45 protein-coding genes, 2 tRNA genes and 2 pseudogenes (2 of these 49 cut by a window edge) are annotated in these 115,343 nt (G+C 53.0%); 33 read left to right on the top strand and 16 right to left on the bottom strand.

All coding sequences use genetic code 11. The features are described 5' to 3' along the window. From FAZ14_RS07185 to FAZ14_RS07165, 5 genes are all read right to left on the bottom strand, one after another. A protein-coding gene (locus FAZ14_RS07185) for a polyketide synthase (protein ID WP_016940752.1) crosses the window boundary here: on the bottom strand, positions 1–722 show its 5' portion. The gene continues 28 nt to the left of window position 1, outside the view; the window shows 722 of its 750 coding nt (coding positions 1–722); the start codon lies at positions 720–722; the stop codon falls past the left edge of the window. Positions 723–727: 5 nt separating this feature from the next. Beyond that, positions 728–1,504 (bottom strand): enoyl-CoA hydratase/isomerase, encoded by a 777-nt coding sequence (locus tag FAZ14_RS07180; RefSeq protein ID WP_235914479.1) that lies wholly within the window; start codon positions 1,502–1,504, stop codon positions 728–730. Between the two features lie 2 nt (positions 1,505–1,506). Next, a complete protein-coding gene (locus FAZ14_RS07175) occupies positions 1,507–2,769 on the bottom strand; it encodes a hydroxymethylglutaryl-CoA synthase family protein (protein ID WP_038924941.1) in 1,263 nt (420 codons plus the stop codon). Positions 2,770–2,800: 31 nt separating this feature from the next. Continuing rightward, positions 2,801–4,057 (bottom strand): beta-ketoacyl synthase N-terminal-like domain-containing protein, encoded by a 1,257-nt coding sequence (locus FAZ14_RS07170; protein WP_033581351.1) that lies wholly within the window; start codon positions 4,055–4,057, stop codon positions 2,801–2,803. 63 nt (positions 4,058–4,120) lie between these two features. Beyond that, positions 4,121–4,372, bottom strand: a complete 252-nt coding sequence (locus tag FAZ14_RS07165; protein WP_016940748.1) for an acyl carrier protein — start codon at positions 4,370–4,372, stop codon at positions 4,121–4,123. Between the two features lie 1,015 nt (positions 4,373–5,387). On the opposite strand from FAZ14_RS07165, the gene FAZ14_RS07160 reads away from it, so the two are divergent. The 21 genes and pseudogenes from FAZ14_RS07160 to FAZ14_RS07060 all read left to right on the top strand — a co-directional run bounded on the left by FAZ14_RS07160 (position 5,388) and on the right by FAZ14_RS07060 (position 91,921). Further along, positions 5,388–16,808, top strand: a complete 11,421-nt coding sequence (locus FAZ14_RS07160; protein WP_235914493.1) for an FkbM family methyltransferase — start codon at positions 5,388–5,390, stop codon at positions 16,806–16,808. Positions 16,809–16,871: 63 nt separating this feature from the next. Beyond that, on the top strand, positions 16,872–18,176 hold the full coding sequence (locus FAZ14_RS07155) for a flavin-containing monooxygenase (RefSeq protein WP_016940746.1): 1,305 nt from the start codon (positions 16,872–16,874) through the stop codon (positions 18,174–18,176). A 6-nt stretch (positions 18,177–18,182) separates the two neighbouring features. Then, on the top strand, positions 18,183–25,754 hold the full coding sequence (locus tag FAZ14_RS07150; RefSeq protein WP_153508290.1) for a beta-ketoacyl synthase N-terminal-like domain-containing protein: 7,572 nt from the start codon (positions 18,183–18,185) through the stop codon (positions 25,752–25,754). Continuing rightward, complete coding sequence (locus FAZ14_RS07145) at positions 25,751–26,884, top strand: MupA/Atu3671 family FMN-dependent luciferase-like monooxygenase (protein WP_016940744.1); 1,134 nt, start codon at positions 25,751–25,753, stop codon at positions 26,882–26,884. Before FAZ14_RS07150 ends, FAZ14_RS07145 begins: the two co-directional genes overlap by 4 nt. Continuing rightward, positions 26,877–47,261, top strand: coding sequence for an SDR family NAD(P)-dependent oxidoreductase (locus tag FAZ14_RS07140; protein WP_153508289.1), 20,385 nt, complete (start codon positions 26,877–26,879; stop codon positions 47,259–47,261). The genes FAZ14_RS07145 and FAZ14_RS07140 overlap by 8 nt, the downstream gene beginning before the upstream one ends. 45 nt (positions 47,262–47,306) lie before the next feature. Next, positions 47,307–47,576 carry an acyl carrier protein gene (locus tag FAZ14_RS07135; RefSeq protein WP_016940742.1) on the top strand — a complete coding sequence of 90 codons (270 nt, stop codon included), beginning with the start codon at positions 47,307–47,309 and terminating at the stop codon, positions 47,574–47,576. Positions 47,577–47,601: 25 nt separating this feature from the next. Then, on the top strand, positions 47,602–48,768 hold the full coding sequence (locus FAZ14_RS07130; RefSeq protein WP_016940741.1) for a cupin-like domain-containing protein: 1,167 nt from the start codon (positions 47,602–47,604) through the stop codon (positions 48,766–48,768). Further along, positions 48,768–49,130: a hypothetical protein gene (locus FAZ14_RS07125; RefSeq protein ID WP_153508288.1), complete on the top strand. Its 363-nt coding sequence runs from the start codon at positions 48,768–48,770 to the stop codon at positions 49,128–49,130. Before FAZ14_RS07130 ends, FAZ14_RS07125 begins: the two co-directional genes overlap by 1 nt. 110 nt (positions 49,131–49,240) lie before the next feature. Then, complete coding sequence (locus FAZ14_RS07120) at positions 49,241–56,305, top strand: SDR family NAD(P)-dependent oxidoreductase (RefSeq protein ID WP_153508297.1); 7,065 nt, start codon at positions 49,241–49,243, stop codon at positions 56,303–56,305. Next, a complete protein-coding gene (locus FAZ14_RS07115) occupies positions 56,298–72,941 on the top strand; it encodes an SDR family NAD(P)-dependent oxidoreductase (RefSeq protein ID WP_153508287.1) in 16,644 nt (5,547 codons plus the stop codon). Before FAZ14_RS07120 ends, FAZ14_RS07115 begins: the two co-directional genes overlap by 8 nt. An 81-nt stretch (positions 72,942–73,022) precedes the next feature. Further along, entirely contained in the window at positions 73,023–73,853 is an 831-nt protein-coding gene (locus FAZ14_RS07110; protein WP_016940737.1) for a hypothetical protein, read from the top strand. Between the two features lie 43 nt (positions 73,854–73,896). Further along, on the top strand, positions 73,897–75,342 hold the full coding sequence (locus FAZ14_RS07105; RefSeq protein WP_016940736.1) for a PfaD family polyunsaturated fatty acid/polyketide biosynthesis protein: 1,446 nt from the start codon (positions 73,897–73,899) through the stop codon (positions 75,340–75,342). Between the two features lie 132 nt (positions 75,343–75,474). Then, positions 75,475–77,394 carry an ACP S-malonyltransferase gene (fabD, locus tag FAZ14_RS07100; protein ID WP_071526186.1) on the top strand — a complete coding sequence of 640 codons (1,920 nt, stop codon included), beginning with the start codon at positions 75,475–75,477 and terminating at the stop codon, positions 77,392–77,394. Positions 77,395–77,462: 68 nt separating this feature from the next. Then, positions 77,463–78,593: an ACP S-malonyltransferase gene (gene fabD / locus FAZ14_RS07095; RefSeq protein ID WP_016940734.1), complete on the top strand. Its 1,131-nt coding sequence runs from the start codon at positions 77,463–77,465 to the stop codon at positions 78,591–78,593. A 180-nt stretch (positions 78,594–78,773) separates the two neighbouring features. Then, positions 78,774–78,958 (top strand): annotated as a pseudogene (locus FAZ14_RS20450) (hypothetical protein). Between the two features lie 392 nt (positions 78,959–79,350). Continuing rightward, on the top strand, positions 79,351–80,154 hold the full coding sequence (locus tag FAZ14_RS07085; protein ID WP_038924949.1) for an efflux RND transporter periplasmic adaptor subunit: 804 nt from the start codon (positions 79,351–79,353) through the stop codon (positions 80,152–80,154). After that, positions 80,151–81,470: an efflux RND transporter periplasmic adaptor subunit gene (locus FAZ14_RS07080; RefSeq protein ID WP_153508286.1), complete on the top strand. Its 1,320-nt coding sequence runs from the start codon at positions 80,151–80,153 to the stop codon at positions 81,468–81,470. Before FAZ14_RS07085 ends, FAZ14_RS07080 begins: the two co-directional genes overlap by 4 nt. Beyond that, a complete protein-coding gene (locus FAZ14_RS07075; protein ID WP_016940731.1) occupies positions 81,467–83,590 on the top strand; it encodes a site-2 protease family protein in 2,124 nt (707 codons plus the stop codon). Before FAZ14_RS07080 ends, FAZ14_RS07075 begins: the two co-directional genes overlap by 4 nt. Positions 83,591–83,868: 278 nt before the next feature. Next, complete coding sequence (locus tag FAZ14_RS07070; protein WP_016940730.1) at positions 83,869–84,699, top strand: phage tail protein; 831 nt, start codon at positions 83,869–83,871, stop codon at positions 84,697–84,699. Between the two features lie 133 nt (positions 84,700–84,832). After that, positions 84,833–90,355, top strand: a complete 5,523-nt coding sequence (locus FAZ14_RS07065) for a putative Ig domain-containing protein (RefSeq protein WP_153508285.1) — start codon at positions 84,833–84,835, stop codon at positions 90,353–90,355. Between the two features lie 57 nt (positions 90,356–90,412). After that, complete coding sequence (locus FAZ14_RS07060) at positions 90,413–91,921, top strand: TolC family protein (protein WP_016940728.1); 1,509 nt, start codon at positions 90,413–90,415, stop codon at positions 91,919–91,921. Positions 91,922–92,062: 141 nt separating this feature from the next. Here FAZ14_RS07060 and FAZ14_RS07055 read toward each other — a convergent pair whose 3' ends face one another. Further along, positions 92,063–92,470 carry a hypothetical protein gene (locus FAZ14_RS07055; protein WP_080578334.1) on the bottom strand — a complete coding sequence of 136 codons (408 nt, stop codon included), beginning with the start codon at positions 92,468–92,470 and terminating at the stop codon, positions 92,063–92,065. A 235-nt stretch (positions 92,471–92,705) separates the two neighbouring features. Beyond that, a complete protein-coding gene (locus FAZ14_RS07050; RefSeq protein ID WP_153508284.1) occupies positions 92,706–94,298 on the bottom strand; it encodes a methyl-accepting chemotaxis protein in 1,593 nt (530 codons plus the stop codon). A 1,230-nt stretch (positions 94,299–95,528) separates the two neighbouring features. Here FAZ14_RS07050 and FAZ14_RS07045 point away from each other — a divergent pair. After that, on the top strand, positions 95,529–97,199 hold the full coding sequence (locus tag FAZ14_RS07045; protein WP_016940724.1) for a methyl-accepting chemotaxis protein: 1,671 nt from the start codon (positions 95,529–95,531) through the stop codon (positions 97,197–97,199). Positions 97,200–97,362: 163 nt separating this feature from the next. On the opposite strand, the pseudogene FAZ14_RS20265 reads toward FAZ14_RS07045, so the two are convergent. Beyond that, positions 97,363–97,476: pseudogene (locus FAZ14_RS20265) on the bottom strand (LysR family transcriptional regulator); the annotation flags it as partial. Positions 97,477–97,591: 115 nt separating this feature from the next. Here FAZ14_RS20265 and FAZ14_RS07040 point away from each other — a divergent pair. From FAZ14_RS07040 to FAZ14_RS07030, 3 genes are all read left to right on the top strand, one after another. Then, positions 97,592–98,062 (top strand): MarR family winged helix-turn-helix transcriptional regulator, encoded by a 471-nt coding sequence (locus FAZ14_RS07040; RefSeq protein ID WP_016940723.1) that lies wholly within the window; start codon positions 97,592–97,594, stop codon positions 98,060–98,062. A 121-nt stretch (positions 98,063–98,183) separates the two neighbouring features. Beyond that, the gene (locus FAZ14_RS07035) at positions 98,184–98,609 is read left to right on the top strand and encodes an organic hydroperoxide resistance protein (RefSeq protein ID WP_153508296.1); all 426 of its coding nucleotides are present in this window, start codon (positions 98,184–98,186) and stop codon (positions 98,607–98,609) included. Positions 98,610–98,681: 72 nt separating this feature from the next. Continuing rightward, positions 98,682–99,692 carry an alpha/beta hydrolase gene (locus FAZ14_RS07030; RefSeq protein ID WP_153508283.1) on the top strand — a complete coding sequence of 337 codons (1,011 nt, stop codon included), beginning with the start codon at positions 98,682–98,684 and terminating at the stop codon, positions 99,690–99,692. 42 nt (positions 99,693–99,734) lie between these two features. On the opposite strand, the gene FAZ14_RS07025 is transcribed toward FAZ14_RS07030, so the two are convergent. The 6 genes from FAZ14_RS07025 to FAZ14_RS07000 are packed head-to-tail and all read right to left on the bottom strand — an operon-like array spanning position 99,735 to position 105,352. Then, entirely contained in the window at positions 99,735–100,553 is an 819-nt protein-coding gene (locus tag FAZ14_RS07025) for an amino acid ABC transporter ATP-binding protein (RefSeq protein WP_023640837.1), read from the bottom strand. After that, positions 100,546–101,496 (bottom strand): amino acid ABC transporter permease, encoded by a 951-nt coding sequence (locus FAZ14_RS07020; RefSeq protein ID WP_153508282.1) that lies wholly within the window; start codon positions 101,494–101,496, stop codon positions 100,546–100,548. The genes FAZ14_RS07025 and FAZ14_RS07020 overlap by 8 nt, the downstream gene beginning before the upstream one ends. 13 nt (positions 101,497–101,509) lie before the next feature. Continuing rightward, complete coding sequence (locus tag FAZ14_RS07015; protein WP_023640835.1) at positions 101,510–102,040, bottom strand: GNAT family N-acetyltransferase; 531 nt, start codon at positions 102,038–102,040, stop codon at positions 101,510–101,512. Between the two features lie 23 nt (positions 102,041–102,063). Beyond that, on the bottom strand, positions 102,064–103,011 hold the full coding sequence (locus FAZ14_RS07010; RefSeq protein WP_153508281.1) for an ABC transporter substrate-binding protein: 948 nt from the start codon (positions 103,009–103,011) through the stop codon (positions 102,064–102,066). Positions 103,012–103,058: 47 nt separating this feature from the next. Then, a complete protein-coding gene (locus tag FAZ14_RS07005; RefSeq protein ID WP_153508280.1) occupies positions 103,059–103,979 on the bottom strand; it encodes a transporter substrate-binding domain-containing protein in 921 nt (306 codons plus the stop codon). Further along, positions 103,976–105,352 carry an LLM class flavin-dependent oxidoreductase gene (locus FAZ14_RS07000; protein ID WP_153508279.1) on the bottom strand — a complete coding sequence of 459 codons (1,377 nt, stop codon included), beginning with the start codon at positions 105,350–105,352 and terminating at the stop codon, positions 103,976–103,978. The genes FAZ14_RS07005 and FAZ14_RS07000 overlap by 4 nt, the downstream gene beginning before the upstream one ends. Before the next feature lie 464 nt (positions 105,353–105,816). Here FAZ14_RS07000 and FAZ14_RS06995 point away from each other — a divergent pair, with 464 nt between their 5' ends. Beyond that, a complete protein-coding gene (locus FAZ14_RS06995) occupies positions 105,817–106,809 on the top strand; it encodes an LLM class flavin-dependent oxidoreductase (protein WP_153508278.1) in 993 nt (330 codons plus the stop codon). Here FAZ14_RS06995 and FAZ14_RS06990 read toward each other — a convergent pair. Next, entirely contained in the window at positions 106,799–107,476 is a 678-nt protein-coding gene (locus tag FAZ14_RS06990; protein ID WP_016940713.1) for a hypothetical protein, read from the bottom strand. The genes FAZ14_RS06995 and FAZ14_RS06990 overlap by 11 nt on opposite strands. A 567-nt stretch (positions 107,477–108,043) precedes the next feature. On the opposite strand from FAZ14_RS06990, the gene FAZ14_RS06985 reads away from it, so the two are divergent. The 3 genes from FAZ14_RS06985 to FAZ14_RS06975 all read left to right on the top strand — a co-directional run bounded on the left by FAZ14_RS06985 (position 108,044) and on the right by FAZ14_RS06975 (position 109,474). Further along, positions 108,044–108,119: transfer RNA gene (locus tag FAZ14_RS06985), tRNA-Gly, on the top strand. A 138-nt stretch (positions 108,120–108,257) separates the two neighbouring features. Then, positions 108,258–109,184: a D-2-hydroxyacid dehydrogenase gene (locus FAZ14_RS06980; RefSeq protein WP_153508277.1), complete on the top strand. Its 927-nt coding sequence runs from the start codon at positions 108,258–108,260 to the stop codon at positions 109,182–109,184. Positions 109,185–109,398: 214 nt separating this feature from the next. Then, a tRNA-Gly gene (locus FAZ14_RS06975) sits at positions 109,399–109,474 on the top strand. A 279-nt stretch (positions 109,475–109,753) separates the two neighbouring features. Here the strand turns inward: FAZ14_RS06975 and queG are convergent. Further along, positions 109,754–110,893 carry a tRNA epoxyqueuosine(34) reductase QueG gene (gene queG / locus FAZ14_RS06970; protein ID WP_029456268.1) on the bottom strand — a complete coding sequence of 380 codons (1,140 nt, stop codon included), beginning with the start codon at positions 110,891–110,893 and terminating at the stop codon, positions 109,754–109,756. Between the two features lie 173 nt (positions 110,894–111,066). Between queG and FAZ14_RS06965 the strand changes: the two genes are divergently transcribed. The 4 genes from FAZ14_RS06965 to amiB form a co-directional block, all read left to right on the top strand. After that, positions 111,067–111,939: a hypothetical protein gene (locus FAZ14_RS06965; protein ID WP_153508276.1), complete on the top strand. Its 873-nt coding sequence runs from the start codon at positions 111,067–111,069 to the stop codon at positions 111,937–111,939. A gap of 108 nt (positions 111,940–112,047) precedes the next feature. Continuing rightward, the gene (gene nnr / locus FAZ14_RS06960) at positions 112,048–113,589 is read left to right on the top strand and encodes a bifunctional ADP-dependent NAD(P)H-hydrate dehydratase/NAD(P)H-hydrate epimerase (protein WP_038924962.1); all 1,542 of its coding nucleotides are present in this window, start codon (positions 112,048–112,050) and stop codon (positions 113,587–113,589) included. Continuing rightward, positions 113,586–114,068 (top strand): tRNA (adenosine(37)-N6)-threonylcarbamoyltransferase complex ATPase subunit type 1 TsaE, encoded by a 483-nt coding sequence (gene tsaE, locus FAZ14_RS06955; RefSeq protein WP_153508275.1) that lies wholly within the window; start codon positions 113,586–113,588, stop codon positions 114,066–114,068. The genes nnr and tsaE overlap by 4 nt, the downstream gene beginning before the upstream one ends. Next, positions 114,065–115,343 carry the 5' portion of an N-acetylmuramoyl-L-alanine amidase AmiB gene (gene amiB / locus FAZ14_RS06950; protein ID WP_153508274.1) on the top strand. Its footprint extends 407 nt past the window's final position, so 1,279 of the gene's 1,686 nt are visible here — the first part of the coding sequence; the start codon lies at positions 114,065–114,067; its stop codon lies beyond the right edge, outside the window. Before tsaE ends, amiB begins: the two co-directional genes overlap by 4 nt.

The raw sequence follows: 115,343 nt of genomic DNA, 5'->3' as shown, positions 1-115,343 counted from the left end.
TGTCTGACTTCCTGCTGAAAAAAGGTCTTCTCATGCATGATGACTTCCTGTGCTGTGTACTCGGGTAATCTGGCCCGAAGATGTTGAGTCAGGTGATCTTTTAACGTGATAAGTGACGTTCGTGGCTTTTTGACCAGATCCCTGGCCCTGGACAAGGCTGCTTGTGCAACGTGTTCCCTTGGGTAAACCGGGAAGGGGATTCCTCGTTGTTTCAACTCCTCACCCCGATAGTTATTACCCAGCATCAACATCTCTTGTCCCAGAGCCAGCCCCAGTTTTTCGGGTACAATAAGTGTTCCCCCCATACCGGGAGTGAAGCCGTATTTCATGAAGTTGGCTGTATAAATGCTTTCCTGACTCATAATGACAAAGTCGGCAAATAGCCCCATTACCAGACCACCTCCGATGGCGTGTCCCTGCATGGCCGAAATGACCGGAATTGGGCACTCCAGAGGTAAGCTGTAAATGTTGGTATCGGTGAATTTTCCTTTTCCTTCCTGTAAGGCAAAGAGATCTTCCTGAGTGCCTCCTGTAGCAAAATAGCTGTCGTAACCTGTTAGAATGACTGCCTTATATTGCTCTGATGTTTCGATGTGTTTGAATACCTGGATCAACTCGTAGATTAATGCTCGGGAGAACGTGTTTTTGTGGGCTCTGTCCTGCATTTTTATGTGAACAATTCCCGGCTCTATTTCCTGAAAATCAACGACATTTGTGGACATTCTCTTTACGCCTCCCAAGGGTATTTTCCCGTTTGGATGTAACGGGATATTTTGCTGAGGTTTTCCTGATCGGAAAAAATTTCTACGTTCAGAGCCAGGGCGGCAGATTTCTGATCACGGGGGAGAGTATCCAGCTCACTCATGTATGATTTGTAGCGAGCAATGGCGCGTTTTGATAAGCAGTTGAGCCGTTGTATGTGCTTTTTGAGGATCAAGTCACTGTTGCCGCCGTAGTCGTCGACTAAACCCCAGTGGTGAGCCTGTTCTGCTGATACGGGTTTTGTCATTAACGTCATATAGTGCGCTTTTTGTTTTCCTATCTTGCGTACCAGAAAGGGAAGTACGCAGGCAGGCAACAAACCGAACAACATTTCAGACAGGCTGAACATGGCTCCAGTGTCTGCAATGACGATATCACTGGCAGCAACGAAACCGATTCCTCCCGCGTTGGCTTTGCCTCTTACATGAGCGATGCTAATGTAAGGTCCGCTCATCATATCTTGCCAGACTTCATAAAGGATCTCTGGATCCTGCGGACGACCCCCACTGCCGTTGCCGGCAATGTTGCCTTGCTCTATCGCCTGCAGATCGGCACCAAAGCAAAAGACCTCCGGTAATCCTTCAACAACTAATATACTGATTTTATCCCGGTATTGTCGGATAACCTCCCGGCACTCTATCGCAAAGTTTTCATTGATGGTGTTATTGGCTTCAGGTCGGTATATCTGCAAGTACAACACCGCGCCTTCCTGCCGTAACCGGATGGTTTGATAAGATGGCATTGTCAGACCCACTCATATTCACGGTGAAATTCGTTGATTCGGCTCAGTACGAGATGATGAGCTTCCCGGGTAGTGGAATGGATCTGGGGGAAATGACTCAGGTCCAGAGTGGCATTTTTGGTACCGAAGCGGACCCCATGGTTACCGTAAAGCAGAGCATCATATTCACGCATCGTGAGTTCGCGGCGCCTGTCAAGATGAGCTCCGATTTCCATCTGCCTGACACGTTGGCAACCTTCAGGGGTAACGACACCACTGAAAAACTCGGAACAGCATCCAGAACCGTAAGAAAAGCACCCAATCCGCTGCGGTGACTGAATATCCGCATTTGACAAGGTGCTGAGCAGGGAAAGTGCTAATGTTGCCCCCATGATATTACCGACACGCTGACAATAATTCAGCCCAGGAGCCACGCGACGATTAAAGTCGGCCTCTGTATCTTGGGGGGTGGCGCGAACCAGTTTACGCATCATGTTACGGTGGGCACCTTTGACCATGCCACCAAAAGGCGTATGGAATGCCAGATAACCAAAAGTGTTGACATAATCAATGCCAGCAACACGTTTTTCGTACTCCAGGTAGGCCTTTTCACAACATTCCAGATAAGCCAGCAATGACAGATCCGAATCACCGGTTTCTCTATCCGGGACAGGCCTGCATGTATCCATGACTTCATAGCCGTAATAGCCGTTTGCCCCCACATCGATCTGAAAAACGTGTGGGGTGTCGCTGACCAGCATAGCAACAGCGCCAGAGCCACCGCTTGGCTCGGCAAAAGACCAGTCCTGGCTAGTATGATCGCCGTTGTCTTCTTCCAGAATAAAGCGAGTCATGTCTGTGGCAATAACTAGCGCTTTGCTGCCGGGAGATGTCTGGGAAAGGATTGTATTGACAGCCATTTGCAAACCGGCAACACCGGAATAGCAGGCAGTTTTCAGTTCGAACAAGCGACAGTTTCGCTTTAACCCCAGATAGTGGTGAACATAGGTACTGACTGATTTGCCAAAGTCGATTCCCGATTCTGTACAGGTGATCAACAGTTCAATGCTGTTTTTTTCTTGCTCACTTAACGCATCCAGAATCGGCTTGGCTGCGTTGACGGCAAAGCTGACAGGATCTTCACAAGGCAGACTCACCGTTTTCTGTTTCATCAAGAGATTGTCAAAACGAGATATATCTAGCTGACGGTGCTGCGCCAACTCTCTGACATTAATGTAGCTGGTGCCACAAAAGGCGTTTATCGCTTCAATTCCAACAGAAATCATAAGGTCCCTCTTATGCTAAATTAGGTGAATGCTAGTGGCTGACATGCTCCAACACCACACAGGTATTAATGCCGCCGAAGCCGAAGGCGTTATTCAAAGCGACGTTGATTTCCTGATGTTGAGCGTATTGTCCGACAAAACGGCATTCATTGTTGATAGGTGTTTTCAGGTTCAAGTTTGGATGAAGAAAGCGTTCTTTCATCTGTATCAATGTGGCTACCGTTTCTACGGCAGCGGCGGCATACAGGCAGTGCCCCGTGAGGCTTTTGGTTGAATTGAGCCAAATCTGTTGATGGTAAGGGCCAAAAACACGCTTGATGGCAGCGATTTCAGTTTCATCCCCCATTAGTGAACTGGTGCCATGCGTATTGATGTAGTTGACCGAGTCATAGGGACAACGGGCAGTCAACAGCGCCTGTTGCATCACCTGAGACTCGCCTTCACAACTTGGATTACTGCCTCGATTGGCATCCAGACAGATACTACCACCAAGAATTCGTCCCCAAATCGGTGCACGGCGTTCACGGGCGCTTTGCTCGTTTTCCAGCAACAGACAGGCACACCCTTGGCCATAAACAAACCCTTTTCGATCTTGATCAAAGGGGCGACAAAGCTGCGTGGGATCACTCGTGTCGCTTTGGGTCAGCAGGGCACCGCTGTTTTTGAACGCCTGTATCTCTGGCGGTGATAAATCTGCCATTGCTCCGACGACCAAACAAGATTGGGTGATTCCTGATGCAACTTGCCGGTATGCCTGGATAATGCCGGCGTTTCCGCTGGCTGAAGCGCCTCCAACAGAACAGCCTTCTCCACGGATAGTTAAAAGCTCGCTGAGCAGACCTAACTGATTTGTGTCCATAAAGTACAACGCATAACTGGCGGGAACAAATTCGGGTTGGTCGATGAAGGATTGTCGGATCTGATATTGATATTGTTGCTCGACGTTATGTCCGGCAATGATGATTCCTCTTTGTTCTGGAGGGTAAGGACATCCGTCGGCAAAGGCATCATGCCAGGCTTCAAGTGCTGTAGCGAGTGATACCCTGCTACTCAACGGCACTCTGGCCCCCAATCGCAAAGCATTTTTTAGCTCTTCCTGAGCGAGAGATAAAGACTCTAGTGCGGCTTTATAGTTGTAATCAGCCAGGCTGGCTTTGATTTCTGGAAATTCGTTGGTATGCCTGTTGATTCCACTGACACCTGTTTTCAGTGATTGGGTAAACGCGGGTATTCCGATTCCATTTGCAGCGGTTACGCCTAAGCCGGTCACAACGACATTGTTCTTCATACGCATCCTGCTTTGGTTCACTGAAAGGCCAGATTCGCCAGAAAATCAGCATAGTGTGGATGGCTACTGTGCTTTAGCGTACAGAAAATCCACTAATTCTCCGATATTTTTGAGGTCTCCGGCTTCATGGAGAGGGAATATGATATCGAGGGTTTCCATGCTGGCGAGCAGAACATCAGCCCGGTCAATTGAATTGGCCCCTACGTCTTTCATGCTCTGTTCCGGCGTAATGGTACTGGCATCCAGATAGGGGAGGATTTCCAGTAAGTTATGCACGATAATATTGAAAATATCTTCCTTGCTCTTGCTGCTCATACAATGCTCCTTACTTGTGCATGACTGACTTAAAAATGGCTACAGGCAGAGAAAATTATCCAGATATAAGATAAAACTATAAAACTCATTATCGACTGAGAATGAAACACAAGAATCTAACCAGTCATCTAACCAGTTTAAGGATTTGCTTCATTGCTGTATTTCTGCAATTTTAATTTTTTCTGATGTAAATGTTTCTCTTGGGATAAATGAAGGTAAATTTATCTCTTTAACGTATGGTTAACTTATAGACGACTCTATATCAGCGAAGAAAGACGTGTCAATCAATGTTCTTATCAATAAAAGCTGAACACCCGCCTTTTATAATTTTTATCCTTAACCGGTCCTACTCCTATGCTCTTTCCGGGAAACGGGCTAAGGGTTGTCATAAAAGTGCTGAACCTTATTCAGCCATCCAGGTTTATCGTTACAAGGCACTGTGGATCCGCCCGGCAACACCGCTGACGCGGTTGTTCCGAGCAGTATTAACACCGCTATGAGCCAGCATACGCGGCTCCTGTCGCGTGTTTTATCGTGATGGGCTAAATAGCTCAACGTAGTCTGTTCTCCCTCAATAGATGCCACTATGTAGAGCAGTCATTTAACTGTTTTCATTGTAGAAAAATGATCCGCCATAATAATTGAAATAATTTGCAATAATTTTTTTATTGAGGGAAAGACATATCTATAACAGGCTGGTAATACGTGTAGGTTCTCAATGAATTAGGTATGCCGCTCGTTGCATACCTGGATTTTTCTTTCTATACCCGGAGTTTACTTTTGGTTTCCAATATTTACCTCAAGCGATATGTTGGGGTTTGAGAATTTTTTTAAATTTTTATTGTTTTTTTGATGTTATCAATGCCGACATCTTCAAGGACGAAGGTTTCGGTATTTAAATAAAATTTTTAAACATATTGGTGACAAGGAGGTCGTGATGTCAGAATATATACTAAATGATAGCAGTGTTATTATTTCTGGGCACATAGTATCGAATGAACCAATCTTGCCGGCAATGGGATATATTCATTTTGTCGCGGCCTCCCTCCTGGATAAAAAGCAGCGTGACCATCAGACTTCCCTCTACCCTTTTGAGGTCAAAGATGCCGTGTGGTTTGCGCCACTTGCCATTACGGAGGGCGCTTGCCAGGTCAATATTCATCTGGATACTGATGGGGATGACACTACCTATTGGATTACATCCAAGGTGCCGGGAAAAGCGATAAAACGTCATGCGACGGGGGTTGTTTTCTCGGGTTTAAACAATCCGTCTGGTTTGAATAAAAAATCGTCTACGAACAAGGCTGAAGCACCTGCCTTTCCGCTTCCTGATACTGCATCCCACACGTTTACTCACCGACTGAACCGCGATGAAATTTACCGCTTGTTTCTGGCTGGCGGAATCGACTACCGGGAACAGTTTCAGTGTCTGGACGAGCTTCACTGCAGTCAGGATCTTTTTTGGGGGCGGATCGTGGCTGATGAAGCGAGTCTGACCAGCCTTCCTTCCCCTTACATACTCGATGCCGCAATTCAAACGGTTTTACTTGGTGCCAGAGAAGCACGGGGGCGTGATTATCAACATCAGGTTTATGTCCCCTTCTCGTTGGAAAACATCGTGATTCACACACCGTTGACGCCAACGTGTGATGTGTTTGTCGTACCCAGACAGGCCGTTGCAGACACGCCCGAAAAGGGCATTTTTGATGTGTTTTTAGCTAATGAGTCGGGAGAGATACTGGTGGAAATGAAAGGATTGCATATTCGCTCATATCAAAGAGCCGAACAACGTGAGCAGGCGACGGAAAGAGAACCCCTGACAGACACCTCATTAGGGCTTGGTCAGCAAAATCAAGCAGGGAGTGTTGCTGGTCAATCATGGGCGATTGCGGCGACTTTCACCGCAGAGCCGATCGCTGAACCGTTGCAAGTATGGTTCTCCCGCCTGAACTGGAACGATCAAATTACATTTGCGCCATACAACCAGGTATATCAGGAACTTCTGGATCAACAACGTTTACTGGCTACGAATACCGAAGGGGTAAACACGATTATCTGTCGGTTAGAAGATCTGGTTGCCAATGGCCCGGGCACGACGTCTTTAATGACCATGTCCCCGATAACGACGACCTCAGGAAAAAGTGGGGTACCTCAGGTTTCCTCGGCGCAAATTGATCATCATTTGACGGATTGTGAACGCGTTGTGCTGCCGAACGGTATGGAGGTGGCACATCTGAAATCCTATGAAACCAGCTATCTCTATGAAGAGATTTTCGTAGAGAAAACATACGTGAAACACGGCATTTCTTTTCAGCCTGGCGACGTGATAGTTGATATTGGCGGCAACATCGGCATGTTCTCTCTGTTTGCTACAACCCAATGTCCTGATTTACGTATTTTTTCTTGCGAACCTTCACCGATTTCTTACGCCATTCTTCGAAAAAACCTCGCATTGTATGCGCCTCAGGCGAAAGCGTTGCAAGTGGGTATTGCCGACAAGGACGGGGAAGCCGAATTTGTTTTTTACCCGAATTCATCGGTCTGGTCAGGGTTTCATACCGATGAAGCGGAAGATGCCGAAGCGCTGAAAAAATCAATGGAAAATGAAATGACCAAGCGTTTCGCTGAAACGGATAGTGAAGCTATTCGGGAACACTTGGATACCATGATCAGTGAACGTCTGCAAAAACAAACCTATCAGGTTCAGATGCGTTCGTTAGCCAGTATTATGCAAGAGCATCATATTGAGGCTATCGATCTGCTGAAAGTGGATGCTGAAAAATGTGAATGGGACATTTTAAGTAGTATTGCTGATGAAATATGGCCGAATATTCGTCAAGTTGTCGTTGAGGTTCATGATAAAGAAGGTACAACCGCGGACAACATAGCCCAGTTACTGCGAGATAAAGGCTTTGAACTGGCGATAGTTGAAGAAGAGATGTTGAAGTCTTCAGGTCTATCCAATTTTTATGCCAGACGTCCTGTTGCTCGGGCTGGCAATCAACATCGCCTCACTCCATTTGAGCAGGGGATCCGCGATAACTTTAAGGAACTGCTGACTCTGGTCAGGGAGACACAAGGTAGCCGTCGGGGGCCGACGCTCTTTGTGCTTTGTCCACCATCGCCAGAAATGCGGGAACGGTTTTCTACCGATCTGCTTGAGAACATGCCCCAGATGATGCAACAGATTCTGGGGGATAAGACGGAGATTATCAGCCTTGATCTGAACTGTGAGTCGGCGGCTTATGGTATCACCGACTATCACGATGCCGTTCGTGATGAGATGGGACATATTCCTTATACCCCCGAGTTTTTTGAGGTCATCGCATCGGTTCTTGTGCGTCACATCCATGCCTTCCGGCGTCCCCCTTATAAAGTGATCGCCCTTGATTGCGATAACACGTTGTGGTCTGGCGTGGTGGGGGAACAAGGCGCTGAAGGCATCAAAATCGATTCGAATTATCGTGCGTTGCAACAGTTCATGTTACGCCAAAAAGAGCAAGGCATGCTGTTATGTCTGGTGAGCAAGAATAATCATGAGGATGTTAAGCGGGTATTCGACACTCGTGACGACATGATTTTGCAATGGCATGATTTTGTTGACACAAAAATCAACTGGAATGCCAAGTCTGATAATCTCCAACGTCTGGCCAAAACCCTAAATCTGGGTCTGGATAGCTTTATTTTTCTGGATGATAGTCCGATTGAATGCGCTGAAGTTTCTGCAGGCTGCCCACAGGTATTAAGTTTGCGTTTGCCCAAGCAGAGTGACGATATTCCGGGATTTCTTGCTCATGTCTGGGCCTTTGATCAGGTGCGTCAGCAAACGCATGAAGACGCAAAACGTACCCATCTGTATCAGGAACAGGTTCAGCGTGAAGCGTTCCGTCAGAGTGCATTCAGCATGGAAGCGTTCATTCGAGGGCTGGAGCTTGACATTACCATTCAGCCAGCGACGCAAGACCAGGCTGAGAGGTTGTCTCAACTGACGCATCGCACCAATCAGTTTAATTTTGTCAAAGCGCCATACTCCGTGGCCGATATTCTTGCCAGAATTCAGCGCCCAGAGCAGGGTTGTCTGAGCATCCGCGTCGCTGATCGATTCGGCGATTATGGTATTTGTGGTGTGTGCTTTTTCTCCGAGCGGGAAAACGTGTTATCCGTCGATGGGGGATTGCTCAGTTGTCGCGTGCTGGGGCGTGGTGTTGAATATCAGATGCTGAATGCATTAGGTCGGAAAGCGCTGGAGTGGAAGAAAGAGAGCGTTGAAATTCGATTTGTGTCCAGTGATAAAAACAAACCGGCGGAAAACTTCCTGCGTGGTCTCGACGCCATCCAGTCTGTAGTAGAATCTTCCGGCGTGTGGACTTACACCCTACCTGCCACGGTGTTGGCTGAACTGACTTTTACTCCCTCATCACAGACGATTGCGTCGAGCAATGAAAACACACCATCTGAGTCTGTCGCTGTGTCGTCACAAAGGTTGCCGTCGACGGATACGCTCCTGATGCAACAGATCGGTGATCAGCATGGACGATTACCCGCTCTCCGGTCGGAATCGGCATACGAACAGGTGGAGTGTCAGCAGACAGAACAAGAGACAGTGCCGCAATCCGGCAACTTCGATGAAGACGCCATCCTGAACTATATCAACGCAACGATCGTGAAGAACGTGCTTGCGTGTCTGAAGAAAACGGTTGATATCGACGAGGCGAAAGCCTTTTCCGAGTATGGCGTAGATTCCTTTGCGGCAATTAATCTGGTTGTAAAACTGAACGGTGCCTTTGCGATAAAACTCCCCAGTACGGTGCTCTTCGATTATGGCTGTGTGAATGATTTACGCCGCTATCTGATGGAAAATTATCAGAATGCTATTGTCGCGTGTATGCAGTTGGAGCAGCAGCACAGCGATATTCAGGATGAGGCAACACCACGTAGCGAAGCCTGCCAGACAACACAAAGCCTGCAAAAAGCGGATGATACCCGCAAGGCGTCCCGGCCTGTCCATGATGATATCGCCGTGATTGGTATGTCCGCACGTCTCCCCGGCGTGGCGAATGTGGATGCATTCTGGTCCTTGCTACTGGAAGGGGGCAACTGTATTTCTGACGTTCCGGCAGAGCGCTGGGATATTGCTGCCTATTTTGATGAAGACCGTACCAAGCCAAATAAAACGTATGGCCGATGGGGCGGGTTTATTGAAGATATTGATAAGTTTGATGCTTCTTTTTTTGGTATTTCTGGCAAAGAAGCCAAACAAATGGACCCTCAGCAGCGCTTGTTTTTACAGGAAAGTTGGCACGCGCTGGAAGATGCTGGATATGCCAACCGTGAAATAAAAGACAAAAAATGGGCGGTTTATGCCGGTGCCGATGCCGGAGACTATCAGGTTAACTTGCGCCAGCATGATATTCCACTCGATGCCTCTTCATTTATGGGGAACGATGCATCAATTCTGGCTGCCCGGATTGCCTATTTTATGGATATGAAAGGCCCGGCGATGGCGATCGATACCGCTTCTTCATCGTCGCTGGCTGCGGTTCACCTGGCGTGTGAAAGTCTGAAAAACGGCGCTGTCGATATGGCAATCGCCGGTGGTGTTTCCATCCATACCACTGCCAACTTCCACATTTTGTGTGCCAAAGCAGGGATGTTGTCGGCTGATGGGCGTTGTAAGCCTTTTGATCACCGGGCTGATGGCTTTGTGCCGGGCGAAGCGGTGGGGGTCGTGATCCTTAAGCGCTTGCAGGATGCGATCGACGATAAAGACCACATTTATAGTGTGATCAAAGGCTCGGCCATGAACCAGGATGGCAAGACGAACGGGATTACCGCACCAAGTAGCCGCTCGCAGACCGAGTTGATTTGCCAGGTATACGATGCGCTGAACCTCAGTGCCGACGATGTGACCTATATTGAAGCCCACGGCACCGGAACGAAGCTAGGTGATCCTATCGAGATCACCGCCCTGACGGATGCCTTCCGCAGGCAGACCCAGCGTACCGGTTTTTGTGCAATTGGATCGGTAAAAAGTAACATCGGCCATTGTGTTCATGCTTCTGGGGTCAGTGCGCTGATCAAACTGCTGTTGTCTTTCAAGCATCGTAAGTTGGCTCCCAGCGTGAACTATGAAAAGCCGAATCCACTGATTCCCTTTGAGGACACGCCTTTTGTCGTCAATACCCAGGTTCAGGATTGGCAACCGAATTCTCAGGGGAAACGGATCGCCGCCGTGAGTTCTTTCGGTTTTAGTGGGACGAATGTTCATATGGTGCTTGAGGAATTCCGACCGTCGGACGTATCGGCAGTTAGCCGGTTCCCAGAATCGGATCCTGAGCCTGCGCTATTACTGCTTTCTGCCAGAAGTGAAGGGCAATTGCATGTCCTGGCCCGGCAACTAAAAGCGTATCTTCAGCAGCATCCACATCTGACAGCCAATCGGTTGAAAGATATTGCTTATACGTTACAACTGGGGCGTGAATCTTTAGGCCATCGTCTGGCTATTGCCGGGAAAAGTGATGCTGAGATCCTCACCGGGCTGGAAGATTATCTAAACCGGAATACATTTTCTCAACGCTATCTTACCGGCACGGTTGCGCAGGGAGAGAAAAACAAGGGTAACAGCAGGCAGCAACAGGCAGACATCGATGCGTCTATTCAGCGGCGTGATTTACGTGGGTTGGCCGGACAATGGCTCGAAGGCCGACAAATCGACTGGGCTGCATGGTATCAGACCCCGTGCCAACGTGTGGCAGGCTTGCCGCTTTATCCTTTTGAGCAACAACGGTATTGGTTGCCAGAGGACGATCACGGCTCGACGCCGAATACCCTGAATAGCCAGGCCGCACGATCCTCCGCGGTCATGTCGGCAGACACTGAGCTGTCTGTATTGGCTGTGGCTGACCATCAAAACGCCGGTGAACGCGCGCAAGGCAAGCGGGTGCTGACTTCTTTGCAAACATTTCAGGTGGCCGCGCCATTTCAGGTTTCGAACCTAAACGCTGAAAACTCTCCGTTTCGTTTGACGGATGAAGGCCAGGGGATATTTTGCCTTCGGCTTCATGATGCGGATGGTCGCTCGCCAGGTGCGGGTTCTCCAGGAATGTCCCTGCTCAGAGATCTCCAGCGTCTATTCAATGAAATAAAAAATCGGACGGACATCAGCGTTCTGCTGATAAGCGGCGATGAACACCGCTTTCTCCCTGCTCTCGAAGAGGATGCCGACCTGTTTTTGCAAGAGGCGTTGTATCGGAGCGTTCTGGCGTTGCCGTTCCCCGTCATTGCTTCTGTTCCGGGCGATTGCCAGGGGTATGCGTGGCTGTTTGTCTGCCTGTGCGATTTTGCTGTTTTGAGTACCACAGGCCGTTATCAGTATCTCAGCCGGAAACAGCAGGTATCGCAGCAGTTGTATCATCTTCTTAGCGAGCGTTTTACACCCTCTGCGGCTCAGGTATTGCTGACCGATGGGCGGGGAATTGAAGGGCGTTATCTGAAAGAACTGGGCTTGCTGATGCCGGTTTTCCCTTCGGCGGAGGTTGCCGCAGAAAGTCTGAAGCTGGCGCAGGAACTGGCAAGCGCGCCCAGAGAGGCACTCATTCAACTGAAGCAGCATTTGGCCGCCAACCTTATCCGTCAGTCTGTTGCATTGACAGAGAAGCCGGTCGCTTTTGACGCCGAGCGCACGATCTCTGAATCTCATGAATCCGCTTTACTGACGAAAAACGAGTTACAGGCATTTGAGGCGGGTCAACTGGGATTACCTCCGGGTAAGCCGCGCAAGGTGGTGCTCAATTCGCCGGTTATCGAAGCTGAAGTCTATGACAATGGTGTTCTGCTGGTCCGGTTGTGCGAGCGGGAAAGCCGCAATAAATTCTCGAAAGCCTTTGTTGCCGGCTTTGAAGAAATCTTCGCGCATATTCACCAGAATCAGGCCTATAAAGTGGTGGTGCTTACCGGGTATGACCACTATTTTGCCAGCGGCGGTACGATGGAAACGTTGCAGGCGATCCAGAAGGGAAACGCGAAGTTTACCGATGAGAAGATCTTTGCCTTACCGCTGGAGTGCGATATCCCGGTCATTGCAGCCATGCAAGGGCATGGTATTGGTCCTGGCTGGGCAGTGGGCATGTTCTGTGACGAGGCGATTTTCAGTCAGGAAAGCGTCTATTATAGTCCTTATATGCGCTACGGATTCACGCCGGGAGCCGGGTCAACCCTCATCCTGCCCTGCCGTCTGGGTCTGGATCTTGCCAGAGAAATTCTGTTTACCGCCAGAGAGTATAAAGGTTTTGAACTTCGGGCTCGTGGGCTCAAAAATCCGGTACTTGAACGTGCTCACGTGCTGCCATTTGCGCTGGCGGCTGCCAATGCTCTGGCCCGAATGTCCCGAGATGAGCTGGTTGCCTGGAAGACACAGCGTTCGCGGCGCATCAGAAACCAAGTCGAAGCAAATTATGCGCTGGAACTTCGGATGCATGAGCAGACTTTTGTCGGCAATCAGGAAGTGCTGACTCGCATCCAACAGCATTTTAACCAAGGGCTGTTCAGCCAGCAGACGCCACCCCGTGACCAGGCGCAGGCCAGTCATCAACGCGTTTTGGACGTTGAGGGGGTGAAAACGCCGGACTCAACGCGTGCCGTGCAGAAAGCACAAGATAGTAACGCTGTGTTTGAACAGGTTTATACCCTGTTACGCTGGATGCTGGCGGAAGAGTTGCAAATCAGAACCGAACATATTGAAAGTGAACAACCCTTTGTTGATCTCGGTCTGGACTCGATTACCGGCGTCACCTGGATTAGAAAAATCAACGCGGAATATGGGCTGACTCTCAATGCTGCCGAGGTGTACAGCTATCCCAATCTGAAGGTATTCACCGGGCTGGTGATCAAAGAAGCGGGGCTAAATACAGCAACGGGTGAACACCGGGAAACACACTGGGAAAGAGAGGCAAAGACGACACCCGGCTCGGTACCGGCAGGGTTATCCGACGTCACCGTTGGCAGCGGTAAGGGTCGGGAAAACGCTGTTGATTCCCAAACACGTGCGAATACGCCCCCGGCAAGCATGCTGGCGTTTTTAAGCCAAACGCTGTCTCAAGAGCTACAAATCAACCCTCAGGCGATCGACCCCCATGTTGCGTTTATCGATTTGGGTCTGGATTCGATTACCGGTGTTACCTGGATCAGAAAGATCAACCAGCACTACGGGCTGAACCTGAATGCGGCTGACGTATACAGCTATCCAACATTACAAGAGTTCGCCGTGCTGGTTCAGCGTTGTTCTGGGTCTGGTCAATCTTCGTTGTCTGATGCTGACGTTTTTAGTGAAACAACCGTTCCCCTGCCGACAGCTTCCGATACCGCGGCTGAGTTTACGGCAGGTCGGTATCAGTCCTCGATACCGAGTGTCACAACGATGCGGCTGGCGACAGAACGTGCTGAGCCGCAGGGGGGAGAGACTCCCCGCGCTGAACAGACTGAATCGGCTACAAGCCCTGCTCCTGCCGGGCACCCGGTGATCGCTATCATAGGTATGTCTGGTCAGTTCCCGAAAGCGAAGAATGTGCAACAGTTCTGGGAGAATTTGAGCAAAGGGGAAGATTGTATTTCAGAAATTCCGGCGGATCGCTGGGCGATTGACGACTTTTTCGATCGTAATCGCCAGACACCCGGCAAAACCTATTCCAAATGGATGGGCGTGCTGGAAGACGCAGATAAGTTTGATCCGCTGTTTTTTAATATTTCTCCCCGGGAGGCCGAGATGATGGATCCGCAGCAGCGGGTATTTCTTGAGGCATGCTGGGGGTGTATTGAAGATGCCGGGTACAATCCTGCTGATTTATCTGGTCGTCGGTGCGGTGTCTTCGTCGGTTGCGGGGAGGGGGACTACGACGCGCGCTTTGGAATGGAACTCAATGCACAAACCTTTATGGGCAATGCGATTTCCATTTTAGCGGCAAGAATTGCCTACCATCTGGATTTACAGGGGCCAAGTCTGGCTATTGATACGGCATGTTCGTCATCGCTGGTGGCGATTGCCTCTGCCTGTGACAGCCTGGTACTGGGAAATAGCGATCTGGCCTTGGCAGGAGGGGTCTCGGTGTTGGCTGGCCCAAGTATGCACATTATGACCAGCAAGGCCGGAATGCTGTCGGAAGATGGCCGCTGCTTTACTTTTGATCAGCGAGCCAATGGTTTCGTCCCCGGAGAAGGTGTTGGTGTCGTGCTGTTAAAACGCCTGGAAGACGCGATTGCAGATCAGGATGTTATTCACGGCGTGATCAAGGGCTGGGGGGTGAATCAGGATGGTAAGAGTAATGGCATTACGGCCCCGAACGGCAATGCTCAGTCCCGTCTGGAACAGGCGGTATACACCGGCTTTGGTATCGATCCTGAGCAAATCCAGTATGTAGAGACGCACGGAACAGGAACCAAACTGGGGGATCCTGTGGAAGTCGTCGGTCTGAAACAGACTTTCGCTCAATTTACCCGCAAAGAGCACTACTGCGCACTGGGGTCGGTGAAGAGCAACATCGGCCACACGCTGAGAGCCGCCGGGGTCGCTTCGGTACTCAAGGTGTTGCTGGCAATGAAGAACCAACAGATTCCTCCAACGCTGCATCATCAGGAACTCAATGAGCACATTACGTTGGATGGCACACCGTTCTATGTCAACCGGGAACTCAGAGACTGGACAGTGGAGTCCGGTCAGCGGCGTCAGGCTGCTGTGAGTTCTTTCGGATTTAGCGGAACCAATGCCCATTTAGTTATTGAGCAATTCCCGACTGAGGGACTATCTGCGATAGAACCGTCTGCCAGAGAAATTTCAGCAGGAGAATATGTATCCCGCGATCCAGCGCTGATTCTGTTGTCGGCGAAAAATGATACGCAACTCAAACAGATGGCCGCCAATCTGCTGGTTCATGTGAGCGAATATGCTGATCGGATAGCGGAGAAAGGGGATAGCGCAGGGCATACAAACAGTGCAGAGCAGGCGCAAGCCTATCTTCACTCACTGGCTTATACCCTGCAAACCGGACGAGAAGCGATGAATGAGCGTTTGGGCGTGGTTGCCCACACCCTTGATGAGTTGCAACGCAAGCTTGCCGCTTTTCTTGCCGGTGAGCAGCAGACGGTCGATTTACTCTATCAGGGAAAAAGTAAATCGCATCGTGATGCCTTGTCCGTCTTCGATGTTGATGAAGATATGCATGATCTGATTCAGGCATGGGCCAGTAAGGGGAAATTTGCCAAACTGCTGGAGATATGGGTGAAAGGCATGAATATCGACTGGGAAATCCTCTATTCCCGTGTGACGCCATCGCACAGACCCAGACGGGTTTCTCTGCCAACGTATCCTTTTGCTCGTGAACGTTATTGGGTCGACATACCGACCATGACGACAGAACGCTCTCGGAAAGCCTCAGAGGAGGCGGCTTTGTCTTCGGATGCAACGCTCGCGTCTGGCTCAACGGTTTCCGCTTCCGTTGTCAGTCATCCCGCATTTTCGCACAGCTCGACCATAGTAGCCGAAGAGACGGCCAGCGTGTTTCAACAGGCTGGGCCGGTTCCGGCGTTACTTAACATTCCGGGGGATTTTTCTGCCTATGGGGACATGATGGCCGCCGGCGTGATTGCCGCTCAGACCCAGCTTCCCGGGCTACTTTTACTGGAGTTGGTGCGAAGTGCCTGGGAGCTTTCAACCCAGGGAAATACTGCAAGTCAGGAAAATATTGCCGAACTGAATTACATCCTGTGGGGGCCGCCAGCCCGTATGCAGGATGCCCTCAATGGTCATATCCAGACTTATATTTCCCGGGAGGATGATGGTTTCTATTTCCAGTGTGTGACTGAGCGCGAGGGTGAATCCGTAACGCATAGTTTTGGGCAAATTGCCCTGAACCCTGTTGTCGAGGGTGACACGTTGGATATTCGGGCGTTGGAAACGCAGTTGGACGCGCCCCATAACCATCAGATAACCCATCAAATCAGACAGATATTCGATGAAGACGGTCTGAAGAATCAGGCTTTGATTGAGAAAGTCGGTTTTGATGGCAAGCAGTTGCTGGTGACATTCAATTCCCTTGCGGAACTGCCTCGGCAGTTGAATGTGCCGACGTTCCGGCCAGTCTTGTTGACGACCTGCTGGCAGTTACTCTGCGCACTAAACCACTATTGCCATCCCCAGACGACAGGGCGTACCCCGTGGTATCCATTCTCTCTGGATTCGATCGTCGCCTTTAAGCCGATAACAGAACGAGTGACGGTTTATCTCTTTCCTACGCCTGTAGGGCAAGAGTCTTTAATTATTACCGGCGATCTTCCCGGGTACGACCTGAGGTTATACGACGAGTCAGGTGTGCTGTGTCTGTGGCTCAGGAATTTAAAAATGGTGAAAGAAGAGGCATTGCTCACGCTCGAGCCGTCTGAGGTGTGATCGAAAAGGTGTTACTGACGAACAAACAGTACGGATAGCCAGCACGTTAAAAGGATCTCATGAATGAATAGACAAGGAAAACGAGTATGTATTATCGGTGGTGGCCCTTACGGTGTCAGTCTCGGTAAGGAGCTGAACCAGGCCGGTATCGATTACGATCTGTATGAAGCTGAGTCGGACTTTGGCGGAGTATGGAATGCTAACAGCCGCTGCGGTCGTACCTATCCGTCACTGCATCTGATCTCGCCGAAGGTTAATACCCAGTATCCCGATTTTCCTATGCCGGAAGACTATCCTCATTACCCCAGTCATAAACTGATGCATCAGTATGTCTGTAATTATGCGAAAACGTTTGGGGTGTATGAAAAGGCGCATTTCAATGTTGCGGTGATCCGTATTGAGCCGCAGGCGGATGGCTGGCAGGTTGAATTATCGACGGGAGAGCGAAAGTTTTATTCTTTTGTGTTGGTCAGTAACGGTATGCAGCGGGAAGCCCGTTATCCTGAACCGGCCTATCCCGGTCACTTCTCCGGTGACATCATGCATTCCATCGATTACCGGACGCCGGAGCGCATCAAGGGCAAGCGGGTTTTGATTATCGGTGCCGGTAATTCCGGCTGCGATATTGCCGTTGATGCGGTTCATCATTGCCCGGCGGTTTATCACAGTACACGCCGTGGTTATTACTATCAGCCGAAATTCATCAATGGCATGCCGACGCCGAGATGGATGGAAGGGCTGGGCAATAAATTTAACACCCGCGAAGAAACGCTGGCTTATATACAGCAGGTTTTTAAACTTGCCGGTTACGACGGTACCGATTACGGCTTGAAAAAGCCGGATTATCCGTTGGATGCTTCCCATCCCATTATGAACTCGCAACTTTTGTATTTTATTGGTCACGGCGATATCCAGCCCAAAGGGGATGTGAGCGCTTTTCAGGGCCGTACGGTGATCTTCGATGACGGTTCACAAATTGAAGTCGATACCCTTATTTATGCGACAGGATATAACCGCCATTTTCCGTTTCTGGATAATAAATATCTGGAAATGAAGCAGGGTATTCCCGATTGCTTCTTACATATTGTCCCCAAAAACTTCGACAACCTGTTATTTATCGGCTACATCAACTCCGCCACCGGACTCGGTGTTTCCGCCCGCTCTCATGGTCTGTTTGTCGTGGACTATCTCAAGGCTTATTTCTCACAAGCCAAAGGGCTGCACGATTTCAGCCGGATGAAAAAAGAACAGGATCCTGACTTGGGGCAGAACTATTACATCGGATCTTTCCGGCATCAGTGGGAAGTTGATCTGTGGAAGTTCCTTAAGTTATTGGCGCAGTACCGTGAAGTACTCAATGGAAGGTAGACAACGATGACAGGCAAAGAGAACAGAGCCCGAGACTTACACGAGTCAGCCTGGAAAATTCTGGAGGCTGAGCTGATGCAGTCTGCCATGGAACATTCACAGGTGGTTTCCGATGCTGCCGGAGCCGTCCTGGATAGTCTGCTTTCTGAGGTTAAAGGTAGAGATTACCGCGAGAGATTGCTGCAAGACATACTGGGTATTTTTTCTGTGATATTAAAGTTGCCGACGGCAAACATTGACAGAGAAGAAAAAATATCAACCTATGGTGTTGATTCGATTGTCATCACAGAAATCATGGGACGTATTGCAGACTCGCTGGGGGTGTCTCTTTCTGCCGCTATTTTCTTTGAAGCCAGAAACATTGGCGAACTGACAGATATCATCATCAAGCGCTTCGGTCCGGAGGTCGCGCAACGCTATGATGGCCAGCCCATCAACGATGAGCATCAGCCTGCCAGGTATGTACCCCGCAAAGATGTTCGGCAGACGGCAGTTGTCGGAGCGTCCGCGCCGTCTTTACCGTCGGGTACAACATCAGCCAGACAGATTCAGGAGCTTATGGCCAGAAGCTACCGGCTCAATCAAAAACGCGAACAGTTCCATTCGACGAACGATAAACGCCAGCAACCCAATAAAACCGAGGCAAATCAGTTCGGCGGCAATTATGAGCCTATTGCGATTATCGGGATGGATGGCATGTTTGCCCGGTCATCCACGGTTGAAGAGTTGCAACGCCATCTTTATCAGGGACAGGACTGTATCAGTGAGATTCCCCGGGAACGCTGGGACTGGAGGGCAATCCACGGTAATCCTAAAGACGGTGAGTTTACCAACGTTAAGTATGCCGGTTTTATTCAGGATGTGGATAAGTTCGATCCTGCCTTTTTTGGCATTTCTCCCCGTGAAGCTCAGACCATGGATCCCCAGCACCGACTGTTTCTGGAGTCGAGCTGGCGGCTCATCGAGTCATCCGGCTACGCGCCCTCATCATTAGCGGGCAAAAAGGTCGGGGTATTCGCCGGTATCAATTTACAGGATTATGCGGAGACCGTACTGAACGCCCAGCCCCGCGACATTGTGGAGCTAACGGCGATTCCTCATATGTTTTGTCCAAACCGCCTCTCTTATCTGCTGGATGTTCATGGCCCCAGTGAAATTATCGATACCGCGTGTTCAAGCTCTTTAGTGGCGATTCATCGCGCGGTGATGAGCATTCAGCACGGTGATTGTGATATGGCGATTGCCGGTGGTGCCAACCTGATCCTGAGTCCGAAAATGCATATTCTGTACAGTAAGGCAGAGATGATTTGCGAGGATGGACGGTGTAAGACGTTCTCTGCAGAGGCCAATGGTTACGCCCGTGGGGAAGGGGTCGGTGTCGTACTGCTGAAGAGACTGAAAGAGGCACAGGCTGATAAAGACCATATTCTCGGCGTGATTATTGGCTCGGCGGAAAATCACGGTGGGGCGGCAACGTCGCTGATGGCTCCCAACCCGAATGCTCAGGCTCAGCTTGTCCGCGATGCGCATATGAAGTCCGGGGTTGATCCTCGCAGTATTACCTATATTGAGTGCCACGGAACCGGGACGCCGCTAGGCGATCCTATTGAAATCAATGGACTGAAGATCGCGTTTAACGATCTTTATCAGAAGCATGGACTGAATGCTGCGGCCAATCCAGGGAAAGCGGTCGTTAAACACTGTGCTTTAGGCTCGGTGAAATCGAACATTGGGCATACGGAAACCGCCGCCGGAGTGGCCGGTGTCATAAAAGTTCTGCTGGCGATGCGGGATGAATATTTGCCCAAATCGCTGCACTGCCAGACGCTGAACCCGTTACTTGAACTGGAGGATAGCCCGTTTTATGTGCTCCAGGAGGGGCAGACATGGCAACGTCCGACGATCGGACATGCTGAACAGCCTTTACGTGCTGGCGTGAGTTCTTTCGGTGCTGGCGGATCGAATGTTCATCTGGTCATTGAAGAATACCCCCAGGAACCTGACGAGGTTGTGTCGCTTGAGCATGAGCCGGAGATTATCGTGCTATCGGCAAAAAACAGCGAAAGGTTGCGGGTCTATGCGCAGCATCTGATGCAGTACGTCACTGAAAATTCAGCTCATGTCGCAAGCCACTTCAAACAATTTGCCTACACGTTGCAAACCGGGCGTGATGCGATGGATGCCAGAGTCGCCTTCGTTGCCGAAGATGTGGCATCGCTTTTGCGCCAACTGTCCGTGATTTCCAGGGATCCGCAGGCCGCAGCCAGTGAGGGGACTATTTTTGTCAATTGTGATGAATCAGGTCGTTTACCTGGCATCGATATGCTGGATATTGAGCGCTGGTGGCAGACCCGACAGTGGACGAAAATTGCCCAGGTATGGGTTGAGACGAGATCGGTTGACTGGTTGCAATTATACGCAGGTCAGCGTCACTCACGTTTGGCGCTGCCAACCTATCCGTTTGACCGCAAGCGTTACTGGGTTACAGAGAACCAGCATAAACCGGCGCTGAAAGTGGTTGCTGAATCGACAGGGGGTGTTGCGTCGCCAACACCCGATTCTGCCCCTGTTAATCATTCTGGAAAGGTGATGTTGCAGCCGCTGGAGCAGAAGAAGGGGGCCAGCCCCTTTGCTGTGCGCAGTGGGGAGCCGGTATCAGCGGTGGGACGGTTGAACGGTAAGGCGGCTGATATTCACCGCGATCATGGCATAGATGGCAGCGTGGCGGATACCCAGCACACCAGTAGCGCCAGAGGAATAAACGGCGTCAAGGCAACAAACGGTAATGGTGCCCTTCACCCGGAACAACAGCATGGCGGCGTTTCTCTGGCGAGTGTTATTGACAAATTACGCGTGAGCCTGGCCAGGGCGTTGTGTTCTCCAGAATCGGATATTCACGTTGATCGCTCGTTCGCCGAGATGGGGCTGGACTCGATTGTCGGCGCTGAGTGGGTTCATGAAATCAACCGGGAACTGGGAAGCGCGTTGTCTGCCACGCGTTTATACGATTATTCCAGTATTCGCCAGTTGGCGCAGTTTATTGTTCTTAATGGCGGGCCACGCGGCGCGACGGATGAGCACGCACCGCAAGCACACCCTGCTGGGGTGGTGTATCCGCATGAAGATAAGACGATAGCTGCTGAACAGAACCGCGCTACTGTCCATTTGTCAGAGGCTAGCCATTCGCCACAGGCCATCCATTCGTCAAAAGCTATCCATACTTCACCGGCTACCCACAGAGCAGCAGACCAGAATGAGCAGGTAGCAGAGATAATCCAGCTACTGAAAACCAGCCTGGCCGATGCATTGTACATTACGCCAGAAGCAATCCGACACAATCAAACATTCGCAGAGTTGGGGCTGGATTCAATTATTGGCGCTGAGTGGATCAATGAGATTAACAAGCGATTGGGCACCCGCCTTTCTGCCACCCGTTTGTACGATTATCCGAATGTTCAGGTTTTGGCTGACTATATTGCGGCCCAGCCTCATGGTGTAACGCTGTCCCCAAAGCCGGTCGCGGCCACTTCAACGCGTGTTCCGGATCATGAGGATTTACCTCGGGATACGCTAAAGTCGGCCGCCCCGGTATCTGCGGCGATACCAGACGATGACCGCGTTATGAGTCGGCAGGCTGAGAAAATTGCCATCATCGGCATGTCGGGACGCTATCCCGACGCGGAAAACCTGGAGCAATACTGGGACAACTTAGTTGATGGTCGTAACGCGGTTCGTGAAGTCCCTAAGTCGCGTTGGGACGTTGACCAATATTTCGATGCTGACCGTAGCAAAGAGGGCAAGATATATTGCAAGTGGCTGGGGGCATTAAGCGATATCGATAGTTTTGACCCGCTATTTTTCTCGATTTCTCCCGCGGAGGCCGAGGGGATGGATCCTCAGCATCGTCTATTCCTGCAGGAAGGATATAAAGCGTTTGAAGATGCCGGTTATAGCCCTGAAGAACTGAGTCATAAGAAATGCGGCGTCTATATGGGGATTATGAGTTATGAATATGCTCATATGATGCTCAATTCCGCCAGTCCCCTGTCCGGTACCGGTAACAGTTTTGCGATTGGTGCGGCGCGAATTCCATATTTTCTGAACCTTAAAGGGCCTGCCATTCCCGTCGATACGGCGTGTTCATCGTCTCTGGTTACGACCCATCTGGCTGTTCAGGCACTACAACGTGGTGAAATCGATTTGGCTTTGGTCGGCGGTGTTAGCCTGTATCTCATGCCGGAGACGTATATCGGAATGTGTTCTGCCGGTATGTTGTCTCCCGAAGGTCAGTGTAAAGCGTTTGATAACACGGCTGATGGATTTGTACCCGGCGAAGGGGTTGGGTGTCTGGTATTGAAACGCCTGTCGCAGGCTGAAATTGATGGCGACCCTATTTACGGCGTCATCATTGGTTCGGGCATTAATCAAGATGGCAAAACCAATGGTATCACGGCACCGAGCGTGAACAGTCAGAGAGAACTGGAAAGAGAGGTTTACCGGAAACATCAGATTAACCCGGATTCGATAAGTTACATTGAAACGCACGGAACCGGGACCAAACTGGGCGACCCTATTGAGCTTGAGGCCCTGGAGTCTGTGTTCAGAGAATGGACTCCTCGCAAAAATTTTTGTGGCCTGGGATCGGTGAAAAGCAATATTGGCCATACGTCGGCAGCATCTGGAATGGCGAGTGTACAGAAAGTGTTGTTGTCAATGAAACACCGGCAACTCGTGCCCTCTCTGCACTTTCGCACCCCTAATCAACACTTTGGTTTCGATGACTCGCCTTTCTATGTCAATACCCAGCTTAAGCCGTGGCAACATGATGAAAGACAACCGCGAAGAGCGGCGGTGAGCTCCTTCGGTTACAGCGGCACCAATGCCCATTTGGTGATTGAGGAGTATCTTCCGCCAGCGGTCGAAACGGCCCCCGAGGCCAAACTGGTTTTGATCGTCTTGTCGGCAATGCGGGCCGATCGTTTGCCGCTTATGGCGGAAAATCTGCTGGCCTGGCTACAGCGGGAACAGGCCGAGGGACGCACTGTTGATTTAAGGCGACTGGCTTATACCTTACAGCGGGGACGCCGGGCTATGGAGGAGCGTCTCGCTTTTGTTGTGGGCTCAGTCGGTGAGCTGCAAGAAAAGCTAACCCAATTCATTGTCGGTGATATCTCAGCTCCGCTGCTATTTAGAGGTCGGGTGAATGACAATGCGCCATCTTATAAGGCGTTTGTCGACACACCTGAATTCAGTTCTGTGATCGAACAATGGACCCGTCAGCAAAACCTGAGTCAGCTTGCAGGGCTGTGGGTGACAGGTCTGGATATCCCATGGGATTTACTCTATCCCGCGCCTGAGCAGGCGGGGCAATCCACAACGCATCGTTCCCCCAGCAGAATAAACTTACCTACCTATCCGTTTTTCCGACAATCCTGCTGGTTTGCAGAAAAAGCACCGCCAACATCGGTTACAACCGTGGATGTCCGGTCTGTTTTATCAGGAGACGCTGAAACAGTCAGGACATCAGAAGCCACTGAAACCGGCACCCATGCACAACCAATAGTAAGGGAAACCCAGTGGATCCGCGCGACAGAAACGTGGGTTGAAGTGAAGGCAAGTGAAGACAGCCAATGGGTTGAGCGCATTAAGGCCAGTAGCGATCGGCAGATTCTGGTGCTCAGTCATACGGCTTCGGATTACCGTGACATTGAGCAGGTTTGCCAGCAGGTTCAACAGATAGCCGATATGCCACAACCGATTTGGGATGTGCGGCATATTACGTTACCGGCCAGTGCGCTACAGGATCAGACAGGTATCAATGCCCTGAAAGTCGGCCTGGAGGCGGCGATCCCCGATTCAGGCAAACCGCTGGCGGTTTTTCTGATCTTACCTCATGGAACAGAGGTGCAAACCGAGCTTGCCTATCGTTGTGTTCAGGCCGTACAGGCGGTTGCCCGTCTGAACCCGATACAGTTCTATTGTTGTCATCGGGCGGATTATGAACAAGGCCTGACCGTTACCGATGTACACCATGAAGCGCTCAGCGGGCTGTTCCGTTCTGCGATTCTGGAAACGGTAGGCCACCGCTATCGGAGCCTCATCGTTGACCCCCGTTCGACGGGTCAGGAGGTGGCTGTGCAATTGATGCAAACCTGGCTGTGCGATGACATGCCAGCACATGAACCGGGGAAAAATGCTCAGGCAGTCAGGACCCCGACGATCCGTTTCAGTGGCGGTCGCCGATACGAGTTACGTGTTAGCGAAACGGATGGGCATGAGGTGCCGGGGGCACTGTTTCGTACCGGGGCGACCTATTTAATGGTCGGAGCCCTGGGAGAGACAGGGGAACAGGTGTGTCAGGTTTTAGGTCATCACTATCAGGCGCAGTTGGTTATTTTCTCTCGCCGCCCGGAACATCAAGTCGCCCCGATTTTGGCGCGCATCAGGGCGTCCGGGGCCCAGGTGATTTACCGTGCCGTCGATATCCTCGATCTTGAGCGTGTTAATCAGGCCGTGCAGTCCCTGAAATCCGAAGGAATCACCCTTAATGGGGTCTTACATATGGCCCGGCAGGTGAGTGATGGTTCTATTCTGAATAAGTCCTGGGATGCGTTCCGGCACATGATGGCGGCGAAAGTCTCAGGAACCCTGAATATTGATGTGGTAACTGCCGATGAACCGCTGGAATTTTTCCTGATGTTTTCTTCCGTTGCCGCTTTTGGCATTCAGGGGTCGCCTGATTATGCCTATTCCGCCGCGTTCCAGAATGCTTTTGCTCGATATCGGCAACGGCTGGTCTCTCTCAAACAAAGACAGGGGCTGGTTTCCTCCGTTTGCTGGGGGCAATGGGAGGTTGACGGTGCCGTTGACCACACACGGCTGGCTGGTCGGTTAACGTCGTTAGCGCAACAGGGCATGGGAAGTATTCATGCTGTGGCGGCGGTGCAGCAGATGCAAACGGGGGTGACCGACGGTGTCACGGCGTTGGTTGCTGTCACGGATAAACATAAAGCCAGAACGCTACTGGGGCTTGGTGATAATCAGATAGCGTCAGCGGCTGCCCGCACCGGGCATCACATCGTAGACGCGGTTCGCCAAAAAATTCGCCATTTCAGGCAAGGGCAGTTATCGCCGACAGAATTTGCCGATTACCTCTCTTCCCTGTCATTGGCGGATCTACCCGCCTATCTGCAACAAGAGGTCGGAACCGTGATTACGGCGATCCAGTCTGTTCCTCCGACTCAGACCCTGAATGCCCCGCAGTATGGCTGCCAAACAGGCAGACCAGAAACGTCAGGAGATATCGATGAGATAAAACCGGCTGACGACGACAGCGAGCTACGTAGCAGCCTGGCTTTCGGGATCGAAAAAGTCATGAAACTAGGCAGCAGTCTTGACTGGGATAAACCCCTGCAGGACTACGGGATGGACTCGATTATTGCTATGCAACTGAGCACCACGCTGGAAAGGCAGTTGAAATTTCCAGTACAGCCGAATTGGCTGATCGAACACCCAACCCCCAATCTACTGATGAAAAAATTGCGTAAACAGGTTGGAACAGGAGGGATCCGGCTATGACGACGGTAAATCAAAGACTGGACGCTTTTTTTTCTGGGGGTCGCACCGTAGATGCTGAGGTTAAGACGGGTAAGTCTGGGGCGGATGTTTCTTTTAGTTATCTGTTTTTTTCGGATGTCCGTAAAGATGTCTCAGACCGGGATAAATATCGTTTTGCCCGTGAGCTGGTCGAGTTTGCTGATCAGGCCGGTTTTGAATCGGTTTGCTTTCCTGAACGCCATTTTTATGAATTTGGCTCTATTTACGCCAATAACAGCATTGCTGCGGCTTACTTTGCACCGCTAACCAAAAACGTACGCCTGCGTTCTGCCGCCGTGACCAACACGCTGCACCATCCGGTCGAAATCGTCGAAAACTGGGCGATGGTGGATATCCTCTCTGATGGTCGGGTTGACCTGGGGGTCGGAAGTGGCTGGAACAAAGCGGACTTTATCCTGTCACCAGATACCTATGAGGAGCGTGCAAAGATACGCGATCAGCGTATTCCGGTGATACAAAAACTATGGCGGGGGGAAACGGTGGATTTTCCCGGCCCGGGTGGGGAGATGTTCCCGACGGTGGTTTATCCGCGCCCGATTCAGAAAGAAATAAACATCTGGTATTTCAGCATTTCTGAACAGGGCTTTCGACATGCGGGCCTGCATGGTTATAACGTCTTCGGCATGCTGCATGGGATCGATCTTCACGAATTCAGAAAATACGTGGACGTCTACCGCGCAGCCCGTGCCGAGGCAGGGCTGGAACCTCAGAGCGGTCGGGTCACACTGATGATGCACACCTTTGTCCACCCAGATATGGCGTGGGTACAGCAGGTGGTTCGCGAGCCGTTTAAGGCCTATATCCGCAGTAGCATTATTCCGCAGATGAAAGCCAGAGATCATCATTTCGATAATAGTCAGATTGATCAAATTCTCGATTATGCCTATGCCCGTTATTTCAAAACCGGAGGAATATTTGGCCCGCCAGAGGAATGTCAGCGACAGATTGATTTGGCCGTTGCGTCTGGGGTCAATGAAATTGCATTCCTTCAGGACTTTGGCATGGACTACGCTGCAGTCAGCAATGCGTTTGGTTATTTACAGCAATTAGTTGAATTCAATCTCAAGCGGGAGAAGGTTGCTTATGAATGATCAATCAGCACCGCTGTCTTTCATTGAGCAGTGGATTCAAAACCATAAAACCACGACGTCATCAGATTCAGTCTTGAATATGTCGGCGACGCACGGAAAGACCGAACCGCTGGCGATTACGGGGCTGGCCGGATATTTCCCTCAGTGTATGAGTGTTGCCGAATTATGGCGGCATCTGGATGCTGACGATGCCTTAATCACCGAGCTACCGCAGCAACGCAAAATGTGGTACCAGCAGGGGAAGACAGGCGGAGAAGCGTCGTGGGCGGTACTTTCAGGGGGGTTCATTCCCGATATTGCCTCTTTTGACCCGGCGAAGTTCGGTATTTTACCGATAGAGGCTGAAGAGATGGATCCCAGACAGCGTCTATTGCTGATGTCAACCTACCACATGCTGGAAGATGCCGGTATCTCCCCTGAATCGCTGCGAAAAACGCATACCGGCGTCTTCATCGGCTGTGAGTCCAACGAGTACGCGGCTCTGATGGCCCGCCACGGTTATCGGCCTGAATTCGGTCTGGCACAGGCCGACAGCATGATTGCGAACCGAATTTCGTACCAGTTTGATTTGGCGGGACCCAGTGAGTTAATCAATGCGACGTGCGCCGGTTTTGCTGTGGCGTTGCACAGGGCCACCCTGGCATTGAGAGCCGGTGTGATTGACCGGGCAATCATCGGTGCCGCGAATGTGATTCTGGTACCGGACGTGACCAACCGATTGAACGATTCGAAGCAATTGACTCACGGCAAAACGGTACATTCTTTCGGTAAACATGGTGATGGATTCATTCGTTCAGAAGGGGTTGGTACCATTCTTCTGGAGCGCCAGGCTGATGCTGAGCAGGCTGGACGCCGGGTCTACGCCATCATCAAACACACCCAGGTTAACTTCAATGGTCAGGGTGGTGTCTCAATGGCTTCTCCGAATACGGATGCGCATTGTGAACTGATCAAAGACTGTTATCGCGAAGCGGGGATCGATCCGCGTCGGGTTTCTTATATTGAGGCTCAGGGAATGGGGCTGCCCGTTGCGGATATTGCTGAATGGACGGCAATGAATCGGGCGCTGAGCCAGCTATGTGAGGAACAAGGGGTGGCATTCGAGGCGGGTTACTGCCGGGTGAGTAGCCTAAAACCGCTGTTAGGACACATGCACTCTGCGTCTTCTCTGGGGGCGTTATTAAAAGTCATCCGCAGTCTTCAGACCGATAAAATTCATAAAATTCTGGGCTTTGAACACGCCAACGACTATTGCGATACGCAAGGTACGCCTTGCTGTTTTGCGACAGAAACGCAAGCGTGGCCAGCCGGCGAACATCCCAGGCTGGCGGCGATTCACAGCTATGGATCAGGCGGCAATAACGCCCATATATTGGTTGAAGAATATCAGGGTGTTAACGTTGCAGGAGCCGATTTTCCGTCGGCGTCGGCCCGTTATGCTTTTGCTCGAGAGTATTACTGGTTTCAGCCTTCCCCTTCTCAAAAACAGCCTGATGATGAGCCGCTCGTTCATGAAAAAAGAGAGGCCACACATTCGGTTGCTGCTGAACAGGATGTACTGGCGACGATAGGTCGTCTGTTGGGGCTGAACGGCTCGGATAACGAAATATATCATCAGGCATTTACCGAGCTTGGCCTGGACTCTGTCTCGGTGTCCGCTTTCGTCAGTCGGCTGGAGGCGGCATATCCGGTTAAATTACGGCGGTCGGATTTATTCAGTTACACCACGCCGATGGCGTTAGCCCGCATGATAGCCGAACGCATGCAGGCCAGCGGTTCGGGAGCCGAACGCCGTCACGGCGAGGCTTCGCCGCAACCGGCACGATGCGGTAATGATGATAATCGCACTGACGATATTGCCATTATTGGTATCGATATTAACGTTGCCGGTGCCGATAACCCGGCAGAATTCTGGCAACTGCTGCGGGAAGGCCGGTGTAGTATCGGCCCGGTTCCTGACAGCCGGCGGCTACGGGATGATCTGCAGATGAAAACCCTCCGGGGGGGGTTTATGACGCATATCGACCACTTTGATCCCCTGTTTTTTAAGATTTCTCCCCGGGAAGCACGCAACATGGATCCCCATCATCGCTTGTTATTGCAGTCTGCATGGCGGGCGATTGAAGATGCTGGCTATGACCCGTATGGGTGGTACGGGCAAAAGCACGGCATTTTTGTCGGCATGGAAGAATCGGATTATCCACTGACCGAAAATTCAGCGATTACCTCCGTACATACCGGAACAGCACCGGCCCGCATTGGCTATTTTCTTGATACCAAAGGCCCGTTGCTGGCTATCGGAACCGCCTGTTCCTCATCGTTGGTTGCCGTACACTACGCATGTCAGAGTATTTTAAACGGAGAAAGCGAATTAGCGCTTGCGGGCGGTTGTAATCTGATTTGCCAGCCTGAGCGGATGCTACATGCCTTGTCCCGGATGGGCGATATGCTCTCGCCAGACGGCACCTGCTACGCCTTTGATTATCGGGCTAACGGTATGGTTGTCGGTGAAGGCTGTGCGACGGTTGTGTTAAAGCGCCACGCTGACGCACTGCGCGATGGCGATGATATTTATGCCATCATCAAGGGCAGCGGAATTAACTATGATGGTAAAACCAATGGCCTGACCGCTCCCAATGGTGCCCGGCAAAGCGAGCTTTACGCGCAGGTTTACCGGCAAAGCGGCGTTTCTCCCGAACAGATAGGTTATGTCGTCAGCCACGGTACCGGCACCATGTTAGGGGATCCCATTGAATGTAATGCATTAATTGATGCGTTTCATGACGCTGGTGCAGATAAAAAGCAGTACTGTGCCTTGACCTCGCCGAAGACCAATATTGGTCATACTCAAGCCGCGTCCGGCATCGTGAATGTCATTACGGCGGCGCTGGCGCTGAAACATCAGGAAATCCCGCCATCGCTCAATTATGCCCAGCCGAATGAAGATATCGATTTTGCTGATAGCCCTTTCTATGTGAATACCACGCTCAAACACTGGGAACAGGCGTCACGTTTTGCGGCTGTCAGCGCTTTCGGACATTCGGGAACCAATGTGCATCTGGTGTTGCAGAACGCGGAGGCTAAAGCGCGATGTCAGGGAGCGTCAGGTGAGGATGATTCGTACCTGATCGTGCTATCCGCCAAAAGTGAACCGCAGTTAAAGCAGATAGCCACAAATCTGATCGCCGGTCATGCGCCGGAAAGCATGCGGGATCTTGCTTATACCCTGCAATTCGGACGCACGGCGATGCCTCATCGTCTGGCGTTGATTGCCGACGGCTGGCACACCTTGCAGGAGAAAGTGCGCCGGTACCTGACTGCTGAAGAAGGGGCGAGTTCAGATCTCGGTCTGTATTATGCCGATGTGTCGGGGACGGCCCGTTCCCGTGCCACCGAGGCATTACTTTGCACAGAGGGAAGCGCAGATTCTGCACCCGACGTTCGGGATGACCACATCTCGCCTCTTGTTTCCAAACAGTTGGCATGTTGGCTGCGGGGCGAACCGGCAGATTGGGGGGCGTTATACCACGGGCCGACACCGCGTAGGATGCACCTGCCGACGTATCCGTTTGAACAGGAAAGCTATTGGGTTGCTACGGTGGATATCCCGGCAACGGCCCGCTCTGTTGCAACGCCATCCGCACCGACTCCGCAGAGCCAGAAGGCTGAACCCGGCTTAGGGCATGTTCTGATTGAACCTGATGAAGCCATGACATCAGAGCAGGATGACGCTGTTCTGGTTTATCGTGAGCGATGGCAAGAGCAATCGCTGCCTGACGTGCCGGGCCCCGCCGAGCGCCAGATACAGCGCTTGCTTTGCGTCACCCCGGCAGCAGCTCAGACGGCGATTCGCCTCGGTATCAATCACATTGCCACGAATGTATCGACGGAATTTTTCGCGCCTGATGACCTGGCGGCCACAGAAGCAAGTACCTATCACCGCTATTTTTCTGCGTTAAAGCGCGCTACCCAAACGGAAACGGTAGCGGCTTTGCTGTGTGTTGTTGAACCTGAATCGGCGATGAATCAATTGGTGCCGCTGTTTCAGGGGCTGTTGTCCAGCGGACTGGATGTTGGTCGTATTGTCGTGGCCAGTGCGTTTACCAGCGTACTGGAGCGTTGTTACGCTGATGCATTGGTGGCGTTTGGCGCATCTTTACGCGTTGTTTTACCGAAAACACGCGTCACGTTTGCCGGGTTTGAACTGACCGATGCTGCCGATACGGATCAATGGCAGTCGCTCGCGGGGCATATTCCCGACATCTGGGCTGAATTGCAGACCGAACCTGCGCAAAGCGTGCTGTATATCCAGGGTAAGCGTCATGTGTTGACCTTCGAACCGACGCGGCTGGAAAACGCTGACAGCGGTTTAAAAACAGACAGTTATTTAAAAATCGGTGGATGTTACCTGATTACTGGGGGGCTTGGGGGATTAGGGACGGTATTTGCACGTTACCTGTGTGAGAACGTGATGGCGAAAGTTCTTCTGGTTGGCCGCTCTCCCCTTGATGAGGAAAAACAGGCGGATTTACGGGCAATTGAACAACATGGCGGTCAGGTCACTTATCTGCAGGCAGATGTGAGTGAACTGTCTCAGATGCAGTCTCTGTTCGCTGATTGCCAGCGGAAAGGCATTAAAATCAACGGTATATTACATACCGCTGGCGTTCAAACGACACAGATGCTGGCAGAAAAAGATCTTGCTGGCGTTCGTCAGGTACTGGCACCGAAAATTCAGGGGACGCTGGTGCTTGATACAGCCTGGCAAACCGTGTTCGGTGCTGAAGACTCACTCGATTTTATCGTTTATTTCTCGTCCAGTGCCGCAGTATTGGGTGATTTCGGTGCCGGTGATTATGCCGTCGCAAACCGTTTTCAACTGGCCTATGCCAACAACCGCAATCAGCCGACTGCTGCCGAAGGGAAGACGCCATCTCTGATAGGAAAGACTATCGCAATCAGTTGGCCTGTCTGGCAGGACGGGGGAATGACACAACGCTCGGTTGAGCGGGCGCAGGCTACGTCCCTTTATTTGAAAACCAGCGGACAACGTGCATTGCGCAGCGAAGAAGGATTGAGGGTGTTTGAACAGTTGCTGGCCGGTGAAGCGGGTTCGTCGCTGGTGATGGTCGGACAGCCTGACAAGATTCAACGCGTGTTAGGGGATCGGTTACAGCATGAGTCCGGCACTCGTCAGGAGCGACTGCCACGCCAGCCAGTGACGACGACTATCGCCCGTCGCCCGGAAATGAAGGGGCTGACGGTTGAACAATGTGTACTGTGGGAATTGCAGCAGGCGGTGAGCGATATTTTAAGTATTGAACGGCACCGTTTGCATCATGACGTGAATCTGGCCGATTTTGGTTTTGATTCGATAAGCCTTGCTGAGTTTGCCACCTGCCTCAGCCGGAAGTGGAGCATCGTGGTTTCGCCAGCCCTGTTTTTCGGGAATGCCACCCTGTCGCAGCTCTGTCAGTATTTTATGCTGACACACGGTGCGTTGATGCAGACGTATTACGGTGGGTCGGCAGGGGATAGCGAGGCCCCTGATCACCGTGTCGAATCGGTACATTCAGATGCCCCTCTTAACATTCCACCCGTGAATAGGTCGGCTATTGGTGAAGAGCATCGCCACGATGTTTCTCCTTTTGACGCAGAAGAGCCGATCGCCATTATCGGTATGAGCGGTCGTTTTCCCGGTGCCCGTGATATTGATGAAATGTGGCGGTATCTGGCAGAGGGAAAATCGGCGGTGAGCCGCGTGAGTGCGGAATACCTGCATGGTCGGGACGAGTCTTACCGTGATAGCCGTATTGCGGCGTCAGACGCGGACTTGTGGTGTGGGGTCGTTCCCGGTGCCGCTGAATTTGACCCGCTGTTTTTTGAAATCTCTCCCCGGGAAGCGCAGAACATGGATCCAGGCCAGCGTCTGCTTTTACAGGAAGCATGGAGCTCGCTGGAACATGCCGGTTATGGCGCACAACGGTTGCGGCAGCATAACATCGGTACGTTTGTCGGTGTGGAAGAGGGCGCGTACGGACGTTTCTCAAGTACGGAACACATTGAGATTACTGCCAATCACAATGGTATTTTGGCCTCGCGGCTGGCCTATTTTCTCGACCTGCATGGACCGGTGCTGGCGATTAATACGGCCTGCTCATCCGGCTTAGTGGCTGCGCATCTGGCATGCACGAGTCTGCGTAACCGGGAATGCGATACCGCACTGGCAGCGGGCGTGAGTCTGCAACTCTCGACGGAAGGCTTCGATATCATGAAGCGTTCCGGCATGATTTCGGCAGATGGGATCTGCTACACCTTTGATCAGCGCGCTAATGGCATGGTGCCAGGTGAAGCGGTCGTGGTGCTGGTGCTCAAACGCCTGTCGCAGGCTGAAGCCGATGGTGATCTGATCCATGGTCTGATTCGGGCCAGCGGCATCAATTATGACGGCAAAACCAACGGGATCACCGCACCGAACGGCGTGGCGCAGGCTGACTTGCTCAAAACCGTGTATCAGCGCGCTCACATTGATCCCGCGCAGATCGACTATATCGTGACGCACGGAACGGGTACCCGACTTGGCGACCCGGTCGAGATTAATGCGCTGAATGAGGCGTTCAAAGCGTTCACCGATAAACAGGCGTTTTGCGCCCTGACGTCGACGAAAACGAATTTCGGTCATACCTTTGCCGCTTCCGGGCTCCTGAGTGCCGTGAGCCTGCTTCAGTCGATGAATCAGCAAACCATTCCTGCAAGCCTGCACTGCCAACAGGAGAATGACTACATCACCTGGGCAGAGAGTCCTTTTTATGTGAATAAAACGGCCAGGGCCTGGCCGGTACAGCAGGGAAGGCTGAGAATGGGGGCGGTGAGTGCTTTCGGCATGAGCGGAACCAACGCCCATCTGGTGATGCAGGAATACCCTCAGCCGGTTTCGTCCCCAGAGCCACAGCGCAGCCACTATCTTCTCTGTTTGTCGGCCAAGACCGAGGAGGCGTTATACCGTAAGGTCGAGGATCTGATTTTGCATTTGCAAAAGCCGCAAACCAGCACTCAGGGACTGGCCGCGATCGGCTATACCTTGCTGCAGGGGCGGAGTCATTTCCAATACCGTCTGGCGGTGGTGGCCGAAGATCGGGACGGCGTCATCATCAGTCTGCGGCAAGCAGAGCATGCGCAACGTCCCAATCTGTTTCGCGGTAAAGTCCCGCTGGGCTTTGTCGGGCAAAAGATCATTCGCCAGCAGGTCGACGTTTTATTACAGCAGTCGCAACAGTGTGAGGGGCAGGAATATCAGGAAATCCTGTCCGCACTGGCGGACTATTATTGCCAGGGATACGAACTGGACGGGGCGGCGCTGTCGCCGGAGGTGTCCCGATGCGTTGTCTTACCGACTTATCCCTTTGCCAGAGAGCATCACTGGCTGGAGACCCGCGCGTTATCGCCATCGTCAGACCACATCGCCGGGGCCAGACCGTCATTACATCCACTGTTGACGGAGAATGCTTCAACGCTGGCTGAGCTGCGCTTTCGCGCTGAGTTCAGCGGTGAGGAGTTTTTTCTCGTGGATCACCAGATTCATGGTCGGAAAGTGCTGCCGGGCGTCAGCTATCTGGAAATGGCCCGGGCGGCTTATACCTATGCCGCCGCTTCCGTTATTCCAGCATCACAACGGCTGCCTTTCAGCGTGAAGCAGGTACTCTGGCTTCAGCCAATCGTCGCCACACAACCGACAACCACCATCTATCTGGGTCTCTACGCACAGGAAAGCGGTCTTATTGACTACCAGATTTACTCAGAAAACGACATCCAACAGCGCACGATTCATGGTCAGGGGATCATTGATCCCGATCTGAATGACACTACCACGGGGAATAACGCCTTAGAAAGTAACACGCTGGATCTGCACCAACTGAAGAAACAGATGACTGGCCCTGAATACCCGGCGGCGCACTGTTATCAGCGCTTTCGTGAGATGGGGCTGAATTATGGCGAGACATTTCAGGGCATTGAGCGGCTACTGACCGCAGAGCGTCAGGTGTTGGCTCAGATTGTGTTGCCGGATGCGGCTACATCCTCCGCGTTCGGTCTGCATCCGAGCCTGATGGATGCTGCCTTGCAAACCAGTCTGGGGTTACATCACTCAGACCTGCCATCTGGCACCGCCTACGTCCCTTTTGCGCTGGAGCAACTGGATGTATTCGGCGAAATGGACACTCGTCTGTGGGTCTGGCTACGGCTGGTCTCAACGGAGAACCCGGCGAACGAGCAGGTACAGAAAATGGATATCGACCTCTGCAATGATCAAGGTCGTATCTGTGTAAGTATGCGTGGGTTCTCGACCCGGATTTTGCCGGTATCGCATAGTGCTGAGGAACCTGTTTTTCCAGGAATAGTGACATCTGTAGAGACGGCGGCTAGCGCCGGAGTGACCGTTAACATCAAGCACAAAGCGTTAAGCGGCACAGAATATTTTTTGCAGGATCACGGTGGTTTGCTGCCCGGCATGCTGTCTCTGGAATGGATGAGAGAATTGGCCGTATCGCACGTTCCAACGGGGGATTCCGAGGTCGTCGTGGGACTTAGGGATGTTGTCTGGCACAAGCCTTTAATGGTAGGGGAGCAGGGTACCGACATCGATCTGGCCCTGAATCGGGACGAACAAGGCTATCACTGTGTTATCAGCAGGCAGGGACAGGTTCACGCGCAAGGGCGTGTGATGACCGGGCTTGTCGGCAACGCGGAACACCCGCCTCTGCCGCTTGCAGACATCGAACATCGATGCCGACAGCATCGAACCCATCACGCCTGCGCTGAATTTTTCGGCGCAGGTATCGGGCCCCGATTACTGGGGATCACCCAGTATGCGCAGGGGAATAATGAAGCGCTGGTGACGCTGGACATTCATCAGGACCTTGTTGGTGCGGCAGAGGAGCCGGTGTTGCATCCGGCCCTGATGAATGGGGCGGTTTTGGCTAGCATTATTCTGGCCGTCGGCGGTGAACGGCAAGGCGCTGCTCCACTAATGCCCTTTAGCCTGGATGCATTACGGATCTACCAGCCGTTGCCAGCACGCGTTCTGGCTTATATTCGCCAAACGCGGTCTGACGCGGGTTCAGAACATCGTATCGTGCGTTGTGATATTTGGTTTACCGATCATCACGGTCATATTTTGGTTGAGATTAACGGTCTGAGCATGATCAGTGCTCAGGCTTCGCCTGCAGGGTCGCTGGTTGTTGCCCGGCCTCAGTGGGTTGTACAGGATATCGTACCTGCTCAGGTCGCTGGCGATGCGCCTGATGCGCTGCCGCCCTGTTTTATTCTGGCGGATGAGAATGCGGCGTTACAAACTGCGTTACAAAATACCTGGCCCGACTGCCAGGTTGTGAACCTGTCTGTGGGGCACGACCCCCATCCGCAACAATTTACCTCTTGCCTGCAACAGTTATTCGCCCAGATAAAAACAAGGACGCTGGCTTGCCGGGAGCTGGCTCAGCGGCAGACGGTATTTATACTGGCATCAGAACCGGCGAATGAGTTGTGGTTATCCGCCAGCGCAGGGCTACTCAAAACGGCCCGGCAAGAGCAATCCGGCTTTAATGGCAACGTGATCCGATACCCTGTGTCACCGGCAGCTATCCCCCTGCTGCTCACTCAGTTACAGTCTGAACTGCATGGTGCCAAGGGTGCCACAGAGATTCGTTACGATGAAACCGGAAGCCGGAGGGTGAAGGCGTGGCAGCGGATTGCTCAGGCCGACATGACGGATGCCCTGCCGGTTTCTTCTGGTTGTGTCATCTGGATAACCGGCGGTTTGGGGGGGATTGGCTATCAGATCGCCCGTGAACTGGGGACTCAATATCAGGCGCGGTTGGTACTCAGTGGTCGTTCTGCCCTGAATGAACGTAGCGAGCAACGCCTTTTGGATTTGCAGCGTCAAGGGATTCAGGCGACTTACCTGCAAGGGGATGTGACTGACCCGGCACAAACCCGGCATCTGGTACAGCAGATTCTGCAAGATGAAGGTCAACTGAACGGCATCATCCATAGTGCCGGCATCATTCGTGATGCTTTCATCGCCAATAAAACGCAAGCGGAACTGCTCGACGTTCTGGCACCGAAAGTTGCAGGAACCCTGGCGCTGGACCACGCGACCCAGGATTGCAACCTGGATTTCATGGTGCTGTTCTCTTCATTGAGCAGTGCGTTTGGTAATGCTGGTCAGGCTGATTATGCTTGTGCTAATGGGTTTATGGATGGATTTGCCCTCTGGCGTAACCAGCAGGTTGCCAATGGCCTGCGCCGGGGAAAAACCCTGGCGGTCAACTGGCCGCTATGGCGTGATGGTGGTATGGGGATTTCCGCCCCTGATGCTGAACTGCTCAGACAGCAGACCGGTTTGATTCCGATGCCCACCGAGGTGGGTTTTCAGGCATTGATGCTGGGGCTACAAAGTCAGGAATCTCAGCTTGCCGTCATCTATGGCGAGGCAGAAAAAATTCAGGCCAGACTCGCTGAGGATGGGCAAACGCCACCCCAGCCGTCGTCCGTGCATCAATCGGGTATAAACGATGCGGCAGGTTTGGCCAAAGAGGTAACCAGCCCGGTTCGGGTCGGGCAGGTGTGTGCTTTGCTGGTCAGTATGGTCGCGCAACTGCAAAAGCTTGATGAGAAGAAGATAGAGCTGGATATGGAACTGTCCAGGTATGGCTTCAATTCTATCGATTTCACCGAGTTTGCCAGCCGTCTTAATAAAGCCTACGGATTAGCACTGATGCCGACGGTTTTCTTTGAGCACTCGACCCTGAGGAGGATGGGGAACTATCTGGCTGACGCGTACCCCGAGGCTTTTGCTGATAAAACGGCGGTGGCATCTGGCGGCGCTGGATCTCGTGCAGGAATGGCGACAACCAGCCGCCAGCCGCAGAGTCTGGTCACCAGAACCGCAAACACCGGGGAAGGAAGAAAAGCATTTTCCTGGCGAGCTTCACCGCCAATCCCGTCACAACCAACACCAGCGGTTGCGCCATTAGAGGCCGCCGTTTGCGCTATTTCAAACGCAACTGTGGCGGAGGAGGGCACGCCGTTAACCCCCAACACACCACAAGTACCAGAAGCGATAGCGATTATCGGGATGAGTGGCCGATTTCCGCAGTCCCGCAACCTGGATGCGTTCTGGCAACAGTTGGAAGCGAATCGTGATTTGATTGGTCAGGTTCCGGCAGATCGCTGGAACTGGCAGGAATATTATGGCGATCCACATGAAACCCCCGGGAAAACTAAAGTGAATTGTGGGGGATTCATGCAGGATGTCGACTGTTTCGACCCGCTGTTTTTCGGAATCTCCCCCCGTGAAGCCCAATCGCTGGACCCGCAATTCAGGGTTTTTCTGGAAACGGTCTGGGCCACGATTGAGGATGCCGGTTATTGCGCCAGTGATTTGTCAGGTAGCAATACCGGGGTTTTTGTCGGGGTGTCGACCTCTGAGTATAAAGACGCCTGGCTCAAGTATTCCCACGATAAATTCGGTATTGGTGATCCCCCCTGGCTTTCTCATTTTGCGTTGGCAAACCGTGTTTCTTATATATTGAATCTGCACGGTCCCAGCGAGCCTATCGATACCGCCTGTTCCAGTTCTCTTGTCGCCATTCACCGGGCGATAGAGGCAATTCGCGCCGGCAGTTGTGACGTGGCGATTGTCGGTGGCGTCAACGTTATCGTCAATCCGGGGATCACCATTACCGCCGGGGAAGCCGGTATTCTTAGTGAAGACGGTCGTTGCAAAACATTTGATATCAGTGCCGATGGCTATGGTCGTGGTGAAGGTGTTGGCGCCATTATGCTCAAACCCCTCAGTCAGGCGAAAGCCGATGGCGATCGCATTCACGGTCTTATCCGTGGCAGTGCCGAGAACCATGGCGGTAAAGCCACCTCTCCGACCGCGCCGAATCCAGTGGCGCAGCAAGAACTGCTGGTTCAGGCCTATCGCCGTAGTGGCATTGATCCCGAAACGGTGGGCTATATCGAAACCCACGGTACAGGAACTAAACTGGGAGACCCAATTGAAATCAATGGGTTGAAGAAGGCGTTTGCCGCCCTGTACCAGGAACAGCATAAAGCGATGACCCGAAAGGCTTATTGTGGATTAGGGTCGGTGAAAACCAATATCGGACATCTGGAAGCCGCCGCCGGTATTTCCGGTGTGCTGAAAATTTTGCTGATGTTCCGTCACCGGAAAATTCCGGGCAACGTGCATCTTAAGACGGCGAACCCTTATCTGGATTTAGCCGATAGCCCGTTCTATCTGGTCCGTGACACACACGCGTGGACGGCAATGGAAGATGCCGACGGTCAGCCAGTGCCGAGAAGGGCCGGTGTCAGTAGCTTCGGTATCGGTGGGGCTAATGCGCATATTGTTCTTGAAGAGTATGCATCTGCAGCACAAACCGTGGAGGCTTCATCTTCTTCTGCCGAGCCGGTGGCCATAGTACTGTCGGCCAAAAAGGCCGAGCGCTTAAAGGCCGTGGTGCAAGGCCTGGCGGCATTTCTGGATTCTGCCGAGTGTGCCGCCCAGCAGCCCAGCCTGACTGAGATCGCCTATACCCTGCAAGTGGGACGTGAAGCGATGGACGAACGCCTGGCCTTTGTCACCCATTCCGTGCAGGCACTGAAACAGACATTAGCGGCGTACCTCTCTGAGGCAGAAACACCCGCAGGCGTTTACCGCGGTAATGTTAAAGCCGGCAAAGCATCGCTGTCGATGCTGGCGGACGACGACGCGTGGCAAACGATGGTCGGAACATGGCTGCAAACGGGCAACTACAACAAACTGCTCGACGTCTGGGTGAAGGGCGGTCAGGTTGACTGGCAGCAACGGTACCCGGCGGCAATAAAACCTCGTCGAATCGGTTTGCCGACCTATCCGTTCGCACGGGATCGTTTCTGGTTGAAGGTGACGGCATCAGCGAGTGAAAGCCATGGGGCAGAGGCGACGGAGTCCCCTGTAAAAATACGTCCGTATCGTTTGCACCCTCTGGTGCACCGCAATACCTCTGATATTACCGCGCTCAGTTTTACCTCCTGGTTTGATGGCCGCGAGTTTTTCCTCGCTGACCATCGGGTGATGGAACAAAAGCTGTTACCTGGCGTGGCCTATCTGGAAATGGCCCGCGCCGCGGCTGAGCAGGTTGTTGGTGCTGGACGCCATTTGCAATTGACGCAGATTGTGTGGGTTCGCCCCTTCGTTGCTGAGCACTCGCAAGCTTCCGCACCCTCTGCCGGGATCCACCCGCTAACGGTAAAACTGCTGCCGCAGTCGGCTCAGGTGATTCGGTTCGACATCGGTTCTGTGCTGCCGGACGGTCAAATGCAGACGCATTGTCAGGGCAACGTGCTCGTCGTGGACCCCTGTACAGATGGTAGAGACAGACTCGATCTGTCTGTCGCGCTGGCCGAACATCAGGACGGAACCATTGATAAGGCCGCGTGTTACCAGGCTTTTCGTCAGCTTGGGATCGTCTACGGCCCCGGACATCAGGGAGTTGAGACGCTGTATCTGACGAAGGGACGTGTACTGGCACGGTTGAGTTTGCCTGAAACACTCCGTGAAACGCTCAATGATTATGTCTTACATCCCAGCCTGATGGATTCGGCATTACAGGCGACGCTGGGGTTGTCCCGAGAGCATCGGCTAGGTTTACCTTTTGATATGGCATCGATGGATATTCTGCATCGATGCACTGCTACGATGTGGGCTTGTGTTACCTACGACCACGGAACCGAACCCCATCCTCAGGCAAAGGTCCAGAAACTGACCATCAAGTTATATGACGACGCGGGGCAGCTTTGCGTTGCTCTGCATGGCTTTAGCGCCCGCACGCCCGAGTCGGCCACAACGCAGCGAAACGGTACGCTGCTGCTTGTGCCGCAGTGGCAACGTAAAAATGCGCCGGTCAATACCGCCGCGCCGTCGGCATACGCGAGTCGGCAGGTCTTATTTTGCACAGACCGCGCCATCGCCAACGATATTGGCCTGACGGACGACGTCATTTTACCGGTGCAGGACACGGGCGATATCGCGCTGAACTTTCATCAGCATGCGCTGGCACTGTTTGCGCAGGTGCAAACGATGTTAGCCAGCAAGCCCAAACAGCCGGTGTTACTGCAACTGGTGGTGGTCGGGGATTTCCCGACCCGGCTATTAACCGCTCTCAATGGCTTGTTAAAAACGGCACGTTTAGAGAACGCCAACGTTATCGGTCAACTGATTGAGTTGGATGTGGCGGCCAGTGCCGAGGATGTGGATGAGAAATTGCGGGAAAGTAGCATGATGCCGGAAGATATCCACATTCGCTATGGCCGGGAAGGGCGTCAGGTGCTGTCCTGGCGGGAAGTGTGCGCGATGACTGGTGGGCGGGCTGTTTCCCCTTCATCAGCGTTGCCTCCGCTCACCCGCATGCCGTGGAAGGAGCAGGGCGTTTATCTCATTACGGGCGGAGCCGGTGGCCTGGGGCTGATTTTCGCAACGGAAATCGCCCGTCAGACCCGCAAAGCCAGGTTGATTTTAACCGGGCGCTCTGCCATGACCCCTCGGATTCAGACCTCGGCCAGCCAGTTGGAGGCGCTGGGAGCACAGGTCGATTATCGAACGCTTGACGTTTGCGATAGGCCAGGTGTTGAGGCGCTGATCGCTGCCGTGACGGCACAGTACGGAACGATCAACGGTGTTCTGCACTGTGCCGGTGTACTGCGTGACAGCTACATTCTGAAAAAGTCTGCGGCGGACTTTCAGGCGGTGCTGGCCCCCAAAGTTCAGGGGGTAGTGAATCTGGATCAGGCTTTAGCACAGCATCCACTGGATTTCTTTATTCTGTTTTCTTCAACCGCGGCGGGCTTAGGGAATCCAGGACAGGCCGATTATGTTACCGCCAATAGTTTCATGGATGCCTACGCCCACTATCGCCAGCAACAGGTGGCTGCTCAGTCGCGGATGGGAAGAACCCTGGCTATCAATTGGCCGCTCTGGAAAGAGGGCGGGATGAAAGTCGATGATGCCTTCGAGACCATGATGTACCAAAGCACCGGCATGATGGCGATGTCGACGCAGGCCGGTCTTCAGGCTTTCTATCAGGCGATTGCACGGGACGAAAACCAGGTGTTGGTGATTGCGGGCGACATTGAAATGTTGCGCCAGACGCTCAGCGCACGTTCATCGATAACGGTTCTTCAGCCGGAAAAAGCAGATGAAACGCGCCGCGAGGATCCGGTATTGGCCCATCAGGCTCAAGGGGCTGATCTGGCAGCAATACGGATTGATCGACCCGGTCTGGAGAGCGCGGTTCAGCAACTGTTGATCCGCGAAGTATCTGCATTACTTGATGTGGACAGGGCAGAGATCGATGTGGATCTTGAACTGACCGAACTGGGCTTTGATTCAATTCTGACCACGGGGTTTGCCAACAAGCTGAATCGCCAGTACGAGCTTGATCTGCTCCCGACCGTCTTTTTTGAGTATCCGACCATTTCGGCGTTGAGCGGCTATCTGACGGAAACCTATCAGGCGGTATTTGCAGCAAAATTTACAGATTTTTCGCATAAAGAGGGCACCCATGACACGGTCGCCCATCATGAAACGGTCAGTCCGTCTCTGGCAGAGCATTCAGATCAGGCTGCCGCTGATTTCTGGCAACCTGCGCCAGCCGGGGAACAGACTGTCTCCCGTCATACCGCATTGGATATTCAGGCATTGCGTGAGGCGATTCAGTCGCTTCTGTTGCAGGAAGTCTCGACGCTGTTACAAGTAAACGTTGCAGACATTGATACCGATATTGAGCTGAATGAGCTGGGTTTTGACTCCATTCTGACGACCGGTTTTGCGAATAAGCTGAACCGGCAATATACGTTGGATCTGCTCCCGACCGTGTTTTTTGAATATCCGACTATCGCCGGATTAACCGCGTATCTGGCCGAGAATTATCAGGAGAGCTTCAGCCATCTCTTTGCGGCCAAAGTGATGGTGCAGCCGTCAGCGCAGGGCCGCATTCAGCCAGCGAATGCGGCGGATGACGTACACCCGGTAGGGACGCCATCATCACCAGCGTCAGTCAGCAAGCGTGATAAACAGGAAGCGATTGCGATTGTGGGAATGAGCGGTAGCTTCCCGATGGCCCCAGATCTGGACGCCTATTGGGACAATCTGCTTCAGGGCAAAGACTGTATCAGTGAGGTTCCGCCCATCCGTTGGAATTGGCGGGATTACTTGCAAGAGGTGGAGGGCGCTGAAAACAAGGACAGCATTCGCTGGGGCGGGTTTATCCAGGATATGGCGGGATTCGATCCGCTGTTTTTCGGCATCTCTCCCCGTGAAGCTGAATTAATGGACCCGCAACAACGTTTGTTGATGACCCATGTCTGGAAAGTGATTGAAGATGCCGGTTATTCGGCCAGTTCTCTGTCCGGCAGTGCGCTGGGTATCTATGTGGGAACGGGGAATACCGGTTATTCCGGCCTGATTGTTGATGCGAAGCTGCCGGCCGAGGGCTTTACCGCAACGGGAATTGTTCCTTCTATCGGGCCGAATCGGATGAGTTATTTTCTCAATGTTCACGGTCCGAGCGAGCCGATTGAAACGGCGTGTTCATCCTCTTTGATTGCTATCCATCGTGGCGTATCGGCCTTGCGCCATGAAGGCTGCGATATGGTGATTGTCGGCGGGATCAATACGCTGGTGACGCCGGATACGTTTGTCAGCTTCTGCAAAGCCGGCATGCTGTCCTCCGACGGTCGTTGTAAAACCTTCTCCAGCAAGGCTGACGGTTATGTTCGGGGAGAAGGCGTTGGGATGTTACTGCTCAAACGCTTATCGGCCGCAGAAGCGGACGGTGATCATATTTATGGCGTGATCCGCGGCAGTGCGCAGAATCACGGCGGGCGGGCCAGCTCTCTGACGGCACCGAATCCAAAGGCTCAGGTTGCATTGCTGGAAAGTGCCTACCGGAATGCCGGTATTGATCCCAGGAGTATCAGCTACATCGAGGCCCATGGTACGGGGACGAAACTGGGCGATCCGATTGAAATCAACAGCCTGAAAACAGCCTTTAACACCATGAAGGCCGATTATTCTGGTGAGGAATATAGTGATACCACGTGCGGCATCGGGTCGGTGAAAACCAATATCGGGCATCTGGAGATGGCGGCAGGGATTGCTGGCGTCATCAAAGTGCTGCTGCAAATGAAGCATCAAACCCTGGTGAAGAGCCTGCATTATGAAGAACCGAATCCCTATATCGATTTCACGGGAACACCTTTTTATATCGTTAGCGAGACTCGTCCCTGGCATGCGTTGAAAAACGCCCGTGGAGAAACCTTGCCGCGGCGGGCCGGCGTCAGTTCTTTTGGTTTTGGCGGGGCCAATGCGCATGTGGTGATAGAGGAATATCGGGATACCCGCCCGGCACGCCAGGCCGTACAGGACCGTTATGTGGTGCTGTTGTCTGCCAAAGACGATGTGCGTTTACGGCGGGTCGCTCAGAATCTCAGGCAGTATCTGGCGCAGCATCGTGAAGACCCTGATCTGACGTTGGGTCATCTGGCCTATACGCTGCAAGTCGGGCGTGATGCGATGGAGGCACGGCTGGGATGGATCGTGACGTCATTCGATGAACTGTTGGCAAAAATGGACGGTTTTCTAAACGATACCGGGAACCCCGACGACACATACCGGGGCCACCGCGGCAGTCATAAAGGGCTGCTGGCTCAGTTTTCAGCTGATGAAGAGTTGAGTGAAGCGATTGCAAAATGGGCTGAGCGTGGGAAATACGCCAGGTTGCTGAACCTGTGGTGCCAGGGACTGGAGTTTGACTGGTCTGGTCTGTACCAGGGGCAGCGTCCGCGTCGTCTCAGCCTGCCGACCTACCCATTCGACTGTCAGCGGTTCTGGCTTCCGGAAGGTCAGGGGCAACGCCGTGCCGTTGTGCGTTTATCTGATGACAATGGCGCTCACCTGGTACCGGAACAATCAGCCCGCGTACCGTCGTCGTTATCGGAGGATGTTGCGCCAGAGGGCGTCAATCCTCCCTTTAATCTGGATACCTATCTGATACAGCTGATCAGTCGGCAACTCAAAGTCTCCGAAGAGGTTATGAGCCAGGATCGTGCTCTGGAAGAGCTGGGGATGGATTCGGTGGTGTCCGTCGATCTGTTAAACAAGATCAGGAAAACATTCCCTGATGTGTCTCGCTCGCTGTTTATGGAGTACCGCACCATCGGGGAAATTCAGCACTACCTGCGCAGTCATTTTGGCGAGCGGTTGGCAACGCCTGGTAGCCAGGCTTTGCCTACAGAACCGTGGGATGCGCAAAAGCAAGCGGACCCTCAAAAGCGCGTGGATGAAAAGATAGCGGTAACCGGAGAAGGGCCGGTGCAGAATACCAGTATTATCGGTATGGCAGGCATTTTCCCTCAGGCGGAGAATATCTCTGAATTCTGGGAAAACCTGAGTGCGAGCCGTACAACGCTTTCTGTTTTAAGCGACAAGCGCAGATACCTGATGGCGCTGGATGAGCAGGATAGCGGTAGCCGTCGTATCGGCGGTTATCTCGACGGCGTCGAGTATTTCGATCACAAACTGTTCAAAGTCCCCCACAAAGAAGCCCAAAAGCTCGATCCCCAGATGCGGAAATTGCTCGAAGTTATCTGGCAAGCCGTGGCGGATGCTGGATATACCCTGAGTCAGTTCCGTGAAAAACGAACCGGACTCTTCGTGGCGACGCGTGGTCATTCCGGCTATCAGGATATTCCTGCCAGGCAGGATCCGGCACAGATGGCACAGTGGCGTTTTCAGGCGGAACAGATATCAGCGTATGCCAATCGTATCTCAAATATTCTGAACCTGTCCGGGTTGAGTGAAATTGTTGAAACCGGGTGTGCCAGCTTTCTGGTGGCGATTAGGCATGCCATGAGCGCTATTAAGGAAGGGCGTTGCGAGCAGGCGATTGTTGCCACGGCGGAGCTGGGGCTTTCTCCCTTCATGCAAAACCGCACTGACGATCAGGCCCTGTATAGCTCTCATCCCGTGACGAAAAGCTTTGCCCATGACTCTGATGGCTATGTGAAAAGTGAAGTCGTCGGAGCCATTATCCTGAAGGCAGAGGCGGAGGCGTTGGTGCAGGGGGATGCTATCTATGCCAATGTAAAAGGCGTCGGCATCAGTCATGGTGGCAAAGCCCCTCTGAAGTGGTATAGCCCGAATATTGAAGGGCAAAAATCAGCCATCGTCGCCGCTTTGAGCGAGGCTGGCATTGATCCGGCGACCGTCTCTTATATTGAACCGGAAGCCAACGGTTCCCAGTTGGGGGATGCTTCTGAATTGGTTGCGATTCAGGCGGTATATGGCCCTTATCTGCAGGAGAGCAACGCACAGAAGAACCCTATCCAGGCCAGCAATATCCCAGCAGAAAGTCGTGCGTCTTCCATTGCCATTGGTTCTCTCAAGCCGTTGACCGGTCATGCTGAAACGGCATCGACTTTTCCGGTCCTGGTGAAAATGGTGTTGTCGATGTACCACCGTCGTCTGGCAAAAATCGAGGGGCTGGGCGAACTGAACGAAGGGATCACCCTGACCGATGGCTTTGAGCTACTCAGAGAAGAGCGGGCCTGGGAGAAACATGACCATGTACCCCGGCGCGGTGCTATCCACTCCATGAGTATTGGGGGGGTAAATGCACACCTGCTGCTTGAGGAATATGAAGCAGAGCAACGAGTCGAGTTATTCAAGCCTTCCAGCAGGCAGACACCCCGGCCTTTTATTTTCCTGTTTTCTGAAGCGGATGAAGCCAGATTAAACAGGTTGGTGAGTGATTACCTGGATTTTTTGCCGCGTGCTCAGGCAGATATCGCTGAGGGTAAGTTTATTTCGGGGGTACCGACGGCGGAAAAACAGCCTGCTACGGAGTCGGTCTATCTGGAGCAACTCGCATATACCCTGCAACAGGGCAGGGAACATCGGGCCGTACGGTTGGCTGTCAGCGCGGCAAGTATTGCGCAGTTGCAAGAACGTTTGCAGCGCTGGCGATCCCGTGCGGGTAATCAAACTGACATTTATGACAGCCGTCACATGTCAGCGGATATCGCGGCGGGCCTGTCCCATTTCAGCGATGACATGCGGCACGTGGTGATGGATTGGCTGGCGGGCCACGCTGTGGATTGGACGTCGTTACGCCAGGCGCAAGGGCAGGGGGAAGGGATACAAAAACTCCATCTCCCGGTCAATCCGTTGCAGAAGGTCTTTTGCTGGCACGACGGTTTCGACGATATCCCGGCAAATAATGAAAATGGTTCAGTTTCGACAGGCGCGGAACCGCGTTCTGTTGTGGAGTAAACACGGAGTTAGTGTTGTGATTTCTGGATGAAATAGAGGTGAATAATGGGTGAGTTAGACGAAGCGTTGTCAGGTTATCTTGTTGCACTTGCAGCAAAAATACTGAAATGTGAACAAGCGAGTATCGAGTGGGAAAGCGACATTGATGAATATGGATTTGAGTCGATGGAGGTTAATCAATATTGCGCGGATCTGAACAAATTTTTCTCTATCAAGTTGACTCCGGTTGTTTTTCTGGAAGTCAACTCGCTTCAGGGGTTGAGTGAGTATTTGAAAAAGCATCATTTCAATAACCTTGAAACTGCTCTTCTCTGAGCCTGAACCCAAAGGGAATATATTTATGGAAAAATATGATATTCAAAGCGAAACGCAGCGGAAAGTATTTGAAATGATGCCTTCTTTCTTTCTGGATCAGGAAGAGCAGGCTAATTTTCACTTTATGATGCATATGCGACTGGTGCTGAAATCTCCCGATTTTATGGAAACGTTTGAACGTGATTTATTTGAGAAAAAATTAGCAGATTTGCAAGCGGCGTATCCTGATTTCTACGCGACGGACTGTGCTGACACCTTCATTAAAATGAAGTCCTACGACTTTTCAGATATGGATCGGACGACGTTTCAGAAGATGATCAATGACGCCAGCAACCCGCCGATCATTGCCAAAGGTTTTCTTAATGACACGAAGGCCGTTCAGGAATGGACCCACGATTATCTGATTGAGCACTATAAAGATACAGAGATTATCGCCGTCGGCTATGATGAGAAGGGAAACAGTTTGAAGAAACTCAAACTGGAAACAATACTCCGTTCTCAATTAGATAAAGATTCCAAGGTGAGTTACTACATTAATAACTCTGCGGAAATTTTTAATGACTACCCTGATTTGATCGATGAAGTCGGTGCCGGGAAAATTCTCGATCTTTTCCATGGCCATTCAGCAAATAGTTTCAGCCAGCTATTTGTCGGTAATCTTCGTACCTGGGGAACGAACTGGCATCAAGGGAATGATATTTCCTGCGCGTTGATGATCAGCGGGGTAAAACGTTGGTACTTTGTCGATCCCCGCTTGGGATATATTTTGCGCCCATTCCTTGATGGGGCAAATGGGATGTCAGCGAAGATGGATGCTCGTTTGGATATCAATTTCCATAAAATTCACAATCCACTTTACGCTTATGCACCCAAGTTCTATGTCGATTTGGAGCCGGGCGATGTCCTCTTTTTCACCAAATACTGGCCTCACGCTGTCATCAATACCACGCCATTGCAGATCATGGCTAATATGCGGATGACGGAAGTGGATCTGGAGACCATGACAAAAGGAAAAGATGTCCCGACATTGATGCCGGTATATGACAATATCCTGAATTCAGATCCATCTTTTATCAAATTCAAATTCGATATTTTCAACAGTTTAGGTAAGAAATCCAAAGCTATCGGAGATGAGAATTATTTTTCTGCCTACAACACCACCGGCGACGTCCTGAGTAAGGGAGATAAATGATGAAGGAATATCTGGTAAATTCCGGCCTGTTCAACATGATTATTCGCCCGACGGATAAAGCGTATTACATTCTGAATGATGATCAGGCATCAGCAGATACGCTCCAGGAGTTTCTGGCGGGCGGTAATGTGCAATATAGCCGGCTTAAGCCTCTTTGGTTTCGATATCGGGCCGATGAATCATGGCAGGATTTCGATAAAAAAGATTATCGTCTGGGCAAAGAGCTTTCTGAGGCGGAATTGATCGACCGTTTTGTATTGAAGAAGTTTAACTTCGGCAGTCTGGTGGCGGTCAGGGACACCCAGACCGGTACCGTCAAGGTATTTAAGCGGGACAAGTTACAACTGTCAGCGAGTGAGTAAGCTATTCGTCTAAAGAAAAAAAGGAATGCACGCCCTCTTTTAATTTCCGGTTGCTGCACTAAGCACAAACGTGCGCGTGCGGCAACCGGATAACGGTGGCAGATAAGGCAATGGGAGGCTTTAAGGTGACGAAGCAACATAACGACAATAAAGATGCCACGGTATTAACGGATATACAGGGCGATGTAGGTAGCAACATTTCCTGGCCTGATTGTCTTTCTTCGATGCATAAAAAAGAGGCCGTCGCCATTATCGGCGTGGGGGGCTTTTTCCCAGGGTCGGATTCTATCGAAGATTTTTGCCAGAAACTTGATCAACAGGAGTCTTTGTTTTCTCTCGTGCCGGGGAATCATTTTCCCGGGCCGGAGATGCAAAACAGGTATGGGGCATTTCTGAATGATATCGCCGGATTCGATGCTGATCTGTTCAATATAGGTCCGATGGAAGCCGAGTATATGGACCCCAGAACCCGCCTGCTTTTGATGTCCGCCTGGCACACGTTGGAGGATGCGTGTTATCTGCCCCAGCAGTTACGAGAGGCGAAAGTCGATGTTTATATTGCCTCGGAAGGTGCGGCTTATACGCCTTTTCTCGCCAAAGCTGCGCTGACGAGTTATTCCATATTGGGCATGATGTCCTGGTCTTTGCCAAATTACCTCTCCCATGCTTTTCGCTTCAACGGTAAAAGCCTCTATATCGATACCGCCTGTTCCGGTGCCAGCGTTGCGTTGCATCAGGCGAAAGAAGGGCTGTTGCGTGGAGAGGCTGATTATGCGCTGGTTGGTGCTGCCAATCTTTTATTCGGCGATGCTTTGGCCGGATCGTATCTGGGGCAGGAGTCGTTAGGCATTCTCGGAGGCGCAACGGTCTGTTCCCCTTTTCAGGCCGATGCTAAAGGTTTCCTGCCTGCGGAGGCGACGGTAACGGTGTTGCTCAAACGCCTATCGCAGGCTATTGCCGATCGGGACAACATTCATGGCGTGATTTTAGGCTCGGATGTAAACCATACCGGGGGCTATGGCAGCCTGACGATGCCTTCGGCGGAATCACAGGCGAGTGTAATTGTTAATGCCTACCGCCAGGCTGGCATTGATGCAGACACTGTTACCTATGTGGAAGCTCACGGCGCGTCATCACTTCTGGCCGATGCCGAAGAAATTAAAGGGTTCAAACGTGCCGATGCGCAGCTAAACGCGGGTATGGCAGCGTCAACGGGCAGCCCGTGTAAAATCAGTACGCTCAAGCCTAACATGGGCCATGCCAATTCGGCTTCCGGGATGGTTTCGCTGGTTCGCGTATTGCATGCGTTTAAAACGCGGAAAAAGCCAGGAATCAAAGATTTTTCAGCCTGTAGCGGCAAAATCAGCCTCGAAGGTTCACGCTTTTATATCAATGACATGACAGAAGCGTGGCCGCCTCTGCTGGATGATAGCGGCAGAGAAATTCCCCGCAGAGCCGCGATGAATAACTTTGGCGCCGGTGGTGTTAACGCCCATCTGCTGCTGGAGGAATATCCTGGTCCCGCCGATCTCCCAGCGCACAGCGACGTTGTCAGTGATGAGATGCCGTCGCAGGGTGATGTGTATTTTCTGGCGCTGTCAACGATGTATGAAGGGCAGTGGCTTCACTATGCGGAATCTATTCTGGCCTTTTTGCAGCAATCCCATGAAATTCATCCTGGAGCATTGGAATATTTCTATCTGACGGCAAGAAACAAGTTTGATCAGCGGGTGGTCTTCCGTTACACCAGTATCGACAATTTACAGGAGAAGCTAACCCAGTTTATTGCCGCCAATGGGCAGAAGTCTTATTACCTGAAAACCGGACAGCACGATGAAAATAAGGCGCTGGATATCTTTACCCGCCATGACCGGTTGTCTGACTTGCTGAAAACGCTGAACTGGGAGAGTGACAAACGTTTTCTGATGGAGCTTTGGGTCAGAGGCGTTGATTTCCCGCTGACCCAGATCTTCGGTACCCCTGGTTTTAGGAAGATCTCTCTGCCTCGGTATCCTTTCCATCTTGAGCACTACTGGAGTCAGGCCGAGACCGCCGCGATATCGCCCCCGGACTCTCGTGGATATCGGATGCTGCAAGCGATACACCCGCTTGTGCAGCAAAATACGTCAGATTTCTCTACCCAGCGTTACAGCAGTTTTTTTACCGGGCACGAATTTTTCCTGGCTGATCATGTTGTTAAAGGACAGAAAGTTCTGCCGGGGGTGGCCTATCTGGAATTAGCAAGAGCCGCAATCACTGATGCTGCAGGTGATGCCAGCCAAATAGCGCTGAAAAATATCAGTTGGGTGAGGCCGATGAGCGTTCAGGCAGCGGGCTTGAACGTGTCTATCGAGCTGTATCCTGAAGATAACGGCCACATCAGTTTTGAGATCTACAGCGAGGATTCTGCTGTTGTCGGGGCCGACAGAATCACACATTGTCGGGGGCAGGCCCACGTGACATCGTTGCCCGATGACGGGGAGCCGCTTCCTACTCCGGTAACGCCATCACCGGTCGACATCCGCGCTTTGCAGGCCCAGTGTACCGCCCGAACGCTGGACAGTACGGCATGTTATCGCGCCTACACGGCGATGGGCATCCTTCACGGCCCGGCTTATCAGGGCGTGGTATCGATTGAAGAGGGCGATATTCAAGCTATTGCCAGAATTGAATTACCCGCGAGTGTGGCGGAGACCCGCAGTCAGTATTTTCTGCACCCGAGCCTGTTGGATTCGGCATTACAGATAGCGGCCGGTTTGCTGGTGGACGTTGATCATCCTGAATTTGCCTTGCCGTTTGCGTTGGAAAGCCTGGAAATGTTCCCCCGTGATACCGCCGCCGCGTTACCCGCGACCCTTTGGGTATGGGCGCGGTTTAAAGCTGGGTCATCTAAAGCCGACAGAGTCAGAAAAATGAATTATGACTTGTGTGATGAGGCAGGCAATGTCTGGGTTAGACTCAGTGGTTTTTCGTCCAGAGTGGTGGACGATGCGTCTGCTGGAGCCATGAAGTCGGCTGTTTCAGTCAGACCGATGGCTGAAACCGAGGGGGAAACGGAGGGGAAAACTATGCTAGCGGCCCCCGAAACGCATGAACCTGCCGCCAACACTGATAACCCAATGGCGACGTCGGTTCCGACGGCAAGTACAGCAAAAGAGAGACTGCGGGAAAAGCTGATCCCTCTGATGCAAAAATCACTGGCAAGGTTACGCAAGCTGGGGCCAGGGCAGATCGATCTGAATACTGAACTGTCTCAGTTTGGTCTGGATTCTATTCTGCTGACTGAGTTTAGCAACCAGTTAAATCGCCAATACCACTTGTCACTGACGCCGACGGTGTTTTTTGAATATCCAACGCTCGGCGAGTTTGTTAATTATCTGGCAGAAACACATTTTGCAGCGTTCTCAGACTCGTTTCCTGAGCAGGAATCATCCGTGCCGTCGGCGTTACCCGAGTCTGCGGAGTCAGCCGTGGCCGGAGAGCCGCAAACACAAGCAGCGATAAGCGACGTCCCCTTAAACGATGCACCGCCCCAGCACCACACGCTCCGATCAGCGGGGCGTTTGAATCAGGCCGTTTCCCGGCAACCCTCTGATAAAAAACCCCTGGCGATAGAGTCAACGCCTCATGAGAGTGAGCCGATTGCGATCGTGGGAATGAGCGGCCGCTTCCCGATGGCCCGGGATCTGGACGCCTTTTGGGACAATCTGGTCAGCGGAAAAGATTGTATTCAGGAGATCCCGAAACAACGCTGGGACTGGCAGGCGCTGTATGGCGATCCGGTTCGTGAAGTGAATAAATCCAATGTGAAATGGGGAGGGTTCATTGAAGGTATTGATGAATTTGATCCCCTGTTTTTTGGTATTTCGCCGAAAGAAGCGGAGTTGATGGACCCCCAGCAACGATTATTGATGACTTACATCTGGAGCGCCATTGAAGATGCGGGTTACAGCGCCGGTGAGATAGCCGGTACTGACACGGCGATTTTCGTGGGAACCGGCATGAGTGGCTACGGTAGCCTTATCTCAGAAGCCCGGCGTCCGATAGAAGGGTATTCGCTGACGGGGATCGTTCCCTCGGTTGGGCCGAACCGGATGAGCTTTTTCCTGAATATTCACGGCCCCAGTGAACCGGTAGAAACGGCCTGCTCTTCATCACTGATTGCGATTCATCGTGCCGTGCAGTCTATCGGCGCGGGTGAATGTGAACAAGCCATTGTCGGCGGCGTGAGCACGCTGGTGACCCCCGATGGCTATATCAGCTTCAGTAAAGCGGGAATGCTGTGTCAGGATGGCCGTTGCAAGACGTTCTCCAGTGCGGCCAACGGTTATGTGCGGGGAGAAGGGGTCGGTATGCTCTTTCTGCGTAAGCTCAGTGTTGCTGAAGCGGCGGGAGATCATATTTATGGTGTGATTCGGGCCAGCGCTGAAAATCATGGTGGCCGGGCCAACTCATTAACGGCACCGAATCCGAAAGCGCAAACGGCATTGCTAAAGCGCGCTTACACCAAAGCAGGGATCGACCCGCGCAGTGTCGGGTACATTGAGGCTCACGGTACGGGGACGCCGCTTGGTGACCCGATAGAAATTGATGGGCTGAAAAGCGCCTTTCAGGCGCTCTATCGCCAGACGCCAGCCACAACCGATCTGGGAAACAAGTCACAACACTGCGGTCTGGGTTCGGTGAAGACGAATATCGGTCACCTGGAAATGTCTGCCGGTGTTGCCGGCGTGATCAAGGTGTTATTGCAATTTCAGCATAAAACCTTGGTGAAAAGTTTACACGCTGAACAGCTTAATCCTTATATCAAGCTGGACGATTCTCCTTTTTATGTGGTGCAGGAGAACAGGCCCTGGGTGGCACCGGTGGATGTGCAGGGACAGGTGTTGCCTCGCCGGGCTGGGGTCAGTTCTTTCGGTTTTGGTGGGGTCAACGCGCATATCGTGCTGGAAGAGTATACCGGGGGGAATGCGCGGTCCGATGCCGGTCTGAGGACAGGCAAGCCGGAACCCGCCATGGTCATACTCTCGGCAAAAAGCACCGAGCGCCTCACGGCGGCAGCGCGGAATCTTCTCACCCGGATTACGGCAGAAAACAAACCACAGCCGGAACTGGGCGAGCTGGCCTATACCCTACAAGTTGGGCGGGACGCGATGGAACAGCGCTTGGGGATCCTTGCCTCTTCTATTGATGAACTGGCTGAAAAACTGAGAGCGTTCGTGGCCGGAGAAGATGCCATTGACGATGTGTATCTCGGCAATGTCAGGCAGAATAAAGAGATGCTGGCCATGTTCGCCACAGATGAAGACATGGCGGCCACGTTTGAGCTTTGGTTCCAGAAGCGTAAGTACGCCAGGCTCCTGGAGCTATGGGTCAGAGGGATGCCGGTCGACTGGTACCGGTTATATCCACAGCAGCGCCCTAAACGGATAAGCTTACCGACGTATCCATTCGCCACTGACCGATACTGGATCGACAACGTTCGTCATGCGGCGATGGCGTGTCATGTGGCAATGGGTGTGCCGCCGCATCCCTCTGCCTTGCCGACAGATGCAACGCGCACCCCGCCGATACACTCGGCGGAGCGACATCTCCCGGCAGTTAGGGAGAAAACCAGGCCAGATGCTTATTTCAGCTATGCCGCGCTATGGGAGCCTGATGAAAATCCTCCTGTCAGCCGCAGTGCAACGCGAATGGCGGATACGGTTCTGGTTGTTGGGAACTTGCAGGAAACGGAATTGGAAAAGGCGTTAGTCGGTAAACTGACCGGTCAGGTCAACCGTCTGCTGCGTTTTTCACTGGGAAGCGATGCCGGGCGGAAAACGCACCCGATCGGGCCGAATCACTGGGCGTGTGATATTCAGGATGAAAACGCGATCGGCTACTGTCTGAATGAGATCGGTGCCATACAGCAGGTGTTTTTTATTGCGGGTAGCGATGCCACCCAGGAGCTGGTCGATGCAGAGGCGATCACGGCCAGTCTGAAACAAAACGAACTGCAACTGCTGCGTCTGGTGAAATCGCTACAACAAGGGGTAGCGAAAGATGCAACGATCGATCTGACCGTGATCACGCAGGATAACCACCCATTGTCTGCACGGGAGATTCGTTATCACGGTGCGGGGGTAAGTGGCCTGGCTTATTCCATTGCCCAAGGGGATCACCGTTTCAGGGTCAGAAATCTGGATGTATCCCGACGCGATCTGCACACCCCAGCGCGGCGGGAAAAACTGTTGCAGCAGATAGTCAACGAAGTGGTCCGCGAACGGGGCGAACAGATTCGGCTGCTTTCTGGACGCCGCTACCGACAAACCTTCTTCCGTGTGGATCCCCGCAGTTTCAGTGATGAGAGTGGCATCAAGCATGGGGGTGTCTACCTGATTCTGGGAGGCAGCGGAACGGTGGGGAGTGTGGTAACCCGGCAGTTGCTGCAACATTATCAGGCAAACGTGATTTGGCTGGGACGCCAGCCTGAGTCCAGTCCCGCGGTTCAGAACCAACTGGACGCGATGGAAGCCATCGGTATCCGGCCTGATTATCTTCAGGCGGATGCGACGGATCTGGCCTCTCTGCAGGCGGCGGTAGTCCAGATCAAGCGGAAATATTCCCGCATCAATGGCGCGATATTCGCCGGTCTGGTCTTTGATACCGAGAACACCATTAGCCAGACCACGGAAGAGACGTTCTGGCAGATACTTCAGGTCAAAGCATCAGGAAGTCTCAATTTCTACCAGGCACTCCGGCACGAAGCGCTGGATTTTCTGGTCTATTTCTCTTCCTGTCAGGCTTTCTCTTTCTCCGGTGCGGCGACGCTGTCAGCTTATGCCGCCGGGATTACGTTCTCCGACACCTTGGTGCGTGCTTTACAGCATCGTGCCGATTTTCCCGTCGGGATCATCAACTGGGGATTCTGGCAGGCATCTCTTGCCGGGTTACCCGCCAGCCAGAGTATCTTTGCCCTGAGCGATGCGGATGGTTTTGCCTGTTTTGAACGTTTTGCCACGCTGTTGCAGCAGGGACGCCTGGCGCAGTTGGTGTGCCTGAATGCGTCTGTTCCGGTACAGCAATTGATGAACCTGCATCCGCATGAGTCCGTTCTGTTGAGTCATCAACGTCAACTGTCATCCACTCACTCTTCATCTGATAAACACAGCAGGAGGCTGATCAATGAATAATATCGCTGACAATCAATGGGATGAAGAGGCTGACGCGTTGCTGCAGTCCCATCACCCTCATGCAATTAATCAATGGTTAATTCAACTGCTGTATGTCCAGCTTGACGGGCTTGGTGTTTTTTCATCGTCGTCGAATCCTCTCGATTTTTCTACGCTTGCCGCCCGTTTGGGGCTTGATCCTCAGTTCCAGCCCTGGTGGCAGGAGTCGATGACGCTGTTACTTGAGGCTGGATGGTTAGCCCGGCAGGGAGAAACGCTGGTTCGTCGGCAGCCGTTAGCGGAGCAACCGGAGGCGATATGGCAGGCGTGGGATGATTATCGTGGCGGTTATCGCCATGATCATGCCCGCATGACCCAGATGAATCTTGTCGATACCTGCTTGCGCAATTTGCCTCGCATTCTGACCGGACAGGTGCAGGCGACGGAAGTGTTGTTCCCCAATGCGTCGATGGAGAAAGTGGAAGGGATTTATAAAAACAATCCGGTCTCTGATTTCTTTAATCGGGTATTGACGAAAACCGTGGGCGACTACGTGAATGAGGCGCTGCGGTTTGATCACGACGCGCAGTTGCGTCTGGTGGAAATCGGTGCCGGTACCGGTGGCACAACGGCCATGGTTTTGCCCGCGTTGATGCAATACCGCCACAATATTCAGGCATATCTGTATACGGATCTCTCCCAGGCATTTTTGATGCATGCCCGCAGGCACTATGGGCCGGATTGCCCGTTTCTCGACTATGCATTGTGGGATATTGAACAACCTCTGGCGACACAGCCTATTCCTCAGGGCTGTTTTGACGTGGCGATTGCGACCAATGTATTACACGCCACCAAGGATATCCGGGCCACGCTGCGGCATTGCAAAGCCGCCTTGCGCCGCGGGGGAATGGTGGTGATTAATGAGCTTAGCGATAAGTCTGTGTTTACCCATTTGACGTTCGGGTTGCTCAAAGGGTGGTGGTTACATCAGGATACGGCGTTGCGCATTGCGGGCAGTCCGGCAATTGCGCCTGAAACGTGGCAGGAGATACTCGAAGAAGAAGGGTTCTTTGCGGTTGCGTTTCCGGCGCAAAGAGCCCATGCGCTAGGACAAACCATTATTGTCGCCCTTAGCGACGGGATGATTCGCCAGCAACGGCAACCTGCCGTTCAACCGCTGGCGGCTGAGACTCTGACGGCTGATAAGCCGCACTATTCTCCGGTAGAAGCACAACAACGGGCCATCTCCGACTCCGCCGCTCGTTCATCGGGTACGGCGGCCACACCCGACGCGCCGATAACAGACGCGCAGATTACCGAACGTGTTCACGATGCCGTCGTGTCTGCGTTGGCACAAGCGGTGAATCTTTCAACCGCGCAGATCGATGCGGACGTCGCTTTTTCCGAATACGGAATTGATTCTATTTTGAGTGTTAACTTTATAAATAAAATCAATGAATTGATGGGTGTTCGCCTGAATCCCGCGGTGCTTTATGACTACAGCACCGTCACCTCGCTGAGCGGCCATATTGTTCGGACCGTAGGACACCATGTTCTGGTTGCGCGTGCGCCGGATTCGCTGTCTTCCGGTACGGAACCCCCTTCTGGTGGTGGCGAAATAACGCAGGAATATATAACAACCTGTGTGATCAATGGGCTAGCCAGGACGGTCAATATGCTGCCTGAGCAAATCGATGAACAGGTGGCGTTTTCTCATTTTGGTATTGATTCGATTCTCAGTGTTAACTTCGTCAATCAGGTCAATCAAGCACTGGGGATCAATGTCAATCCAGCGTTGCTCTATGATTATACGACGGTCGAAACGCTGAGTGCGCATATTGCCCTGACTTGCGCCGATCAGATCGGTATTCCTCAGGCTCCATCCTCATCACCACAGCCCTCTCAACCGCGGCCCTCTCAACGACTGTCGCAATCGCCACCGCGGTTGGAAGCTGCACCGCAGCCAGCGGCGGTGTCGTCGTCTGCCGCGCTGTCGGCGTCCATCACTGATCCGGGAACGACACCCGAAGAGAGGCAAACCGAACCGGCTGCCATTGCGGTGATCGGGATGGCAGGGCAATTTCCTGGTGCTGAGGATACCCAGCATTTTTGGGAGAACCTCGTTGCACATCGTTCAGGGATTGAAGAATTACCCAGGCATTATCTGGATCAAGCCAGATATTTTGTTGATACAAATAGTGTTGATACAAATAGTGTTGATACGGACAAGGAAGAAACCACACCGAGCGGAAAGACCTATTGCAAATGGGGGGGGATCGTTAAAAACAGAGACTGCTTCGATGCGACATTTTTCCGGATTACCGATCAGGATGCGTTGTCGATGAGTCCGCATCAGCGGCTGGTATTGCAAGAAAGCTGGAAAGCGCTGGAAGATGCAGGTTATAACCCCAAGGCTCTGGCTGGTAGCAATACCGGGGTGTTTATTGGTGCAGAGCCGTCGAATTACCATCAGGGCTCTTTTGTTGGCTCATCTGAAGCGATTATTGCATCACGCGTGTCTTATTTTCTGGATATGAAAGGTCCGGCGCTGGTGGTGAATACTGGCTGTTCATCTTCTGCGGTGGCGATACATCTGGCCTGTGAAAGTCTGCGCCACCGGGAGACAGATCTGGCGCTGGCCGGTGGTGTCTTCGCGGCTTTGGATGCCGATGCGTTGGCAAGTCTGTCTGGTATCGGCATGTTGTCCCACGGCGCTGAGTGCCCCATTTTTGAGCAGTCGGCTGACGGCATGTTGTTATCTGAAGGGATTGGGATCGTTGCACTGAAACGTCTTGATCAGGCTATTGCCGATGGCGATCCCATCTACGGGGTGATTCGTGCCTCTGGCATTAATCAGGATGGTGCGAGCAACGGTATTACGGCACCGAGTGGAACGGCTCAGCAACAATTACTGGAACAGGTCTACCAGAGCTACCACATCAATCCTGAAGAGATGAGTTACATTGAGGCTCATGCCACCGGCGGTAAATTGGGGGATACCATTGAGGTCAATGCCCTGGCGCGCACATTTAAGGCATTAACCGATAAGCAGCATTATTGTGCTCTGGGCAGTGTGAAGTCTCATATCGGCCATACTTCGGCCGCTTCCGGGGTGATTGGGCTTATCAAAATCTTGTTGTCGATGCGTCATCGTCAGCTACCGGGTTTAAGGCATTATCAGCAGATAAATCCGTTATTTGAGTTGCAAGATTCCGCTTTTTATATTCAAAACACCACGTCCGTGTGGAAAACCGACGCGGGCAGGCCGCGACTGGCCGCCCTGAACTCTTTCGGTCACAGCGGGACCAACGCACATTTGGTCATTGAAGAGTATTTACCGGGTCGGGTACACGCCGCTGAACCGGCTAGCGCAGGCTGGATTATTCCGTTATCGGCAAAAACGACATCGAGTCTGCAAGCACAGATTCAGGCACTGTGCGCCTATCTTGATGATACGGATGGGCAACAGCGTGAGTCAGGCGATGATGCTTTGTCCTTTATGCAATCAATGGCCTATACGTTGCAGGTTGGACGGGAAGCGATGTCGGAACGTTTCTTCCTGATTGTGAAAGATCGCCACGACTTTCTGCAACAGTTACAGTCATGCTGCCGTCAGACGATAGCGACGGATCATTTTTTCGGGCATGCCTCGATGGCGGGAAGAAAACAGCACGCTCTGGCCGCCGATGCCTATCAACACCGCTGTCTACACCAGTTGTCCCGTTCCGAACTGGAGGCGATTGGGCAAGCCTGGCTACAAGGGAAACCGGTTGACTGGAACAGTTTCTATCGGCAACCGCCAGTGCGTATGCATTTACCCGGCTATGTGTTTGCGAAAGATATCTTTCGTGCCCCGGTGCCGACCTCGAAAGTCGGCATGGTTGAAAAAGGCGTTGGTGACGGTGATCGGATTGGCGAAGGCCATTATCCCATCGGCCGTGCGGGGTTATTCACAGAAAATCACCCATGGAGTCAACCTTTTAACCACCATCATCGCATTTTGCATAACCATCAGGCGTTTGGACAATCGCTGCTGCCCGGGCTGGCATATATCGATCTGCTCTTTCAGTTTTTCCATCGACAAGGTATGGATTACCGACAACTGGAAATGCGCAACCTGACGATTCATTACCCCTTTACTATCGGTGATGACTATGGGGTGGATGCACAAATCAGTTGTCAAAAGCAGGCACAAGGGTACTGGCGTCTGAAAGTGGAAGGCAGTGAAGTGTCGGATGATCACTCACGGTCGGGACTGAAGCTGTATATGAGTGCGGAAATGCATCCGGTTGCGGCGTCGATATTTAATGAAACACTGGATGTGGAGGCGTTGAAAAAGACCGCCACCAGTCAGATGAGGTTACAGGACGCATATGCGGAATTTGGTGGGGACGATATCCGTCACCGCGGACCGATGGTCGGCGACGGCGTGATTTATCACCTGCCTTCGGCAAATCTGATTGATATTGCCGTTCCCGATGAGCCACTCGCCGGCGCAGAACACTATCTGTTTCACCCGGTGCTGATTGACGGTAGTGCTATCGGATCCGGGGATCTGTTTCTGGAGCAAAACCAAAAGCAAGACATCTTTTTACCGCTTTATTATGAGTCCTTCCGCGCTTCAGAACCGTTGTCAGGGCGCTGTATTACCCGTGTCAGTCGTGCCTCGCTGAAACAAACCGAGCAACTCTCTTACCTGACGATGGAGTTTTTTAAGCCTGACGGTGAAAAGATTGGTGAATTGAAAAATTTCACCTGTAAGCGTGTACGTGATCCTGCGGCGATCAACGCATCAAGAACCCCGGCAGCGGTGCCGATCCTGGCTGATGAGGCCGTCACGCCGCCAGTCAAACCGGTGGTGTCGATGGAAAAGGCACCTCAGTCTGTGGCGTCAGCGGCTTCGACCAGCCTGACGGGTGAGAATGCGTCGGCATTGGACCGTGTTGAACATACGGTGAAAAAGATACTGGCCGCTACGTTGGCGAAAAGCACCGCAGAGATCGAGAGCGACGTCGGTTATTACGAACTGGGGTTGGATTCGGCGGGGCTGCTGCAAATGGTGCAGTCACTGGAGCGGTCGTTCAAGGTAAAGCTGAATCCGACGTTGCTGTTTGAATATGCCACTGTTGGGGCACTGGCCGAGTATCTGCTGGAACGGTACCCGGAGTCGTTCCGCCCATTTGCCGATATGGCACCTGATGTCGCGACTGTCACCGAGCGGGACAACGCGTCTCAGGCATCGGGTACGTTGCCGGATTTGGGCAATTCAGCCGGTATCAATCGGGCCGATGCTGAGCCGATAAACGCCGGGCAGGCCGCTTCCTATTCATCATCAACCATACAGGCATCATCAACCAGACCGACATCATCAATCCCACCGAATGCCTCGGAAAGCGAAGATATCGCGGTGATCGGGATGGCTGGGCGCTATCCCGGAGCGAAACAGATGACGGAGTTTTGGGAGAACCTCAAAGCCGGTAAGGACTGTGTAACCGAAATTCCTGAATCGAGATGGCAGAAACGCGTGTTGGATGGCATTACGTCGCCTTCTGGCCGACCGATTCCTCAATGGGGGGGATTTATCGAGGATGTCGACTGCTTTGACGCACAGTTTTTCCGGGTTTCGCCCAGAGAAGCGCAGTGGCTAGATCCTCAGGAACGATTATTTCTGGAAACATGCTGGACGGCAATCGAAGATGCGGGCTACACCCCAGAGACATTGGTTGCAGAACAGGGGCCGAACAAACGCCGTGATGTCGGTGTTTTTGTTGGGGTCATGCACAACGATTACGCCTTGATCGCCGCTGAGATAGTCAATCGTGGTCAGGTCGTGCCGCTGTCGATGAATTATGCCCCGATTGCTAACCGGGTCTCTTATTTCTGTGGTTTCCACGGACCTTCTTTTGCCGTCGATACGGTGTGCTCTTCCTCTCTGACCGCGCTACATCTGGCTTTGGAAAGTGTGCGCCGGGGAGAAAGTAAAGTCGCATTAGCCGGCGGGGTGAACCTGTCGTTGCATCCTTATAAGTATATGACTTATGGGTTGGCCGACATGTATTCCACCGATGGCCGCTGCCGCACGTTCGGTGACGGCGGCAATGGCTTTGTCTCTGGCGAAGGTGTGGGGGCCGTGTTGCTCAAACCGCTGTCGCAGGCGATTAAGGATCGGGACAATATTTATGCGGTGATCAAGGGCAGCACCATCAACCACGTCGGGCAGGTGAGCGGAATTACGGTCCCCAGCCCGGTTGCACAGGCTGATTTGATGCTGCGTTGTTACGAAAAAACCGGGATTGATCCCCGCACCATCAGTTATATCGAAGCGCACGGGACAGGCACGGCGCTGGGCGATCCGATCGAAGTTCAGGGGTTGGTGAAAGCCTTCCGGCAGTACACGAAAGACAAACAGTTTTGCGCGATCGGCTCGGTGAAATCGAACATCGGTCATGCGGAGTCGGCGGCCGGCATCAGTGGCTTAAGTAAAGTTATCCTCCAGTTACACCATAAGACACGGGTACCGTCACTGTTGCATTCAGAGCAGGTTAACCCTTATCTGGAACTGGATAATTCACCTTTCTATATTCAGCGTGAAACCCAGCACTGGGAGCAACCGACGGTGGGAGAAGACGGCGAAAAGGTCAATGTCCCACGGCGGGCGGGGATCAGTTCGTTTGGCGCTACCGGATCGAACGCACATGTGATCGTTGAAGAATATCTGCCGCCAGACGTCAGGACATTGGGGAATCGCCAGCAACAGGAGATGCCACTGATTGTTCCGTTATCGGCGAAAACGCAAGAGCGGCTTCAGGTGATGGCCCGAAATCTGGCCGAGTTCCTGGCGACTCATCCGGATATCGATAGCGTTCATCCTGCGGATCTGGCCTTCACGCTGCAAGTCGGACGGCGGGTTCTGGAAGAGCGGGTGGTTTTTGTCGTACAGGATCTCCAGGAGTTACAGAAAAAACTGGTCGCTTTTGCCGAGGATGACGCCTTACCTGAGCGTTGTTGGCGAGGGGTCGGTATCGGTGCGAAGGACAGTAGCCGGGATACCGGGTTTATGTCGGCTGAGGACAGCCGCGTACTGCTTCAGCGTTGGGTAGAACAAAACGCCGTTCACAAGATTGCCCGGTTCTGGGTGGAAGGCTTCCATGTGGACTGGTATCGGCTCTATTTGATAGTAACGCCTCGTCGTATCAGTCTGCCGGGGTATCCGTTCGCCCGGGAGCGGCATTGGATCGAGGCACCGGATGATTTGGGCCGGATCGGCCAGTGTGCATCATCAGGCGAGGCACCGCCCCGAGCGGTATCGACGCAGGAAGAGCATGATGCGCTGATGCTGTTTACCGAGTCCTGGCAGAAGGTGCCTCATCTGGCGGCGTCCCAGCAAGACACTAGGTTTGAGACCGTGATCTGCTTTTTGTCGGAACCGGAAAGCCAGCGTCTACTGCAATCCCAGATGACGGTGCTGGCACCACAGACAGCGGTTGTGTTTGTATCCCGCCACCCGTTGGAAGAGGGGATAAACGGTTTTCATCTGTCGCAAAAAAATACCACGCAGGACAATGTCGAAAGTTATCAGCACTGCTTTGCACAACTGAAGTCGGCTCAGATACAACCCGAACACAGTGCGATTTTATATCTATGGCCGCTGGAGGAACGTGGTCAGATACAAGACTTCGCCGCGCTGCATGATCTGTTGTCTTCTATGGTTGCCGCAGGCATGGCACCAGCACGCTTACTGCTGGCCGGTGCCAGCCACCATTCGCTGGAGCGCGCTTATCTGGAGTCATGGATTGGTATTGAACGTTCTCTGACATCCGTCTTACCTAACACCCAGTGCGCGGTGGCCGTTAGTGTTGCCGCAGGGGGCGGTCTGGTTGGAGGCATACCGGTCTTTACTCAACCGTATATATCCATGCTTTATCAGGAATTGACGGGGCAAAATTTTGAAAGCGTCTGCTATGAAGGCGCAGAGCGATACGTCCTGAATGTTCAGCCCAGTCCGGTTGTGCTGAGCGGCACTGCGGTGGCAGAGGCGGGGATTAAACAAGGTGGAACCTACCTGATCACCGGGGGATTCGGTGGGCTGGGATTCATTTTTGCCCGATATCTGGCACAGCACTATTCCGCCAGACTGATACTGACCGGGCGTTCAGCCATGAATGCAGACCGTCAAGCGATGGCCGATGAGCTGACCCAATTGGGGGGACAGGTACACTATATCCAGGCCGATGTTTGTGATGTCGGCACCATGCGTTTCAATCTGGTACAGGCCAGACAGTTGATGGGGCCGATCCTCGGGGTTATCCACGCCGCCGGGTTGGAGGCCGGTGAGCCTGTATTTGAGAAGTCCCGTCAGGCGTTCAACGATATTCTTCGGCCAAAAGTGGAAGGGACACAATTATTAGACGAACTGCTGGCGCAGGATCCGTTGGATTTTGTCTGTTATTTTTCCTCCAGCGCCGCGTTCTTAGGCGATTTTGGCTCTTGTGATTACGCGATGGGGAACCGTTTCCAGATGGGGTATGGCAAACATCGGATGGCGCAGGTTCAACAGGGCAAACTTCGCGGTAAGACGCTGATTATTAACTGGCCTTTCTGGAAAGAAGGGAAAATGGGGGCCAAGGACAGGGAGAGCGCCGAATTTTATCTCCGCTCCAGTGGTCAACGCGCCCTTGAAAGCGAAGAAGGGGTGCGGGTCTTTGAGCAACTGCTGCGGCAAAGCGAAGGCCAGCATTTGGTGATGGTCGGAAAACCCAGTCGTGTTGCTCGGTTTCTGAGGCTGAAAGAACAACCGGTAGCTGGATGGAGCGAACATCATCCAGTCAGTGGTCACGGTGATGCCAGCAATCAAGAAACGACCCGTGACGCGGCACAAACACACCGTCACGTGACGGCGTTGCGTGCCGGAGGCGATATGGCGCGGTTGTCCGGGGATGTGACAGACATGCGCACTACGGTGAGTGATGTGCTGAAAACGCAGATTAGCCGGTTGCTGGGGACGCCGATTGACCGAATCGGGTTGAACAGCAGTTTTGCTGATTTTGGTTTTGATTCGATCACGCTGGCATCCTTTTCCCGCGAGTTGAGTCAGTATTTTGATGTTGACATCACGCCTGCTGTGCTCTTCGGTCACTCATCGGTTAAACGGTTGACGGAATATTTTTGTCGTGAGCATGCTCAGGCTTTACAGGCGCTATTTGCGCGTCAGGCATCGCCGGAAACGGGCTCCGTCAACATGTCTCCGCTAGCTGATAGCGTTCATCTGACTGTCGAGCGGGAAGACGTAAATCCAACGTCGGGTCACGAGCCCCGGCAGATGCAGACAACCACGGAGAATCATCAGTCGGCTCTTGCTGCGGCAACCAACACGACGGCTTCTGACGTCATGGATGAGCCGATTGCCGTGATTGGGATGAGCGGGCGTTTTCCGCAGGCGGATACTATTGATGCGTTCTGGGAAAAGCTGATCCAGGGAGAGAGTTGTATTGGTGAGATGTCAGGGCCGCGCTGGGACTGGCAGTCTGTCGCCAATAACCTGCCATCTGGATCGTCAGAAGGTCGGGATAAGCATGAAGCGCTTCCGCAATGGGGCGCTTTCATGACGGATATCATGCAGTTTGACGCCGCCTTTTTTGATATTGCGCCAAAAGAAGCGATGGACATGGACCCCAGGCAGCGGATCTTCCTGCAGGAAGCCTGGCACGCCTTTGAGGATGCCGGTTATATGGGGCAACGCATCCGGGGAATGTCCTGTGGTGTATATGTCGGCGCGGAAGAGAGCGATTATGGGGCTATTGTCGGCGATCAGGGGTCGATAAACGGTAATCAAAATGCAACCCTGGCTGCGCGTATTTCTTATGCGCTGGATCTAAAAGGCCCGAATATGGCGCTCACAGCCGCTTGTGCATCAGGGTTGGTGGCTGTTCATCAGGCGTGCCTGGCGCTGCGGCAGGGGGACTGTGAGATGGCGCTGGCCGGGGGCATCAATCTGTTGATGACGCCGTGGGTGTATCAGAGTATGAGCCGGACGGGAATGCTTTCCCCCGACGGCAATGCAAGCGTGTTTGATCAACGGGCAAACGGGCTGGTTCCAGGGGAAGCCGTCGCTGTGGTCTTACTCAAACCGTTGTCAAAAGCCAAAGCCGATGGCGATCGAATCTATGGCTGCATTAAAGCCAGCGGGGTGAACTACGACGGAAAGACCAACGGTATCACAGCACCGAACCCTGTTCGTCAGGCGGAACTGCTGAAAAACGTCTATGACCGATACCGAATTAACCCGGGAGATATTCAATATGTGATCTCTCACAGCACCGGCTCTCAGTTGGGTGACCCGATTGAGGTTCAGGCGCTCACCGATGCCTTTGCCGGGCGATGCAGCGATGCGCATCGCTGTGTGTTAGGCTCGATTAAACCCGTAATCGGGCATACGTTTGCCGCTTCCGGCGTTGTGAGTCTTGTGGCCATGCTCAAGGCGATGGCTCAACAGACGATTCCGGCGACTCATGGATTTGATACCTGTAACCGCTACATTAAATTAGAGCAGACTCCCTTTACGATTCACCAGCAGAATCACCCCTGGTTGCGGCGAGGCACGCAGCCCAGGCTTGGTGCAGTCAGCGCGACGGGGATCAGCGGCACCAACGCTCATGTGGTGATTGAAGAATATATTGCCGACGACTCCGACGCGTTGAAGGGCGCAGATATTCATGCGCTACAAGGGCGCGTTTTGCGTCCGTCGGGCATCGCCACCCGCCCGGCGATCGTTCCTCTTTCGGCGAAAACGACTGCCGCGCTGCAAGCCTATGCTCAGGCATTTGTGCAGTTCCTGCAACGTCACCCGGCAACGCGGCTTGATCAACTGGCCTATAGCCTGCAAACCGGGCGAGATGCGATGACAAAACGCGTCGCTTTTGTGGTGTCTGATATTACGGAATTGCGTGAACAATTAGCGTGGTTTGTTCGCGGCGAGATTGCGCCCGGCGCTTATTATCATCATGGCGGACAACGCCATGATGAGGGTACCGGGTGGGCAACAGAGCATGAATGGGATGATGGGAACTCTCCGGTACAGCTTGCCCAGATTCAGGGATGGATAGCTACAGGACAATGGCAGGAGCTGGCGGATGCATGGGTTAATGGCGTCAATGTGGAGTGGTTTGATTTATACCGTGAGACATTCTCGCTGCAACAGACAGTACCGCAACGGATAAGTCTGCCGGTCTACCCGTTTCAGGGCAAACGCTACTGGGCCCATCTTCCCCCTGCCGAGGTCACCACGCAGACCCAGTCTACGGGTAGCGGTGAGAAACAGGTGATGATACCGGGCGATGCTGCGATGAATACAGGCGGCACATCACCGCTTGATGCTATCACCCGTCAGGTTCGCGCTTTACTGGTGCAAACGCTCTATTTTGAAGAGAGCGAAATCGAGAACCATCAACTGTTTACCGAGTTGGGGCTTAATTCAATCAATGCGGTTGGCTTTATTGAAGCCGTGAACCAGGCGTTTGCGGCTGGGTTGACGATCAAAGCCATTTTTGACTACCCAAGCATTGATGCGCTGTCTTTATATCTTGGCAACCTGTTGCCGCCCCCGCCGCACGACCAGCAGGCAAACGCAGTGGCGGCATCGGTGATCGCCCACGATGCGGTCGAGAAACAAGGGGCTGATTATCCGCAGGAGATGTCCAATAAAAAAACAGCCGGACTAAGTGCGTGGTTGAGACGGTATCCAGAGTGTATTCCTCTTAGCAAATCACTACGGGACAGGCACATCAACGAGGTGTCCGCGCCCGAATGTTCACGGTTCTGGATTCATCCGCTCACCGGCTCGACGGGGGTGTATCTGAAGATTGCCGAAAATCTGGCAGACGACTACGCCATCTGGGGCATTCAGTCGCGCGGATTTCTTACCCGGTTCCCGCCGCTCGACAGCATCGAAAGCATGGCGCGTTACTATATTGACATCATGCGAGCCAGTAATGCGACCGGGCCATACGAACTGGCGGGGTATTCAATGGGTGGCATCATCGCCTATGAAATGGCCCGGCAGTTGCAACTGGCAGGGCTCAGGGTGTCGAGTCTGATTCTGCTGGAACCGCCGTTTCCGCAGCCGGATAACCATCACGTGTCATCACCGTTTTATTATCGAGATGCATTACTGATGAGTGCGAACTTCTTTTTGCACTACAGCATGAGTGACGTGCTGGCATCAGGTCAGATAGCGTTTGAAACGATTGCCTACACCGAACAGGAATTAAGGCGCGTTGATGCAGATAAACAGGTGACATGGCTGGCTGAAGGGTGCCTGAAAAAAGGCGTGAAGCAGCCGTTGTCGGTTGTGAAGGAAAAAATTGAGAATATGGCTCAAATCCTTAAACACAACCGCGACGCGATGGCAGCCTATTCGGTGGAGGCGTTACCGAATGCCCTGGATATTGATCTGCACTACATGACGATTACACCGTCATACGGTGACCGGCCAGAGAACTACAATACGTTGTCGGCGCTGGCTGAAAATAATCGCCATGTGCTGGGTGAAGAGTTGACGCACGATGAAAGCCATTGTCAGCGGTGGCTACACTATTTACCGGGGGTTCAGGTACTTCGCACCCACGCCAGGGATCATTTTCATCTCTTATCGGAACGCGAGAGTGTTGACATGATTTCGGCACGCTGTCGGGCAGTGTATCGGGGCCGATCCACGGGGCAAACCACACCGAATGAAAGCGTAAAGCGGGCCGTGAAGCCGCGTGGGGAAGGCCGGGAGCCTATCGCGATTATCGGCATGTCCGGGCAGTTTCCCGGGGCGAAAAATCCCGATGACTTCTGGCATCTGCTCGAACAAGGCCAATCGGCGTTTACGCCACCGCCGGAGAGTCGCGGCTGGTCCATTAGCCCGGAAAATGAGGGTGAGTATGCTGGCTATGGCGGTTTTCTCTCGGATGTCGAACACTTCGACCCGCTGTTTTTTCAGATATCGCCGCACGAAGCAGCAATGTTAGATCCCTGTGAACGTTTGTTTTTACAGGAAAGCTGGAAAGCCATTGAAGATGCAGGGATGATTCCAGAAACGTTGTCCGGCAAACGTTGGGGGGTTTTCTGTGGTAGCGGGGGAGACTATTCGCTGCGTTTTGCTCAGGGAGAACATTTTGCGCCGAATATTACCTTGTCTCAGGTACCTGGGCGAGTCTCTTACAGCCTCAACCTGAAAGGGCCTTGTCTGACGGTCGAGGCAGGGTGTGCTTCTTCGCTGTTGGCCGTCGCTCAGGCTTGTGATCACCTGGTGTTGGGCCAGTGTGAGGTGGCGATTGCCGGTGGTGCCCTGATCTATTCCACGCCGAATATGTTGCTCAGTTCTTCCCGTCTTGGGCTGTTGTCTTCGGCTGACCGTGGTTGTGCATTTTCAGCACAGGCTACGGGCATGATGCCCGGAGAATCTGTTGGCGTTGTGATTCTCAAACCGTTGCAGCAGGCACTGGCAGATGGCGACAGAATTCATGGGGTGATTGAAGCCTGGGGCAGCAATCACAACGGGAAAACCAATGGGATTATGGCACCGAGCACCAGTGCGCAGGAAGCGCTATTATCTGATATATATCAACGGTTTGATGTTAATCCGGCGCGTATCACTCTGGTTGAGGCTCATGCGGCCGGGATGCCTGCGGCAGACGCCGCAGAAATTAGCGCGTTGACCAACGTCTTTCGGCAGCATGGCGGGGAGATTTCATCTGACGGGCAGCCATACTGTGCTCTGGGGAGTGTTGAGAACAACATCGGCCATGCTTTCCACAGCGCGGGGATGAATCATCTCTTCAAAGTGCTGTTAGCGCTCAGGCATCGGGCCATTCCCGGAACGCCGAATACGCAAGACCGGGACGCTTTGCTACCGCTGGAACACAGTCCATTTTATATCAATGCGAAAACGGTACCCTGGACGGTGGATCCCGGACAGGTGCGGCGTGCTGCGATTAGCTCGTTAGGGGCGACGGGGATCAATGTTCACCTTGTTGTCGCTGAACCTCACCCAAACGGGGAAGGGCGGGAATGGTCGCCAGACAATCTCTCTGCGAGTCCATTATCGCTACAAGGAGCATCACCGGCGCACGGCGGTAAACAGCCGGTGTGTATTGTGCTGTCTGGAAAGAGTGACAACGCTTTGCTGCAACGCTGCCGGGATCTGCAAGATGTTGTGCGGGCTCAGCAAGGGGTGGATCTGAAACAACTGTCAGCAAACCTATTGTTGCGTCGTAGTCATTTCTCATATCGGTGTGCCTGCGTGGTTTCTGACGTCAGGGCATTGTACGATTTTCTGGACTGGGTAATAACCGGGGCGGCATTGACTCCGGCGGACAACGGTTATCGGGGCAAAGTCAGTTCAGGCCATCAGTCATTAGCCGGGAATGAAGCATCGTCTGCGGTTGCCCACGTGCGTCAGGCGATTCACGCGCCGACAGACCGTGATAATCTGTTGGCTCTGGCCCGGTTATATGTCAATGGTGTCGACTTCTTCTCTCCTGACTTCAATGCGGAAATCCGTATGGAGCAGGCTTATTCTGCGGCGGAAAAATTCCCGTTATCGCTGCCGGGATATCCTTTTGACAAACGTTTGTGCTGGGCCGGAGCTATCCGGGAGGAACCTGTCGGGGCGTTACGCCGAGAGGCAACCGACCTCCAAACGACGCAACAGACAGAATCACAACAGACAGCACCACAACACATCGCGCAACAACTGACCGGTATGCTGGCGGAACTGGCCGGTTTGTCTGTCGCTGAAATTGATCTGGATGAACCGGTAACCCGCTACGGTATCGACTCATTGTTGGGACTCCGTCTGTTAAACCGGATCAATGCCACTTTTGCGACTGAGTTTGATGCCTATTTGCTGACGAAGGCATCGCTTCGGTTGATTGCCGGGGAGATTGCCCATCGTCCACGCAATTCCGCTCACGATCCCTCGCGCTCTACGTATTATCCGTCTGCCTCCGCGTCGGCGCGCGTTTCCCTCAAGGATAGGTCGGAGAATTGCCCGACATTTATTCAGTCGGTCTCACTGGCCTTATCTTTGGCGGCAGTGCCTGTAGCCGATATGACGTTGGGCCGTACTGAATTAAGCCTGCTGTTAGCGCAGGGAATCGGTGTCTGGAAAGACGCGACAGGTCTTCGTTTTGAGTTCTACCGAAACGCCCGGCGTGCCGGGGATCGGCTTGATCGTGTGAACCGTCCTGATTGCTTATGGTCGTGTTTAGAGACCGGGGTTCGCTACTATCCGGTCAGCCACATTCAGGCATTTATTCTGCATGAGAGCGAGGTGAAAAAGCGCTCTACCTTTAATATCGGTCAGGGTTTTTGGATAGATATGCCGGTTGACCTGTCATTGCTGAATCAGGCGTTGAACGATATGGTCCGCCATCACGCCATTCTAAGAACCGGTGCTGAACGTGTGGGTCAACAATGGGCTCAGGTTGTTCACGATGCCTTAACGCTGGAATGCAGGGAAGTCTGTTGGCCTTATATTTCTGATAGAGAAACGTTTGAACAGACATTCGCCGGCTTGCAGAAATCGGTCAATACGACGTTGTTCCAGGCGGATCGGATGCCGATGTTTGAGCTGTATCTTGCCCATAATGGTGCCGATCTGGGCGCGGTTTACTTTGTTACGCACCATTTCCATGCTGATGGTTTTACCTTGTTCATGTTCCTGCAAGAGCTCTGTCATCGCTATGATGCACTGCGCAGCGGCATCGATTTTTATTGCCCCAAACCGTTGGCTGAATATGCACATTTTGCGTTGAGTCAGTTCGGGGAACATAAGGAGACAGCGACCCGGTATTGGTTGAGCAAGTTACATGGCAAACGGGCGTCTTTTACGCTGCAGGATAAACACATCGCACGGAGCAGCAGCCCGGATGAACAGTACGGGAAGCTGGAAAAAGCGGGTACCTATTCTCTGGATATCTCCGATGAGAGGCTTGAACGGTTGCAGTCATCAAATCGTCGCCAAAATACCACGCTCACACAACTCGTCACCTGTGCTCTGGCGACGTTAATGTATCGGATCACCGGAGAAAATATGCCGATCCAGATGGCGTATAACCTCAGGGATCGATATGAATTTGAATCGGTTTACGGTGACTTCTCTTCGTCGGTTCCGCTGGTGCTAACGCTGCAACCTCACTTCAGCCTGCGGCACGTGTGGCGTGTGTATGACGAAGCACTGTTGCAAGTGCAGCAATATAAGCACTTTGATTTTGTTGCACTGCATCAACAACTCGCCCCTGAAGGGGGGGATGCTCACGACCACACCCTGTTGGGCAGCCTTGCTGTTGATAGCAATGACCGGGATACCTTTGTCGACGTGACGACTTTCGCTCAAAGATTGCTGCCTATGTCTCTGGACGAAAGGGAACCCGTCGCACCACTGTGGGTAGGTTTGCTGAAAACTCACGGAAAGCTGAGCCTGCCGTTTATCTATGACCGTCGTCATTTTTCACCGGATCTGATCTCACGGCTTGTCGACCACGTGCTGGTCTTACTGGACATGATGGTGGAACAGCCAGAGTTGAAAGTGGAGGATATTCCTGTCCCGATAATGCTGGCAGAACGTTTGTTGCCAGAAGATATATCGGCCTTGACGGTCTTAGATGTTTAACGTTCGAGAGTCTTGAGGAACTAAAAGACTATTTATAACTAACCCGCTAGTTATGACTTAAAAGCAAAAAGGAGCTTACCTATGATGTTACATACATTTAAACGCAAGACCGCTGCCATCGCTGTTTTCTCTCTGGCGCTGATGGCATCCAATACATATGCCGCCGGCTTTTTACCTAAGCCGATGGGGTTTAAGCAGGTACTGGTTTTTATGGGAACCGGTGCTCTCGATATTACGAAGACTGAGCCATTTCCCGGCGTATCGGGATGCCAGGGAACGTTATGCACCAGTGATTATTTCTACACCCATATTATGGGGCTGAGTAGCAGCGAAGTTGCGCAAAAAAGAGAAGAGGCGATTCGCTATTTTAATCGCGAATTCGGCATCGATGTTAATGCGTTGATCGCACAGAACCGGATTGAGTTGAAGCCTTATACCGGTAACCCGGATGGCCATTACCGGCTGTATTCGTTGGCCGGGATGGTTCTGCCCTCCGAAGGGTGGGTGGTCCGTGATGGGGGGTTCTACATTACGGTTCTCGATAGTAGGGGCATCCCACTGGCCGGTAACCATCGTGGCGAAACGGCGACACCGCTGAATCAGATGTACTACGGGAGCTACAACATTCTGGCAACCAGTGATTTCCAGAAAACGAGAGAAATCATTGTCAACTATGAGTCGAACGCGCTGGCGGCGATCTCGCCAGACCGCTTGCGGACGACGTTTAATACCAGAACTTACAGTAAACTCTGGGGCGAAGGACAAAGTTACGTCAGTTATGAGTTCGAACTGAGTGGCGGTCAGACAGTGTTGACCAATGGTCGGGAGGTGATGACGTTTAGTAAATATCCTTCGACAAGGGATTTCCCTGCCTATCCCTCCTTTGATACGAAAGGCGATGCTGCTTTCTAGTGGCGATGCTTTCCGGTCTGACTGAATGGAGGCGAGGGAGAGGATGACACATTTTGAACAAACGGTACTGGCTGAACGTGGTGTAAGTCTCCCCCGTCAAGGGGGCGACAGCCTGCAAGGGCGGCGTGTTCAGGCCGAACAGTTGGGAAGCACAGCGTTTCGTCAGGATTATGGGATTAAATACGCCTATGTCAGCGGAGCGATGTATCAGGGGATTGCGTCCCGTAAGCTGGTTGTGGCGATGGCGCGGGCCGGAATGATGAGCTTTTTTGGCTCAGGAGGCTTGAGTCTTCGTGTTCTGGAAGACGCGATTCTAGGGATTCAATCTGATCTGAGCGGTGAGTCTTTCGGCATGAATTTGCTGGCAGATTATGATTTCCCTGAAAAGGAAATGCAGCGGGTCGAGCTGTTTCTGACCCACGGCATTCGTTTTATTGAAGCGGCCGCCTATATTGCGCTGACTCCGGCGTTGGTTCGTTACCGGTTATGTGGCGTTCATCGGGGGGGAGATCAGCAGATTGTGATCCCCAATACGCTGATGGCGAAAGTGTCACGCCCCGAAGTCGCTGAAATTTTTGCCCACCCGGCACCGCCTGAGCTGGTTGCCCGGTTATGTCAGCAAGGGTTGATTACCGGGCAGGAGGCTGAGCTGGCTCCGTTGGTGCCGATGGCTCAGGATATCTGTGTCGAATCGGATTCGGCAGGCCATACCGATCAGGGGAATGCTTATGTATTGTTCCCGGCTATTTCCCGGCTTTGCCGGGATATTTCGGCTCGGCAGCGATACCAAAAGCCGATCAGGATCGGTGCCGCAGGGGGGATTGGTACGCCGGAAGCGGTGATGGCTGCTTTTATGCTTGGTGCTGATTTTATTGTCACCGGTTCCGTGAATCAGTGTTCGGTAGAAGCGGCAACCAGCGATGAGGTGAAGGATTTACTGCAAAGCATCAACATTCAGGATACTGACTATGCACCGGCCGGAGATATGTTTGAACAGGGTGCCAAAGTTCAGGTGCTCCGGCGCGGTGTATTTTTCCCATCACGGGCTAACAAACTTTATCAGCTCTATCAGCAATATGACTCGCTGGAAGCCATACCGCAGGTCATTACCAGGCAGCTCGAAGACAAGTACTTCAAACGTCCGCTATCCGATGTCTGGCAAGACGTTAGGCAATACTATCAGGCGAGCCGTCCCCAGATGTTGGCGAAAATAGAAGAACATCCCAAACGTAAAATGGCCGCGGTATTCCGCTGGTATTTTGCCTATAGCTCACGCCTGGCGCTGGCTGGCGATCGGGAAAATAAAGTCGATTATCAGGTGCATTGTGGGCCGGCTCTGGGCGCGTTCAATCAGTGGGTGAAAGGCTCTGCCTATGAAAGCTGGCGTGCTCGCCATGTCGATGAAATTGGGGAAATGTTGATGCAGGAAGCCGCATCGATGTTGTCACGGCAAATCGGTTTGATGGCAGGCCATTCTTTATCTTCTTAGTGACACTCTGAGTAGACGTGTCCGCTCGTGCAGCGTGCAGATGGCGGATAACGGTGAGCTGCCGACAGAAACGATGGTCTGGCCGAGATGGCCTGATGGCAGCGATGACAGAATAGTAAAGCGGGGAAATTTATGAAGACAGTCTATACCTTTCCTGGGCAGGGCTCGCAATATCGTACAATGGGTTATGACCTATTCGATCACTACCCAGAGCTGGTTGCTCAGGCCAATCAGGTTCTCGGGTATGACATTGTCAACCTTTGCGTGAAAGATCCTCAGCGAGTTCTCAACCAGACTCAGTATACCCAACCGGCATTGTATACCGTGAATGCGCTGACCTATCTGGAGCGCAAGGCCCGTGGAGCGGTACCGCCGGATTTTCTGGCCGGACACAGTCTGGGTGAATACAACGCGCTGTTTGCTGCCGGCGCTTTTGACTTTATTTCCGGGCTTCAACTGGTACAAAAACGTGCTCAACTGATGAGCCAGGCTCCGAAGGGGGCAATGGCTGCATTGCTGGAAATTAATCTGGATGAGGTTGAACGTATTTTGGCCGACAGCGGCTTTCAGCATGTGGATATAGCCAATATCAACTCCCGCCAGCAGTGCATTATCTCGGGGAATTATGACGAAGTGCTGGCACCGGAGTTGGAACAGCGTTTTCTCGATGCCGGCGCACGCTTTGTCCAATTGAATGTCAGCGCGGCGTTCCATTCCCGCTGCATGGTGGACATTGAGCGGGAATTTGCCGATTTCCTGGCTGAGTTTACTTTTCATCCCTTGTCTGTTCCCGTGATGTCTAATGTCACGGCCAGGGCTTATCCCTCCACGGGGTACCAGACACTGTTGACCCGGCAAATTTCCAGCCCGGTTCGTTGGTATGAATCGATCTCCTGGCTGCTGGCTCAAGGCTATGATGATTTCATGGAAATCGGCCCCGGCGATGTACTAACGAAACTCCACCAACGTATTGCCGCCGATCCAATGCCGAGTGGTGAAGCGCATTCTGCAACGTTATTTTCTCCTGAGTCCACAACGGGTCAGGAGGTCAGGCCGATGCAGAATCAGTCAACCGGACCGATAGCAGTAACGCCACACCCGTGTGTGTTCATGTATGCCGGTCAGGGGAGTCAGTACTATCAGATGGGACGGGTTTTTTACCATAGTGATGGGCATTTCCGACAGACGATGGACAGCCTTTGTCACAAAGTCCATATGCTCAGTGGCGTGAATCTGTTGGAAAAACTCTATGGTGAAAACGATTCTGGGGATAAGTTTGATGATATTCGCTATACCCATCCGGCGCTATTTTGTTTGGGATACAGCCTGACGCAGATGTTGATTGCCCGAGGTATCCAGCCTACTGCCGTTGTCGGCCACAGTTTGGGTGAGTACATTGCTGCCGCTGTTGCCGGTATGCTCCGGCTGGACGATGCGCTTCGGTTGGTCGTTGAGCAGGCGCGTTTGCTGGTTCAGTCTGCCCCTGAAGGTGGTTTGGTCGTGGTGCTGGCCTCACCGGACATTTTCTATCGCTGCGCGGATGTTTTTTCCCGTTGCACGCTGGCTGGAGTGAATTTCGACAATAATTTCTTCATTTCCGGGGAACTCGCCGCCATAACGGACGTTAAACAGAGGCTGGCTGATAAAGGCATTCTGTCGGTCGCACTGCCGGTTCGCTACGGCTTTCATTCACAGGCGATCGAAGCGGTAAAGCCCGCCTATCAGACATTGCTGCACAACACGCCGGTCTTTACTCCAGCCATTCCGATATATTCGTCTGCATTGGGGCGGTCTGTCGGTTCATTACAACCAGCCGATGCGCATGCGTATTTATGGCAGGTTGTCAGAGACAAAGTTGACTTTTCTGCCCTTGCCCACTCGACGTTTACGGCAATGAAGGACCACTTTTTTATTGATGTATCGGCGACAGGCAGTTTGTCTAACTTTCTGAAGTATTCGAAAGGGATTGATTGCCAGCATGGCTATATATTGAACCAGTTCGGTGACGGGATGAGATCGCTTGAATACCTGTTGTCACAGTTGAAAGCGTGAGAGCGTTCTGTTGAACAGGCGGTTAAGCAGAACAGCCTAATAGACCCAATTCAAAGGAGTGAGCAGTCATGTCAATTCACGTTTATATGTTTCCAGGGCAAGGCTCCCAGCAACGCGGAATGGGAGTGGGGTTGTTTGAGCAGTTTGCTGATTTGACCCGTATCGCCGATGAGATTCTGGGTTACTCAATTGAGAAACTCTGTCTTGAGGATCCAGACGGAAATCTTAACCGGACACAATATACCCAACCTGCAATTTATGTCGTCAATGCGCTGTCTTATTTCAGGAAATTGAAAGAAACTGGCACCCGTCCGGATTTTGTTTTAGGCCATAGTCTAGGGGAATTTAACGCCTTGCTGGCCGCAGAATGTTTTGATTTTGCCACCGGTCTCAAGCTGGTGAAAAAACGCGGTGAATTGATGGGGCAGGCCAACGGCGGTGGCATGGCGGCGGTACTGGGAGCGAGCGAAGCTCAGGTGCGGGAATTATTGAAAACCCAAGGGCTGGATCATATTGATTTAGCTAACTTTAATACGCCATCACAAATCGTGATTTCGGGGCCTCACAGCGATATCATAAATGCCTCCGATGCCTTCGAACAGTGCAACATCAGATGTGTCCTTTTAAATACCAGCGGTGCTTTTCACTCCAGGCTAATGCGCGGCTCAATGGAGGAGTTTGAAAAATACCTGCAAGGCTTTCAGTTCTCGGCGTTGAAAATTCCGGTGATTGCCAATACCACGGCCCGACCATACCAGGATGAAACGCTGTTTGCCTGTCTGGCTCAACAAATTGCCAGCCCGGTTCGCTGGGCCGAAAGTATTCAGTATCTAATGAGTTTGGGAACGGTTGAATTTACGGAATTGGGTCATGGTCAGGTCGTGCGTGGTCTGGTCGAGAAAATAAGGGCGGAGACGACAGAAGCCGAACTACAGGCTATGCGATTACGGCGTGATGCTGATGGAGTGAAGGCGGCTGAATCTACTGACCAGCCGATACATCGCAGAACGCTAGCGGCAGTCCAGAAGGTTGCCCAATGGAACAGCCAGTTCCCGATCGGGCAAAAGGTTCGTTCCAGCATTTTGAATGCTGAAGTAGAAACCCGCACCGAAGCTGTTTTGTTGTTTCAGCATCGTGCGGCGATCTATCTGAAAGGTTATAACGGCTATTTCGAACTGGATGAGCTAAAACCGGTATAAGGCGAATAGGTTGTGTGATGAGGCCGGGACAGCGGCCAAAAGGGTTTGAACGATGTTTTTTCAGGAGAATCAGTCCGTTGATTGGTTTGAGACTGACTTCGAACTTTATCATTGTATTTTTGCCAGAGAACACTATCACGATAGCTTGTTCCAGTTGTATCAGATAGAAGCGCCGGGTATTTGAATCGCGCTGTGGTCAAAAGGCGTGCTGAGTATTTAGCTGGCCGTTTCTGTGCCGCACAGGCATTAAAAAAATGGGGGATTCATGGTCGGCATATCGGTCGGTGCGACATGGTGAGCCGCTCTGGCTGGAGGGGATGATCGGCTCAATCAGCCATTGCCACAACCGTACGTGGCTATTTTAGAGTATTGCCGGAGCGGCAGTATGTCGCCATTGTGGATTTAACGGCTTGCTCCGCTACCTTTACAGAATGATCGGGCGTTCCACTCATCGAATATGGGCAATGATTTACTTATTCAGCAAAATGGAGTTCGCATAATATTACCGTAAGAAAGGCATCAAATTTGGCGGACGGAACGATAAGGGCTACGCTGACAGGTGGCTGAGGCCGGCGTTTTCGCTGCTGTTGATCCTCACAATACATTCATCACCGGGTTCTTACCTCTGAGCGTCTTTCTATTTCTGCTGATTGACTATACTTGCCAAAATAACTAGGGCTAATCGGTGAAAATTCAGGGGCTTGTTCTTGATGTCTTCTGATTGGTACACATCTTTGCGCAACCAAGGCAGGTTAGTGTGAACAATTTTAATCACGCCGTTTTCCGTCGGGCGCTGGGGCTGATGGCGGTTTGTGCTCTGTCTTATCATGTGCAGGCGCAGGCTGACGACCCGCTATTGATTAATCCGGCTCATCCTACTCAGATGGCGACATCGTCGGACAATCAGGCGCGTGGGATATTGGTAGCGGTGGATCAGGCGACCATTTCCAGCGACCTGGCCGGGCGCATTGTGGAGATGCCGTTCAGAGAAGGGGAGTCGTTTAAAAAAGGCGACCTGCTGGCGCGTTTTGATTGTGCTATCTATCAGGCGCAATTATCGGCATCGCAGGCGGCGATGCGGGCGGCGGAAGCCGAACTGAGTCAGAACCAGCAACTGGCGGAGCTCAAATCGGTGGGTCGGCACGCCGTGGCTTTATCTGCCGCACGTATGGCGCAGGCGCAGGCAGAAAGCCAGGTTTACCAGATTCAGGTCAACCGTTGCCGCATTCTGGCACCGTTCGACGGTCAGGTGGTCAGGCGTCGTGCGCAGGCATATGAAAGCGTGGCACCGGGGGCGCCGGTGCTGGATATCGTCAATAATCGCCATCTGGAAATTAACCTGCTGGTGCCATCCCGTTGGTTGCCCATACTTAAGTCCGGTCTGGTCTTCACGTTTACGCCAGATGAAACCGGCACACCGTTACAAGCACGTGTTGCCCGACTAGGCGCACGCATTGATGAAAGTAGCCAGACACTCAGCCTGACGGGGGTGATTGAAACCAAAGACGCCGCGCTGATGGCTGGTATGAGCGGCACAGCACATTTCCCGGAGAAACCGTGAGTACTACGCCCCCTGTTTCCGGCGAACGTATCTTCGCCCGTTTCCTCGATATCGAACGTCAGGCGCGTTCGGCTGACACAGCTGAAGCGCTGGCGTACTGCATCGTCAATGACAGCCAAGCGCTGTTCGGTTTTCGTCATGCCGCGTTGGTGATTAACGGTACGGTACGGGCGGTGACCGGCGTGACCCAGCCTGCGCCCCATGCCCCTTTTGTGGCGTTTGTTGAGCGTGCTTGTCGGCAACTGCTGCAAGAGCCGCAATACGCACAGTGTAAGGTGGTGGAGGCGACTGCGTTAGATGATCAAAGCCGTAACGACTGGCTGGCGTTATCGGCACCCGAAGTGCTGTGGACACCGCTGAAAGACAGGCAAGGACGTTTGTTTGGTGGCATCTGGTATGCCCGTGAGCAGCCCTGGCAGCCAGCCGAGCAATTGCTGTCGGAACAACTGGCCCATGCGTTCAGCCACGCCTGGCTGGCGCTGGAGCCGCAACCGGTCTGGCGACGCACGCGCTGGCACTGGAAACTGGCTGTCCCGCTTTTGGTTGTGGCGGGGTGCCTGTTTATTCCGGTGCGCCAGTCGGTACTGGCACCGGCCGAAGTGATCCCACTTAACGGGCGTGTGGTCGCCGCGCCATTGGATGGGGTGATTCAGGCGTTTGCTGTTCAGCCGAATCAGAGTGTGCGAAAAGGCGATGTGTTGGTGCGCATCGACGATACCACACTGAAAGCGCAGGCGGATGTGGCTGAAAGGTCGTTGAACGTGGCGGAAGCAGAGTATCGAGCCAGTTCGCAACGCGCTTTTCAGGATGCCGACTCCAAAGCCCGGCTGGATTTCCTGGCCGCTCAGGTGGCGCAAAAGCGTGCCGAGCGCGATTATGCCAACGCCTTGTTGAGCCGAACCGAGATGCGGGCAGAGCGGGATGGTATCGCGGTATTTGCTGATGCTGAACGCTGGACCGGCAAACCGGTTCGTACCGGCGAACGGCTGATGGATTTGGCCGACCCGGCTTCCGTCTCTCTGCGAATTGAGCTTGATGTCGGTGATGCGATCCGGCTGGTGCCGGATGCGCCGATCACCTTGTTTCTTGATAGCGATCCACTCACACCACATGGCGCGCTGCTGGATCGTATCGCGTATGAATCGGAACCGACCCCGTCGGGTAACCTAGCTTACCGGCTGGATGCGCGTTTTACCGGTGAGCCGCCGCGTATTGGGCTGCGTGGTACGGCGAAAATTTCGGGTGAATATGTACCGCTGGCGGTGTATCTGTTCCGACGGCCACTCGCCGTTTTACGTCAGTCGGTTGGATTATGACCCGTGGCGGAACGGGGCAGCTTTTGCCCGCGCTGAGAACGGATTTGCAATTGGTGGAGTCGGCGACCGGTCTCGATGGTGCACCGCAATGGGTGCTGGCCGACCCGGTTACCGGACGTTATTTCACACTGACGCCTTCGGCAATACGTCTGTTACGGCACTGGTCGCTGCGCCATCCGCAATGGGTGTTGGAGGCGGCTAACCGTGAGCCGGGCTTGCCGTTGCAGAGCCGCGAGCTGGAGCAGTTATTGCGGTTTCTGCGTAATTACGACTTGATAGCCGCCAGTGACCCGGTGCAACGACAAGGGTATGCCATCAAAGCAGCGGCATGGCGTGTCAGCCTGTGGAAAACCCTGCTACATCAATATTTGTTTTTCCGCATTCCGCTATGGCGGCCGGACCCGGTGCTCAACCGTTGCTGGCCCTGGCTGCAACGTTACGGCCTGCTATTTCTGCGGGTGGTGTTACCGTTAATACTGCTGCTGGGGGGCTTTCTGGTGAGCCGTGACTGGGTGCGCTATACCCACTCGTTTCCTCACTTGTTCAGCCTGCAAGGGGCTGCGGCCTTTGGTGTCGCCTTGGTCTTCGCCAAGTTTATCCACGAACTGGGGCATGCTTTCATGGCTAAGCGTGCTGGTTGCCGGGTGCAGACCATGGGGGTGGCGTTTATCGTGCTGTTCCCGTTGTTTTATACCGATGTCAGCGATGCCTGGAAACTGAAAGCGCAGCGTGCCCGATTATTGATTAGCGCAGGCGGCATTCTGGCGGAACTGATGCTGGCCGGTGTTGCGTTACTGGCCTGGGCACTGTTACCGGATGGCCCATTGCGTACTGCCGCCTTCATGCTCTCCAGCGCTACGTGGATAACAACGCTGGTGGTTAACCTCAACCCGCTGATGCGTTTTGACGGCTACTTTTTACTGAGCGATTTCTGGCGGGTGGAAAACCTGCAGGAGCGTGCTTATGCCCTGTGCCGGTGGCGGCTGCGCGAGGCGTTGTTTGGTTATGGTCATCCGGCCCCGCATACCTGGTCGCCGTCGATGCAGCGCAAGCTGTTGATATGGGGTTATGCCTCGTGGGTATGGCGATTTTTCCTGTTTTTCGGCATTGCGCTGATGGTGTACCACTTTTTCATTAAGGTGGTTGGTATTGTGTTGATGTTGGTGGAAATTGGCTGGTTTATCGCGCTTCCGGTGGTGAAGGAGGCCCGTATCTGGTGGTCCATGCGTAAGAATGCTCATCCCGTTAACCTGTTGCGTTCAGGGTTGATTGTGGCGGCGGTATTGGTACTGCTGCTGTTTCCCTGGCGCGGCAGCATCCGTATTCCTGCTGTGCTGGAAGCAGAAAACGTCAGTGCGTTGTATGCCCCTATCCCTGCGCAGGTCAAAGCGCTGTACGTCACTGACGGCCAGCAGGTAAAAGCCGGTGAGAAACTGCTGGATCTTACCTCGTCCGATTTGGACTACCGCATCAATATCGAACGCCAGCAAATTGCCATTTTGCAACAGCAGCGGCAGCGGGGGGCCGGGCGTCAGGAAACCGCCAGTGAAACCCAGGTGCTTGACCGCCAACTGGCGGAATCACTGGCCCGCTATCGGGGGCTGGATGCGCAACGCCAGCGTTTGTCTCTCACCGCGCCGCAGGCAGGCCAGGTGAGGGATGTGGCGCGAGATATGACCGAAGGCCGTTGGCTGACGTCGGATATGCCATTGCTGCGGGTGGTCGGGCAGGGGGCTGGAAAAGTGCAGGGGTATTTACCCGACGATACGCTAAAACGCGCGAAAGTGGGGATGCCCGGCTATTTTATCGCTGATGACCCTGCGTATCCCCGTCTTGCCGTACAACTGACAGACATTGCGCCCACCGGTACCGCCTGGTTACAGCAGGAAATGCTGGCGTCTGATCGTCACGGCCCGATCGCCGTGCGTCGTGACCGCGACCACAATCCTCAACCCGTGCAGGCGCAGTACCGTGTACGTTTCGCAGTGCAGGAGGGGCAATTCTCGCCACCGCAACAGCCGTTACGGGGTAGCGTGATGCTGGAAGGGGAAACAGAATCTATTCTTGGCGCGGTATGGCGTCGGATTGCTGCATTGGGTATCCGGGAAAGCGGATTTTGACACGTTGAAAGTAAAACCTGTCGATAGTGATAAATGTATTATTCGGTTAATTCTATTAAATAGTTTTTTATGTGACGCTATAAGAAATAATTTATTCTGCCAGCGGAAAATCTCTCCTGTGTCAGCTATGTTTTTATTGTGATTGATAAAATATATTTTGTTTCAATTTGAAACTATTTTTTATTCTATGTATTTCTCCAGCATTTTTGGGGTCATACCAACAATCATCTAATAAATCAAATAGATAAGTACTTTTACGATGGTGAGGAGAGATATCCATGATGCATGCTAAGAAGGTTTTTACCCAAACAGCGATAACTGTAGCCATGGTTGGCGGTATTGTATGGCCTCAGATTGCTTCCGCCTGTGGTTCGGAAGAATACATTGGTTCTGTCTGTTATACCGCGGCGCAATTCTGTCCTGCCGGTTTTGTGCCAGCGGACGGGCGTTCACTGAGTATTCAGCAGAATAACGCGCTTTATTCCTTAGTCAGCACCGTCTACGGTGGTGATGGTAAGACAACGTTTAACGTGCCTGACTTACGTGGCCGTGTGACTGTAGGGCAGGGGTCTACGACGGAGGCAGATTTCAGGAATATTGGGACAAAAGCAGGTAATACCCGAGTGATGCTGACATCCACTCAGATAACACCGCATATCCACCCGGCAACCTTTACACCCAGTACGACGCCAACAACCGATGTGACTGTTCCGGCACAGACGGGAAATCTAGCGGTGACGGCGTTGCTGCCACTCGTGACGACAGCGAGTGGCAGTGCAACGGCGACTCCCGCACCGACGGGGACGAACAATTTTCTCGGTGCTTTAACCGGTAAGGCAATTAATGGTTTATCGAGTTACAACGTCAACTTTACCGGGGTGTTCTCACAAACGAGACCCAGCCCGGTGACGGCTTCCGCGCCGGTTGATACCACTGTGACAGGTACGGCCTCAACGCCCTCCTTCACCTTCAAGGTGCCAACCGGCGGAACGGTGGCGGTTGCGGCGAATATTCCGGTAGGAACACAAGCCCCTGTTGATGTTCGGCAGCCTTCGCTGACGCTGTTGCCTTGTATTGCTGTATCGGGGCTCTATCCACCAAGAGAGTGAGTCTTATGTCTCTGGCAAGGTTGCCTGGCTTCCTTGCCAGATGATTAGCACCGGCAAAGGCAAACGTCGTATAAACCGGTTAATTAGGTTGAATGTATCTGTCGTTAATTACCGATAAGCATCGGAGTTTTTTATGCTGTGGCGTCAATTTTTTAAAAAGCAGGCTCAACCAGTCGTTATCTCTGAAACGGCTGTACAACCTTTTGTCTGCGGTTATGTGTTGGAAGCCCGTATGCTGTTTGACGGCGCAATTGCAGCCACAGTCGAGCAGACGACAGATACACACACTACCGAGGCTCAAACGGCCAGCACGACTGCCCACACAACGTCGGCTGAGACGGCATCTCAGTCTGATAGCAGTAGTCATGCGGGCCAGGATGCCGGCAATCAGAGTACAGCCACCAAGAGTACCTCAAATAGCAGCACCTCAACTGATAGTCATTCGACTACTGACAGTCACTCAACGACGAGTACCGCTACAGATAGCAGTGATGTTGCGGCAGTCGCGGGGGCAACCGTACACAAAGAAGTGGTGTTTATCGATACCTCGGTGGCGGGTTATCAGACGCTGGTTGCCAACGTTCCGGCCGGGATGGAAGTCGTATTGCTGGATGGCAGCAAAGATGGTTTGACACAGATGGCCGTATGGGCGCAAACGCACAGCGGCTACGATGCTATTCATGTACTTAGTCACGGTAGTGAGGGATCCACACAACTCGGCACCCTGACACTGAACAGTGCGGTCGCGCTTGCCCGGGCCAATGATCTGGCGACGCTCGGTGCGGCATTGAATGCCGATGGTGATCTCCTGCTGTATGGCTGCGATGTGGCGCAGGCATCCGGGCAACAGTTTGCTTCTCTGCTGGCGCAATTGACCTCGGCAGATGTGGCGGCGTCAACCACCCCAACAGGGGCATCGGCACTCGGCGGTGATTGGGTCACAGAATTTCATACCGGAGAGATTGGTGTACAGGATTTGGCTATCAGCAGTTATACCAATCTGTTGTCGGTGAGTAGCACTTCAGTCACGGTGACCGCGTATAATGATCCGGCCACGGAGTACTATCCCTTGACGTCGGTAGGGAGCGGTGTTGAATTTGATAACACTGGCAATCCTATTGATATCGACCCGACCAATAACACGATCACGATTACTTACAAAAATGACGCATCGCTGGGCACAGGGTTTGACCTGGTGTTTCAGGGCGGCAGTCTCGACCATTTTACTGGTATTAGCAAGACCTCCAGTTCCGGGCAAAACCCCAACGATGTCACTGCCACCGTTTCCGGCAAAACCATCCATATTGATGCAGGGAACGGCGGGTTCACTAATGGCACGATCGTCTTCACATTCACATCGGTAAATATATCGACGGATACCGCTCCCACGGTTACCGGTAGCGCGACCAATCCTACCTACACAGAAAATGGCGCTGGTGTCAGCCTGTTTTCAGGGGTGACGGCCTCCACCAATGATAGCGGGCAGACGTTTAGCGGTGCGGTGTTTACCGTCAGCAATGTGGCTGACAGCACGGAATACCTGACCATTAACGGGGTGGATGTTGCACTCACTAACGGTAATAGCCTCTCTCTGGGCAGTGGTTACGGCACCGCCAGCGTCAGTAAGAGTGGCAACACGGCAACGGTGACCTTATCTGGCGCGGCCATCAGTGGTGCCAGTATGAGTACGTTATTGTCGGGTATGACTTACCGCAATAGCAGTGAAAACCCTTCCGTAACATCGCGCACCGTGACGCTCAGCCAGCTAACCGATAGCGGTAGCACCAATAATACGGCTTCGCCCAGTCTCAGTAGTCAAGTGACCGTTCATGCCGTCAATGATGCCCCAACGGATATTTCGCTCACGTCAAATAGCATAGGACAGTCATTGGGCAGCAATGGCACGGTCGGTACGCTCAGTGCAACGGATGTTGATTCCAATTCCTTTACCTATACGTTGGTATCGGGTACCGGCAGTACCGACAACAGCTTGTTTTCGATTACCGGTAACACGCTGAAAGTGAACAACGCCGCCACGATGACACCCGGAACCTATTCGGTGCGGATACAGGTGAGTGACGGTACCGACACCTATCAAAAAGTCTTTTCAGTTACGGTAAGCGATGATGTCAGGCCGACATTTGACGTTGCGCCTGCGGCCAGCAACATTAGCGCGAGCGGTTTTGACCTGTCGGCCAGCATGGATGAGGCGGGAACGATTTATTACGTGATTGTCGCTGACGGTGCTTCAGCCCCCAGCGTGGGTCAGATTATCGCCGGTCAGAATGCCTCGGGGGCGGCTGCAATCGGTTCCGGTAGCCATGTCGTCAGCAGCGCGCCGTATACCTATTCCTTTGGCATCACGGGATTAAATGGCGCAAGTAGCTACGACGTCTATGTAGTGGCAAAAGATAGCGCGAACAACCAGATACTCAGTGCAACCAAGGTCGATGTCACCACATCGTCCAACACTGCGCCGGTATTCAGCAACCTCAACGGCGGAGCCACCTATACCGAAAATGGCAGCGCGGTGGTGATAGACAACGATGTCACGGTCGCCGATACCGAGCTGAATGCGCTTAACAGTGGACTGGGCAACTATAGCGGTGCATCGCTCACGATCGCCCGCAATGGTGGGGCCAGCAGTAACGACATCTTCGGTAATAGCGGGCTGTTAGGCGCACTGACGCAAGGGCAAAACTTCACCTATAACGGTACGACGGTGGGTAGCGTCACGGCGAACTCCTCCGGCACGCTGACGCTGACGTTCAATAGCAATGCAACGTCGGCGATAGTGAATGCGGTGCTGCAATCCCTGACCTATACCAACAGCTCTGACGATCCGCCAGCGAGTGTGACGCTTAACTGGACCTTTAATGACGGTTCGCTCAATAGCACGGGTACGAATCAGGCGGTACTGAGTATCACACCGGTCAACGACGCACCGGTCATCAGCAACACGTCGGTCAGCAAAACGTTCAATGAGGATAGCGCCCAGACCTTTAGCGCTGCCGATTTTGGTTTCAGTGATGTGGACAGTGGCGACACCCTGCAATCGATCACTATCGTTACGGCACCGAGCGCTGGTGAGCTGTTTATTGACGCCAACAGTGACGGTGTTCGCGACAGCGGTGATACGTTGCTTGGCAATGGTGCGGTGGTCAGTGCGGCCAACATCGGCAAACTGACCTTCCGTCCGGCAGCGAATGCCAACGGTGTGGGTTATGCCTCCTTTACCTGGAAGGTTAGCGATGGCACGGTGTTGTCCGGCAATACCGGGACGATGACACTTAACGTCACGCCGGTTAACGATGCGCCGGTCATCAGCAATACGTCAGTCAGTAAAACTTTTAATGAGGATAGCTCCCAGACCTTTAGCGCCGCGGATTTTGGTTTCAGCGACGTGGACAGCGGCGACACCCTGCAATCCATTACCATCGTCACCGGGCCGAGCGCCGGTGAGTTGTTTATTGACGCGAACAACGACGGTGTACGTGGCGGCGGCGATACCTTACTGGGTAATGGATCGGTGGTCAGCGCGGCTGATATTGGCAAACTGACCTTCCGCCCGACCGCGAATGCCAACGGCACGGGTTATGCCTCCTTTACCTGGAAGGTCAGCGATGGCACGGCGTTGTCCGCTAATATGGGAACGATGACCCTTAACGTCACGCCGGTTAACGATGCGCCAACGTTATCCAGCGGTGCGACGGTCACCCTGACTTCTACGACGGAAGATGTCACATCCTCTGCCACCACGGTGTCGTCGTTGCTCAGCGGTGCGGGCTATGGGGATGTCGACAGCGGGGCGTCCAGCGGCATTGCGATTACGGCGACGGTTGGGAATGGCGGCTGGCAGTATTCCACTGATAGCGGGGCTAACTGGTTCAATATCGGCACGGTATCCGGTTCATCAGCACTGTTGCTCGGGTCAACGGCACAACTGCGTTATGTGCCGGACAGCGCCAATGGTGAAACCGCCACCCTGAGCTTCAGGGCATGGGATCAGACCAGTGGTACGGCAACCAACGGTGCCACCAAAGGGCTGGCAGATGCCTCGACCACGGGCGGCAGCAGTGCGTTCTCCACCAATAGCGCGCAGGCATCGCTGGTGGTCACCAGCGTGAATGATGCCCCTACCGTGGGAAGCACGGTCAGTACCCAAAGCGCCACCAAGGATACGGCGTTCAGCTTCACCGTACCTGGCGGTACTTTTGTCGATGTGGATAGCGGCGATACGTTGACGCTGACTGCGACACAGTCAGACGGCTCGGCACTGCCCACCTGGCTGAGCTTTAACCCATCCACCCGGACCTTCTCCGGCACCCCGGGACACAGTGATGTCGGCAACCTGACGATTCGGATAACCGCGACTGACAGCAGTAATGCCTCGGTCAGCACCACCTTTGGCTTGACGGTGAATAACAGTAATCTCCCGCCCGTGGTCTCCACCCCGGTGACGGAGCAGTCCATCGCACAAAATGGCAGCTTCAACTTCACTGTTCCGGCAGGGACATTTACCGACCCGGATACCGGCGACACGCTGACACTGAGCGCGACCCGGGCAGACGGCTCGGCACTGCCGGGTTGGCTGAGCTTTAACCCGGCCACCCGGACCTTCTCCGGTACGCCGGGCAATGGCGATGTGGGCAATCTGACCATTCGGGTGACGGCAACCGACGGCAGCAACGCGTCGGTCAGCACCACCTTCGGGCTGGTCGTCACCAATGTGAATGATGCGCCGGTCGTCTCTGGTGCGTTGGGAGCCCAGACGGCGGCACAAAACAGTGGTTTCAACTTCACTGTTCCGGCCGGGACATTTACCGACCCGGATACCGGCGACACGCTGACGCTGAGTGCGACGCAGGCAGATGGCTCGGCACTGCCGGGCTGGCTGAGCTTTAACCCGACCACCCGCACCTTCTCCGGTACGCCGGGCAATGGCGACGTGGGCAATCTGACCATTCGGGTGACGGCAACCGATGGCAGCAACACGTCGGTCAGCACCACCTTCGGGCTGGTCGTTACCGGCAGCAGTGTGGATAACGGCGATCCGGAATTTAGGATCAATGGCGGTACAAGCGTGCAACCGACAGCGACGCCCGTGCCCGTGGTGACGGTGACACCTGCCGCACCGGTCACGTTAGGTGCGTTGTTCGCCCCGACATCGCTCGGTGCGTTGAATGCGACCAGCACGGCGGATAACGCTACTGCGGCATCAACCATCTTTCAGGCGGCTCAACGCGCGCCACAAGTCAGTAACGCACCGGTCGGCCAGATAGCCAGTGCGTTTGTTCAGGGGGCTGTTTCCAGCAGTGCCAGTCTGTTTGACAGTTCGCTGGGGTCATTCCCCAGTTTCAATACCGGTGGCGCCCTGGGGGGAAGTTCTTCGCTGGCGGGGGTGTTCTCTGGCATCAGTCTGCCTTCTCTGTCGCCGATGGCGGTGTTCTCCGGCGGTAGCTGGCGCGACATCAATACCAACAGCGCCAATACCGGTCGGGTGACGACGCCGGTGGGCGGTGTGGCGATGCAATTTGCCCCCGATCTGGAACGGCAGTTACAACACATTGGGAACGATACGCAGCAGCGGCTGGCGGCGATTGAGCAGGCATTGCTCGATATCGGCCAGATCACCTACGAACAACAGCAAGGGTAATGGTGACCTCGGGGTAAGGTGTTTATGACAATAACAACAAGGGTCAGGAGTGGAATCGTGGTCAAGGGTCGGAAACTTTTCAGTCTTAGCCTCATCGTGGTAGCAATGAGCGGCTGTGCCGTTACCAGTCAGCCCATTTCTAAGGAACAAAGTGAGCAGCGTATTCGGCAGGATAAGGTCGCGATGTTCAGTAAACAGGAGCCGGTGACGGCACCGATCACACTGTACGATGCGATGGCCAGAGCGCTTAAATATAACCTGGAAGCCCGGCTGAAAGTGATGGAGCAGGCGTTATCGCAACAGCAACTGGAGCTGGCCCGCTATGACATGTTGCCGCAGATGGCGATGTCGGCAGGGTATGTCGGGCGCAGCAACACCAGTGCATCCAGTAGTCGTAGTATTCAAACCGGGCGGCAATCACTGGAGCCTTCCACCTCGCTTGACCAAAACCGTGATGTCGCTGACCTGACGATGGTCTGGAACGTGCTGGATTTCGGTGTCAGTTATGTCAACGCCAAACAGAGAGCTGACCAACGCTGGATTGCTGATGAACGCAAACGCAAGGTCGTCCACACCATCATTCAGGATGTGCGTTCCGCATACTGGCGTGCGGTAGCGGCTGAGCGGCTGCTGGGCCGCATTGATAGCCTGATCGATAGGGTGAATCAGGCGCGCGAAGCCAGCGAACACATGAGTACGCAGCAAGTGGGCGACCCGGTTGAAGCGCTCAGTTATCGCCGCGCGTTAATTGATGCTGTGCGCCAACTGGAAGAGCAACGCCGGGCGTTGTCATTGGCGAAGACCGAACTGGCGACATTGATGAACCTGCCGCTGGATACCCCATATACGCTGGCACTGCCGGATAATCGTGAGATGCCGGTGCCGCAACTGAATGTCGATTTCACTACCCTGGAGCAGACGGCGCTGCTGAGCCGCCCGGAACTGAAAGAGCAGGATTATCAGGTGCGCATTCACGCCGCGGAAACCCGCAAGTCGTTGCTGCGTATGCTGCCGGGGCTGGAGGTGAGCGCCGGTGGTCACTACGACAGCAACTCTTTTATGGTGAACCAAAGCTGGGCGGATGTGGGCGTGAAGGTGACCTGGAACCTGTTTAATCTGCTGTCAGGGCCTGCGGCGTATAAAACGGCACAGGCGAATGAAAGCGTGTCGGAAGTGCAGCGTCAGGCCATGTCGCTGGCTATCATGGCGCAGTTGTACATCGCCCGGGCCAACTTCAATGAAGCGGTGCGTCAGTATAAAACCAGTGTTGAACTGCGTGATCTCGATGGTCAGATTGCCGAGCAGCTCAGAAACCGTTACAAGGCGAACAGTATCGGCGAACTGCAACTGATTCAGGGGGAACTCAATGCCCTGAACGCCAACTTGCGTCAGGATCTGGCTTATGCGGAGTTGCGTAACAGCTATGGCCAAATCCTCTCAACCGTTGGGCTGGATTTGCTGCCAAAAACGCTGCCATCCGACCGGCTGGCGGATATCAGTCAGGCGTTACGCCAGTCTGAGACTAACTGGCAGCAGGGTAAGATAAGCGCATTACAGTCATTCTAATCCATCCTATGCAAGCATCATGCTGATGGTCTGATGATAACGCTGGTGCCTGTGATGCAGGCACCAGACACCAGATAGATCAGCCTCCTGAATGCTGACGGTTGCTATGCTCAACCCCTGACCGTGCTCTTTGGCTTTTGCTCACTCTACCGTGATGCTATGCCCATCCTGATGTGTTATCCGAAGCGTTGTCCCCGTAATCGCCATCTGCACCGCCTGACGGATAGTCAGGGTGCCGACCACCGGATGAGGCTGAATTGCGCCGGTTTTGCTGGTGTCGGTAATCACAACGCAGCCGGTGGTATGGGCAAGCTGCTGCGCGGTTTCGTCGAATCGGTTGAAATACAGGTGATAAGTCCCGACCTTATCGCACTTGCCATACGGCACTGAACGATAGGGCGATGATGTGGTGTCAGGCTCCGTTGTCGTGCCGGGTTCCGTTGTAGTGTGGGAACATCCAGCCAGCAGCAACACACCGGATAAACACAGGCAGGAGAACCACGTGCGCGTTGACAGCAAAACGGCGAGAACGGGGTGAGATAGCATCATAATACCTCCGAAGACAGGTCAGCCCGTCTAGCGTCAATAACGCGGGGCGGTGTCGCATAGGGTTGCGGGAACCTTCATCGTATTGCTGCGGGATGTAAAAGATCGCTGGTCGGGTGTAACAAGCGTGCTGATTGCGGTGAGCATCCGTTTCCGGTCGACTCGTGTGGCGGAAAATCAGCCCGCCGTCGGTGGCGGGCTGTGGAAAGGCGTTGCGTTGAAGGGGGATCAGCACGCCTTAACGTGGCGCGGCGAGCGCCATCGGACTGTTATCGTCCAGATTGAAAAAGGTCATGGTGTCGTCCAGATGTCTGGCCTGTTCGTGTAGCGAAGAGCTGGCGGAGGCGGATTCTTCAACCAGCGCCGCATTTTGCTGGGAGGCTTGCTCAAGCTGCGTGATAGCGGCGTTAACCTGTTCGATACCTTTAGCCTGCTCTGACGAAGCGATAGAGATATCCGACATAAATTCGTTGACACGTTTAATCTCATCCATCAGTCGTGCCATATCCTGTGTGGAGAGCGACGCCACTTTTTCTCCCTGAGCGATCTCATCCGCGGTTTTTTCGATCAACTCTTTGATTTCTCGTGCCGAACCGGCGCTGCGTTGTGCCAGACTGCGCACTTCTGAGGCGACCACCGCAAAACCTTTACCTGCTTCACCAGCACGGGCGGCTTCCACCGCCGCGTTCAGCGCCAGAATGTTGGTCTGGAAAGCGATGCCGTCCATGATGCTGATGATATCGTTGATTTTGTTCGAGCTATCGGAAATATACTGAATCCGTTCGATCATCTGGCTAAAGTTGCTGGCGTTCTTTTCTGCCAGTGCTGCGACAGAATTGGTCAGCGCCATGGCTTTACTGGTGTTGGCGGTATTTTCCTGCACGGACGCGGTGATTTGTTCCATGCTGGCAGCCGTTTGCTCAACGGAGGATGCCTGCGCTTCGGTTCGGGCGGCGAAATCCCGGTTGGCGGCAGAAATCTGCTCGGCACCCGCGGCGACAGAACTGGCCGACTCTCTGACGTCCAACACGATTTTGCGAAATGCCTGCTGCATGTCTTTCAGTGACAGCATCAGGCTACCCATCTCGGTATTGTGCTGTGGCGGAATATCCAGTGTCAGTACACCGTGTTCCATCATGCCGAAATAGGTTCTGACCTTCTGCATCGGGTGCAACACCACGTCACGGATGAACTTCAGGGTGATCAGACTTAATATCAGCGCGACTATTAGCGTAGCGATAAGGATGGTTAATGTGCGTTGATAGAAGTTATCCGCCTGCGTGATCTCCTCGTTACCAACTCCTTTGGCTAACGTCACAAATTGCTCCAGCTTTTTACGGAACACGGCACCTTTTTCCAGTGCACTGGGGGCCAGTTTGGAATAGAAGCTCTCGAGATTTCGTTCCCGCAGTACCGTAAGCATGGGGGCGACGGCGTTGTTCATATAGTCATTGAAGGTGTCATCAAGATCATTGCGAAGCGCCTGGCCTTGCGGTGTTTGTGCCGGGATACGACGCAGTTCCGCCATGGTGCTGTTGGCGGAGGTGATGTAACCGTTCAGTCGCTCCAGACCGGTCTGAATCGTCGCGTCATCTTTTTTGTCTCCAATCGCCAGCGCGATGTTGAAACCGGCCAGTCTGGCATTGAGCATTTCTGAATAGGCCGAATAAAGGGGAACGAGCTGCTCGCCCTCAATCCCGTTGACGTTTCGGATAGACTTGTTGCTTTGTATGGAGGAATACAAGCTAAAAGTACAAATAGACAGTAGCAATAGTGCGAATACAGCGAGTACGCAGTAAAGCCCATTTCTTATTTTGATTTTTTCTAACATCCCCATCTCCTTTGAAGTGTTGATTTTCCCTACCTGCCGCTATTGATGCCTCCGCTCTTGCAGGCATCAGCCAATATCAGTAAGGCAACGAGTATACCCGTCATACTTCACGTTGCAGGTTGTTGCCCTGAAACCCGAATATTGAGGGTATATGCTGTGTTTATCATCAGACGGTACACCGGCCCGATTATGGGAACAGACTAATAGTTTTACCGCGAATGGTTGTTGATGTAGGTCAGGCTGAGTCTCGTAATGATTCACACCCAGCAAGCTGATAACTCAACCCGTTGTCTGTCGTGGTGCGATTTTCGCATCGATCTCCTTTATCGATCATTTCTCCTTGTTGGTATGCGTGTTGCGTTTCAGGGATGATATCAATAAACGCGGTGGAGTGATGTGCCGTAAGTAATGTTTATGTAATATTGTCGGTATTCGGGGCGCGGTTTCATCAACAAATGGGTAACATGCCATCGCATGGCTGCTCAGGCATAATGATGTGAAAAAACGATGTTGCCCCTGTCATCCATTCTTTCCTTTCTCTTATGTCTTTGCGCGGTCTAATCCGGGGAAAAGTCATTTTATCGCGTTAATAAACGTGGCAATGGTTGACAGAACGTATCATCTTTCATCACAAAACCGAGCAAGTAACGGGAGAATGATCCCGATAAAATGTCATTTTCCTCACAAAAAATACGCTCTGTGTTTTGATCTTTAATCAATCCACGGCCTGTTTTTTCGCATCATGAATTATTCAACAAAATGATTGTAATGTACTTTAATTCCATAATAACCAGAGTGTGATAATCTCAAGTCATATTTCCATTGCCTGTCTGCCTGATTTTATTTTTTTAATTTATTTTAATGATGTGGTGTAAAGAAAAAGAATGTTAAGTCGATAAACGGTATATGCTATTATATTATTCTTATCGTATCCCCGGTGGGTGTTTGATTTTAGGTGAGTCGTCTACTTATTTCATCAATCATCATGTTGATGGGTGTGGTTATGTCATTAAAATTAATATTTTTTTTGATGGAGCTTGTTGTTTCAGGGATGGTGGGGAATTGCCAAAGTACTTCCAGGGCCAGTGCTTAAAAAACGATGTCATGCAGCCAGTACATCTATAGCCTGCAGTATGAAGGTTATGGAAAAAGTATGTTAGTTAAACGGGTTTATATCGAATGAAAGTCCATAAGAGAAAGTAAAATACATTTTTATTTTAGAGGTATTAAATGAGTCTAATTCGTAACATCAGGATTAAAATTATGATGCTGGCCATTCTGGCCATATTTACTTTGTTGTGGGGCGGGGTGGGCATATTCTCCCTCTATTCGTTAAATAGTCTGACGGATGAGATTAGCCTGACGAATGTACAGCAAACGAATGGTGATATTATCAATGGTGCCAGTGATCGTTACTACAAAGTTAAATTATCGATGGATGAAGCGATAGCGGCAGGAAATAGCAGCGATCGTGGGCGAAGTTTACTGAATGATGCTGTCGCAGATGTGGAATTCCTGAAAAATGGCCTGGCGCAGTTCAAGGTAACGGATCATGCCAATATCAGCAGCACCTCTATTGATGATATTTACAATAGTTCCTATCAGCTGTTTAGCGAAGCGGTTGTGCCGATGTTGGATGCCGCCAGACAAGGTAATCATGATGCCTATATGAAACTCGTTACGGAGAAATACAACCCGTTGCGGATGAAATTCACCACAGCTATCAGCCACTACAACCAGATTATTAACAATCTGAAAACCGAAGCGCAGGCGCGCATTGCTGCCTGGGTGTACTGGAGCAAAGTGGCGCTGATCGCCGCCATGATTATTGGGTTAGGCGTGGTGGTATTTACCGATCGCTATCTTGCCATTCAGATGGGGCGCCCGCTGGAGCAAGTGAAAGCGCATTTGCAAATCTTGTCGAATGGGCAACTCGATACCACGATTGATGACATGGGACGTAACGAGGTGGGGCAACTCATTCCGTTCGTTAATACCATGCAGCAGAACTGGATAAAAACGGTGGCAGATATTCGCCGTAGCGCCAGCGAAATTTATCATGGCAGCAGCGAAATCGCCGCCGGTAACAGCGACCTGTCCTCACGGACTGAAGAACAGGCGGCGGCGCTGAGTGAAACCGCCGCCAGTATGGAGCAACTGAGCGCCGTGGTGAAACAGAACGCCGATAACGCCCAACAGGCCAGTCTGCTTGCCAGAGAGGCGTCAACCGCTGCCAATAATGGTGGCGAGGTGGTGCAGTCGGTCAGTCACAGTATGCAAAGTATTACCCATAGCTCGCAGAAAATCGCCGATATTATCAATGTGATCGACGGTATTGCCTTCCAGACCAATATTCTGGCGCTGAACGCGGCGGTGGAAGCGGCGCGTGCCGGTGAAGCCGGGCGGGGATTCGCGGTGGTGGCGAGTGAGGTCAGAAATCTGGCGCAGCGCAGTGCGCAGGCGGCGAAAGAAATCAAAACCCTGATTGACGAGTCGGTCGATAATGTCAAAAACGGTTACGAGCAGGTGTCGCTGGCTAGCAAGTCGATGGACGATATTCTGAGGTCAGTTACCAACGTGACGGATATCATGGGTGAAATCGCGTCAGCCTCCAGCGAGCAGAGCAAAGGGATTTCCCAGGTGGGTACCGCCATCACGCAAATGGATAGCGTAACACAGCAGAATGCGGCGTTGGTTGAACAGTCTTCGGCGACATCTTCGTCACTGGAGGAGCAGGCTCACCACCTGAACGAAATTGTCGCGGTGTTCAAACTACCCGGTGTGGCGGATGCATCGACGGCACGTCGGGAACAAAGGCCCACAGGGAAGATGACGGCACTGGCGAACCCGAACTCCGCTTCACGGCAGGAAAAAACCAACGACGATTGGACCTCATTCTGACCCTGATGTCTCAGGGGTACGCAAGTCAATAACTCGCGTTGACAGGCGCGGTAACCAGCAGGTTACCGCGCTTTTTTTATCGCAGTGAGTCGTATTCGGCCAGAGGCTGTCCCTGTTGGCATCCGGAGGCGGGCGGACTCAGCCATCCACCCATCCATCCGCATTACTGGCAATACAGCCGAAAGCGTTTGGCGAGTTGGGCGCCCATCGGCGAGAGCATGGTGTCTTTACGTTGGATCAGGTAGAAGGTGGCCTTGGGCAGTGGCTGCTCCAGTTCCTGAGTGGATTTTGTTGTTTGTTATATCAATAGGTTAACTTTTTCTTTTTCACTCTCGTCAATGTTTAATCTAAATCGCTTGCTATTTAATTTTGAGCGATATAGAGTAGCAGCCATGAACAGAAACGATAGCGATACCAAACCGATGCTGAGTGATGACGCCTTCCGGCTGGACGGCCAACTCTGTTTCGCGCTCTACTCGGCGAATCTGGCGATGAACAAGTTATATCGTCGTTTGCTGACCGAGCTTAACCTCACGTACCCACAGTATCTGGTGATGCTGGTGTTATGGGAACGCGATGGGGTAACGGTTTCTGAACTGGGTGAGCGTCTGTTTCTGGATTCTGCCACGCTGACGCCGCTGCTTAAGCGTCTGCAAACCGCAGGGTTGGTGACGCGCCGTCGTGGCACGCAAGACGAACGTCAGGTGCTGATTGAGCTCACCGACGACGGGCGTGCATTGCAGACCAAAGCGAAGGCCGTACCAGAAGGTGTGTTCTGCGCGTCAGAATGCAATATCGAGCAGTTGCGTGCTATCAAGCATGATTTGGAAACGCTGCGAGCCAGCCTCATCAGACATATTTGATGAGTCGATATGATGTAACGCGTGCTGATTGGACGCGTTTTTTTACCACCAATTAAATAGTGTACGATTTAATATCTGGCGATTTAAATCGCGAATATAATCCACTCAAAGGAGTCACATGATGTCTATTGAAAAAGTTCTCTACGTTGCACATGCGCAAGCGACCGGCGGTCGTGATGGTCGTGCGGTTTCTTCTGACCAGCAGTTGGATGTCAAATTGACCACGCCGCGTGAGCTGGGCGGTGCAGGTGGTGAAGGGACCAACCCGGAACAGCTGTTTGCTGCGGGTTACTCTGCCTGTTTCCTGGGGGCACTGAAGTTCGTCGGCGCACGTGACAAGGTCTCGATTCCTGCGGGGACGACCATTAATGGCAGCGTGGGCATCGGTGCCATCCCGAACGGCTTTGGCATTGAAGTTGAACTGAAAATCACCCTGCCGGGTGTAGACCGTGCGGTAGCGGCAGACCTGGTACAGAAAGCACACATCGTCTGCCCGTACTCCAACGCAACGCGTGGCAACATTGATGTGAAACTGACAGTTATCTGAGTCAGATAGAAATAAGAAAAAAATAACTCATTAGAAAGTAAATGTTTTCACTTAACACCAGGGTAATCCATCATGAGAAAAAGTCTTGTCGCAGCCTTACTGGTTGCTGTAGCGGGGAATGCCGCAGCGGTGGACAACAAGGCACCGTATGCTGAACGTCATGTGCAGGCGTTTCTGGATAAACTGAATGCGGGTGGGGGGAAGCCGCTCGAACAGCTGTCACCAGCAGATGCGCGCAACGTGCTGGTTGCTGCACAAGCGGGGGCGAGCCTGCCTGCGGCTGACGTCACCCAGAAAACCATTACCGTTGATGGGCAGAACATCCCGTTGACCATCGTTAAGCCGGCTGGTAGCACCGGGGTTTTGCCGGTGTTCATGTTCTTCCATGGCGGTGGCTGGATTTTGGGAGATTATCCAACGCACGAACGCTTCGTGCGCGATCTGGTCGTACAGTCCGGTGCGGCGGCAGTCTTTGTCAATTATTCGCCGTCGCCGGAAGCGCATTATCCAGTGGCGATTCACCAGGCGTATGCGGCGACCCGTTGGGTAGCGGAACACGGTAACGAGATCGGCGTAGATGGTTCACGGCTGGCACTGGCGGGTAACAGCGTGGGCGGCAACATGGTGGCAGCGGTAGCGCAGCAGGCTAAACAGGCGGGGACGCCGCACATTCGCTATCAGGTGATGTTCTGGCCAGTGACTGATGCCGATTTTAATACTGCCTCTTACCAGCAGTTTCAGAAGGGGTATTTCCTGAGCCGCAACATGATGAGATGGTTCTGGGATGCTTACACCACGGACAGTGCGCAACGTCGGGATATTTTGGCTTCTCCTTTGCGGGCCACCCGTGAACAGTTGAAAGGGTTACCACCGGCGTTGATTCAAACCGCTGAGCTGGATGTACTACGTGATGAAGGCGAAGCCTATGGTCGTAAGCTGGATGAGGCTGGGGTAGATGTCACCGTCACGCGCTACAACGGCATGATCCACGACTTCGGTCTGCTCAATGCGTTAAGCAATGTACCGGCCACTCGCGCCGCGCTGTTGCAGGCGTCAACTGAACTGCGTGAACGATTGAAGTAACACTTTCATTCCCCGCACGGTGTCGGGGAATGAAAACATCGCTTAGAGCACCTTATTCAAAAAACTGGCGGTGCGTGGATGGGCAGGATGATTCAGTACCTGATACGCATCGCCGCTTTCCACGATTCTGCCATCCACCATGAACACCACCCGATCTGCCACTTCGCGCGCAAAGCCAATCTCATGGGTAACGATCACCATAGTGACGCCCGATCGTGCCAGATCCTTGATGACATCCAGTACTTCGCCCACCAGTTCCGGGTCTAACGCCGAGGTGGGTTCATCAAACAACATCACCTTAGGGTTGAGCGCCAACGCACGGGCAATAGCGATACGTTGTTGCTGCCCGCCGGACAGGTGGCGCGGATAAGCATTCGCTTTGTGGCGTAACCCGACCCGGTCCAGCAGCGCCAGTGCCACGCTCTGTGCCTGGGCGCGGTGGTATAGCCGGTGCACTCGTGGCGCTTCAATAATGTTCTCCAGCACTGTCAGGTGTGGAAACAGGTTGAAGTTCTGGAATACATAGCCAACGCCGATGCGCTGGCGCAGAATCTCCCGTTCTTTTAGCTCGTACAGTGTGTCACCTTCACGGCGATAGCCTATGTAGTCGCCGTCGATACGGATGGTGCCCTCGTCCACCCGCTCCAGGTGGTTGATGGTTCGCAGTAGCGTAGATTTGCCGGAGCCTGACGGCCCGATTATCACCGTCACTGATCCGGGCGGCAGCGTCAGGTTAATATTATCCAGTGCCCGATGCGCACCGAACCATTTGCCTACCCCCTGAATATCGATCCGACCTTTTTCAGCTACGGTGCCTGATACGGTATGTGGGATTGAATAAAGATCAATAGCTTCAGACATGGTATTTCCCTCTGAATATCAGTGCGGTCAGGTGCCGGAAAAGACGTCGTAACGGATGTGTCGGTATTTCCCGTACTGCCCCGCGGGCGACGTAGCGCTCTACAAAGTATTGCAGTACTGACAGTACGCTGGTGATCACCAGATACCAGACGGTCGCGACCATCAGCAGTGGAATGACTTGCTGAGTGCGGTTGTAAATCACCTGCACGGTGTAAAACAGTTCCGGCAGTGCCAGCACGTACACCACCGAGGTGCCCTTGGCCAGGCTAATGATTTCGTTGAAGCCGGTAGGCAGAATGGAACGCAACGCCTGCGGCAGAATAATTCGCCAGGTACGGCGATAACCCGGTAAGCCGAGCGCGGCGGCGGCTTCGAATTGCCCGGCGTCAACACCAAGGATACCGCCACGGATAATTTCGGCGGTGTAGGCCGATTGCACCAGTGTGAGTCCCAGTACGGCGACAGAGAAGGGGCTGAGTACATCAATGGTCGGGTAGCGGAAAAACTCCACTGCCGTGAAAGGGATACCCAATGCCAGTGTGTCGTACAGGTACGAAAAGTTGTAGAGGATTATCAGCACCAGAATCAGCGGCAGTGATCGAAATAACCAGATATACAGCCAGGACAGCGTACTGAGTAAGCTGGATGATGACAGCCGTGCCAACGCCAGCCCGGTACCGACGATCACGCTGAACAAGGTGCCAAGTAGCGTCAGCAACAGGGTACGCCCTAGCCCTTCCAGAATGACGGGATTAAAAAAATAGCTGGCGAACACGGACCATTCCCAGCGGCTGTTGAGTGCCACCGACTCGGCAATACCGGCGAAAATAAATAGCGAAAACACGGTGCCAGCGATACGTAGTGGGTAACGCGCCGGTACCACGCGTAAGGTTGTCGCCGGGGCATCCGTTGGATGCAGTGCGGGGGGGATTGAGTGTGTCATCAGTGTGTCCTTATTACCCGATAGCCCGTTCCTGTTGAGCCACCCGTTCAGACAATGGCCCATACAGCGGTTTACGAAACGGCAACCGACCATCGTGCGGCGGCAGGCTGTAATATTCCGGGTCGAGTTGAGTATCGAACTGTGGTTGATAACCTTCGCTCAGGTATAACCCTACGGCTTCCGGCTGGCGAAAACCGGTTGTCAGAAACAGATCCCGATAGCCCAGCCGACGGGCATGGCGCTCCAGCTCGAGCAGTACTCGTTTGGCGAGCCCCTGACGTCGCAGGGTTCTGTCAGTCCAGATGCGTTTAAGCTCGGCGGTGGTGGCGTCGTAGCGTTTGAACGCGCCAGTGGCGATGGGGCGCTCATCGCGCATCAACACGATAAAAATACCGTCCGGCGGTAGGTAGAGCCCCTGTGGTTCCGGATCCTGATGAGCGAAGTAGTCGCCATAACGCTGACGGTATTCGGCAAATAAACCGTCCAGCACCGGCGCAATGCGTTCGTCTTCCGGGTAGGTGACAATGAAATGTTCCTCAGACATAGCGTTCTCCCTGTGCAACTGGATTACAGCGGCGTGTCGCCCAGACCCCGCGGGTTGATCTCTGAGCGGTTGATTCGCTCCACACCTTCTCCCCAGCGGTTCAGTACCTGGTCGTATTCGCCGCCCTGAATCACGCCATTGAGTGCGGTATTGAGTGCGACCACCAGTCCGTTACCTTTGCGGGTGGTGACCGCGATATGTGCCACCTGAGGCCAACCGCCGTTGACGGTTCCCACCAGGCGAGTCTGCCCATTCAACGCTGCTTTATAGGCACCGGTGACATTCGGGCCGAATGTGGCGTCGGCGCGACCAGACTGAATACTCAGGTTTGCCGCGGCCGCATCGGTAACATAGACCGGCTGAAATGGCGGCAAGCCGACTGCACGGTTTTGCTTGTCCCAGTCAAGCAGGATGGCTTCCTGATTGGTGCCGGAACCGACGATAATCCGCAGCCCGGCAATATCTTTGGCATTGTGGATAGCGGTTATCTTGCTGCTGGATTTCACGTAGAAGCCCAGTGTATCGGCACGGTAGGTGGCAAAGTCAAAACGTTCTTTACGCGCTTTGGTGACGGTTACGTTGGTGATGGCGACATCGTACTTACCGGAGGATACGCCCAGCGGCCAGTCTTCCCATGAGGTTGATACCAGATTCAATTCCAGCCCGAGGCTGTCGGCTACCAGCCGGGCGATGTCCGGTTCGCTGCCGATGAGGCTTTTGTTGTCGTCAGCCAGAAAGGCCAGCGGCGGCGAGGAGCCTAATGCCGCAACGGCGACGGTCAGCTTTCCTGGTTCGACAAACCGGAATCCCGCCGGGAGCTGCGCGATGGCCTGCGGGTTTTTGGGCGCGTGGATCGGCTGTTGATTAGCGTTGAGGTCAATGCCAGCAGCTTGTGCGCTGCCGAGCAATAACCAGCCGCCAAATAGCATCGTGGCCAGGTGATAAAATGGACGAACGGCGAGAGTCTGCATAGCGTATTCCTTGAAGATAAATTTATCAGCGGGGAGGACGAGTTGAGTTATTCGTCCAATCCGCGTGGATTGACGTCGGAGCGTGTGACTTTTTCGTCATTCTCACCCCAACGATCCAGCACCTGCGCGTATTGCCCGCCAGCGATGACGCCATTGAGCGCAGTGCTAATCGGTTGTGCCAGTCCGTTACCCTTGCGGGTGGTCACGGCAACCGGTGCCACGGTAGGGCCAATACCCACCATCTTTGTCTGTCCTGTCAGTGCCGCCTTATACGCCCCGATGGAGTGCGGGCCGAAAAAGACATCCACCCGGCCGGACTGGATGCTCAGGTTGGCCGCCGCGTCGTCGGTAACGTAAATCGGCTGTACCGGCGCTAAGCCCTGAGCACGATTCTGGCGATCCCAGCCCAGCAGGATGTTTTCCTGATTGGTGCCAGAACCGACGATCACCTTGAGTCCTGCGACATCTGCCGCTCCCCGAATTGCCTGAATACGGCTGGTGGATTTGACGTAAAAACCCAGCGTATCGACCCGATAAGTGGCGAAATCGAATTTCTCCTTACGTGCTTTGGTGACCGCGATATTGAGGATGGCGGCGTCATAGCGACCGGAAGCGATGCCTAGCGGCCAGTCTTCCCAGGCGGTCGGTACCAGCTTGAGCTTTAACCCCAGTGCGTCGGCAAGTAAACGGGCGATGTCCGGGTCGCTGCCGATGGGGGTTTTATTGTCATCCGCCAGCAGTGCCAGCGGGGGCGAGCTGTGACTGGCGATCGCCACGGTGAGTGTGCCGGGTTCGGCAAAGCTAAACCCGGCAGGGATTGCAGCGATCGCTTGTGGGTTAGCGGGTGCATGTACCGGTAATTGGTTGGCTTTCAGGTCGATCCGAACGACGCTCACTGATTCGGCATGCCCACCCGCGCTGAGCAGTAGTGTGGTCAGCAGCAGTGTGGCGTAGTCGCGTGCATTCATGGTGTCGTTTCCTCGGTGAGGTGACGAGCAGCGGTGTAACGGTTAGCAGGAAACGCCAGCGCCAGGCTTTCCCGCAGCGTGTAGCCGGGGTACTCCTGGCGGAATAAGCCGCGCTGTTGCAGCAATGGCACCACCTGATCGACAAATCGGGTGAAGTTGTCCGGTGTGGCACTCTGGATGATAAAACCGTCGGCGGCATACTGTTCGAACCATGACTGCAACCCATCTGCCACCTGTTGCGGCGTACCGCTGAATAGCGGGCGGGGCGTCGTGGCTTCCAACGCCACCTGACGCAGGGTTAATCCGCGTTCGCGGGCATTGCGTTTGATTTCGTCAGTGGTGCTGCGAAAACTGTTCTGGCCGAGCGTGCCGATATCCGGGAAAGGGGCATCCAACGGATGTTGAGAGAAGTCGTAGTGTTCAAAGTAACGGCCGAGGTAATTGAGCGCGTCTTCGATGGTGACCAGTGCGGCGGTGGTTTGATATTGGCGTTCCACATCTTCCGCGCTATCGCCCACCAGCACGCTAACACCCTGAAAGATGTGCAACTGGTTTTCGTGTCGCCCTTGTTCCACCAACTGTTGCTTGACGTCGCGGTAAAACGCCTGCGCCTCCTTCAGTGTGTGCTGGTGGGTGAAAATGGCATCGGCGTGACTGGCAGCCAGTTTCTTGCCGTCATCTGACGCACCGGCCTGGAAGATAATCGGACGACCCTGTGGTGTGCGTCCGATATTCAGTGGCCCGGCGACCGAGAAAAATTCGCCCTGATGGTTCAGCGTATGCAGTTTTTCCGGGTCGAAGAAGCGGCCGCTGGCTTTGTCGCGGATAAACGCATCGTCTTCCCAGGAATCCCATAACCCTTTCACCACCTGCAAAAATTCATCGGCAATGCGGTAGCGCAGGGCGTGTTCCGGGTGTGAGGCGCGGGAAAAATTCTTCGCTGACCCTTCCAGTGGCGAAGTCACGACGTTCCAGCCCGCACGGCCGTTGCTCAGGTGATCGAGGCTGGCGAACTGCCGAGCGGTGGTAAACGGCTCGCTGTAAGAGGTGGACAACGTACCGACTAAACCGATGTGACGGGTGGAGGCAGCCAGCGCTGAGAGCAGTGTCAGCGGTTCAAAGCGGTTAAGAAAGTGAGGGATAGATTTTTCGTTGATATATAAACCATCCGCCACAAAAGCGAAGTCGAATTTCCCTAGCTCGGCTTTTTTCACCGTGTCCAGCACGAAACCAAAATTGATGCTGGCATCCGGTACCACGTTGTTGTGTCGCCAGGCTGACATATTGCCGGCTGCGCCTTGCAATATGACCCCCAGTCTCAACTGACGTTGTGCAGGGCTTGAAGGGTGTTCAGAAGTCGTTTTTTTACTCATTGGCATGCTCCCTACGGTAAATGTTGGTTAAAAGCCCCCCGCTTCCTGGCTGGGATGAAACACAGGAAAACGCGTTATGAAGGGGGAATAGAGGGTCAGGAACGTCTGGAAAATACTATTGATGAGAGGATTCGGGATGTAAAACAACAAAATTGACTATGCCAAAGCAAAAAAATATCTCAGGGGGTTTTGTGATTTATTTATTCAGGAAATGAAATAAGTGCCACGGAAAAATAAGCATGCCTTTCGAAGAGTTCCATGGTGAAAAAGTAGCCATGTGGAAATAGTACCCCTGTAAAAATAGCATGCCTGTAAAAATAGATAGTTCATTACGCTGATTATTGTGATTCTCATTTACTGATAGTGAGAATTTGTACTATTTAAACGCTGTTTTGTTATTTATGAATTTTTTCTGGCTATGAAAATATGCAGAAAATTCAGGCCAGATCAGAAAAAGGAAATACATGAGCTATCGTATTGGTTTATTAGATCAAAGTCCGATTGCACAAGGGATGACCGCTGCTGACGCATTGGCACAGACGACAGCGTTGGCCAGCCTCGCCGATACATTGGGGTACTCTCGCTTCTGGGTATCAGAACACCACAATTCTGATTCGCTGGCAGGCTCATCGCCGGAAGTGCTGATTGCCTGGTTGCTGGCGCATACTCGCCACATCCGCATTGGTTCTGGCGGGGTGATGTTACAGCATTACAGCCCTTATAAAGTGGCAGAGAATTTCCATGTGCTGTCATCGCTGGCACCAGAGCGCGTTGACCTGGGCGTTGGTAAGGCACCGGGCGGATTCCCGCTTGCTACTCGTGCGCTGCAACAGGAGATTGACCCGGCCCGCCAGGTGACATTTGACGATAAACTGCGGCAACTGCATACATTGCTGGAGCCAGCGTCGGCACAATCGAACGCCGGGTTGTTCGCCACACCGCTGCCACCGGCGTCGCCATCACGTTTTTTGCTGGGAGCCAGTCCGGCAAGTGCGCGTCTGGCGGCCTCGCTGGGCTGGAATTTTGTCTTTGCCGGGTTCATTCAGCCTAGTGAAAGCCTGCTGACGGAGGCGTTCCTCACCTGGCGCGAGTACCAGCCCGAACATGCACAGGCACTGTTATCGCTGTCGGTTATCGTAGCGGAAAGTCATGATGAGGCGAAAATGCTGGCGGGCGAGCGGTATAACTACAAGGTCTATATTGACGACCGTGCACCGCTCAACGTGCTGACTCAGGAGCAGGCTGACCTGCTGGTGCAACAGGCTGGCAGTACACAGTTCCGTATCGAAAAACAGGCGCAGAACATTTTGTATGGTACCTCGCAGGAGGTCCATCGCCAGTTGCAGCATTACCATCAGCGTTTCGGTGTCAGCGAGTTCATTATCCATACGCCAGTTAACGACCCGGCTGCACGTCTGACGTCGATACGTGCGCTGGCTACCGGGATCAAGGGATAGGGTTCTCTGTGGGGGAGAAGATTTCGCGTCTGGCTGCGCCCTGCCTGATGGCAAGCAACATTTCCAATAGGCTGGGGTAATCAAACAAGGCTGAAAAATCCAACGGGTGTGCTCTGTCGCCACTGGGTAGAATGTGACATTGCAATTGCCGTTCGTAGTGGCGCGGATATTGGGCTTTTTCAATCGCGGGCAATGAACGGTAATTTTTCAATACAGCGGTGAAAAACTGTATTTGCCAGTGTGGGTGGCAATAGTTGAGGCAGGCCTGCGTGACGATGTGCTGACGCCAGGCTTGATCCTGCGTGTAGGCTTCGCTCCAGGCCGCCCGGCGTTCATTCAACGTAAACTCGCCGCTGTCATCGTAGATAATCAACGATAATTGATGGTAAGTCAGCCCGCTGAACGGGTTGGCTCCTGTACCATTGACAAAGGCACTAGCCTGACGGGCACGAGCCAGACGTTCACGAATATCGCCTGCCGGTAACGTTGGTCGGTCTTGCTGTGCCCGCTCATTGTCTTCGATGCCGGTGAGTTGATCGAGCAGTGCACGGGCTTTTTGATGTAACTGCTGTCGGCTCATGGTGGCTTCCCGGATACAGGAACGCTCGGCAGCGTCATGTAATTGCCGTTCGAGCAAAGAAGATAAAAATATATTAATATCTGGCATAAGCGTTCTCTCCAGAAATGAGCCAGCAACCTGCTTTTTAAAACGGCTTTTTAAAAGCCTGAGTAAAAAGAATGAAAATGAAATAGTGGTTGTGGTGTTGTCGAGTAATATACCCGCCAGATATCCGGCTCCCGTTGCCCGGTACAAACACATTGCACCTGGTTTTGCAGACTGAATATTGGGGTATAACGCTATTTGAAACTGGCATTATTATTTTTAGTGTGATGTGCCAGCCGTGGACGTTTTTATTCCGTGTCGGCTTAATTTGCCAGAATGAGAGAGCACACTCAATCAGATTTTATATCTAAAGCTACCAATTTATTTCATTAACGTAATATATGCGCGTTGTTCATCGTTCCCTGTTGGTTTGAGCGTCTGTCTGATGGCATAATGTGCAGCTGGCGATATTATAAGCAAACAAAGCAGGGGGGTGAAAAAAGGCTTGCCAGCGCGTGATAACCGGTCCATAATCAGCGCCATTCCAAACGCCTTAAAGTGTTAAAGCCTTTATAATCAGTAGATTACAAAGAATTAGGTGCTTCAAGGCGCTTTGAATAATCCTCCTACGCGGGAATAGCTCAGTTGGTAGAGCACGACCTTGCCAAGGTCGGGGTCGCGAGTTCGAGTCTCGTTTCCCGCTCCAAAATTTCTTTTCTATCTCAATCAGTACACTGTTTTCTCAATATTCCAGTTTTGCCCCATCGACCCATAAGTCACTGCTATATGGCGCGATTACGATTTCCTATATCATCGACATCATGATTGTTCACTGGTGACAACGATGACATCCATTTTGCTGTTGGATTCCCGCGCAGATGAGCTGCGAGACGTTCTGTATGGTAGCGCGTCTGAACTGACGCTGGTTATCGGTTCCGGCGAGCCAGCTCAGGCTGCGGCGTGCGATATTTGGGTCGGCGAGCCGGATAAAGCTGCCCGCCTGCTGTCACAGGGCGTGAAACCTCGCTGGCTGCAATCAACCTGGGCGGGCTATAAGCCGTTGCTGGCCGCGGGGTTACCGCGTGATTATCGGTTAAGCCGAGCTGTCGGCGTGTTTGGTCAGCCGATCGCCGAATATGTCATCGCGTATCTGCTACAGCATGAGCTGCATTTGTCGCAACGCTATCAGAGCCAGCGCGACGGCGAATGGAAGAAGATTTTGCCGGGGTCACTATTCGGACGGCGGGTGCTGATTGTTGGCGCGGGGGATATCGGTCGGGAAGTCGCGACTTTTCTGCAACCCTTTGGTGTGGTGTTGCAGGGTATTGCGCATTCACCACGCGAGATGCCGATGTTTGAACGCGTGGACTCGCTGTCCTCGCTTGAACAGGCGGTGAGTTTAGCCGATTACGTCATCAATATCCTGCCGGATACACCCGCGACGACTGATATCTACCATTCCGGGGTGTTTGCCTCGATGAAGTCTTCCGCATTATTCATCAATATAGGGCGTGGCACCGCGGTAGTGGATGCGGATTTGTGTGCGGCGCTGCGTCAACAACGCATTGCCGGAGCCGTGTTGGATGTCTTCAGGCAGGAACCATTGCCACAGACACACCCGTTTTGGCAGACGCCGAATCTCACGGTCACCACGCATGTTGCGGGTCCACTGGTGCCTGCCCGGTTGGGGCAGTTGTTTTTAGCTAACCTGCAGCGTTTTCGGCAGGGGGCGTCGATGGCGGGTGAAGTGGATTTCTCGCAGCCTTACTGACGATAACCTATTGGTTTCAAAGGGGAGTAATAAAATTATTTCTTCCCCTCTTGTCAGATGCGGCGGATTGGTTCATAATGCTGCCCTCTTTGCGATACAGCTTTTAAAACGCAATTAAATCAATAAGTTAATTGTGATGTCATAAAGCAGTACGAAATATGTCTACGCTGGTTTGCGTTTATCGAAAAAACGTCAATACTTAAGCGTCGCGTGTGCGGGAATAGCTCAGTTGGTAGAGCACGACCTTGCCAAGGTCGGGGTCGCGAGTTCGAGTCTCGTTTCCCGCTCCAGTTTTTGTTCCTCAGTTTCTTCTTGTTTATATCGTTTTCTGCATACATTCATACTTTTCTGAACAGACTTATCCACAGTCTGGAAATGGTTTATGCGCGTCCCGAGAAAAGCATCATAGAAAAGAGATTATTTCAATTCATTGAAATAAAAAGAAAAAATTATGATAAAAAACGCTATCCAGATCACTTGTACTTTTTGTGATGCTTGATTGACAACGCTTTTTTAAAATTATCCACAGGCGAAAGGTTCAGTATCATCAACCATTACAACGAGAAATATCACGCATCGCGTGGCAATCCTTTCTCTATCGCACGAACGAGCCGCCTCTTTTGTGGCATCTGAACGTCAAGGGCGTGTTGCTCACGCCGAATCAGCTGTTGGTTGATGGCCCAGTGAATGTGTTCATCCAACAAGGCACTTTCTCCCAGTCGGTTTTGCAGCGCCAGCACAATGTTATCTTCATAAGGCGCGTTGCCCAGTGCGACAGCGATATTGCGTAGCCAACGTTCATGACCGATGCGTCGAATGGCTGAGCCTTCAGTCACTCGCAGGAAGCGAGCCTCATCCCAGCCAAACAATTCCAGTAACTCCGGTGCGTGCAACGCGGCGCGTGGGCTGAAATCGGGTTCATCGGTAAGCTGCGAGAAGCGGTTCCAGGGGCAAATCAACTGACAATCGTCACAACCATAGATCCGATTTCCCATTAAAGGTCGCAAGTCTTCAGGAATAGCACCTTCCAGTTCAATCGTCAGGTAGGAAATGCAGCGCCGGGCATCAACGGTATAAGGCTCGACAATCGCACCCGTCGGGCATGTCGTCATGCACGCGACGCATTTGCCACATTGTTCTTCAATCGGCTGATCTACCGGTAAAGGCAGGTCAATCAGCAACTCCCCCAGAAAGAACCACGAGCCTGCTTCCCGGTTCAATATCAGTGAGTGCTTGCCAACCCAACCAAGCCCGGCTTTAGCAGCCAGCGGTCGTTCCATGATAGGTGCTGAATCGACAAAGGGACGAAACTGTAATTCGCCGCAGTGTGCCTGAATCTGATCGCCCAGCTTTTTTAGCCGTTGACGCAATAACTTATGATAATCACGCCCCAGCGCGTAACGGCTGACATATCCAAGGTGTGGATTTTTCAATGTGCTGGCAAACGCGGCTTTGGCTGGCAGGTAATTCATACGCACGCTGATAACACGTAACGTACCGGGCAGCAGCTCATGTGGACGGGCTCGCATCATGCCATGACGCGCCATCCATTCCATTTCGCCGTGATATTGCTTATCGAGCCACGCCTGAAGTTGGGGTTCTTCATCAGACAAATCGGTATCGCAAATCCCTACATGCTGGAAACCCAACTCCTGCCCCCAGAGTTTAATGCGCTGTGCGAGTTCGTCGAGGTCGTAGGGGTATGTCATGCGTAACCATTGGGGAAAAAACCGGGAAGCCATTTTATCACATTCTCCTCACGCCGTTGGTAGTGAGCAGAGACTCCATTGTAATAAATGGAAATATTTATTAATACTTTTGCATGATGTGTCGATAACCTGAACAAACTAGCCATTATTCTTATGACTCTGGGAGGAACGACGTGGAGACATTAACGCTTTCGGCTTACCGGCTGGTGAATCAGAATTTGAATGTGCGTATTAATCCTGCTCAACCACAGGAAGCGACCTTGCAGTATGCGGCACCCACGGAAAACGCGTCTGTTGAATACGTTTACATCAGCGATGAGGGACGGCAACTGGCACAGGGCGATGTTGTTGACTCACCCGCGCGGTACTATTTTTCTTCTCAGATTGAGAATGGATTGTCCGCGGCGCTGGCTGATCAGCCGGAGCAGGTTTCGCAGGCGATATATCGTTTGATTGACGACAAGATAGTGAATGGGGCTGAGTCGAACGACGAGCAACGACAACTGGCGCTGGAACTGGGTTTGTCGCAGGCCAGCTACTTTGCCGAGCAGTATTTAAGCGGCGATAAGAAGGCCACATTCATGGAAAGTATCAATCTGCTGGCCTCCGTGGTGAAAACACGCCAGGTGGGTGACGATGGTTCAGTTTCTTACCTTACCCTGCCTGAGCGGGTTCCCGGTACGAATGAATATAAGGTGGATGTTTCCGCGCTCATGAAGGAAAAAGATCCTGACCGTTATCAGGCTTATATGAGTGCACTGGAAAGTGGGGGCGACTGGTCCACGCCGTACCTCGATTTCGTCAAGCAATTCCCCCAGCACCCTGACTGGATCAGTGAATATCAGACCAACGCGGACCGCGTGTTCCAATCGATTGCCGGCGAGCCGGTAACGACACGTTTTGCTCAGGCGGATATGTCTTCGTCAGTCGCCTGGATAAATGATGTCCGTGAAACGTTACGGATGAGCAGTGACGAACACACCGTGCAGACGCATATTCAGGCATTAAAGCAGTTTGTCGATGTGCTGGAAGGGGCGTCGCGCTGAATGAAATTGAGGCCGGTTGTTATCGTTTTCGGTCTTCCTGCATATGGCGCTTCCCGGCAGACCTTGCTAAGTTGAGGCCCACAATTCTGCTACCGACGGAGGGATGACATGCATCAGAACCAACGCGTGTATCAGCCCGGCGGATCATTACCCGACCTGCCTCATACTGTTTTTTTACCTGACTGGGTGCGCCGCGAGGAGTCGCATGCGGCGCAGTCAGTCGGCGTTTCATTGTATACACTCATGCAACGTGCCGGGGCGGCGGCTTTTCACCTCGCCCGACAACATTATCCTGCCGCCCGGCACTGGTTGATTCTGTGCGGGCATGGCAACAATGGTGGCGACGCCTATGTGGTGGCCACGCTGGCACGTGCTGCAGGCATAACGGTAACGGTAGTGGCGGTAAGCGGTGATCGGCCTCTACCATCTGAGGCACATCTGGCGTGTCAGGCGTGGCATGAGGCCGGTGGCAGCGAACAGCATAGCGAGGTACCGTGGCCTGATGATGTGGATTTGATTGTCGATGGTCTGTTGGGAACCGGTCTGGCGTCAGCTCCCCGTGCGCCCTATGACGGCTTGATTGTTCAGGCTAATCGCCATCCGGCACCGATTATCGCGCTGGATATTCCTTCCGGGTTGAACGCACACACCGGCGCTTATGCTGGTGCGGTGATTCATGCCGCGCATACGGTAACCTTTATCGCGCTGAAACCCGGCTTACTAACCGGTCAGGCGAGAGATGTCGTCGGGCAACTTCATCACCATGATTTGGGGCTAGGCGACTGGCTGGCTGAACAGACAGCGCCAGTGAGGCGCTTGACGGCAGACTCGCTCACGCAATGGCTAAAGCCGCGGCGTCCGGGCGCGCACAAAGGGGATCATGGCCGCTTATTGATTATCGGCGGCGATGAAGGTACCGGTGGTGCGGTTTTTATGGCCGGAGAAGCTGCGCTACGCAGTGGTGCAGGCCTGGTGCGAGTACTTACTCACAAAAACTATCTGGCTGCTTTGCTGGTGGCCCGTCCGGAATTGATGGTGCAGGAACTGACGACAGATTCGGTCAAGGCCGGCATTGAGTGGGCGGATGTGGTGGTTATCGGACCAGGGTTAGGGCAGCGAGAGTGGGGAAAAAACGCACTGCGAATCGTGGAAAATTGTAACAAATCCATGTTATGGGATGCTGATGCACTCAACCTGCTGGCAATCAGTCCGCATAAACGTCAGAATCGCGTTTTGACGCCTCACCCCGGCGAGGCGGCCCGTCTGTTGAACTGCCGGATTGCCGATATCGAAAGTGACCGCTTACTTGCCGCACAACGTTTAGTGAAACGTTATGGCGGCGTGGTGGTGCTGAAAGGTGCGGGTACGGTGCTGGCCAGTGAGCAGGGCGATGTCGCGATCGCTGATGTCGGGAATCCTGGCATGGCGACCGGTGGCATGGGCGATGTGCTGGCGGGGATGATTGGGGCGATGCTGGCGCAAGGGCTGTCGTTGTACGACGCAACTTGTGCGGGCTGTGTGGCCCACGGTGCGGCAGCAGACTGGCTGGCGCAGCGTCAGGGCACACGCGGGATGTTGGCAACCGATTTGATGGCGGTATTGCCGCAGTATGTAAATCCTGAGCGGATATCCTTAGAAAACACAGAATGAAGACGCTTTTGTTACCTTTGCCGGATGAGGCAGCCACGATTGCGCTGGGGGCGGCGTTAGCCAAAGCCTGCGAGCGCGCTACCATTATTTATCTACTGGGTGACCTGGGGGTAGGAAAAACCACACTGAGTCGTGGGTTCCTGCAGGCGCTGGGTCATCAGGGCAATGTGAAAAGCCCGACCTATACGCTGGTGGAGCCTTATGCGCTGTTGCCGCGCCCGGTATATCACTTCGACCTTTATCGACTGGCCGACCCGGAAGAACTGGAGTTCATGGGTATCCGTGATTATTTGTCGCAGGACGCACTCTGTCTGATTGAGTGGCCACAGCAAGGCGCGGGTATTCTGCCGCAGGCGGATATTGAGTTGCTGCTGGACTATCAGGGTGAGGGGCGTCAGGCGAAGATCAACGCGGGAACTCCCGAGGGTGAGCGAATTGTGGCGATACTGGCTGCGCAGTCGGAGCAGGAAACGCCATGACGGTGCGGTTGATGAAGGCCCTGTCAGGGCTATTGCTGATGCTATCCTGGCCGCTGTGGGCAAGCAACCTGACTGATATTCGGGTAAATAATGCCGCCAGCGAGGCAGTCGTGACCCTGAGTTTCAGTGGTCAGCCGGTATACGAGTATTTCTCGCTGGATAACCCGAACCGGGTGGTTATCGATATTAGTCAGTCAGGGGTGATGAAAGGGTTGCCGCTGACATTTAACGGCCAAAATCTGATCGCGCGTATTCGTTCCAGTAATGCCAAAGACCCGAAAAGTCTGCGTCTGGTGCTGGACCTGACCCAGAAGGTACAGATTAAGGCGGCGAAGGAGGGCAATGGTGCTGTCTTTACGCTGACTGGCGAACGTAAAACGGTGGCCCGCAAGACGGTAACGCCGTCGGCGCAACCCTCAACGCCAGTTGTTGGACGCAACCCGCTGATGTCCCCGTCCCCGTCGGTTGCGGCCACCCCGACTCGCGTATCGGGAAGGGTAGGAAATGGCGAGAAAATTATTGTCGCGATTGACGCAGGCCACGGTGGTCAGGACCCTGGTGCGACCGGGCCGGGCGGATTGCATGAGAAAAACGTCACTATCTCGATAGCCCGTAAGTTACGCGCCATTATGAGTGCTGACCCGGAGTTCAAACCGGTGTTAACCCGCGATGGCGACTACTTTATTTCGGTCATGGGACGCTCTGACGTGGCGCGTAAGCAAGGAGCTAACCTGCTGGTGTCTATTCACGCGGATGCCGCGCCCAACCGTGGCGCGACCGGTGCATCCGTTTGGGTGTTGTCTAACCGGCGCGCCAACAGTGAAATGGCGAACTGGCTGGAACAGCATGAAAAGCAGTCTGAGTTATTAGGCGGTGCGGGTGATTTGCTGGCTAACAGCGCTGCGGACCCTTACCTGAGCCAGGCGGTGCTGGATTTGCAGTTCGGGCATTCCCAGCGGGTGGGTTACGATGTGGCGGTAAAAGTACTGCATGAATTGCAGCGGGTCGGTCACTTGCATAAGCGTCGACCGGAGCATGCCAGTCTGGGTGTCCTGCGTTCACCGGATATTCCATCATTACTGGTGGAAACGGGGTTTATTTCTAATCCGAGCGAGGAACGGCTGCTAGGCAGCAACGAGTATCAGGAAAAAATCGCTAACGCTATCTACCTTGGGTTGCGTAGCTATTTCCAGACTCATCCGTTACAAAACGTCCCAAAGCAGGAAAACCGTCCGCTCGCCCCGCAGACGCAGACGGTGAAAAAAACACAAGCCG

The sequence above is a fragment of the Dickeya oryzae genome (genome assembly GCF_009372235.1).
GTDB lineage: Bacteria > Pseudomonadota > Gammaproteobacteria > Enterobacterales > Enterobacteriaceae > Dickeya > Dickeya oryzae.
The sequence above is the reverse complement of the archived record's forward strand: the minus strand, read 5'-3'. Positions and strand labels throughout refer to the sequence as shown.

Coding starts and splice junctions, on each gene's coding strand:
- FAZ14_RS07180 (WP_235914479.1), bottom strand. CDS start 1,504: ATGCCATCTTATCAAACCATCCGGTTACGGCAGGAAGGCGCGGTGTTG.
- FAZ14_RS07175 (WP_038924941.1), bottom strand. CDS start 2,769: ATGATTTCTGTTGGAATTGAAGCGATAAACGCCTTTTGTGGCACCAGC.
- FAZ14_RS07170 (WP_033581351.1), bottom strand. CDS start 4,057: ATGAAGAACAATGTCGTTGTGACCGGCTTAGGCGTAACCGCTGCAAAT.
- FAZ14_RS07165 (WP_016940748.1), bottom strand. CDS start 4,372: ATGAGCAGCAAGAGCAAGGAAGATATTTTCAATATTATCGTGCATAAC.
- FAZ14_RS07160 (WP_235914493.1), top strand. CDS start 5,388: ATGGGATATATTCATTTTGTCGCGGCCTCCCTCCTGGATAAAAAGCAG.
- FAZ14_RS07155 (WP_016940746.1), top strand. CDS start 16,872: ATGAATAGACAAGGAAAACGAGTATGTATTATCGGTGGTGGCCCTTAC.
- FAZ14_RS07150 (WP_153508290.1), top strand. CDS start 18,183: ATGACAGGCAAAGAGAACAGAGCCCGAGACTTACACGAGTCAGCCTGG.
- FAZ14_RS07145 (WP_016940744.1), top strand. CDS start 25,751: ATGACGACGGTAAATCAAAGACTGGACGCTTTTTTTTCTGGGGGTCGC.
- FAZ14_RS07140 (WP_153508289.1), top strand. CDS start 26,877: ATGAATGATCAATCAGCACCGCTGTCTTTCATTGAGCAGTGGATTCAA.
- FAZ14_RS07135 (WP_016940742.1), top strand. CDS start 47,307: ATGGGTGAGTTAGACGAAGCGTTGTCAGGTTATCTTGTTGCACTTGCA.
- FAZ14_RS07130 (WP_016940741.1), top strand. CDS start 47,602: ATGGAAAAATATGATATTCAAAGCGAAACGCAGCGGAAAGTATTTGAA.
- FAZ14_RS07125 (WP_153508288.1), top strand. CDS start 48,768: ATGAAGGAATATCTGGTAAATTCCGGCCTGTTCAACATGATTATTCGC.
- FAZ14_RS07120 (WP_153508297.1), top strand. CDS start 49,241: ATGGGAGGCTTTAAGGTGACGAAGCAACATAACGACAATAAAGATGCC.
- FAZ14_RS07115 (WP_153508287.1), top strand. CDS start 56,298: ATGAATAATATCGCTGACAATCAATGGGATGAAGAGGCTGACGCGTTG.
- FAZ14_RS07110 (WP_016940737.1), top strand. CDS start 73,023: ATGATGTTACATACATTTAAACGCAAGACCGCTGCCATCGCTGTTTTC.
- FAZ14_RS07105 (WP_016940736.1), top strand. CDS start 73,897: ATGACACATTTTGAACAAACGGTACTGGCTGAACGTGGTGTAAGTCTC.
- fabD (WP_071526186.1), top strand. CDS start 75,475: ATGAAGACAGTCTATACCTTTCCTGGGCAGGGCTCGCAATATCGTACA.
- fabD (WP_016940734.1), top strand. CDS start 77,463: ATGTCAATTCACGTTTATATGTTTCCAGGGCAAGGCTCCCAGCAACGC.
- FAZ14_RS07075 (WP_016940731.1), top strand. CDS start 81,467: ATGACCCGTGGCGGAACGGGGCAGCTTTTGCCCGCGCTGAGAACGGAT.
- FAZ14_RS07070 (WP_016940730.1), top strand. CDS start 83,869: ATGATGCATGCTAAGAAGGTTTTTACCCAAACAGCGATAACTGTAGCC.
- FAZ14_RS07065 (WP_153508285.1), top strand. CDS start 84,833: ATGCTGTGGCGTCAATTTTTTAAAAAGCAGGCTCAACCAGTCGTTATC.
- FAZ14_RS07055 (WP_080578334.1), bottom strand. CDS start 92,470: ATGATGCTATCTCACCCCGTTCTCGCCGTTTTGCTGTCAACGCGCACG.
- FAZ14_RS07050 (WP_153508284.1), bottom strand. CDS start 94,298: ATGTTAGAAAAAATCAAAATAAGAAATGGGCTTTACTGCGTACTCGCT.
- FAZ14_RS07045 (WP_016940724.1), top strand. CDS start 95,529: ATGAGTCTAATTCGTAACATCAGGATTAAAATTATGATGCTGGCCATT.
- FAZ14_RS07040 (WP_016940723.1), top strand. CDS start 97,592: ATGAACAGAAACGATAGCGATACCAAACCGATGCTGAGTGATGACGCC.
- FAZ14_RS07035 (WP_153508296.1), top strand. CDS start 98,184: ATGTCTATTGAAAAAGTTCTCTACGTTGCACATGCGCAAGCGACCGGC.
- FAZ14_RS07030 (WP_153508283.1), top strand. CDS start 98,682: ATGAGAAAAAGTCTTGTCGCAGCCTTACTGGTTGCTGTAGCGGGGAAT.
- FAZ14_RS07025 (WP_023640837.1), bottom strand. CDS start 100,553: ATGTCTGAAGCTATTGATCTTTATTCAATCCCACATACCGTATCAGGC.
- FAZ14_RS07020 (WP_153508282.1), bottom strand. CDS start 101,496: ATGACACACTCAATCCCCCCCGCACTGCATCCAACGGATGCCCCGGCG.
- FAZ14_RS07015 (WP_023640835.1), bottom strand. CDS start 102,040: ATGTCTGAGGAACATTTCATTGTCACCTACCCGGAAGACGAACGCATT.
- FAZ14_RS07010 (WP_153508281.1), bottom strand. CDS start 103,011: ATGCAGACTCTCGCCGTTCGTCCATTTTATCACCTGGCCACGATGCTA.
- FAZ14_RS07005 (WP_153508280.1), bottom strand. CDS start 103,979: ATGAATGCACGCGACTACGCCACACTGCTGCTGACCACACTACTGCTC.
- FAZ14_RS07000 (WP_153508279.1), bottom strand. CDS start 105,352: ATGAGTAAAAAAACGACTTCTGAACACCCTTCAAGCCCTGCACAACGT.
- FAZ14_RS06995 (WP_153508278.1), top strand. CDS start 105,817: ATGAGCTATCGTATTGGTTTATTAGATCAAAGTCCGATTGCACAAGGG.
- FAZ14_RS06990 (WP_016940713.1), bottom strand. CDS start 107,476: ATGCCAGATATTAATATATTTTTATCTTCTTTGCTCGAACGGCAATTA.
- FAZ14_RS06980 (WP_153508277.1), top strand. CDS start 108,258: ATGACATCCATTTTGCTGTTGGATTCCCGCGCAGATGAGCTGCGAGAC.
- queG (WP_029456268.1), bottom strand. CDS start 110,893: ATGACATACCCCTACGACCTCGACGAACTCGCACAGCGCATTAAACTC.
- nnr (WP_038924962.1), top strand. CDS start 112,048: ATGCATCAGAACCAACGCGTGTATCAGCCCGGCGGATCATTACCCGAC.
- tsaE (WP_153508275.1), top strand. CDS start 113,586: ATGAAGACGCTTTTGTTACCTTTGCCGGATGAGGCAGCCACGATTGCG.